General features: G+C 62.9%; 111 protein-coding genes and 1 tRNA gene (2 of these 112 cut by a window edge). 74 read left to right on the top strand and 38 right to left on the bottom strand.

The window, feature by feature from the left end:
* Positions 1 to 225, top strand: the end of a protein-coding gene (gene yddG / locus FQU74_RS15615) for an aromatic amino acid exporter YddG (protein WP_146287400.1). 642 nt of this gene lie to the left of the window's left edge; only the last 225 of its 867 coding nucleotides appear in the window; its start codon lies beyond the left edge, outside the window; its stop codon occupies positions 223 to 225.
* On the opposite strand, the gene FQU74_RS15610 is transcribed toward yddG, so the two are convergent.
* From FQU74_RS15610 to FQU74_RS15600, 3 genes are all read right to left on the bottom strand, one after another.
* Positions 216 to 383 carry a YdcH family protein gene (locus FQU74_RS15610; RefSeq protein ID WP_146287399.1) on the bottom strand — a complete coding sequence of 56 codons (168 nt, stop codon included), beginning with the start codon at positions 381 to 383 and terminating at the stop codon, positions 216 to 218. The two genes, yddG and FQU74_RS15610, sit on opposite strands and share 10 nt — an antisense overlap.
* A 99-nt stretch (positions 384 to 482) precedes the next feature.
* The gene (locus tag FQU74_RS15605) at positions 483 to 1241 is read right to left on the bottom strand and encodes a tRNA1(Val) (adenine(37)-N6)-methyltransferase (RefSeq protein WP_146287398.1); all 759 of its coding nucleotides are present in this window, start codon (positions 1239 to 1241) and stop codon (positions 483 to 485) included.
* Positions 1241 to 1456, bottom strand: a complete 216-nt coding sequence (locus FQU74_RS15600) for a putative signal transducing protein (protein WP_146287397.1) — start codon at positions 1454 to 1456, stop codon at positions 1241 to 1243. Before FQU74_RS15600 ends, FQU74_RS15605 begins: the two co-directional genes overlap by 1 nt.
* A 56-nt stretch (positions 1457 to 1512) precedes the next feature.
* Between FQU74_RS15600 and FQU74_RS15595 the strand changes: the two genes are divergently transcribed.
* Positions 1513 to 2514, top strand: coding sequence for a polyprenyl synthetase family protein (locus FQU74_RS15595; protein ID WP_146287396.1), 1002 nt, complete (start codon positions 1513 to 1515; stop codon positions 2512 to 2514).
* On the opposite strand, the gene FQU74_RS15590 is transcribed toward FQU74_RS15595, so the two are convergent.
* The 3 genes from FQU74_RS15590 to FQU74_RS15580 form a co-directional block, all read right to left on the bottom strand.
* Positions 2490 to 3398, bottom strand: coding sequence for a 4-(cytidine 5'-diphospho)-2-C-methyl-D-erythritol kinase (locus FQU74_RS15590; protein WP_373289044.1), 909 nt, complete (start codon positions 3396 to 3398; stop codon positions 2490 to 2492). The genes FQU74_RS15595 and FQU74_RS15590 overlap by 25 nt on opposite strands.
* Positions 3376 to 5124: a tetratricopeptide repeat protein gene (locus FQU74_RS15585; RefSeq protein WP_146287395.1), complete on the bottom strand. Its 1749-nt coding sequence runs from the start codon at positions 5122 to 5124 to the stop codon at positions 3376 to 3378. The genes FQU74_RS15590 and FQU74_RS15585 overlap by 23 nt, the downstream gene beginning before the upstream one ends.
* Before the next feature lie 128 nt (positions 5125 to 5252).
* Positions 5253 to 6899, bottom strand: coding sequence for an electron transfer flavoprotein-ubiquinone oxidoreductase (locus FQU74_RS15580; RefSeq protein WP_146287394.1), 1647 nt, complete (start codon positions 6897 to 6899; stop codon positions 5253 to 5255).
* Positions 6900 to 7187: 288 nt separating this feature from the next.
* Between FQU74_RS15580 and greA the strand changes: the two genes are divergently transcribed.
* From greA to FQU74_RS15555, 5 genes are all read left to right on the top strand, one after another.
* Positions 7188 to 7658, top strand: a complete 471-nt coding sequence (gene greA / locus FQU74_RS15575) for a transcription elongation factor GreA (RefSeq protein ID WP_170246249.1) — start codon at positions 7188 to 7190, stop codon at positions 7656 to 7658.
* 19 nt (positions 7659 to 7677) lie between these two features.
* On the top strand, positions 7678 to 8676 hold the full coding sequence (locus FQU74_RS15570) for a hypothetical protein (RefSeq protein ID WP_146287392.1): 999 nt from the start codon (positions 7678 to 7680) through the stop codon (positions 8674 to 8676).
* 42 nt (positions 8677 to 8718) lie between these two features.
* Positions 8719 to 9276, top strand: coding sequence for a hypothetical protein (locus FQU74_RS15565; RefSeq protein WP_229704417.1), 558 nt, complete (start codon positions 8719 to 8721; stop codon positions 9274 to 9276).
* 150 nt (positions 9277 to 9426) lie between these two features.
* Positions 9427 to 10602 carry an elongation factor Tu gene (tuf, locus tag FQU74_RS15560; RefSeq protein ID WP_146287378.1) on the top strand — a complete coding sequence of 392 codons (1176 nt, stop codon included), beginning with the start codon at positions 9427 to 9429 and terminating at the stop codon, positions 10600 to 10602.
* Positions 10603 to 10828: 226 nt separating this feature from the next.
* Positions 10829 to 10904, top strand: a tRNA-Trp gene (locus tag FQU74_RS15555).
* Positions 10905 to 10920: 16 nt separating this feature from the next.
* Here the strand turns inward: FQU74_RS15555 and FQU74_RS15550 are convergent.
* The gene (locus tag FQU74_RS15550; RefSeq protein WP_158635609.1) at positions 10921 to 11466 is read right to left on the bottom strand and encodes a hypothetical protein; all 546 of its coding nucleotides are present in this window, start codon (positions 11464 to 11466) and stop codon (positions 10921 to 10923) included.
* Between the two features lie 243 nt (positions 11467 to 11709).
* On the opposite strand from FQU74_RS15550, the gene secE reads away from it, so the two are divergent.
* The 47 genes from secE to FQU74_RS15315 all read left to right on the top strand — a co-directional run bounded on the left by secE (position 11710) and on the right by FQU74_RS15315 (position 50788).
* A complete protein-coding gene (gene secE / locus FQU74_RS15545) occupies positions 11710 to 11910 on the top strand; it encodes a preprotein translocase subunit SecE (protein WP_146287390.1) in 201 nt (66 codons plus the stop codon).
* A gap of 215 nt (positions 11911 to 12125) precedes the next feature.
* Positions 12126 to 12659 carry a transcription termination/antitermination protein NusG gene (gene nusG, locus FQU74_RS15540; RefSeq protein ID WP_146287389.1) on the top strand — a complete coding sequence of 178 codons (534 nt, stop codon included), beginning with the start codon at positions 12126 to 12128 and terminating at the stop codon, positions 12657 to 12659.
* 113 nt (positions 12660 to 12772) lie between these two features.
* Positions 12773 to 13225, top strand: coding sequence for a 50S ribosomal protein L11 (gene rplK / locus FQU74_RS15535; protein WP_146287388.1), 453 nt, complete (start codon positions 12773 to 12775; stop codon positions 13223 to 13225).
* Positions 13226 to 13229: 4 nt separating this feature from the next.
* On the top strand, positions 13230 to 13931 hold the full coding sequence (gene rplA / locus FQU74_RS15530) for a 50S ribosomal protein L1 (protein ID WP_146287387.1): 702 nt from the start codon (positions 13230 to 13232) through the stop codon (positions 13929 to 13931).
* A 367-nt stretch (positions 13932 to 14298) separates the two neighbouring features.
* Positions 14299 to 14814, top strand: coding sequence for a 50S ribosomal protein L10 (rplJ, locus tag FQU74_RS15525; RefSeq protein ID WP_146287386.1), 516 nt, complete (start codon positions 14299 to 14301; stop codon positions 14812 to 14814).
* A 69-nt stretch (positions 14815 to 14883) separates the two neighbouring features.
* The gene (gene rplL / locus FQU74_RS15520; RefSeq protein WP_146287385.1) at positions 14884 to 15261 is read left to right on the top strand and encodes a 50S ribosomal protein L7/L12; all 378 of its coding nucleotides are present in this window, start codon (positions 14884 to 14886) and stop codon (positions 15259 to 15261) included.
* 245 nt (positions 15262 to 15506) lie between these two features.
* Positions 15507 to 19640 (top strand): DNA-directed RNA polymerase subunit beta, encoded by a 4134-nt coding sequence (gene rpoB, locus FQU74_RS15515; protein ID WP_146287384.1) that lies wholly within the window; start codon positions 15507 to 15509, stop codon positions 19638 to 19640.
* Between the two features lie 3 nt (positions 19641 to 19643).
* Complete coding sequence (locus FQU74_RS15510) at positions 19644 to 19964, top strand: hypothetical protein (protein WP_146287383.1); 321 nt, start codon at positions 19644 to 19646, stop codon at positions 19962 to 19964.
* The gene (gene rpoC, locus FQU74_RS15505; protein ID WP_146287382.1) at positions 19961 to 24190 is read left to right on the top strand and encodes a DNA-directed RNA polymerase subunit beta'; all 4230 of its coding nucleotides are present in this window, start codon (positions 19961 to 19963) and stop codon (positions 24188 to 24190) included. Before FQU74_RS15510 ends, rpoC begins: the two co-directional genes overlap by 4 nt.
* A 127-nt stretch (positions 24191 to 24317) precedes the next feature.
* Positions 24318 to 25154 carry a glycosyltransferase gene (locus FQU74_RS15500; protein WP_146287381.1) on the top strand — a complete coding sequence of 279 codons (837 nt, stop codon included), beginning with the start codon at positions 24318 to 24320 and terminating at the stop codon, positions 25152 to 25154.
* Positions 25155 to 25271: 117 nt separating this feature from the next.
* Positions 25272 to 26159, top strand: a complete 888-nt coding sequence (locus tag FQU74_RS15495) for a DMT family transporter (RefSeq protein ID WP_146287380.1) — start codon at positions 25272 to 25274, stop codon at positions 26157 to 26159.
* Positions 26160 to 26434: 275 nt separating this feature from the next.
* Positions 26435 to 26806 carry a 30S ribosomal protein S12 gene (rpsL, locus tag FQU74_RS15490; RefSeq protein ID WP_091303734.1) on the top strand — a complete coding sequence of 124 codons (372 nt, stop codon included), beginning with the start codon at positions 26435 to 26437 and terminating at the stop codon, positions 26804 to 26806.
* 11 nt (positions 26807 to 26817) lie between these two features.
* A complete protein-coding gene (rpsG, locus tag FQU74_RS15485; protein WP_054303068.1) occupies positions 26818 to 27288 on the top strand; it encodes a 30S ribosomal protein S7 in 471 nt (156 codons plus the stop codon).
* Positions 27289 to 27297: 9 nt separating this feature from the next.
* On the top strand, positions 27298 to 29424 hold the full coding sequence (gene fusA, locus FQU74_RS15480) for an elongation factor G (protein ID WP_146287379.1): 2127 nt from the start codon (positions 27298 to 27300) through the stop codon (positions 29422 to 29424).
* Between the two features lie 87 nt (positions 29425 to 29511).
* Positions 29512 to 30687 (top strand): elongation factor Tu, encoded by a 1176-nt coding sequence (gene tuf / locus FQU74_RS15475; protein ID WP_146287378.1) that lies wholly within the window; start codon positions 29512 to 29514, stop codon positions 30685 to 30687.
* A gap of 172 nt (positions 30688 to 30859) precedes the next feature.
* Positions 30860 to 31168: a 30S ribosomal protein S10 gene (gene rpsJ, locus FQU74_RS15470; RefSeq protein ID WP_146287441.1), complete on the top strand. Its 309-nt coding sequence runs from the start codon at positions 30860 to 30862 to the stop codon at positions 31166 to 31168.
* Between the two features lie 13 nt (positions 31169 to 31181).
* Complete coding sequence (gene rplC, locus FQU74_RS15465) at positions 31182 to 31898, top strand: 50S ribosomal protein L3 (RefSeq protein ID WP_146287377.1); 717 nt, start codon at positions 31182 to 31184, stop codon at positions 31896 to 31898.
* Positions 31895 to 32515 carry a 50S ribosomal protein L4 gene (gene rplD / locus FQU74_RS15460; protein WP_146287376.1) on the top strand — a complete coding sequence of 207 codons (621 nt, stop codon included), beginning with the start codon at positions 31895 to 31897 and terminating at the stop codon, positions 32513 to 32515. The genes rplC and rplD overlap by 4 nt, the downstream gene beginning before the upstream one ends.
* Complete coding sequence (locus FQU74_RS15455) at positions 32512 to 32811, top strand: 50S ribosomal protein L23 (RefSeq protein WP_146287375.1); 300 nt, start codon at positions 32512 to 32514, stop codon at positions 32809 to 32811. The genes rplD and FQU74_RS15455 overlap by 4 nt, the downstream gene beginning before the upstream one ends.
* A 173-nt stretch (positions 32812 to 32984) precedes the next feature.
* On the top strand, positions 32985 to 33821 hold the full coding sequence (rplB, locus tag FQU74_RS15450) for a 50S ribosomal protein L2 (protein ID WP_146287374.1): 837 nt from the start codon (positions 32985 to 32987) through the stop codon (positions 33819 to 33821).
* A gap of 3 nt (positions 33822 to 33824) precedes the next feature.
* Entirely contained in the window at positions 33825 to 34103 is a 279-nt protein-coding gene (rpsS, locus tag FQU74_RS15445) for a 30S ribosomal protein S19 (protein WP_146287373.1), read from the top strand.
* A 3-nt stretch (positions 34104 to 34106) separates the two neighbouring features.
* Positions 34107 to 34487, top strand: a complete 381-nt coding sequence (rplV, locus tag FQU74_RS15440) for a 50S ribosomal protein L22 (RefSeq protein ID WP_146287372.1) — start codon at positions 34107 to 34109, stop codon at positions 34485 to 34487.
* Entirely contained in the window at positions 34487 to 35197 is a 711-nt protein-coding gene (gene rpsC / locus FQU74_RS15435; protein WP_146287371.1) for a 30S ribosomal protein S3, read from the top strand. Before rplV ends, rpsC begins: the two co-directional genes overlap by 1 nt.
* A 14-nt stretch (positions 35198 to 35211) precedes the next feature.
* Positions 35212 to 35625 carry a 50S ribosomal protein L16 gene (gene rplP, locus FQU74_RS15430; protein ID WP_146287370.1) on the top strand — a complete coding sequence of 138 codons (414 nt, stop codon included), beginning with the start codon at positions 35212 to 35214 and terminating at the stop codon, positions 35623 to 35625.
* Between the two features lie 235 nt (positions 35626 to 35860).
* Positions 35861 to 36064, top strand: a complete 204-nt coding sequence (gene rpmC, locus FQU74_RS15425) for a 50S ribosomal protein L29 (protein WP_146287369.1) — start codon at positions 35861 to 35863, stop codon at positions 36062 to 36064.
* Between the two features lie 11 nt (positions 36065 to 36075).
* Complete coding sequence (gene rpsQ / locus FQU74_RS15420) at positions 36076 to 36309, top strand: 30S ribosomal protein S17 (protein ID WP_119133421.1); 234 nt, start codon at positions 36076 to 36078, stop codon at positions 36307 to 36309.
* Positions 36310 to 36399: 90 nt separating this feature from the next.
* The gene (rplN, locus tag FQU74_RS15415; protein ID WP_023666245.1) at positions 36400 to 36768 is read left to right on the top strand and encodes a 50S ribosomal protein L14; all 369 of its coding nucleotides are present in this window, start codon (positions 36400 to 36402) and stop codon (positions 36766 to 36768) included.
* Position 36769: 1 nt separating this feature from the next.
* On the top strand, positions 36770 to 37075 hold the full coding sequence (rplX, locus tag FQU74_RS15410) for a 50S ribosomal protein L24 (protein WP_146287368.1): 306 nt from the start codon (positions 36770 to 36772) through the stop codon (positions 37073 to 37075).
* Entirely contained in the window at positions 37075 to 37635 is a 561-nt protein-coding gene (gene rplE / locus FQU74_RS15405) for a 50S ribosomal protein L5 (RefSeq protein WP_146287367.1), read from the top strand. The genes rplX and rplE overlap by 1 nt, the downstream gene beginning before the upstream one ends.
* An 18-nt stretch (positions 37636 to 37653) precedes the next feature.
* Complete coding sequence (rpsN, locus tag FQU74_RS15400; RefSeq protein WP_146287366.1) at positions 37654 to 37959, top strand: 30S ribosomal protein S14; 306 nt, start codon at positions 37654 to 37656, stop codon at positions 37957 to 37959.
* Positions 37960 to 37971: 12 nt separating this feature from the next.
* A complete protein-coding gene (rpsH, locus tag FQU74_RS15395; protein ID WP_146287365.1) occupies positions 37972 to 38370 on the top strand; it encodes a 30S ribosomal protein S8 in 399 nt (132 codons plus the stop codon).
* Between the two features lie 10 nt (positions 38371 to 38380).
* Positions 38381 to 38914, top strand: coding sequence for a 50S ribosomal protein L6 (gene rplF / locus FQU74_RS15390; protein ID WP_146287364.1), 534 nt, complete (start codon positions 38381 to 38383; stop codon positions 38912 to 38914).
* An 11-nt stretch (positions 38915 to 38925) separates the two neighbouring features.
* Positions 38926 to 39285: a 50S ribosomal protein L18 gene (gene rplR / locus FQU74_RS15385; RefSeq protein ID WP_146287363.1), complete on the top strand. Its 360-nt coding sequence runs from the start codon at positions 38926 to 38928 to the stop codon at positions 39283 to 39285.
* Positions 39286 to 39296: 11 nt separating this feature from the next.
* Positions 39297 to 39872 (top strand): 30S ribosomal protein S5, encoded by a 576-nt coding sequence (gene rpsE, locus FQU74_RS15380; protein WP_146287362.1) that lies wholly within the window; start codon positions 39297 to 39299, stop codon positions 39870 to 39872.
* A gap of 2 nt (positions 39873 to 39874) precedes the next feature.
* Positions 39875 to 40069 (top strand): 50S ribosomal protein L30, encoded by a 195-nt coding sequence (rpmD, locus tag FQU74_RS15375; RefSeq protein WP_146287361.1) that lies wholly within the window; start codon positions 39875 to 39877, stop codon positions 40067 to 40069.
* A 179-nt stretch (positions 40070 to 40248) separates the two neighbouring features.
* Positions 40249 to 40725 carry a 50S ribosomal protein L15 gene (gene rplO, locus FQU74_RS15370; RefSeq protein ID WP_146287360.1) on the top strand — a complete coding sequence of 159 codons (477 nt, stop codon included), beginning with the start codon at positions 40249 to 40251 and terminating at the stop codon, positions 40723 to 40725.
* Between the two features lie 99 nt (positions 40726 to 40824).
* Positions 40825 to 42183 carry a preprotein translocase subunit SecY gene (gene secY, locus FQU74_RS15365; RefSeq protein WP_146287359.1) on the top strand — a complete coding sequence of 453 codons (1359 nt, stop codon included), beginning with the start codon at positions 40825 to 40827 and terminating at the stop codon, positions 42181 to 42183.
* A gap of 24 nt (positions 42184 to 42207) precedes the next feature.
* Positions 42208 to 42858: an adenylate kinase gene (locus FQU74_RS15360; RefSeq protein WP_146287358.1), complete on the top strand. Its 651-nt coding sequence runs from the start codon at positions 42208 to 42210 to the stop codon at positions 42856 to 42858.
* Between the two features lie 212 nt (positions 42859 to 43070).
* Positions 43071 to 43439, top strand: a complete 369-nt coding sequence (rpsM, locus tag FQU74_RS15355) for a 30S ribosomal protein S13 (protein ID WP_146287357.1) — start codon at positions 43071 to 43073, stop codon at positions 43437 to 43439.
* 15 nt (positions 43440 to 43454) lie between these two features.
* A complete protein-coding gene (gene rpsK, locus FQU74_RS15350; RefSeq protein ID WP_146287356.1) occupies positions 43455 to 43844 on the top strand; it encodes a 30S ribosomal protein S11 in 390 nt (129 codons plus the stop codon).
* 114 nt (positions 43845 to 43958) lie between these two features.
* Positions 43959 to 44975, top strand: coding sequence for a DNA-directed RNA polymerase subunit alpha (locus FQU74_RS15345; protein ID WP_146287355.1), 1017 nt, complete (start codon positions 43959 to 43961; stop codon positions 44973 to 44975).
* A 131-nt stretch (positions 44976 to 45106) separates the two neighbouring features.
* Complete coding sequence (gene rplQ, locus FQU74_RS15340; RefSeq protein ID WP_146287354.1) at positions 45107 to 45526, top strand: 50S ribosomal protein L17; 420 nt, start codon at positions 45107 to 45109, stop codon at positions 45524 to 45526.
* Between the two features lie 129 nt (positions 45527 to 45655).
* Positions 45656 to 46267 (top strand): helix-turn-helix transcriptional regulator, encoded by a 612-nt coding sequence (locus FQU74_RS15335; RefSeq protein ID WP_146287353.1) that lies wholly within the window; start codon positions 45656 to 45658, stop codon positions 46265 to 46267.
* Between the two features lie 53 nt (positions 46268 to 46320).
* Positions 46321 to 46908, top strand: coding sequence for an acyl-homoserine-lactone synthase (locus FQU74_RS15330; RefSeq protein ID WP_146287352.1), 588 nt, complete (start codon positions 46321 to 46323; stop codon positions 46906 to 46908).
* 66 nt (positions 46909 to 46974) lie between these two features.
* Entirely contained in the window at positions 46975 to 48378 is a 1404-nt protein-coding gene (locus FQU74_RS15325; protein ID WP_146287351.1) for a trypsin-like peptidase domain-containing protein, read from the top strand.
* 38 nt (positions 48379 to 48416) lie between these two features.
* Positions 48417 to 49724, top strand: coding sequence for a replication-associated recombination protein A (locus tag FQU74_RS15320; protein WP_146287350.1), 1308 nt, complete (start codon positions 48417 to 48419; stop codon positions 49722 to 49724).
* A gap of 302 nt (positions 49725 to 50026) precedes the next feature.
* Complete coding sequence (locus FQU74_RS15315) at positions 50027 to 50788, top strand: hypothetical protein (protein WP_206665041.1); 762 nt, start codon at positions 50027 to 50029, stop codon at positions 50786 to 50788.
* Positions 50789 to 50799: 11 nt separating this feature from the next.
* On the opposite strand, the gene FQU74_RS15310 is transcribed toward FQU74_RS15315, so the two are convergent.
* Complete coding sequence (locus tag FQU74_RS15310) at positions 50800 to 51531, bottom strand: SDR family oxidoreductase (protein ID WP_146287349.1); 732 nt, start codon at positions 51529 to 51531, stop codon at positions 50800 to 50802.
* Between the two features lie 128 nt (positions 51532 to 51659).
* Here FQU74_RS15310 and argB point away from each other — a divergent pair, with 128 nt between their 5' ends.
* From argB to FQU74_RS15295, 3 genes are read left to right on the top strand one after another with little or no spacing between them, the layout of a single operon-like run.
* The gene (gene argB, locus FQU74_RS15305; RefSeq protein WP_373289045.1) at positions 51660 to 52538 is read left to right on the top strand and encodes an acetylglutamate kinase; all 879 of its coding nucleotides are present in this window, start codon (positions 51660 to 51662) and stop codon (positions 52536 to 52538) included.
* Entirely contained in the window at positions 52539 to 53192 is a 654-nt protein-coding gene (locus FQU74_RS15300; protein WP_146287347.1) for a ferredoxin, read from the top strand.
* Entirely contained in the window at positions 53189 to 53695 is a 507-nt protein-coding gene (locus tag FQU74_RS15295; RefSeq protein WP_146287346.1) for a SixA phosphatase family protein, read from the top strand. The genes FQU74_RS15300 and FQU74_RS15295 overlap by 4 nt, the downstream gene beginning before the upstream one ends.
* 119 nt (positions 53696 to 53814) lie before the next feature.
* Here the strand turns inward: FQU74_RS15295 and FQU74_RS15290 are convergent, their stop codons facing one another.
* The 14 genes from FQU74_RS15290 to FQU74_RS15225 all read right to left on the bottom strand — a co-directional run bounded on the left by FQU74_RS15290 (position 53815) and on the right by FQU74_RS15225 (position 70241).
* On the bottom strand, positions 53815 to 54594 hold the full coding sequence (locus FQU74_RS15290; protein WP_146287345.1) for an amino acid ABC transporter ATP-binding protein: 780 nt from the start codon (positions 54592 to 54594) through the stop codon (positions 53815 to 53817).
* Between the two features lie 12 nt (positions 54595 to 54606).
* The gene (locus FQU74_RS15285) at positions 54607 to 55914 is read right to left on the bottom strand and encodes an amino acid ABC transporter permease (protein WP_146287344.1); all 1308 of its coding nucleotides are present in this window, start codon (positions 55912 to 55914) and stop codon (positions 54607 to 54609) included.
* A 1-nt stretch (position 55915) separates the two neighbouring features.
* Positions 55916 to 57193, bottom strand: a complete 1278-nt coding sequence (locus tag FQU74_RS15280) for an amino acid ABC transporter permease (RefSeq protein WP_146287343.1) — start codon at positions 57191 to 57193, stop codon at positions 55916 to 55918.
* 115 nt (positions 57194 to 57308) lie between these two features.
* A complete protein-coding gene (locus FQU74_RS15275) occupies positions 57309 to 58325 on the bottom strand; it encodes an amino acid ABC transporter substrate-binding protein (RefSeq protein WP_146287342.1) in 1017 nt (338 codons plus the stop codon).
* Positions 58326 to 58557: 232 nt separating this feature from the next.
* A complete protein-coding gene (locus FQU74_RS15270; RefSeq protein WP_146287341.1) occupies positions 58558 to 59265 on the bottom strand; it encodes an ATP12 family chaperone protein in 708 nt (235 codons plus the stop codon).
* A 10-nt stretch (positions 59266 to 59275) separates the two neighbouring features.
* Positions 59276 to 60322, bottom strand: coding sequence for an RluA family pseudouridine synthase (locus tag FQU74_RS15265; protein ID WP_146287340.1), 1047 nt, complete (start codon positions 60320 to 60322; stop codon positions 59276 to 59278).
* A complete protein-coding gene (crcB, locus tag FQU74_RS15260; RefSeq protein ID WP_146287339.1) occupies positions 60319 to 60693 on the bottom strand; it encodes a fluoride efflux transporter CrcB in 375 nt (124 codons plus the stop codon). The genes FQU74_RS15265 and crcB overlap by 4 nt, the downstream gene beginning before the upstream one ends.
* Positions 60690 to 61343, bottom strand: coding sequence for a ribosome biogenesis GTP-binding protein YihA/YsxC (yihA, locus tag FQU74_RS15255; RefSeq protein ID WP_146287338.1), 654 nt, complete (start codon positions 61341 to 61343; stop codon positions 60690 to 60692). Before yihA ends, crcB begins: the two co-directional genes overlap by 4 nt.
* Positions 61340 to 62086: an MOSC domain-containing protein gene (locus tag FQU74_RS15250; RefSeq protein ID WP_146287337.1), complete on the bottom strand. Its 747-nt coding sequence runs from the start codon at positions 62084 to 62086 to the stop codon at positions 61340 to 61342. The genes yihA and FQU74_RS15250 overlap by 4 nt, the downstream gene beginning before the upstream one ends.
* Positions 62083 to 63933, bottom strand: coding sequence for a membrane protein insertase YidC (yidC, locus tag FQU74_RS15245; protein WP_146287336.1), 1851 nt, complete (start codon positions 63931 to 63933; stop codon positions 62083 to 62085). Before yidC ends, FQU74_RS15250 begins: the two co-directional genes overlap by 4 nt.
* Positions 63934 to 64240: 307 nt before the next feature.
* The gene (ttcA, locus tag FQU74_RS15240; protein WP_146287335.1) at positions 64241 to 65152 is read right to left on the bottom strand and encodes a tRNA 2-thiocytidine(32) synthetase TtcA; all 912 of its coding nucleotides are present in this window, start codon (positions 65150 to 65152) and stop codon (positions 64241 to 64243) included.
* Between the two features lie 119 nt (positions 65153 to 65271).
* The gene (locus tag FQU74_RS15235; protein WP_206665040.1) at positions 65272 to 66981 is read right to left on the bottom strand and encodes a hypothetical protein; all 1710 of its coding nucleotides are present in this window, start codon (positions 66979 to 66981) and stop codon (positions 65272 to 65274) included.
* An 8-nt stretch (positions 66982 to 66989) separates the two neighbouring features.
* Positions 66990 to 68366, bottom strand: coding sequence for a M20/M25/M40 family metallo-hydrolase (locus tag FQU74_RS15230; protein ID WP_146287334.1), 1377 nt, complete (start codon positions 68364 to 68366; stop codon positions 66990 to 66992).
* Positions 68367 to 68435: 69 nt separating this feature from the next.
* On the bottom strand, positions 68436 to 70241 hold the full coding sequence (locus FQU74_RS15225; RefSeq protein WP_146287333.1) for an SLC13 family permease: 1806 nt from the start codon (positions 70239 to 70241) through the stop codon (positions 68436 to 68438).
* Positions 70242 to 70573: 332 nt separating this feature from the next.
* Between FQU74_RS15225 and FQU74_RS15220 the strand changes: the two genes are divergently transcribed.
* From FQU74_RS15220 to FQU74_RS15205, 4 genes are all read left to right on the top strand, one after another.
* Positions 70574 to 72121 (top strand): AbgT family transporter, encoded by a 1548-nt coding sequence (locus FQU74_RS15220; protein WP_146287332.1) that lies wholly within the window; start codon positions 70574 to 70576, stop codon positions 72119 to 72121.
* A 108-nt stretch (positions 72122 to 72229) separates the two neighbouring features.
* A complete protein-coding gene (locus tag FQU74_RS15215; protein WP_146287331.1) occupies positions 72230 to 73336 on the top strand; it encodes an efflux RND transporter periplasmic adaptor subunit in 1107 nt (368 codons plus the stop codon).
* On the top strand, positions 73333 to 76389 hold the full coding sequence (locus tag FQU74_RS15210) for an efflux RND transporter permease subunit (protein ID WP_146287330.1): 3057 nt from the start codon (positions 73333 to 73335) through the stop codon (positions 76387 to 76389). Before FQU74_RS15215 ends, FQU74_RS15210 begins: the two co-directional genes overlap by 4 nt.
* Positions 76382 to 77623 (top strand): MFS transporter, encoded by a 1242-nt coding sequence (locus FQU74_RS15205; protein ID WP_146287329.1) that lies wholly within the window; start codon positions 76382 to 76384, stop codon positions 77621 to 77623. The genes FQU74_RS15210 and FQU74_RS15205 overlap by 8 nt, the downstream gene beginning before the upstream one ends.
* Positions 77624 to 77648: 25 nt before the next feature.
* On the opposite strand, the gene nadC is transcribed toward FQU74_RS15205, so the two are convergent.
* Genes nadC through nadA form a run of 3 tightly spaced genes read right to left on the bottom strand, consistent with a single transcriptional unit; the run spans position 77649 to position 81102 of the window.
* Positions 77649 to 78485, bottom strand: a complete 837-nt coding sequence (gene nadC, locus FQU74_RS15200) for a carboxylating nicotinate-nucleotide diphosphorylase (protein ID WP_146287328.1) — start codon at positions 78483 to 78485, stop codon at positions 77649 to 77651.
* Entirely contained in the window at positions 78485 to 80044 is a 1560-nt protein-coding gene (locus tag FQU74_RS15195; protein WP_146287327.1) for an L-aspartate oxidase, read from the bottom strand. Before FQU74_RS15195 ends, nadC begins: the two co-directional genes overlap by 1 nt.
* Positions 80041 to 81102, bottom strand: coding sequence for a quinolinate synthase NadA (gene nadA / locus FQU74_RS15190; protein WP_146287326.1), 1062 nt, complete (start codon positions 81100 to 81102; stop codon positions 80041 to 80043). The genes FQU74_RS15195 and nadA overlap by 4 nt, the downstream gene beginning before the upstream one ends.
* A 193-nt stretch (positions 81103 to 81295) precedes the next feature.
* On the opposite strand from nadA, the gene FQU74_RS15185 reads away from it, so the two are divergent.
* Genes FQU74_RS15185 through FQU74_RS15175 form a run of 3 tightly spaced genes read left to right on the top strand, consistent with a single transcriptional unit; the run spans position 81296 to position 86198 of the window.
* Positions 81296 to 82363: an HlyD family secretion protein gene (locus tag FQU74_RS15185; protein ID WP_229704418.1), complete on the top strand. Its 1068-nt coding sequence runs from the start codon at positions 81296 to 81298 to the stop codon at positions 82361 to 82363.
* Between the two features lie 3 nt (positions 82364 to 82366).
* On the top strand, positions 82367 to 85072 hold the full coding sequence (gene rbbA / locus FQU74_RS15180) for a ribosome-associated ATPase/putative transporter RbbA (RefSeq protein ID WP_146287325.1): 2706 nt from the start codon (positions 82367 to 82369) through the stop codon (positions 85070 to 85072).
* A 4-nt stretch (positions 85073 to 85076) separates the two neighbouring features.
* Positions 85077 to 86198, top strand: coding sequence for an ABC transporter permease (locus FQU74_RS15175; protein ID WP_146287324.1), 1122 nt, complete (start codon positions 85077 to 85079; stop codon positions 86196 to 86198).
* Between the two features lie 4 nt (positions 86199 to 86202).
* Here FQU74_RS15175 and FQU74_RS15170 read toward each other — a convergent pair whose 3' ends face one another.
* The 4 genes from FQU74_RS15170 to FQU74_RS15155 all read right to left on the bottom strand — a co-directional run bounded on the left by FQU74_RS15170 (position 86203) and on the right by FQU74_RS15155 (position 89102).
* Entirely contained in the window at positions 86203 to 87591 is a 1389-nt protein-coding gene (locus FQU74_RS15170) for an NAD(P)/FAD-dependent oxidoreductase (RefSeq protein WP_146287323.1), read from the bottom strand.
* Between the two features lie 97 nt (positions 87592 to 87688).
* Entirely contained in the window at positions 87689 to 88045 is a 357-nt protein-coding gene (locus tag FQU74_RS15165; protein ID WP_146287322.1) for a hypothetical protein, read from the bottom strand.
* Positions 88042 to 88842 (bottom strand): LamG-like jellyroll fold domain-containing protein, encoded by an 801-nt coding sequence (locus FQU74_RS15160; protein WP_146287321.1) that lies wholly within the window; start codon positions 88840 to 88842, stop codon positions 88042 to 88044. Before FQU74_RS15160 ends, FQU74_RS15165 begins: the two co-directional genes overlap by 4 nt.
* Complete coding sequence (locus tag FQU74_RS15155) at positions 88842 to 89102, bottom strand: spike base protein, RCAP_Rcc01079 family (protein ID WP_146287320.1); 261 nt, start codon at positions 89100 to 89102, stop codon at positions 88842 to 88844. Before FQU74_RS15155 ends, FQU74_RS15160 begins: the two co-directional genes overlap by 1 nt.
* Before the next feature lie 469 nt (positions 89103 to 89571).
* Here FQU74_RS15155 and FQU74_RS15150 point away from each other — a divergent pair, with 469 nt between their 5' ends.
* The 5 genes from FQU74_RS15150 (at position 89572) to FQU74_RS15130 (ending at position 94538) form a co-directional block, all read left to right on the top strand.
* Positions 89572 to 90747 (top strand): glycosyl transferase family 90, encoded by a 1176-nt coding sequence (locus FQU74_RS15150; RefSeq protein WP_158635607.1) that lies wholly within the window; start codon positions 89572 to 89574, stop codon positions 90745 to 90747.
* A gap of 290 nt (positions 90748 to 91037) precedes the next feature.
* The gene (locus FQU74_RS15145) at positions 91038 to 91352 is read left to right on the top strand and encodes a hypothetical protein (protein ID WP_146287318.1); all 315 of its coding nucleotides are present in this window, start codon (positions 91038 to 91040) and stop codon (positions 91350 to 91352) included.
* 44 nt (positions 91353 to 91396) lie between these two features.
* Positions 91397 to 92821, top strand: coding sequence for a D-glycero-beta-D-manno-heptose-7-phosphate kinase (gene rfaE1, locus FQU74_RS15140; protein WP_146287317.1), 1425 nt, complete (start codon positions 91397 to 91399; stop codon positions 92819 to 92821).
* Positions 92822 to 92826: 5 nt separating this feature from the next.
* Positions 92827 to 93351, top strand: coding sequence for a D-glycero-alpha-D-manno-heptose-1,7-bisphosphate 7-phosphatase (locus FQU74_RS15135; protein WP_206665039.1), 525 nt, complete (start codon positions 92827 to 92829; stop codon positions 93349 to 93351).
* Positions 93348 to 94538 (top strand): AGE family epimerase/isomerase, encoded by a 1191-nt coding sequence (locus tag FQU74_RS15130; protein WP_146287316.1) that lies wholly within the window; start codon positions 93348 to 93350, stop codon positions 94536 to 94538. The genes FQU74_RS15135 and FQU74_RS15130 overlap by 4 nt, the downstream gene beginning before the upstream one ends.
* A gap of 77 nt (positions 94539 to 94615) precedes the next feature.
* On the opposite strand, the gene FQU74_RS15125 is transcribed toward FQU74_RS15130, so the two are convergent.
* From FQU74_RS15125 to FQU74_RS15110, 4 genes are all read right to left on the bottom strand, one after another.
* A complete protein-coding gene (locus FQU74_RS15125; protein ID WP_146287315.1) occupies positions 94616 to 98893 on the bottom strand; it encodes a glycosyltransferase family 9 protein in 4278 nt (1425 codons plus the stop codon).
* A gap of 141 nt (positions 98894 to 99034) precedes the next feature.
* Positions 99035 to 99643 carry a class I SAM-dependent methyltransferase gene (locus FQU74_RS15120; protein ID WP_158635606.1) on the bottom strand — a complete coding sequence of 203 codons (609 nt, stop codon included), beginning with the start codon at positions 99641 to 99643 and terminating at the stop codon, positions 99035 to 99037.
* A 34-nt stretch (positions 99644 to 99677) separates the two neighbouring features.
* Positions 99678 to 101888, bottom strand: a complete 2211-nt coding sequence (locus tag FQU74_RS15115; RefSeq protein WP_158635605.1) for a glycosyltransferase family 2 protein — start codon at positions 101886 to 101888, stop codon at positions 99678 to 99680.
* Complete coding sequence (locus FQU74_RS15110) at positions 101872 to 103380, bottom strand: glycosyltransferase family 2 protein (RefSeq protein WP_158635604.1); 1509 nt, start codon at positions 103378 to 103380, stop codon at positions 101872 to 101874. The genes FQU74_RS15115 and FQU74_RS15110 overlap by 17 nt, the downstream gene beginning before the upstream one ends.
* On the opposite strand from FQU74_RS15110, the gene FQU74_RS19315 reads away from it, so the two are divergent.
* On the top strand, positions 103342 to 103737 hold the full coding sequence (locus tag FQU74_RS19315; protein ID WP_158635603.1) for a hypothetical protein: 396 nt from the start codon (positions 103342 to 103344) through the stop codon (positions 103735 to 103737). The two genes, FQU74_RS15110 and FQU74_RS19315, sit on opposite strands and share 39 nt — an antisense overlap.
* A 49-nt stretch (positions 103738 to 103786) precedes the next feature.
* Here FQU74_RS19315 and FQU74_RS15105 read toward each other — a convergent pair whose 3' ends face one another.
* The 3 genes from FQU74_RS15105 to FQU74_RS15095 all read right to left on the bottom strand — a co-directional run bounded on the left by FQU74_RS15105 (position 103787) and on the right by FQU74_RS15095 (position 106271).
* On the bottom strand, positions 103787 to 104593 hold the full coding sequence (locus FQU74_RS15105; RefSeq protein WP_146287311.1) for a calcium-binding protein: 807 nt from the start codon (positions 104591 to 104593) through the stop codon (positions 103787 to 103789).
* Positions 104594 to 104901: 308 nt separating this feature from the next.
* Positions 104902 to 105678: a SapC family protein gene (locus FQU74_RS15100; RefSeq protein ID WP_146287310.1), complete on the bottom strand. Its 777-nt coding sequence runs from the start codon at positions 105676 to 105678 to the stop codon at positions 104902 to 104904.
* Entirely contained in the window at positions 105675 to 106271 is a 597-nt protein-coding gene (locus FQU74_RS15095; protein ID WP_158635602.1) for a SapC family protein, read from the bottom strand. The genes FQU74_RS15100 and FQU74_RS15095 overlap by 4 nt, the downstream gene beginning before the upstream one ends.
* Positions 106272 to 106420: 149 nt before the next feature.
* On the opposite strand from FQU74_RS15095, the gene FQU74_RS15090 reads away from it, so the two are divergent.
* The 4 genes from FQU74_RS15090 (at position 106421) to FQU74_RS15075 (ending at position 111468) form a co-directional block, all read left to right on the top strand.
* Positions 106421 to 108121: a type I secretion system permease/ATPase gene (locus FQU74_RS15090; protein ID WP_146287308.1), complete on the top strand. Its 1701-nt coding sequence runs from the start codon at positions 106421 to 106423 to the stop codon at positions 108119 to 108121.
* Positions 108118 to 109449, top strand: a complete 1332-nt coding sequence (locus tag FQU74_RS15085) for an HlyD family type I secretion periplasmic adaptor subunit (protein WP_146287307.1) — start codon at positions 108118 to 108120, stop codon at positions 109447 to 109449. Before FQU74_RS15090 ends, FQU74_RS15085 begins: the two co-directional genes overlap by 4 nt.
* 29 nt (positions 109450 to 109478) lie before the next feature.
* On the top strand, positions 109479 to 110249 hold the full coding sequence (locus FQU74_RS15080; RefSeq protein WP_146287306.1) for a hypothetical protein: 771 nt from the start codon (positions 109479 to 109481) through the stop codon (positions 110247 to 110249).
* Between the two features lie 313 nt (positions 110250 to 110562).
* Positions 110563 to 111468 carry a LysR family transcriptional regulator gene (locus FQU74_RS15075; protein ID WP_146287305.1) on the top strand — a complete coding sequence of 302 codons (906 nt, stop codon included), beginning with the start codon at positions 110563 to 110565 and terminating at the stop codon, positions 111466 to 111468.
* A 7-nt stretch (positions 111469 to 111475) separates the two neighbouring features.
* Here FQU74_RS15075 and FQU74_RS15070 read toward each other — a convergent pair whose 3' ends face one another.
* Positions 111476 to 112414, bottom strand: a complete 939-nt coding sequence (locus FQU74_RS15070; protein WP_146287304.1) for an OmpA family protein — start codon at positions 112412 to 112414, stop codon at positions 111476 to 111478.
* Between the two features lie 3 nt (positions 112415 to 112417).
* Positions 112418 to 112783, bottom strand: the 3' portion of a protein-coding gene (locus FQU74_RS15065) for a GNAT family N-acetyltransferase (protein ID WP_146287303.1). It continues 342 nt past the right edge of the window; the window shows 366 of its 708 coding nt (coding positions 343–708); the start codon falls outside the window, past its right edge; its stop codon occupies positions 112418 to 112420.

Here is a 112783-nt window from a genome sequence, read left to right as displayed (position 1 = left end):
ATCGGGCCTGTGGGCATTGCGTTCTTTACCTGGGACATCGGCATGAAAAAAGGCGACATCCAGATGCTGGGGGTCGCCTCTTATGCTGCACCGCTCCTTTCCACGCTGGCGCTTGTGGCTGCCGGGATCGCGCCCCCATCGCTGACACTGCTTGTCGCGGCGATCCTTGTCGCCGGAGGGGCTGCGCTGGCCGCACGGGCCAGCGCCAAACGAACTCAGGCGTGAGTAAGTCGGGTGATCTCTTCCTTGATTTTCAGCTTCTGTTTCTTCATGGCGGCAATCTCTTGATCGCTGGTGCCCGGCGCCCGCTGCGCCCGTTCTACCATTTCAGAGAGGTGTTCGTGCTTCTTCTTCAGCTCGGCGATATGCGAAGCGACAGTCATGCAAACCTCCTTTGATCCGTTCGGGTAAGAGGATTGCAGCACGGATTCGCGTGGCTGTCATCAAAATGTCACCGCTGCAGCGCGGCAAATGCGCAGCATTCAGCCGAACTGCGCGGAAAGGTCGCCACCGTCTCGCAGAATCCGGTTCGCCTCTGGCGTGTAATCCTCACGGTCGCCCGAATGTTCCGCGCCTTGATGGATGACAAAGGGGGCCAGAAGGCGGAATCGGGCGCGCCCACCCTTGCGCGCGCGGAGAATCACCCGCTTGGCCTCCCGTCCTTCGCGCGCCGATAGTGGCAGTACCGAGGCTGAGCCAAGCTTGCCCAGTCCGCCCAGAAGCGCCGGTAACGCATCGGCCCCGGTAATCATCGTAAGCCACCCGCCGGGACGTAGCCGACGCGCCGCGACAGCCATCCAATCGGCCAGTGGGACATCATCAACCTGCATCGCCGTGGCGCGCGCGGAGATGGGCGAGGGGGTTCCTCCGGCCGGATAGTAGGGCGGGTTGCAAATCACATGGTCGAAATCGCGGCGCAGCTCGGTCGGCATATGACGCAGGTCACCGGCGACAACGGTGAAGCTGATGCCGTTGCGTTCGCCATTCCGGCGGGCAAGTTCGGCATAGCCCGGTTGCAACTCCAGACCGGTCAGGCCCAGATCCTGCACCCGTGCACCAAGGCAAAGGGCAGCGGCCCCCGCACCGCAGCCCAGATCAAGGACCGACTCGCCCGGTTCAGCCGGGCAGGCCGCAGCCAGCAAAACCGGATCCGTCGCCGCACGATATCCGCGTGCGGGTTGCCACAGGCGCAGACGCCCGCAGAGGAACTTGTCATCGGTCAACTGGTCGTCGGCAAACATCAGCGCCCCGGATCTATTCCATTGTCGCGCAGCACCGCCGAGGCGATAAAACCGTCACGGTCTGCAACCATAAGCCGCTGCGGCAAGATTCCAAGGCAGCCGTCGAGGATGCTCATGTGGACGTCCAGCCGAAACACCGTTATACCCTCGCCCTCAAGAAGGGCCGTGGCAAAGGCGATGACCGTCGGGTCCGTGCTGCGCAGGATTTCCTTCATATGAAAACACATGTCGGCAATCGCAGCGATTGTCGAGACCGCAGGCTGGGGGGCACATGGGGTTGGATGAGGCAGCGCAAAAACCGCACGATCGGCTGAGCGCATGGCTGGCCGCCGATATGGAGGCGGTCAATCTGATGATCCGTGAGCGTATGGCCTCGGAACATGCGCCACGCATCCCGCAGGTGACGGCACATCTGGTCGAGGCCGGGGGCAAGCGGCTTCGGCCTCTGCTGACACTCGCGGCGGCACGACTTTGCGGCTATGACGGGCCCTATCACATCCATCTGGCGGCCACGGTCGAGTTCATCCACACCGCGACGCTGCTGCATGACGATGTGGTGGATGAAAGCCGCCAACGGCGGGGGCGTCCCACCGCGAACCTGCTGTGGGACAACAAGTCCTCGGTGCTGGTTGGTGACTATCTCTTTGCCCGCAGCTTTCAGTTGATGACCGAGACCCGCTCGCTGCGGGTGATGGAGATCCTGTCTAATGCTTCGGCCACGATTGCCGAAGGCGAGGTGCTGCAACTGACGGCGGCGCAGGATCTGGCGACGACGGAAGCCATTTACCTGCAGGTCGTGCGTGGAAAGACGGCCGCGCTTTTCTCGGCCGCGACCGAGGTCGGGGGCGTCATCGCCGGGGCCGAGGTGGCACAGGTTGAGGCGCTCTATACCTATGGCGATGCGCTTGGCATTGCGTTCCAGATTGCGGATGATCTGCTCGATTATGGTGGCTCAACCGCCGCAATCGGCAAGAACGTGGGCGACGACTTCCGCGAACGCAAGCTGACCTTGCCGGTGATCAAGGCCATTGCGCAGGCCAGCGCGGAGGAGCGGGCGTTCTGGGACCGCACCATCGCGCGCGGCCGGCAAGAGGATGGCGATCTGGATCAGGCGCTGGCGATCATGGCGCGACATGGCGCGATGGAGGCCGCACGGGCCGATGCGCTTGCATGGGCTGACCGTGCCCGTGCAGCCATCGCGCAACTGCCCGATCACCCAATCCGGGGCATGCTGTCAGATCTGGCCGCCTACGTCGTCGCCCGGATCAACTGAGCCATATCGGCGCGACCGGGGTAGACCATCCCGGCCGCAACCCACCAGTCCGGATGGTCGGCCCGAAGAGCCTCGGCCGCGTCAAGCGCGTAATCCTCTTTGGCAAAAAGCGCAAAGCAGGTCGCACCTGAGCCCGACATACGGGCAAACAACGCATTCGGCAGTCCGCTCAGGGCCGCGATGACCTGGCCGATTTGCGGTGCCAGTTGGCGTGCGGGCGCCTCCAGATCGTTTCGCTGATCTTTCAGCCATTCAGCCAGATCCGCAGCATTGCGCCACTGTGGCAGGGCGTCGGGCAGGGGGGCGTTATCCTTCTGCGCGAGCGCCCTGAACACGGCGGGCGTGGGCACTTCGATTCCGGGATTTGCCAGAACCACATGCACCTCTGGCAGCGGGGCCAGCCAGTCCAGCTGCTCGCCGATGCCGCGCATCCGGGCCGGATGTGAGGCAAGACAGACCGGCACATCCGCCCCAAGCGCCGCGATTTGCGCGCTGTCTTCAGCCGACATGGGCGCGATCGTCCCTGCCATCATCCGCAGGCGCAACACGGCGCGGATTGCCGCCGCAGCATCCGCCGAGCCGCCACCGATACCGCTGGCCGCGGGCAGGCGCTTTGTCAGATGCAGCGCCACACCCATGTCGCCAGCCGCCAGTCGCGCGGCGCGTAGCACAAGATTGTCCTCGCCCGCAGGCACATCGGCGGCGAAGGGGCCGTCGATCGTCAGGCCCAACGCCTCGGCACGCGTCGCCCGAAGACCATCGCCGATGCCCGCAAAGACCACCAGACTGTCCAGCAGGTGATAGCCATCATCCCGTTGCCCGGTGACGTGCAGCGCAAGATTGATCTTGGCGTGGGCGAATTCAGTTATCGTTTGCGGCAGCATTCACGGGGCTCAACGGCGGGGCGCCTTCCTCGGCCAGAACATTGTCCAGCCCGATTTCCAGCTTGCGGCGGATCCGGGCGGCAGCGTCTTCCTCGGGGTTGAAGGACAGTGCGCGGCGCCATTGGAAACGCGCCTCGAGCTTGCGGCCAACGGCCCAGTAGACATCCCCGAGGTGATCGGTCACTTCAGGTTCGACCGGTTCCATCAGCGAGGCGCGCTCCATCGGCTCCAGCGCTTCATCATAGCGACCAAGGCGGAAATAGGCCCAGGCGAGGCTGTCGACAATGGCGCCATTGTCGGGTGCGGCATCGACTGCGCGCTTGATCATGTCCAGCGCCTCGTCAAAATTCCGGCCCTGTTCCAGAAAGCTGTAGCCGAGAAAGTTGAGGACCTGCGGCTCATCCGGCTTCAAGGCCAGCGCTTGCCGCAGATCGGCCTCGGCCTCGGCGTGCTTGTCCAGCTTTTCATTGCAGATCCCGCGCAGGAAATAGAGCCCCCAGTCACCCGGCATGGGCGTCTTGATCAGGTCGATCGCCTGCGAATAGGCGCGCGCGGCCGCTTCGCATTTCTCTTCCTTGCGCAGCATGTCGCCGTAGGCCACATGCACCGAGCGCAACCCCGGATAGGTCTTGGACAGGGTCTGCATGACCTCAAGCGCGGCATCGGGCTTGCCTGCGGCCATGAGCGTATCGGCGCGCCCCACCTCGGCCAGGTAATGCTCGGGGGCATCCGGCGGCACTTGGGCGTAGACCTCGGCAGCGAGTTGTCCCTGACCACGATCAACGAGCATCGAGGCACTGGTCAGCAGCGCCTCGGCATGGCCTGGATTGATGTAGGTTGCGGCGCGCGCATAAAGGAGCGTGTAGTTCGGGTCCGCCTCACCGCGCAGCGCCGTCATCATCGAATAGAAGATCTCGGCAAACCCCTCTTGCGGGGTGCGCACCACAGTCCAGGACAGCGTCTCATCGTTCTGAAGCCGCGCTTTCATGGCTTCGACCGAAAGATCCTGGCCCGGGTTGAACACGTCCGTCAGAAGCGCCAGCGCATCTTCGTTACGCTCGAGCTGGCTCAGCACCTCGGCATGGGCGATAACCGCGCGGCGGAACTGGCGAAGCGGCTTTGCAGGCTCCGAGGCGAAGACGGCCTCAGCCCCTTCGAAATCGCCCACCACCGCCAGCGCGAGCGCCTTGTGATAGAGCCCCAACGCACCGCCGACCGATTGCTTGCTCAGCGCTTCGAACTGCGCGATGGCGTCCGTCATCTCGCCCTGACCGGCCAGGGCCCAGGCCTTTGCCAGCTCGTCAAATACCGGATTGACCTTCGCGCCCGCATCCTGCCGTTTGCGGATCGCCTCGAATTTGCCGTCCCTTGCGTCGCGCGCGGCAAGGGCAAGCGTGCCGAACTGGCTGTCGAACCCCATCTCGGCGGCGCGTTCCGTGGCCTGCGCCGCGCGGTCATAGTCGCCAAGGCTCATCGCCGACAGCAGCATCCCCTCGACGAGCGCGAAATTCTCGGGGTCATCGCGCAGGGCACGCTCGAACCAGTAGGCAGCATCGCGGAAGCTGCCATCCATCAGCGCGGTGCGGGCCGCCAGATAGGCGCCTGCATTCTCTTGCGCCGGGGGCTGTGGCGCGAGCGTGGTTTCCGGCTGCTCTGCCGTCTCGGCCCATCCGGGTCCTGCGATGATCGTCAGGGCCAGGGCGATTGGAGACAGGTTCAGGCGCATGCGGTCCTCCGGTTCAATGGGCACAACCTAGAGGCCGGGCCCCGGCAAGGCAATGCGGGGCATCCCGTCGGATGCCCCGCAGCGGCGCAAAGTCGCGCAGAAGTTATCGTGGGGATGCCCGTCTAGCCTCACATGTTCGGATAGTTCGGTCCGTCGCCGCCCTGCGGGGTTGTCCAGTTGATGTTCTGGCTGGGGTCCTTGATGTCGCAGGTCTTGCAGTGGACGCAGTTCTGGAAGTTGATCACAAAACGGGCGTCCTGGCCTTCGCCGACGACTTCATAGACGCCAGCGGGGCAATAGCGCTGCGCGGGCTCGTCATATTCGGGCAGGTTCACCCGGATCGGGACGGATGCATCCTTGAGCTTGAGGTGCGCGGGCTGGCTTTCCTCGTGGTTGGTAAAGCTGAAGGACACGTTGGTCAGCCGGTCGAACGACAGCTTTCCGTCGGGTTTGGGGTAGTCGATCTTCTTGAAGTCGCGGGCCTTCCCGGTCGCCTGCGCATCGGTCTTGCCATGCTTGAGCGTGCCGAAGACGGTCAGGCCGATCGTGTTCAGCCACATGTCGAGCCCGCCCCCCATCAGCGAGGCGACCAGGCCGAAGCGCGACCATAGCGGTTTGACGTTCCGGACCTTCTTCAGGTCTTTCCCGATTGCGCCCCCGCGCACCTCGGCTTCATAGGCGCTCAGCTCGTCGCCCTCACGCCCGGCCTTGATTGCGGCAAAGGCGGCCTCGGCTGCGGCCTTGCCCGAGAGCATCGCGTTGTGGTTGCCCTTGATGCGCGGCACATTGACCATGCCGACCGAGCAGCCCAGAAGCGCCACGCCGGGTGCCACCATCTTGGGCATCGACTGCCATCCCCCCTCAGAGATCGCCCGCGCGCCATAGGCCACGCGCTTGCCGCCCTTCAGAAGCTCGGCCACCATCGGGTGATGCTTGAAGCGCTGGAACTCCATATAGGGGTAGAGGTGCGGGTTCTCGTAATTCAGGTGAACCACGAAGCCGACATAAACCTGATTGTTCTCCAGATGGTAGATGAACGACCCGCCGCCTGCATTGCTGCCCAAAGGCCAGCCCATCGAGTGGGTTACCGTGCCCTCGCGGTGCTTGGCGGGGTCGATCTCCCAGATCTCTTTCATGCCGATGCCGAACTTCTGCGGGCAGTGGCCTTTCGAGAGGTCGTATTTCGCGATGACCTCTTTCGACAGGCTGCCGCGCACACCCTCGGCGAGGAAGACATATTTGCCGCGCAGCTCCATCCCCGGTTCATAGGCCGGGCCCGGCTCGCCGGTTTCTGCGTCGCGGCCGAATTCGCCTGCGACCACGCCCACCACGCGGTCCCCCTCGTAGACAAGCTCGGAGCAGGACATGCCGGGGAAAATCTCGACGCCCAGCCCCTCGGCCACACCGGCCAGCCAGCGGCAGACATTGGCCATCGAGACGATGTAATTGCCGTGGTTGTCCATGAAGGGCGGCATCGGCCAGTTCGGGATACGCACCTGACCGGCGGGGCCAAGGATATAGAAGTTGTCTTCTTTCACCTCGGTCTTGATCGGGGCATCCATGTCGCGCCACTTGGGCAGAAGCGCATCCAGCCCGCAGGTATCGAGCACCGCGCCTGACAGGATATGCGCGCCAACCTCGGACCCCTTCTCCAGAAGAACCACGCCCAGATCCGGATCAAGCTGCTTCAGCCGGATCGCCGCAGACAGACCCGCCGGCCCGCCGCCCACGATGACGACGTCATACTCCATGCTCTCGCGCTCGATAGCGGTCATCCCCGTTTCCTTCCTTCTGGCTGGCCCACCTTGGCGGGCTGTCCGCTTAACCCCGGCGATCTGTGCCGCAAGGGAAGCCTCGCGTCAATCATGACGCAACATCAAATCGCCGCGTTGCAGCGTGTCAGCAATAATCTTTCGGGGTCGATGCCGCGAATTGCGCGCAGGATGCCGCTTCCTGAACGCATGCCCCCTTGCATTTGCCGTGGCCATCGGGTCAGGTTCTGCCAGATACGACAGAGTCATGGCCCCACCGGGCCGTGGCTTTGCTTTTTTAGCGAGAGGCCGATGGAAAAGATTCCGATGACCCGGGCGGGATTCGACACGCTCGACGAAGAACTCAGGGCGCTGAAGACGGTTGAACGGCCGGCCGTGATCCGCGCGATTGCCGAGGCGCGCGAGCATGGCGACCTGTCCGAAAACGCCGAGTATCACGCCGCACGCGAAAAGCAGAGCTTCATCGAGGGCCGCATCAAGGAACTGGAAAGCATCCTGTCGCTGGCCGAGGTGATCGACCCGTCAAAACTATCGGGCTCGATCAAGTTCGGCGCCACCGTGACGCTGGTCGATGAGGATACCGAAGAAGAGCGCACCTATACCATTGTGGGCGAAGTCGAGGCGGATCTTGAGCGCGGACTTCTGAATATGAAGTCGCCGCTGGCAAGGGCCTTGATCGGCAAGGACGAAGGCGACAGTGTCGAGGTGAAGACCCCCGGCGGTCAGCGCAGCTACGAAGTGCTCAGCATCCGTTACTCGTAAAGTCCAGAAAGAACCCGACATGGCCGATCCGAAGGACAGGCTGACCACCGTGCAGGCTTCGGTCGAAAGACCGGCCCGGTTCAGCCGGATGGACATGATGGCGGCGGGGCTCAGCCTTGTCTGGCTGGTCGCGGTCGCCATTTACGTGCTGATGGCGCCGGGCGGTGCGGGCGGGCCGCTTGGCGTTGTGATGACCCTTCTGATGGTATTCCTGCCGATCGCGCTGATCTGGATCACGGTGACCACCCTGCGTTCAGTGCAGGACCTGCGGGCCGAGGCCTCGCGCCTGCAGGCGTCGGTGGAGTCGATGCGCGCCGCCTATGCCGAAGCGCAGGCGCAGCCCTCGGTCGAGCGCAAGCTGGAAGAAATCGAGCGCGCCACGCGGTCGGCCGAGACGGTGCTGGCGACCTTCACTTCGCGCCGTGATGTGACGCTTAGCCAACCGTCGGCCGATCGCAAGGCCGCGCTGATCACGCCAACACAGGCCGGGGCGGCGGACGATCAACCGGCGCTTGCCCTTGGCACTCCGGCCGAGGATCTGCGCCCGCCATTGTCGGTCAGCGACTTCATCCGCGCCCTGCAGTTCCCCGAAAGCCCCGAGGACCGCGAGGGCTTTCGCGCGCTGCGCCTTGCGCTGGAAGATCGCACCGTCGCTCGCCTGATCCGGGCCGCGCAGGATGTGCTGACGCTTCTGGCGCAAGAGGGCATTTATATGGATGACCTGAAGCCCGAGCGCGCGCGGCCGGAGTTGTGGCGCAACTTCGCCCAGGGCGAGCGCGGGCGTGGCGTTTCAGGACTTGGTGGCATCCGGGACCGGTCGTCGCTTGCGTTGACGGCCGGGCGCATGCGCGAGGACCCGGTCTTCCGTGATGCGGCACACCACTTTCTCAGGACGTTCGACAAGACCTTTGCCGAGTTTGAAAAGAACGCAACCGATAGTGAACTGGTCGATCTTGCCGATACCCGCACCGCGCGGGCCTTCATGCTGTTCGGGCGGGTTGCGGGCGTATTCGACTGATCTCGCTGCACCTCGCCTGCGCCCCGGTCCCGGAGAACGCCCTTGCGCCGCATCGCCCTGCTGATGACCCTTCTCGGTGCCTGCGCGTCTACCGCAGGGCTTGAAGATCCACCGGCAGATCTTGGGGATTTCGTGCTGGGGCACAACATCACGGTGACCGACAAGATGCAGATGGTCCCGATCTCGCGCGCGGCGACCGGGGCCGAATGGGAAGCGGCGATGGAAAAGGCCGTGGCCGACCGCTTTGGCCGCTATGACGGCAGCCGCGTCTACAACATCGGCATCGCGATTGACGGATATGCGCTGGCGCCCCCGGGCATTCCCGTCGTTGCTGCGCCAAAGTCAGTTCTGGTCATTACGGCCAACATCTGGGACGACGCGCGTCAGGCCAAGCTGAATACTGAGGGCAAACAACTGACTGTGTTTGAAAATCTCGATGGAGAAAACCTGATCGGCACCGGTTTGACGCGTACCCGGGAAGAGCAGATGGCGGCGCTGGCATACAATGCGGCAGGCGCGGTCGAATCCTGGTTGCTGGAGCATCCCGAGTGGTTTGCCGATCCCGGGGGGGCGGCGCCCTCGCCTGGAACCAGACCCTAAGGGAAACAATGAGCGCCACCAGAGCGACGGCGCAGCCCAGTGCGCCCCTTGTCGCCAAGTGAGGCTTGATTTTCCCAACTTTCGTGGCTAAGTCGCGCCCGGTGTAGAGATCGGGCGCACGTCTGCGCCCCCCAATCCACGAGGGCCGAAATGGCAAAGGCAAAGTTTGAACGGAACAAACCGCACGTCAACATTGGCACCATCGGCCACGTTGACCACGGCAAGACGACGCTGACGGCGGCGATCACCAAGTACTTTGGTGAATTCCGCGCCTACGACCAGATCGACGGTGCGCCGGAAGAGCGTGCGCGCGGGATCACGATCTCGACGGCCCACGTGGAATACGAATCGGAAGCGCGCCACTACGCGCACGTGGACTGCCCCGGCCACGCCGACTATGTGAAGAACATGATCACGGGTGCTGCGCAGATGGACGGCGCCATTCTGGTGGTTTCGGCTGCTGACGGCCCGATGCCGCAGACGCGCGAGCACATCCTTCTGGGCCGCCAGGTGGGCATTCCCTACATGGTCGTGTTCATGAACAAGGTTGACCAGGTCGATGACCCGGAACTGCTGGAACTCGTGGAAATGGAGATCCGCGAACTTCTGTCGTCGTATGACTACCCCGGCGACGATATTCCGATCATCAAGGGCTCGGCGCTGCACGCGATGAACGGCACCGAGAAGGCGATTGGCGAAGACGCCATCAAGGCTCTGATCGCGGCTGTTGACGAATACATCCCGACGCCTGCGCGCGCTGTTGACCAGCCCTTCCTGATGCCGGTCGAAGACGTGTTCTCGATCTCGGGTCGCGGCACTGTTGCCACCGGCCGTATCGAGCGCGGCGTTGTGAAGGTTGGCGAGGAACTTGAGATCGTCGGCATCCGTCCGTCGAAGAAGACGGTCTGCACCGGCGTCGAGATGTTCCGCAAGCTGCTGGACCAGGGCGAGGCTGGCGACAACGTCGGTCTGCTGCTGCGCGGCGTTGACCGTGACGGGATCGAGCGCGGCCAGGTGCTGTGCAAGCCCGGCTCGGTGAAGCCGCACACGAAGTTCGAGGCTGAAGCCTACATCCTGACCAAGGAAGAAGGCGGTCGTCACACCCCGTTCTTCGCGAACTACCGTCCGCAGTTCTACTTCCGCACGACCGACGTGACGGGCACCGTCGAGCTGCCGGAAGGCACCGAGATGGTGATGCCGGGCGACAACCTGAAGTTCAACGTCTCGCTGATCGCGCCGATCGCCATGGAAGAGAAGCTCCGCTTCGCCATCCGTGAAGGCGGCCGCACCGTCGGCGCAGGCGTCGTCTCGAAAATCATCGAGTGATCCGCAAGGACCGCTGATCGAAAAGGCCGCCCCTCGGGCGGCCTTTTTGACTTTGGGGGCGCCACGGCGCCTATTCTGCGATCCGCGCAAAGCTCTGTGCGTGGGTTCCCCAACGGCAGGGGGCCGCGCCCGGCAGGCGCATTCAGGCATCGAAAGAAATTCGGGAAATGTCGGGCCGATGCCCCTTGATTTCCCCCGGCGGGTGCCGTAACTCGACCGCAGGCCTAGGGGTATAGCTCAGTTGGTAGAGCATCGGTCTCCAAAACCGAGGGTCGCGGGTTCGAGTCCTGCTGCCCCTGCCAGGCCCTTCCCGACAAATCAGCAATCAGGTGCCACGCAGGCAGCGACGATGATCTGGCGCGTTGCGTCCAGTTCGATGAAGCTTCCGCGGAACTGAAGCGAATTGACCGGCGTTTCGCTGCGAACCTGGGCCACGTAGTCCATCGAGAAGATCTGCGCCGTCACCTCGGGGAACCAATGGTGCAGGTTGTGCTGACCAAGCGCCATCGCGATGACGCCGACCAGCAGGATGACCGTATGGCCCGCTGATTTCAGCCGCAGAACCGATTGCAGCACCATTGCAAGGGCAAGCCCCAGGCCAATTGTCCAGGCCAGGTCCATGTCCGACATCCGCATTGTCGCGGGTTGGCCGACGATGCGAAACATGCCCACTGCCACGGCACCGACCGCGCCGGCCCCGAGGGCGAGCGAAAGCAGCATGGTCAGCGGATAGAGGTGAAGTGTCGCGCGGCCGGCACGCTCGACCGGCACAGCCCGGCCATGGTTGGGTCGATGGAACTCGTACTGTTCGGCGCCATGCAGGGTGATGGTGCCCGCCTCCCGCTTCTGTATCACCCGCTCCATTCTTGCGGAGAAATCTTCAGACGGCATGGCGCACCCCCTATCATATGCTACTGATCGATCTGAACCGTGCGAAGGCGACAGCAGCGGGGCCAGAATTCGGCGAAATGGCGGCGTTTGCCGATCTTTCCTGTGCGTACCCGGACGGACAGCGGGGCAGGGGCGCTTGGGCCACTTGAATTCCCGCGCTTGTCGGCGTATCTCCGCCCCCTGGTACGCGCAGTGCGCAATGGCAGGACAAAATTCATGGCGAAGGTCTCCCCCCTCCAGTTCATCCAGCAGGTGCGCACCGAGGTGGGCAAGGTTCACTGGCCGACCCGGCGCGAGGTGATGCTGACCACGCTTATGGTCTTCATCATGGCAGCGCTGACGGCCACGTTCTTTTCGCTGGTCGATCTGGCTATCCGCTTTGGTCTGACCACCATCGTCGCAGGCGTCGGCGGCTGAATTCCGGCAGCGCGGATTTCGGCTGCCCGGCGGGTCTTCCCGCCGAATTGTCTTGAATTGACAGGCGGCGCGGGCTAATCACCCGCCCAAGTCAGGAAAAGCCGGCGCGCAGCGATTCGAGTTGCGCGCTGTTTTTTGTTCGGTCGGGGGATGTGCCCCCGGATAAACGGAATTCTGCGGGCAATGCCCGACAGTCGAAGGTGAAGGCGGCAGGCATGGCCAAGCGTTGGTATTCGGTGAGCGTTCTCTCGAATTTCGAGAAGAAGGTTGCCGAGCAGATCAAGCAAGCCGTTGCGGAAAACGGCCTTGAGGAAGAGATCGAGGAAGTCCTCGTGCCCACCGAAGAGGTGATCGAGGTGCGTCGCGGCAAGAAGGTGTCGAGCGAGCGTCGCTTCATGCCCGGCTACGTGCTGGTGCGCATGGAGATGACGAACCGGGGCTATCACTTGATCTCGTCGATCAACCGCGTGACGGGCTTCCTTGGCCCGCAGGGCAAGCCGATGCCGATGCGCGACTCTGAGGTGAACGCGATCCTGAACCGCGTCGAAGAGGGCGAGGCCGCGCCGCGGACCCTGATCCGCTTCGACATCGGCGAGCGGGTGAAAGTGACCGATGGTCCGTTCGAAGGTTTCGACGGCATGGTCGAGGGTGTGGACGAAGAGCACAGCCGCCTGAAGGTGACTGTGTCGATCTTTGGTCGTGCCACCCCGGTTGAACTGGAATTCACGCAGGTCACGAAAGAGATCTGACGTGTGTCGTGTGGGAGGCGAGGGGTGCCGCAAGGTCGCCTCGGACCGGACCACTTAACCATGTGCCCTGCCGGGACTGATACCGGCGGCACGGTGAAAGAGGAGATGGCCAGATGGCCAAGAAAGTTATCGGCAGCCTGAAGCTGCAAGTGAAGGCCCAGCAGGCCAACCCGTCGCCGCCAGTCGGCCCGGCTCTGGGTCAGCGCGGTCTGAACATCATGGCCTTCGTGAAGGAATTCAACGCGAAGTCCGCCGAGTTCACGCCGGGCACCCCGATTCCGGTCGTGATCACCTACTATCAGGACAAGTCGTTCAGCCTTGACCTGAAGACCCCGCCCGCCTCGTTCCTGCTCAAGACCGCCGCTGGCCTGCCGGCCGTGGGCAAGCGGAACCGTCCGAAGGGGTCGTCGAAGCCCGGTCGTGAAGTGGCTGGCAAGGTGACCGCGGCGCAGATCCGCCAGATCGCCGAAACCAAGATGAAAGACCTGAACGCGAACTCGGTAGAGGCCGCGATGCAGATCATCCTTGGCTCGGCCAAGTCCTGCGGCATCGAAGTGAAGGGCTGAGACCATGGCACAAATTGGTAAGCGTACCAAAGCCGCCCGCGTGGCTTTCGAAGGCAAGGAACTGGTCACTGTCGAAGAGGCGGTGAAGCTGATCAAGTCGGCGGCCTCGGCCAAGTTCGACGAGACGCTGGAAATCGCGATGAACCTGGGTGTTGACCCGCGTCACGCCGACCAGATGGTCCGTGGCGTCGTGCAGCTGCCGAACGGTACCGGCAAGACGGTTCGCGTTGCGGTCTTCGCCCGTGGCGCCAAGGCTGATGAAGCCAAGGCTGCCGGTGCGGACATCGTTGGCGCCGAGGACCTGATGGAAACCATCCAGTCCGGCAAGATCGAGTTCGACCGTTGCATCGCGACCCCGGACATGATGCCGCTGGTCGGTCGTCTGGGCAAAATCCTGGGCCCGCGCAACCTGATGCCGAACCCCAAGGTCGGCACCGTGACGATGGACGTGAAGTCGGCCGTCGAAGCAGCCAAGGGCGGTGAAGTCCAGTTCAAGGTCGAAAAGGCCGGCGTGATCCATGCCGGTATCGGCAAGGTGTCGTTCGACGAGGCCAAACTGACCGAGAACGTGCGTGCCTTCGTTGACGCCGTTACCCGCGCCAAACCGGCCGGTGCCAAGGGCGCCTATGTGAAGAAGGTCTCGCTGTCTTCGACCATGGGTCCGGGCGTTTCGCTGGATCTGGCTTCGGCCTCGGGCAGCAACTGATCTGCCTGATCTGATGTGATGGGAGCCACCGGTCGCCTGCGCGACCGGTGGTTTCGCTTTGTGCGGATGCATGGGGCGCCATCTGCCGATCCGGCTATGGTGCCAGCGGCGCGATGGCCTGTTGCAGGTCACCTGCGGCCCGTGTAATGACGCAGTCTGTCCAGCCGGCGTGATTCGTCTCGCGGGCGGGACGTTCTTTGTCCGAGACGGCGGGTGGCGCGCAAACGCCTTAATACCCTGCCTGAGATGGGAACGGGATTGCAGGCACCTTCGGGTGATCTTGGATCCGGGACCCAAGCGGACCCGAATGCCCCCTCGCGGGGGCAAAAACGAGCCGGGGGGAAACCCCCAAACTTGGAGTGAAACTGTGGATAGAGCCCAGAAAGAGAAAGTGGTCGAGGAACTCGGCCAGATCTTCGCAAGCTCTGGCGTGGTTGTGGTTGCACACTACGCAGGTATCACGGTTGCCGAGATGCAGGACCTGCGCGCGCAGATGCGCGAAGCTGGTGGGTCCGTTCGCGTTGCCAAGAACAAGCTCGCCAAGATCGCCCTTGAAGGGAAACCCGCTGCAAAGATGGGTGACCTGCTCACGGGCATGACCGTGCTGTCCTTCTCGGAAGACCCTGTCGCTGCGGCGAAGGTCTGCGAGGCCTATGCGAAGAAGAACGACAAGTTCGTGATTCTTGGCGGCGCAATGGGCGACACGGTTCTGGACCAGGCCGGTGTGAAGTCCGTCGCCTCGATGCCGTCGCGCGAAGAGCTTATTGCTCAGATCGTGTCGATGATCGGTGCGCCCGCTTCCTCCATCGCCGGGGCCATTGGCGCGCCTGCTTCGAACATCGCTGGCATCCTCAAAACCATCGAGGAAAAGGCTGCGGCCTGATCCTCGGGATACTCTGCGTGGGTCGATCCAATCCCGTTGGAACCCATCTCAACAGAACGGAAGTGTAAAATGGCTGATCTGAAAGCTCTCGCCGAACAAATCGTCGGTCTGACCCTCCTGCAAGCGCAGGAACTGAAAAACATCCTGAAGGATGAGTACGGCATCGAGCCCGCCGCTGGCGGCGCCGTGATGGTTGCTGGCCCGGCCGCTGGCCCGGCTGCTGCTGCCGAAGAAGAAAAGACCGAATTCGACGTCGTCCTGACCGATGCCGGCGCCAACAAGATCAACGTGATCAAGGAAGTGCGCGCGATCACCGGTCTTGGCCTGAAAGAAGCCAAGGACCTGGTCGAAGCTGGCGGCAAAGTGAAAGAAGGCATTGCCAAGGCTGACGCCGAAGCAATGAAGAAGAAGCTCGAAGAGGCTGGCGCCAAGGTCGAGCTGAAGTAATCTGTCCGGTGCCTCTGGCATCGTGAAAGATCGCTGATTTGGCTGGGTCCGACCGTTGTGTCGGGCCCAGCCGAACCTGTCTTGGAAGGGGCTTTTGCCCAAGCCCCTTCCCAGGCGCGGTTCGAGGTTCGGGAGCGGCCCGTCGGGAAGGGCCGCATGAATGGAACCTCCCCCCTGATCGCATTCGGCGTGCGCCTGAGCCCCGACAGGCAGCGCGTTGGCGAAACAGAAAGGTGACGATGAGCATGGCTCAGAGCTACGTTGGCCAGAAGCGGGTCCGCCGCTACTTCGGCAAGATCCGTGAAGTCCTTGAAATGCCGAACCTCATCGAGGTTCAGAAATCCTCCTACGATCTGTTCCTGAAATCGGGCGACGGCCCGAAGGCCCAGGACGGCGAGGGCATCCAGGGTGTCTTCCAATCTGTCTTCCCGATCAAGGATTTCAACGAGACGGCCGTTCTGGAGTTCGTGAAATACGAGCTTGAAAAGCCGAAGTACGACGTGGACGAATGCCAGCAGCGCGACATGACCTATGCCGCGCCGCTGAAGGTTACGCTGCGCCTTATCGTGTTCGATGTCGACGAGACCACCGGGGCCCGTTCGGTCAAGGACATCAAGGAACAGGACGTCTACATGGGCGACATGCCCCTGATGACCTCCAACGGGACGTTCATCGTGAACGGTACCGAGCGCGTGATCGTCAGCCAGATGCACCGCAGCCCGGGTGTCTTCTTCGACCACGACAAGGGCAAGACCCATTCCTCGGGCAAACTGCTGTTCGCCTGCCGCATCATCCCGTATCGCGGCAGCTGGCTGGACTTCGAGTTTGACGCCAAGGACATCGTGTTCGCGCGCATCGACCGTCGCCGCAAACTGCCGGTGACGACGCTGCTTTATGCCCTTGGCATGAACCAGGACACGATCATGTCGTCCTACTACGACACGGTCACCTTCAAGCACCAGAAGAACAAGGGGTGGGTCACGCGCTTCTTCCCCGAACGCGTGCGCGGCACCCGTCCGTCCTACGATCTGGTCGATGCCGCCACCGGTGAGGTCATCCTGAAAGCTGGCGAAAAAGCCACGCCGCGGATGGTCAAGAAGTGGATCGACGACGCCAAGATCACCGAGCTTCTGGTCCCGTTCGACCACATCATCGGCCGCTACGTTGCACACGATCTTATCAACGAGTCGACCGGCGAAATCTGGGTCGAGGCCGGTGACGAGATCACCATGGACTACGACCGCGATGGCGAGGTGAAGGGCGGCACGCTGAAGCTGCTCCTCGATCAGGGCATCACCGAGATCCCGGTGCTCGACATCGACAACGTCACTGTCGGCCCCTACATCCGCAACACCATGGCCGCGGACAAGAACTGGAACCGCGAAACCGCGCTGATGGATATCTACCGCGTGATGCGTCCGGGTGAACCGCCGACCGTCGAGGCAGCTTCAACGCTGTTCGACACGCTGTTCTTCGACAGCGAGCGCTACGACCTCTCGGCCGTGGGCCGCGTGAAGATGAACATGCGTCTTGACCTCGGCAAGCCCGACACGCAGCGCACGCTGGACCGCGAAGATATCGTGGCCTGCATCAAGGCGCTGGTCGAACTGCGCGACGGCAAGGGTGAGATCGACGACATCGACCACCTCGGCAACCGCCGCGTGCGTTCGGTGGGCGAGCTGATGGAGAACCAGTATCGCGTCGGCCTGCTGCGCATGGAGCGCGCGATCAAGGAGCGCATGTCCTCGGTCGAGATCGACACGATCATGCCGCAGGACCTGATCAACGCCAAACCGGCTGCGGCTGCGGTGCGTGAGTTCTTCGGCTCCAGCCAGCTGTCGCAGTTCATGGACCAGACCAACCCGCTGTCCGAAGTGACGCACAAGCGTCGTCTTTCGGCCCTTGGGCCGGGCGGTCTGACCCGTGAGCGTGCGGGCTTCGAGGTGCGCGACGTGCACCCGACGCACTATGGCCGGATGTGCCCGATCGAAACGCCGGAAGGCCAGAACATCGGTCTGATCAACTCGCTGGCCACCTTCGCCCGCGTGAACAAATACGGCTTCATCGAAACTCCGTACCGCAAGGTCATCGACGGCAAGGTGTCGGACGACGTAGTCTATATGTCGGCCACCGAAGAGATGCGTCATACCGTCGCCCAGGCGAACGCGGCGCAGGATGAAGAGGGCCGCTTCCAGGACGACCTGATCTCGTCGCGGAAAGCCGGCGAATTCATGCTGAACCCGCCGGATGCGATCGATCTGATCGACGTGTCGCCGAAGCAGCTGGTGTCGGTCGCGGCTTCGCTCATTCCGTTCCTGGAAAATGACGACGCCAACCGCGCGCTGATGGGCTCGAACATGCAGCGTCAGGCAGTGCCGCTGCTGCAATCGGACGCACCCTTCGTCGGGACGGGCATCGAGGCGGTCGTCGCCCGCGATTCCGGCGCGGCGATCATGGCCCGTCGTGGCGGTGTGATCGACCAGGTGGACGCCACTCGTATCGTTGTGCGCGCGACCGAGTTCCTCGAGCCGGGCGAGCCGGGCGTGGACATCTATCGCCTGCGCAAGTTCAAGCGGTCGAACCAGTCGTCCTGCATCAACCAGCGTCCGCTGGTGAAGGTGGGTGACACCGTTATGCGTGGCGAGGTGATCGCCGACGGCCCCTGCACCGATATGGGCGAACTGGCCCTTGGCCGGAACGTGATCGTGGCCTTCATGCCGTGGAACGGCTACAACTACGAAGACTCGATCCTGATCTCGGAACGCATCCTGCGTGACGACGTGTTCACCTCGATCCACATTGAGGAATACGAAGTCGCCGCCCGCGATACCAAACTGGGCCCGGAAGAGATCACCCGCGACATCCCGAACGTCGGTGAGGAAGCCCTGCGCAACCTCGACGAGGCCGGTATCGTCTACATCGGCGCCGAAGTGCAGCCGGGCGACATCCTCGTGGGCAAGATCACCCCCAAGGGCGAAAGCCCGATGACGCCGGAAGAAAAACTTCTGCGCGCCATCTTCGGTGAAAAGGCCAGCGACGTGCGCGACACGAGCTTGCGTCTGCCCCCCGGCGCCTATGGCACCGTGGTGGAAGTGCGCGTGTTCAATCGCCATGGCGTCGACAAGGACGAGCGCGCGCTGCAGATCGAGCGTGAGGAAGTGGAACGTCTGTCGCGCGACCGTGACGACGAACTCGCGATCCTCGAGCGCAACATCTATGCGCGTCTCAAGTCGCTGATCATGGGCAAGGTGGCTGTCAAGGGGCCGAAGGGCATCAAGACCGGTTCGACCATTGACGAGGATCTGCTGGGCCAGCTGTCGCGTGGTCAGTGGTGGCAACTCGCCGTGGGCGAAGAGGATCTCGCCAAAGAGGTCGAGGCTTTGCACGACCAGTTCGAACAGCAGCGCCGTGCGCTGGACCTGCGGTTCGAGGACAAGGTCGAGAAGGTCCGTCGTGGCGACGATCTGCCTCCGGGCGTCATGAAGATGGTCAAGGTCTTCGTCGCGGTGAAGCGCAAGCTGCAGCCGGGCGACAAGATGGCCGGCCGTCACGGCAACAAGGGCGTCATCTCTAAGGTTGTCCCGATGGAGGACATGCCCTTCCTCGCCGACGGCACGCCGGTTGACCTCGTTCTGAACCCGCTGGGCGTGCCCTCGCGGATGAACGTGGGTCAGATCCTTGAAACCCACATGGGTTGGGCCGCGCGTGGTCTGGGTCTGAAGATCGACGAGGCACTGAAGGACTATCGCCGCTCGGGCGATCTGACCCCGGTGCATGAGGCGATGCGTCTGGCCTATGGCGACGAGACCTATGAAGAGGCCTTCGCAGGTCGTGACGAGGCCGAGTTCCTGGAACTCGCCGGCAACGTCACGCGTGGCGTGCCGATTGCCTCGCCGGTCTTCGACGGTGCCAAGGAAGGCGACGTGAACGATGCGCTGCGTCGTGCGGGCTTTGACCAGTCGGGCCAGTCCGACGTGTTCGACGGCCGCACCGGCGAGAAGTTCGCGCGCAAGGTCACGGTGGGCGTGAAGTACATGCTCAAGCTGCACCACCTTGTTGACGACAAGCTGCACGCCCGTTCGACCGGGCCGTACAGCCTCGTGACCCAGCAACCGCTGGGCGGCAAGGCGCAGTTCGGTGGCCAGCGTCTCGGCGAGATGGAGGTCTGGGCTCTGGAAGCCTACGGCGCCGCCTACACCCTGCAGGAAATGCTGACGGTGAAGTCGGACGACGTGGCGGGCCGGACCAAGGTCTACGAGTCGATCGTCAAGGGCGAGGACAACTTCGAGGCCGGCGTTCCGGAATCCTTCAACGTTCTGGTGAAGGAAGTCCGCGGCCTCGGCCTGAACATGGAACTCCTGGATGCGGAGGAAGAATAAGGCATGACCTTCGGGCGGCCCGCTTTCGCGATGCTTGGCAGCGTGGCCCTGATGGGCTGCAGCAGTGTTGAGATTCGTGAAGCGACACGCTTTGCAGGCGCTCGTAATCAACCGGCTGAGCAACATGAATTTGTTGCTCGGACCAACAGTTGGTCCACGCTCGCGAGGTCAGAGCCCAAACTTCTCCGCGCAGCAGCCCGCCATTGCGGGCTGCCCGACACACAAATTGCCCGAGAAACCATCCGGCACGGCAAAGTCTACGGCATCTTCACAGACCGAATGATGCAATTCTCCTGCCCTGTGCCTGAAAGGGACATGAAATGAACCAGGAACTCAGCACCAACCCGTTCAACCCGGTCGCGCCGGTGAAGACCTTTGACGAGATCAAGATCTCGCTGGCTTCGCCCGAGCGGATCCTGTCGTGGTCCTATGGCGAGATCAAGAAGCCCGAGACCATCAACTACCGCACGTTCAAGCCCGAGCGAGACGGCCTGTTCTGCGCGCGTATCTTTGGCCCGATCAAGGACTACGAATGCCTCTGCGGCAAATACAAGCGTATGAAATATCGCGGCGTCGTCTGCGAAAAATGCGGCGTCGAGGTCACCCTGCAGAAGGTGCGCCGCGAGCGCATGGGCCATATCGAACTGGCTGCGCCCGTTGCCCACATCTGGTTCCTGAAGTCGCTGCCGAGCCGCATCGGTCTGATGCTGGACATGACGCTGCGCGATCTGGAACGCATCCTCTACTTTGAAAACTACGTCGTTATCGAGCCGGGTCTGACCGACCTGACCTATCAGCAACAGCTGACCGAGGAAGAATACCTCGACGCGCAGGACCAGTATGGCGCCGATGCCTTCACCGCCAATATCGGCGCCGAGGCCATCCGCGAGATGCTGCAGAACATCGACCTCGAGTCCGAGGCCGAGAAGCTGCGCGAAGAGCTGAAGGAAGCCACGGGCGAGCTGAAGCCGAAGAAGATCATCAAGCGGCTGAAGATCGTTGAATCCTTCCTGGAATCGGGCAACCGTCCGGAATGGATGATCCTGACCGTTCTGCCGGTGATCCCGCCGGAACTGCGTCCGCTGGTGCCGCTGGACGGTGGTCGTTTCGCGACCTCTGACCTGAACGACCTCTATCGCCGTGTCATCAACCGTAACAACCGTCTGAAGCGGCTGATCGAGCTGCGCGCACCCGACATCATCGTGCGCAACGAAAAGCGGATGCTGCAAGAGGCGGTGGACGCGCTGTTTGACAACGGCCGCCGCGGCCGCGTGATCACGGGCACCAACAAGCGCCCGCTGAAATCGCTGTCCGACATGCTGAAGGGCAAGCAGGGCCGGTTCCGTCAGAACCTGCTGGGCAAGCGCGTCGACTTCTCGGGTCGTTCGGTCATCGTGACGGGGCCGGAGCTGAAACTGCATCAGTGCGGTCTGCCCAAGAAGATGGCGCTGGAGCTGTTCAAGCCCTTCATCTACTCGCGGCTTGAGGCCAAGGGCCTGTCGTCGACCGTGAAGCAGGCCAAGAAGCTGGTCGAGAAAGAGCGCCCCGAGGTCTGGGATATCCTCGACGAGGTCATCCGCGAGCATCCGGTTCTTCTGAACCGCGCGCCGACGCTGCACCGTCTGGGGATTCAGGCGTTCGAGCCGATCCTGATCGAAGGCAAGGCGATCCAGCTGCACCCGCTGGTCTGCTCGGCCTTCAACGCCGACTTCGACGGCGACCAGATGGCCGTCCACGTCCCGCTTTCGCTGGAAGCCCAGCTGGAAGCGCGCGTGCTGATGATGTCGACGAACAACGTGCTGTCGCCCGCCAACGGTGCGCCGATCATCGTTCCGTCGCAGGACATGGTTCTGGGTCTTTACTACACCACCATGGAACGCAAGGGCATGGTCGGTGAGGGCATGGCCTTTGCTGACGTCGAGGAAGTGGAACACGCGCTGGCTGCCGGTGCGGTGCATCTGCACGCCCGCATCAAGGCGCGTCTGCGTCAGGTCGACGACGAGGGCAACATCGTCTGGAAGCGCTACGAGACGACCCCCGGCCGTCTGCGTCTGGGCAACCTGCTGCCGCTGAACGCGAAAGCTCCGTTCGAACTGGTGAACCGTCTTCTGCGCAAGAAGGACGTCCAGACCGTCATCGATACCGTCTACCGCTACTGCGGCCAGAAGGAATCGGTGATCTTCTGTGACCAGATCATGGGGCTGGGCTTCCGCGAGGCCTTCAAGGCCGGCATCTCGTTCGGCAAGGACGACATGCTGATCCCTGACAGCAAATGGACCATCGTGAACGAGGTCCGCGATCAGGTGAAGGAGTTCGAGCAGCAGTACATGGACGGCCTGATCACCCAGGGTGAGAAGTACAACAAGGTCGTCGATGCCTGGTCCAAGTGCTCGGACAAGGTCGCGGCAGAGATGATGGCCGAGATCTCGGCTGTGCGCGTCGATGACGCGGGCGCCGAGAAAGAGCCGAACTCGGTCTACATGATGTCGCACTCGGGTGCGCGGGGCTCGCCCGCGCAGATGAAGCAGCTTGGCGGGATGCGCGGCCTGATGGCCAAGCCGTCGGGTGAGATCATCGAGACGCCGATCATCTCGAACTTCAAGGAAGGTCTGACCGTTCTTGAATACTTCAACTCGACTCACGGTGCCCGTAAGGGTCTGGCCGACACCGCGCTCAAGACCGCGAACTCGGGTTACCTGACCCGTCGTCTGGTGGACGTGGCGCAGGATTGCATCGTCCGCAGCCACGACTGCGGCACCGATCGCGCGATCAAGGTCAGCAACGCGGTCAAGGACGGCGAGATGGTGGCCTCGATCGGCGAGCGCGCACTTGGGCGTGTGGCCGCCGAGGACATCCTGGTGCCCGGCACCGAAGAGGTGATCGTCAAGCAGGGTGAGCTGATTGACGAGCGCAAGGCCGATGCGATCCACAGCCACGGTGTGCAGGTTGCGCGTATCCGCAGCCCGCTGACCTGTGATGCCGAAGAGGGCGTCTGCGCCATGTGCTATGGCCGTGACCTCGCACGCGGCACGCTGGTCAACATCGGCGAGGCGGTGGGCATCATCGCCGCGCAGTCGATCGGTGAGCCTGGCACGCAGCTGACGATGCGGACCTTCCACATCGGCGGCATCGCGCAGGGCGGTCAGCAGTCGTTCCTTGAAGCAAGCCAGGAAGGCAAGGTCGAGTTCCGCAACCCGAACCTGCTGGCGAACGCCAACGGCGAACAGATCGTTATGGGCCGGAACATGGCGATCGCGATCATCGACGAGGCGGGCCAGGAACGTGCCGTCCACAAGGTCGGCTACGGTGCGAAGGTCCACGCCAAGGAAGGCCAGATGGTCAAGCGTGGCGCCAAGCTGTTCGAATGGGACCCCTATACCCTGCCGATCATCGCCGAAAAGGGCGGTGTGGCGCGGTTCGTCGATCTGATCTCGGGCATCTCGGTGCGCGAAGAGACCGACGATGCGACCGGCATGACGCAGAAGATCGTCTCGGACTGGCGTTCGGCTCCGCGCGGGTCGGATCTCAAGCCCGAGGTCATCGTGATGAACCCGGAAACGGGCGAGCCGATGCGCAACGATCAGGGCAACCCGATCAGCTATCCGATGTCGGTGGACGCGATCCTCTCGCTGGAAGACGGGCAAGAGATCAAGGCCGGCGACGTGGTGGCGCGTATTCCGCGCGAAGGCGCCAAGACCAAGGACATCACCGGGGGTCTTCCCCGCGTGGCCGAACTGTTCGAAGCCCGTCGCCCGAAAGATCACGCGATCATCGCCGAAACCGATGGCTATGTGCGCTTCGGCAAGGACTACAAGTCCAAGCGCCGCATCACCATCGAGCCGGTGGACGAAACGCTGTCGCCGATGGAATACATGATCCCGAAAGGGAAGCATATTCCGGTTCAGGAAGGCGACTTCGTCCAGAAGGGCGACTACATCATGGACGGCAACCCCGCGCCGCATGACATCCTGCGCATCATGGGTGTCGAGGCGCTGGCGAACTACATGATCGACGAGGTGCAGGATGTGTATCGTCTGCAAGGCGTGCGCATCAACGACAAGCACATCGAGGTGATCGTGCGCCAGATGCTCCAGAAGTACGAGATTCTGGACTCGGGCGAGACGACGCTGCTCAAGGGCGAGCATGTCGAGAAGATCGAGCTGGACGAAGAGAACGCCAAGGCGCGGGCTCGTGGTCAGCGCGAGGCGGTTGCCGAGCCGATCCTTCTGGGCATCACCAAGGCCAGCCTGCAGACCCGGTCGTTCATCTCGGCCGCGTCGTTCCAGGAAACCACGCGTGTGCTGACCGAGGCATCGGTTCAGGGCAAGCGCGACAAGCTGGTCGGCCTGAAAGAGAACGTCATCGTGGGTCGTCTGATCCCGGCCGGCACCGGCGGTGCCACTAGCCGCGTGAAGAAGATCGCGACCGAGCGGGACCATGTGGTGATCGAGGCGCGGCGCAACGATGCGCAGGCCGTAATCTCGGCACCGGGCCTTGAGGTGATGGACACCGACGCAGGTCTGGTCGAGACGGTCGAAAACCAGGAGTGATCCTGACGAAACTGAAGGGGCCCCCGTCCATGTGACGGGGGCCTTTTTCATTGGCGAGCGGGGTTTGACAGTGCTGCCCGTCCCAGCCATCCTCGGCGACGGGTAAGGCAGGACGGGGCAGCTTCGCGTGACCTTTCGCAACCAGATCATCGGGCTGATGCGGTTCTCATACCCCTCGAAGGGGGGCTTCTCGCCCGGCGAGCAAGAGGTCGCTCAGGCCGAGGCACGGCTCTATGACCCTGCGCGTCTGCAACGCCGCTTCAATCTGTTCGAGCAGTTGACGCTGCCTTCACTGCTCGCGCAGGCCGATGGCGATTTCCGGATGGGTTTCCTGATCGGGCGGGGGCTGCCGAAACCGTGGCGGACACGCCTGCAGGATGCCGTCGCCCCCTTGCGCGGGGCAAAGGTCATCGCACTTGATCAGCTCCCCCACTATTTCGCCACACGGAAGGCATTTGCTCAATTGGTGTCGGACGATGCGACGCATGTCACAGGGTTTCGACTGGATGATGACGATGCCATCGACATCCAGCATATCGCACGCATGCGGCGCATGGTCGAACATCTGCTGCCCTTGTCAGGTCTGGACCGGCCATTGGTGACCGGCTGCAACCGTGGCTTCTTTCTAGAGCTGAAGCCCGAAGGCAATCTCGTCTATGAGGTCGCCGAGAAACAGCCCATTGGCCTCGGGCTGGCCATGACCACGACGCGCGAGATGCCAGAGAACATCTATCGACGAAACCACCGGGCAAGTGCACAGTTTTACAATACCTACACGGATCTTGGCGTCCCGGCCTTTATCCGGACCGTCCATGGCGACAATGACAGCACGCCCCATGCCTCTGGCGCGGTCGAGCGTGCAGACTGGGCCGATGTCGCGGCGGCAATCGAGGCGAACTTTCCGTTCAAGGCGGAAGACTTGCGCGTGCTGTGCCATCCGTTGACTGCGGCCGCCTCTCACTAAATGAGCTGCATTCGCGCCGCTTTGTGTCGCGAACGGACGACTTGGCGGACAGACTGGCGCGCATCCCGTCGCGCGGCATGGCAATCAGGCCGCGATGCTGCGAGCCTCGGGGGCGAAATGCAGAACGACAACCTGCGCGGCGTGGTGTTGATGAACATCGCCATGCTGGCCTTCACGCTGAACGACACCTGCATGAAGCTGGTCTCGCAGTCGATGCCGTTGTTTCAGGCGATCACGCTGCGTGGTGTCATTACGACGATCTGCCTGCTGGCGCTGGCGGTCTGGCAATTGCGCGGCGCAACTTTCGCGCAGCTTTTGCCTCGCGGGCGCGATGGCGCGGTTGTCATTGTGAGGACGATAGCCGAGGTCCTGGGGACCGTGACCTTCCTCGTTGCGCTGACGCATATGCCGCTCGCGAACCTCTCGGCGATCATGCAATCGCTGCCGCTCGCGGTGACACTGGCGGCGGCGCTCATCTTTCACGAACCGATCGGCTGGCGCCGCCTGCTCGCCATCACCGTGGGCTTCGGTGGGGTTCTGTTGATCGTGAAGCCGGGCACCGATGGGTTCGACTTCTGGGCCATGCTCGGGCTGGCCTCGGTGGCGGCGGTGGTGGTGCGGGATCTCTCGACCCGACTGATCAGTGGCGCGGTTCCCTCGGTTGTTGTGGCGGTCTGGGCCGGTCTGTCAGTCACGGTTCTGGGGCTTGCGGGGGCACTGTTCGAGGGCTGGCAGCCCGTGAGCATGTCAGAGGTGGGGTTGATCTTCGGCGCTGCCGCCAACCTGATCGTGGGCTATATGACAGTGGTCATGGTCATGCGCGCGGGGGACATCGGCTTTATCGCGCCCTTCCGGTACATGGCGCTTTTCTGGGCGATCCTGCTGGGCTATCTGGGCTTCGGCACTCTGCCCGATCACTGGACAGTCTTCGGTGCGGCGATCGTTGTCGCGACCGGTATCTTTACCCTCTGGCGCGAACGTCGGGTGCGCCATGCGACGGCCTGACCGGCCTGGCCTGCTGCTGTTGACATTGGGTGCGACTCCCCCTATACGCCCGCTACCTCGACCTGCGTCCCGCAGGGCGGGGTATCAGTATGGATGTGGTCACGATCCGGGCCGAACAGCCCCGATCCTCTGAAATTCCACCGCGTCGGCCCCGCGAAGGGGACGGATGCGGTTTTCGTGCTTTGTGGACGCGCATGGCACATGTCGAAGAAATGCCCCCGGAAACGCCGTTGACGAGCGGTGATTGAACGGGTTGCAAGATAGAGGCTAGTCTAATGCCGACGATCCAACAGCTGATCCGCAAGCCGCGGGAAGCACGGAAGACGCGGTCCAAGTCGCAGCACTTGGAATCGTGCCCCCAGAAGCGCGGCGTGTGCACCCGCGTGTACACCACGACCCCGAAAAAGCCGAACTCCGCTATGCGGAAAGTCGCCAAGGTGCGTCTGACCAACGGCTTCGAGGTCATCAGCTATATCCCCGGTGAAAAGCACAACCTGCAAGAGCACTCTGTAGTGCTGATCCGCGGCGGCCGGGTGAAAGACCTTCCCGGTGTGCGTTACCACATCCTGCGCGGCGTCCTGGATACCCAAGGCGTCAAAGACCGTCGTCAGCGTCGTTCGAAATACGGCGCGAAGCGTCCGAAGTGAGGTTCTGAGAGATGTCCCGTCGTCACGCCGCCGAAAAGCGCGAGATCCTGCCCGACGCCAAATATGGCGATCGCGTGCTGAGCAAATTCATGAACAACCTGATGATCGATGGCAAGAAGTCCGTCGCCGAATCGATCGTCTATGGCGCCCTGGAGCGCATGGAAAAGCGCCTCAAGCGCGAGCCGGTTCAGGCTTTCCATGAGGCCCTGGACAACGTCAAGCCGGCCGTTGAGGTCCGTTCCCGCCGTGTGGGCGGTGCGACCTATCAGGTTCCGGTCGAAGTGCGCACCGAGCGCCGTGAAGCCCTGGCGATCCGCTGGGTGATCACTGCTGCCCGCAAGCGCAACGAGAATACCATGGAAGAACGTCTGGCCGCCGAACTGGCTGACGCGGTGAACAACCGTGGTACCGCGGTGAAGAAGCGCGAAGACACCCACAAGATGGCCGACGCGAACAAAGCGTTCAGCCATTACCGCTGGTAAGGGGTCATTATGGCACGCGACTATCCGCTTGAGCGTTATCGCAATTTCGGGATCATTGCCCATATCGACGCGGGCAAGACCACGACTTCGGAACGCATCCTTTACTACACCGGCAAGTCCCACAAGATCGGCGAAGTCCATGACGGCGCCGCGACGATGGACTGGATGGAGCAGGAACAAGAGCGCGGCATCACCATCACTTCGGCTGCCACGACCACGTTCTGGAACCGTCAGGTCGACCCGTCGAGCGGCGTGGGCGACAAGTCGACGAAGTATCGCTTCAACATCATCGACACCCCCGGCCACGTTGACTTCACCATCGAAGTCGAACGTTCGCTGGCCGTGCTCGACGGCGCTGTGGTTCTGCTCGACGGCAACGCCGGCGTGGAGCCCCAGACCGAGACCGTGTGGCGTCAGGCTGACCGCTACAAGGTTCCGCGGATCGTGTTCGTCAACAAGATGGACAAGACCGGCGCCGACTTCTTCAACTGCGTGAAGATGATCAAGGACCGGACCGGCGCCAATGCCATGCCGATCGTCCTGCCGATCGGTTCGGAAGACAAGCTGGAAGGCATCATCGACCTCGTGACCATGGAAGAATGGGTCTATGAGGGCGAAGATCTTGGTGCGTCGTGGAAGCGCCAGCCGATCCGTGCGGAACTGAAGGATCAGGCCGATGAATGGCGCCTGAACCTGCTGGAAACCGCCGTCGGCCAGGACGATGCCGCGATGGAAGCCTATCTCGAAGGCAACGAGCCGTCGGCTGAAGAGCTGCGCGCGCTGATCCGCAAGGGCACGCTCGCAATCGACTTCATCCCGGTGATGGCTGGTTCGTCGTTCAAGAACAAGGGCGTGCAGCCCCTCCTGAACGCCGTGATCGACTATCTACCCTCGCCGCTGGACGTGCCGCCCTACATGGGCTTCGCACCGGGCGACGAGACGGAAACCCGCAACATCGCCCGTTCGGCCGATGATGACCAGCCCTTCTCGGCGCTGGCCTTCAAGATCATGAACGACCCCTTCGTGGGCTCGCTGACCTTCACCCGGATCTATTCGGGCAAGCTGGCCAAGGGCGACGCGATGATGAATGCGACCAAACAGCGCCGCGAGCGCGTGGGCCGCATGATGATGATGCACGCCATCGAGCGTGAGGAAATCACCGAAGCCTTCTCGGGCGACATCATCGCGCTTGGCGGTCTGAAAGAGACCACCACCGGCGATACGCTTTGCGACCCGAATGCACCCGTCGTTCTCGAAACCATGACCTTCCCGGTCCCGGTTATCGAGATCGCGGTGGAGCCGAAGACCAAAGCCGACCAGGAGAAGATGGGCATAGCTCTCGCTCGTCTGGCCGCCGAAGACCCGTCCTTCCGCGTCGAAACCGATCTCGAGTCGGGTCAGACGATCATGAAGGGCATGGGCGAACTTCACCTCGACATCCTCGTGGATCGTATGCGCCGCGAGTTCAAGGTCGAGGCGAACATCGGGGCCCCGCAGGTGGCGTATCGCGAAACGATCTCGCGCGAGCATGAAATCGACTACACGCACAAGAAGCAGACCGGTGGTACCGGCCAGTTCGCGCGCGTCAAGCTGATCATCTCGCCGACGGAGCCGGGCGAAGGCTATTCGTTCGAATCCAAGATCGTGGGTGGTGCGGTTCCGAAGGAATACATCCCCGGCGTCGAAAAAGGCATCAAGTCCGTCATGGACTCGGGCCCGCTGGCCGGCTTCCCGGTGATCGACTTCAAGGTGCAACTGATCGACGGCGCGTTCCACGACGTCGACTCGTCGGTTCTCGCCTTCGAAATCGCGTCGCGTGCCGCCATGCGCGAAGGTCTGAAGAAGGCCGGAGCCAAGCTGCTCGAGCCGATCATGAAAGTCGAAGTCGTCACCCCGGAGGAATACACCGGCGGCGTCATCGGCGACCTGACCTCGCGTCGGGGTATGGTGACCGGCCAGGACAGCCGCGGCAATGCCAACGTGATCTCTTCGATGGTCCCGCTGGCCAACATGTTCGGCTACATCAACACGCTGCGCTCGATGACCTCGGGCCGCGCGGTGTTCTCGATGGAATTCGATCACTACGACGCCGTGCCGGAAAACATCTCGCAAGAGATCCAGAAGAAATACGCCTGATCGGTGCGGCGGGGGAAACCCCGCCCTACCACATCGTAGGGTGCGCCCTGGCGCACCGCATCGCAACGCATTGAGGAGTTTGCCCCCATGGCAAAGGCAAAGTTTGAACGGAACAAACCGCACGTCAACATTGGCACCATCGGCCACGTTGACCACGGCAAGACGACGCTGACGGCGGCGATCACCAAGTACTTTGGTGAATTCCGCGCCTACGACCAGATCGACGGTGCGCCGGAAGAGCGTGCGCGCGGGATCACGATCTCGACGGCCCACGTGGAATACGAATCGGAAGCGCGCCACTACGCGCACGTGGACTGCCCCGGCCACGCCGACTACGTGAAGAACATGATCACGGGTGCTGCGCAGATGGACGGCGCCATTCTGGTGGTTTCGGCTGCTGACGGCCCGATGCCGCAGACGCGCGAGCACATCCTTCTGGGCCGCCAGGTGGGCATTCCCTACATGGTCGTGTTCATGAACAAGGTTGACCAGGTCGATGACCCGGAACTGCTGGAACTCGTGGAAATGGAAATCCGCGAACTTCTGTCGTCGTATGACTACCCCGGCGACGATATTCCGATCATCAAGGGTTCGGCTCTGCACGCGATGAACGGCACCGAGAAGGCGATTGGCGAAGACGCCATCAAGGCTCTGATCGCGGCTGTTGACGAATACATCCCGACGCCTGCACGTGCTGTTGACCAGCCCTTCCTGATGCCGGTCGAAGACGTGTTCTCGATCTCGGGTCGCGGCACTGTTGCCACCGGCCGTATCGAGCGCGGCGTTGTGAAGGTTGGCGAGGAACTTGAGATCGTCGGCATCCGTCCGTCGAAGAAGACGGTCTGCACCGGCGTCGAGATGTTCCGCAAGCTGCTGGACCAGGGCGAGGCTGGCGACAACGTCGGTCTGCTGCTGCGCGGCGTTGACCGTGACGGGATCGAGCGCGGCCAGGTGCTGTGCAAGCCCGGTTCGGTGAAGCCGCACACGAAGTTCGAGGCTGAAGCCTACATCCTGACCAAGGAAGAAGGCGGTCGTCACACCCCGTTCTTCGCGAACTACCGTCCGCAGTTCTACTTCCGCACGACCGACGTGACGGGCACCGTCGAGCTGCCGGAAGGCACCGAGATGGTGATGCCGGGCGACAACCTGAAGTTCAACGTCTCGCTGATCGCGCCGATCGCCATGGAAGAGAAGCTCCGCTTCGCCATCCGTGAAGGCGGTCGCACCGTCGGCGCAGGCGTCGTCTCGAAAATCATCGAGTGATGATGATTCCGGGCTTGCCCTTCGGGGCCAGCCCGACTAAACGCACGCGATGATGCGTGACGGGTCAGCCTTCGGGCTGACTCGTTTATTTCATCCCTATGCAAGAAACCTACGGAAGAGGGGTTTGGGGGCGGTGCGCCGGCCCGAAGCTTCCCGCCGAGCCCAAGGGGCAATTATGACTCAGACCATCCGCATCAGGCTCAAAGCCTTCGATTACCGCGTCCTGGATGCCTCGACGCAGGAAATCGTGAACACGGCCAAGCGGACCGGCGCGCAAGTGCGTGGCCCGATCCCGCTGCCGAACAAGATCGAGAAATTCACGGTTCTCCGTGGTCCGCACATCGACAAGAAGTCGCGCGACCAGTGGGAAATCCGCACGCACAAGCGTCTTCTCGACATCGTCGATCCGACCCCCCAGACCGTGGACGCGCTGATGAAGCTCGACCTCGCCGCTGGCGTGGACGTCGAGATCAAAGTGTAAGGGGGGCGAACAGATGCGTTCTGGTGTTATCGCCAAGAAGCTGGGCATGACCCGGCTGTTCCTCGAAGACGGCAAGCAGGTTCCTGTGACCGTTCTTCAACTCGATGCCCTTCAGGTGGTTGCTCAGCGCACCGCCGACAAGGATGGCTACACGGCCGTTCAGCTGGGTGCGGGTACCGCAAAGGCCAAGAACACGACCGCCGCGCAGCGCGGCCACTTCGCCAAGTCGAATGTGGCTCCGAAGCGCAAGGTGGCCGAGTTCCGTGTGAGCCCGGAAAACCTGATCGATGTGGGCGCGGAAATCACCGCCGACCACTACCTCGCGGGTCAGTTCGTTGACATCGCCGGGACCTCGATCGGTAAGGGCTTTGCCGGTGCGATGAAGCGCCACAACTTTGGTGGTCTGCGTGCCTCGCACGGTGTGTCGATCTCGCACCGTTCGCACGGTTCGACCGGCCAGTGCCAGGACCCGGGCAAGGTGTTCAAGGGCAAGAAGATGGCTGGCCATCTGGGTGCCGTGCGTGTGACCACGCAGAACCTGCAGGTCGTCAAGACCGACGCCGACCGTGGCCTGATCCTCGTGAAGGGCGCAGTGCCCGGCTCGAAGGGTGGCTGGGTTACCGTCAAGGATGCGGTGAAGAAGGCCGCTCCGGCTGGCATTCCGTTGCCCGCCGCTGTTCGTTCGGCCGCGCCGGCTGCTGAAGCCACCGCCGAAGGGGGTGAAGCATGAAACTTGATGTGATCAAGCTGGACGGCGGCAAAGCCGGTTCCATCGATCTGGACGAAGCGCTGTTCGGCCTTGAGCCGCGCGCCGACATCCTGCACCGCGTCGTGCGCTGGCAGCGGGCGAAAGCCCAGGCTGGCACCCACTCGACGCTGGGCAAGTCGGACGTCAGCTACTCGACCAAGAAGATCTATCGCCAGAAAGGCACCGGCGGCGCTCGTCACGGTTCCAAGAAGGCCCCGATCTTCCGTCACGGTGGTGTGTACAAGGGCCCGCAGCCCCGGTCGCATGCCCATGACCTGCCCAAGAAGTTCCGTGCCCTTGGCCTGCGCCATGCCCTGTCGGCGAAAGCCAAGGCTGGCGAGCTGATCATCGTCGACTCGATCGCAATGGCCGAAGCCAAGACCGCGCAGCTTGCGAAAGCGGCGAAGGAACTGGGTTGGAAGCGCGTGCTGATCATCGACGGCGCCGAGCTGAACGAGAACTTCGTCAAGGCTGCCCGCAACATCGAAACCATCGATGTGCTGCCGTCGATCGGTGCCAACGTCTATGACATCCTGAAGCGTGATCAACTGGTGATCACGAAAGCGGGTGTCGAAGCTCTGGAGGCTCGTCTGAAATGACCGCCAAGCCCGAACACTACGACCTGATCAAGAAGCCGATCATCACCGAGAAATCGACCCTCGCGGCCGAAACCTCGAATGCGGCTACTTTCCTCGTGTCGATGGATGCGACCAAGCCCCAGATCAAGGAAGCCGTTGAGGCTGTCTTTGGTGTGAAGGTCAAGGCCGTGAATACCGTCGTCTCGAAAGGCAAGGTCAAACGCTTCCGCGGTCGCCCCGGCGAGCGTAGCGACAAGAAGAAGGCCTATGTGATCCTCGAAGAGGGGAACTCTATCGACGTGGCCTCGGGCCTCTGATAGAAGGCCCACGAATCGCGCGGCCCCGGCTTTCCGGGGCCGCCGGTCTTTTGCGGAATCAGTGATTACGCATTTCACCGGGGATCTTCGGAGCCCTTCAACCGCGCGACAGCGACCCGCGACTGGCAACAGGACAAGGGGCGCCATGCGCAAGCAAACGGAAGACAGAAAGCATGGCACTTAAGTCGTATAAGCCGACGACGCCTGGCCAGCGTGGGCTGGTTCTGATCGACCGTTCGGAGCTGTGGAAAGGTCGTCCCGTCAAAGCCCTCACCGAGGGTCTGACCAAGACGGGTGGCCGCAACAACACCGGACGCGTCACGATGTGGCACAAGGGTGGTGGCGCGAAGCGTCTCTACCGCGTTGTCGATTTCAAACGTCGCAAGTTCGACGTTCCGGCGGTCGTCGAGCGGATCGAATACGATCCGAACCGTACCGCCTTCATCGCTCTCGTGAAATACAACGATGGCGAACTGGCCTACATCCTGGCGCCGCAGCGTCTGGCCGTTGGTGACACCGTTGTCGCCGGCGCCAAGACCGACGTGAAGCCCGGAAACGCGATGCCCTTCTCGGGCATGCCGATCGGTACCATCGTCCACAACGTCGAACTGAAGCCCGGCAAGGGCGGCCAGCTGGCCCGTGCCGCAGGCACCTATGCCCAGTTCGTCGGCCGTGATGGTGGCTACGCCCAGATCCGCCTGTCCTCGGGCGAACTGCGCATGGTCCGTCAAGAATGCATGGCCACCGTTGGTGCCGTGTCGAACCCCGACAACTCGAACCAGAACTTCGGTAAAGCCGGTCGTATGCGCCACTATGGCGTTCGTCCGACCGTTCGCGGCGTTGCGATGAACCCGATCGACCACCCGCATGGTGGTGGTGAGGGCCGCACCTCCGGTGGCCGCCACCCGGTTACTCCGTGGGGCAAGGGCACCAAGGGCAACAAGACCCGCAAGAACAAGCAGACCGACAAGTACATTGTCCGGTCGCGCAATGCGAAGAAGGGGCGTTAATCCATGTCGCGTTCTATCTGGAAAGGCCCCTTCGTCGATGCCTATCTGCTGAAGAAAGCGGAAAAGGCACGCGAGTCGGGCAAGAGCGAAGTGATCAAGATCTGGTCGCGTCGTTCGACCATCCTGCCGCAATTCGTGGGTCTGACCTTCGCCGTCTACAACGGCAAGAAGCACATCCCCGTCGCGGTGACCGAAGAAATGATTGGCCAGAAGTTCGGCGAGTACTCGCCGACCCGGACCTATTATGGTCACGCGGCCGACAAGAAAGCCAAGAGGAAGTAAGCCATGGGTAAGGAAAAGAATCCGCGCCGCGTGGCGGACAACGAAGCGCTGGCCAAGGCCCGCATGCTTCGCACCTCGCCGCAGAAACTCAATCTCGTCGCCGGCCTGATCCGCGGCAAGAAGGTCGAAAAGGCAATTGCCGATCTGACCTTCTCGAAGAAGCGGATCGCGCAAGACGTTCTGAAGTGCCTGCAGTCGGCCATCGCCAATGCTGAAAACAACCACGGCCTCGACGTTGACGAGCTGGTGGTTGCCGAAGCCTGGTGTGGCAAGAACCTGGTGATGAAACGCGGTCGTCCGCGTGCACGTGGCCGGTTCGGCAAGATCATGAAGCCGTTCTCGGAAATCACCATCAAGGTGCGTCAGAAAGGGGAGACTGCGTAATGGGTCAGAAGGTCAACCCGATCGGGATGCGTCTTCAGGTCAACCGCACCTGGGACAGCCGTTGGTTCGCCGATTCGAAAGACTACGGCAACCTGCTGCTCGAGGATCTCAAGATCCGCGAGTTCGTGCACGAAGAGTGCAAGCAGGCTGGCGTGTCGAAAGTGATCATCGAGCGTCCGCACCGGAAATGCCGTGTGACCATTCACACCGCGCGCCCGGGCGTGATCATCGGCAAGAAGGGCGCCGACATCGAGGGGCTGCGCAAGAAGCTTGCGAAGTTCACCGCGTCGGAACTGCACCTCAACATCGTCGAAGTGCGCAAGCCCGAGCTTGACGCCCAGCTGGTGGCCGAGTCGATCGCCCAGCAGATGGAACGTCGCGTGTCCTTCCGCCGCGCCATGAAGCGTGGCGTGCAGAACGCGATGCGTATGGGCGCCCTCGGCATCCGTGTGAACGTCTCTGGCCGCCTTGGCGGTGCCGAGATCGCGCGGACCGAATGGTATCGCGAAGGCCGCGTGCCGCTGCATACCCTGCGTGCCGACATCGACTATGCTCTGTCGGAAGCCTCGACCCCTTACGGGATCATCGGGGTGAAGGTCTGGATCTTCAAAGGCGAAATCCTTGAGCATGATCCGCAAGCGCATGACCGTCGTCTGTCCGAAGAGACTCCGTCTCCTCGTCCGCAGCGGCGCGAGCGCGAACGCGCTTAAGGGAGTAGAGAGAGATGCTGCAACCGAAACGGACGAAGTTCCGCAAACAGCACAAGGGCCGCATCCACGGCGAAGCCAAGGGCGGTTTCGCCCTGAACTTCGGCACCTTTGCCCTGAAGGCAACCGAGCCTGAGCGCGTGACCGCGCGCCAGATCGAAGCCGCGCGTCGTGCGATCACCCGTCACATGAAGCGTCAGGGCCGGGTCTGGATCCGGATTTTCCCGGATGTTCCGGTGTCGTCGAAGCCGACCGAAGTGCGTATGGGTAAGGGCAAGGGCTCGGTCGACCGGTGGGTCGCCAAGGTCAAGCCCGGCCGGATCATGTTCGAGATCGACGGCGTGGGCGAGTTGATCGCCCGTGAAGCGCTGCGTCTTGGCGCCATGAAGCTGCCGGTCACCACCCGCATCGTGGCCCGCGAAGACTGGTAAGGGGCAGGGGAGCGATCCCCGCCGTCTTGAGAAAGGCCCTGCACCTGCAGGGCCTTTCTTCATTGGGGGGTGGGGAAAACTTTCCCTTGCCCTTGCACCCCCTCTCCTGTAGAGGGACGCATCCTGCGGTTCCGGGGCGACTCGGAATCGTCGGTCTATCATTGATCCACCAGGTTCAAGGTCACCCTGCATTTCGGACAGGGGCCCTCTGGTGATTGAGAAAAGGAAAAGGCGAATGTCCGCCAAGGAACTCAAGGCCAAGACGCCTGAAGCTCTGCGTGAAGAGCTTGTGGCGCTGAAGAAGGAGGCGTTCAACCTGCGCTTCCAACAAGCGACCGGCCAGCTTGAGAACACCGCCCGCATGCGCATTGTCCGCAAGGAAGTTGCGCGCATCAAGACGGTGCTGAACCAGAAAGCCGCTGAAGCGGCGGCGAACTGAGGAGAAGACACATGCCGAAGCGTATCCTGCAGGGTGTCGTGACCTCGGACAAGAACGAGCAGACGATCACCGTCCTCGTCGAGCGCCGCTTCAAGCACCCGCTGCTGCAAAAGACCGTTCGTAAGTCGAAGAAATATCGCGCTCACGATGCGGACAACAAGTTCAAGGTTGGTGACACTGTTCGCATCGAAGAGTGCGCGCCGATCTCGAAAACGAAGCGCTGGACGGTGGTAGTCGAAGCCTGAGCCTCGGCTCGGACTTTGGCCCATCGTTCAGACTTGAACGAAACCCTGGGGTGGTGCTGATCAGCCGCCCCAAAGGTCGGGAGAAACCAAATGATCCAGATGCAGACCAATCTGGATGTCGCTGACAACTCCGGCGCACGCCGAGTTCAGTGCATCAAGGTTCTGGGCGGTTCGCACCGCCGCTACGCATCCGTGGGCGACATCATCGTGGTGTCGGTCAAGGAGGCGATTCCGAAAGGTCGCGTGAAGAAGGGTGATGTCCGCAAGGCCGTCGTCGTTCGCACCGCGAAAGAAGTTCGCCGTGAAGACGGCACCTCGATCCGTTTCGACCGCAATGCCGCCGTCATCCTGAACAACCAGGGTGAACCGGTCGGTACCCGTATCTTCGGGCCGGTCGTGCGCGAGCTGCGTGCGAAGAACTTCATGAAGATCATCTCGCTGGCGCCGGAGGTGCTGTGATATGGCTGCGAAACTGAAAAAAGGCGACAAGGTCGTCGTCCTGGCCGGTAAGGACAAGGGCAAGCAAGGCGAGATCACCTCGGTGAACCCGTCGGCGAACAAGGCCGTTGTCGATGGCGTGAACATCGCCATCCGTCACACCAAGCAGTCGCAAGCCTCGCAGGGCGGCCGCATTGCCAAGGCGATGCCGATCGATCTGTCGAACCTCGCGATCGTTGACAAGAATGGTAAACCCACCCGCGTCGGCTTCCGCATGGAAGGCGATCAGAAGGTGCGTTACGCCAAGACCACGGGGGACGTGATCTGATGCTCGACGCTGCTCAATACACCCCGCGTCTGAAGGCCGAGTACAAGGCCAAGATCCGTGCCGCACTCAAGGAAGAGTTCGGCTACAAGAACGACATGCAGATCCCGCGTCTGGACAAGATCGTCCTGAACATGGGCGTCGGCGAAGCCGTCAAGGACACCAAGAAGGTGAAAGCTGCCGCTGAGCAGCTGACGCTGATCGCGGGTCAGAAGGCTGTCATCACCAACGCCAAGAAGTCGATCGCCGGCTTCCGCGTCCGTGAGGAAATGCCGCTTGGCTGCAAGGTCACCCTTCGTGGCGACCAGATGTATGAATTCCTTGATCGTCTGATCAACGTGGCCCTGCCGCGCGTCCGCGACTTCCGCGGCGTGAAAGGCACCTCGTTCGACGGCCGTGGCAACTACGCCATGGGGCTCAAGGAACAGATCGTGTTCCCCGAGATCGACTTCGACAAGATCGACGACGTTCTGGGTATGGACATCATCATCTGCACCAACGCCAAGACCGACGCCGAAGCGAAGTCGCTGCTGAAGCACTTCAACATGCCGTTCTCCAGCTGATCGCGCGAGGAAATCATTATGGCTAAAAAATCCATGATCGAACGCGAGAAGAAGCGTCAGCATCTGGTGGACGTCTATGCCGCCAAGCGCGCTGCTCTCAAAGTGGTCATCGCCAACCAGGATCTGCCCGTGGCCGAGCGTTTCGCCGCCGCCCAGAAACTGGCGCAACTGCCCCGCAATTCGTCGGCGACCCGGCTGCACAACCGTTGCCAGCTGACCGGTCGTCCCCACGCTTACTACCGTAAGCTCAAACTGTCGCGGATCATGCTGCGTGAACTGGCCTCGTTCGGCCAGATCCCGGGTATGGTCAAGTCGAGCTGGTAAGGAGGAGCGAACATGTCTGTGAACGATCCTCTCGGCGATATGCTGACCCGCATCCGCAACGCTCAGGCGCGCGGAAAATCGACCGTGACCACCCCGGCCTCCAAGCTTCGTGCCTGGGTTCTGGATGTGCTGGCCTCGGAAGGCTACATCCGCGGCTACGAGCGCGCCTCGACCGAAAATGGTCAGGGTGAGCTGGTGATCTCGCTCAAGTACTTTGAAGGCGAACCGGTGATCCGCGAAGTCAAGCGCGTGTCGAAACCCGGCCGTCGCGTCTATATGGGCGTGAAAGAGATCCCGTCGGTCCGCAACGGCCTGGGCGTCTCGATCATCTCGACCCCGAAAGGCGTCATGTCCGATGCAGCTGCACGCTCCGCCAATGTTGGCGGCGAAGTGCTCTGCACCGTGTTCTGAGGAGGGTTATATGTCTCGTATCGGCAAAAAACCCGTCGCCCTGCCGAAAGGCGTGACCGCAGAGGTCAAGGGCCAGACCGTCGAAGTGAAGGGCCCCAAGGGCACCCGTACCTTCACCGCGACCGACGACGTCACGCTGTCGCTGGAAGACGGCGCGCTGAAGGTCACCCCGCGTGGCCTGTCCAAGCGTGCCCGTCAGCAGTGGGGCATGGCCCGCTCGATGGTCGAAAACCTCGTCACCGGCGTGACCACCGGCTTCCGGAAAGAGCTTGAAATCCAGGGCGTGGGTTACCGCGCTGCGATGCAGGGCAACGTTCTGAAGCTCTCGCTGGGCTATTCGCATGAAGTCAACTTCGACGTGCCCACGGGCGTGACCGTCACGTCCCCGAAGCAGACCGAAATCGTTGTGGAAGGCATCGACCAACAGCTTGTTGGTCAGGTTGCAGCGAACATTCGTGATTGGAAGCGCCCCGAGCCCTATAAAGGCAAGGGTATCCGCTACAAAGACGAGTTCGTCTTCCGCAAGGAAGGCAAGAAGAAGTAAGGATAGCGAAGATGGCGAACAACAAGAGAGACCTGTTCCTCAAGCGCCGCCAGCGCGTCCGGAACAAGCTGAAGGCGATGGCCAACGGACGTGCGCGTCTGTCGGTTCACCGTTCCAGCAAGAACATCAGCGTCCAGCTGATCGACGACGTGCGCGGTGTGACGCTCGCTTCTGCCTCGACCCTCGAGAAAGAACTGGGCTTCGTCGGCAAGAACAACGTGGAGGCCGCTGCCAAAGTGGGCGCCACGATTGCCGAACGCGCGAAAGCGGCCGGTGTCGAAGCATGCTACTTTGACCGCGGTGGTTTCCTCTTTCACGGGAAGATCAAGGCTTTGGCCGATGCTGCCCGTGAAGGCGGCCTGAAGTTCTGAGGAGTTGAAAAATGGCAGAACGTGAAAACCGTCGGGAAGGCCGCCGTGAGGACCGTCGCAGCGATGCTCGGGAGGAAACTCCCGAATTCGCCGACCGTCTGGTTGCGATCAACCGCGTTTCGAAAACCGTGAAGGGCGGCAAGCGCTTTGGCTTTGCAGCTCTGGTCGTGGTCGGTGACCAGCGTGGTCGCGTCGGCTTCGGCAAGGGCAAGGCCAAAGAGGTGCCGGAGGCGATCCGCAAGGCCACTGAACAGGCCAAGCGCTCGCTGATCCGCGTGCCGCTGAAGGACAGCCGCACCCTGCACCACGACATGGAAGGCCGCCATGGCGCCGGCAAGGTCGTGATGCGCTCGGCCGTTGCGGGTACCGGCATCATCGCCGGTGGTCCGATGCGCGCCGTGTTCGAGATGGTTGGCATCCAGGACGTCGTGGCCAAGTCGCTGGGGTCGCAGAACCCCTACAACATGATCCGCGCCACCATCGATGGCCTGAAGCAGGAATCCTCGCCCCGTTCGGTCGCGCAGCGTCGCGGCAAGAAAGTGGCCGAGATCCTGAAGAAGCCCGAAGCTGAAGCAGTGGAGGCCTGATCATGACCGCGAAGAAGACCATCGTCGTCAAACAGGTGGCCTCGGCTGCCCGCCGCCCTGCGATCCAGACCGCGACCCTCAAAGGTCTTGGCCTGAACAAGATGCACCGCACCCGTGAGCTGGAGGATACTCCTTCGGTCCGCGGCATGGTGAACTCGATCTCGCACCTCGTGAAGATCGTCGAAGAGCGCGGCTAAGCCTGCGGCCTGCGAGCAGGCAGACGAATGAAGATCAAGGCGCGCGCGGGTTGAACCGCGCGCGCTTTGCTATTAGTAGAGGGCGCGGAATCGTTCCGCGGTTCCTCTGAACAAGCAAAAAATGCCGTGTTGGCCCCATCCGTCGCAGGTAGGGCCGTTCCGGCCAAGGAGTATGCGACATGAAACTGAATGAACTTCGCGACAACGACGGCGCGGCCCGCAAGCAGAAGCGCGTGGCGCGTGGTCCGGGCTCGGGCAAGGGCAAGACCGCTGGCCGTGGTATCAAGGGTCAGAAATCGCGTTCGGGTGTGGCCATCGGTGGATACGAGGGCGGCCAGATGCCGCTGTACCGCCGCCTGCCGAAGCGCGGCTTCAACAAGCCGAACAAACTGCACTATGCGGTTGTGAACCTCGGCCTGATCGAGAAATTCGTGGCTGCTGGCAAGCTGAACGCAGCTGAGATCACCGAGGACGCGCTGATCGCGGCCGGTGTGACCAAGTACAAGCTGGACGGTGTGCGCGTTCTGGCCAAGGGTGCTGTCACCTCGAAGCTGGTGATCACCGTGACCGGCGCCTCGGCAGCGGCTATCGAGGCGGTTGCGGCCGCTGGTGGCAAGCTGACGGTGGCACAAGTGGCTGCTGAAGCCGCTGAATAAGGTTGTGAGCGGTCGAAAGACCGCTTACATGGGAGCACAGTTTTCCCGCGCCGCCGACCGGAAAACGGTACGGCGGCGCTGTCATGAAAGAGCATCCGTATGGCTTCTGCGGCAGAGCAAATGGCGGCGAACCTCAGCTGGGGCGCCCTCGGCAAGGCGTCGGACCTTCGCCAGCGCATCTTCTTTACGATCGGCCTTCTGATCGTCTATCGCCTTGGCACGTATATCCCGGTGCCCGGCATCGACGGAACGGCCCTGCGCGACTTCATGTCCGAGGTTTCTGCCGGTCTGGGCGGGATCCTGAACATGTTCACCGGCGGTGCGATCAGCCGCATGGGCATCTTCGCGCTTGGCATCATGCCCTACATCTCGGCCTCGATCATCGTGCAGCTTCTGGCCTCGATGGTTCCGCAGCTTGAACAGCTGAAGAAAGAGGGTGAGCAGGGCCGCAAGAAGATCAACCAGTACACCCGCTATGGCACGGTCGCACTGGCCCTGTTCCAGGCTTATGGCATTGCCGTCAGCCTCGAGGCAGGCGGTCTGGCGCATGAGCCGGGGCTCTTCTTCCGCGCTGCCGTGATCATCACGCTGGTCGGCGGGACCATGTTCCTGATGTGGCTGGGCGAGCAGATCACCGCGCGCGGCATCGGGAACGGCACCTCGCTCATCATCTTCGTGGGTATCGTGGCCGAAGTTCCGGCTGCGCTGGCCCAGTTCCTGAGCCAGGGTCGCGCCGGCACGATCAGCTGGCCGGTGATCATCGGTGTCATGGTGATGGTCGTTGCCGTGATCGCCTTTGTCGTTTTCCTGGAGCGTGCGCTTCGCAAGATCCACATTCAGTACCCCCGCCGTCAGGTGGGCATGAAGATCTATGATGGCGGCTCGAGCCACCTGCCGATCAAGGTGAACCCCGCGGGCGTGATCCCGGCGATCTTTGCCTCGTCGCTGCTGCTGCTGCCGACCACGATCGCGGCTTTCTCGCACAGCCAGACCGGGCCGGTGATGTCGACGATCCTTGCCTATTTCGGGCCGGGTCAGCCGCTCTATCTGGTGTTCTTTGCCAGCATGATCGTGTTCTTCGCCTACTTCTACACCCACAACGTCGCCTTCAAGGTCGATGATGTGGCCGACAACCTGAAGAACCAGGGGGGCTTCGTTCCCGGCATCCGTCCGGGCAAGAAGACCGAGGAATATCTCGAATACGTTGTGAACCGGGTGCTTGTGCTGGGTTCGGCCTATCTGGCCTTCGTCTGCCTGCTGCCAGAGATCATCCGCAGCCAGCTGGCGATCCCGTTCTACTTTGGTGGCACTTCCGTTCTGATCGTCGTGTCTGTGACGATGGACACGATCAACCAGATCCAGTCGCATCTGCTGGCACATCAGTATGAGGGGCTGATCGAGAAGTCGCAACTGCGCGGTCGCAAGCGCTCGGGCGCAAAGACGCCGACGCGCCGCTAAGAAGTACAGGGAAGGGGCAGCACCATGGTGAATATCATTCTGCTCGGGCCTCCGGGCGCGGGCAAGGGAACACAGGCGAAGCGTCTCGTCGACGAGCGCAACATGGTGCAGCTTTCCACCGGCGACATGCTGCGCGAGGCGAAATCCTCGGGCAGCGAGATGGGCCGCAAGGTTGCCGAGGTCATGGACAAGGGCGGTCTCGTCACCGACGAGATCGTGATCGGCCTGATCGAAGAGAAGATCACCGGCAATGCAGGTGGCGGCTTCATCTTTGACGGCTTCCCGCGCACGCTGAAACAGGCCGATGCGCTTGGTGCGCTGCTTGAAAAGACAGGGCAGGGCCTTGATGCGGTGATCGAGATGCAGGTCGATGACGCGGCGCTGGTCGCGCGCATCACCGGGCGTTACACTTGTGGCAACTGCGGCGCGGTCTATCACGACCAGACGCGGCCCACCGCCAAGCCTGGCATCTGCGACGCTTGCGGCAGCGACAAGATGGTGCGCCGCGCGGATGACAACGGGGACAGCCTGAAAACCCGGCTGATGGAATACTACAAGAAGACCTCTCCCCTGGTTGGTTATTACTATGCCAAGGGCCAGCTTGCGACTGTGGACGGGCTGGCCGAGATGGACGACGTGGCCGCCGCCGTTGCGAAAGTTCTTGACAGGTCGTGAATCTTGTCCGCGTCACCTTGACGGTTGACGCAAAACCCCCTAAGCCACGGCGTCCCGAAAGGGAATCGTCCGTGGCTTTTGTTTTGTGCCCTTTGGCGCGAATCGAGCAGGGATAGTCGATCCGGGTGGCGTTTAATGCACTCTCGCGCCGCGCCGGGGTTGTGAAAAAAGGTTCTGGCATTACGGAACCGCAACAATGAAGGAATACACGCGTGGCACGTATTGCTGGCGTCAACATCCCGACCGCGAAACGGGTTCCGATCGCGCTCCAGTACATTCACGGCATCGGGGCATTCTTTGCAGAGCAAGTCTGCGAAGCCCTGAACATCGATCGCGCACGTCGCGTGAACCAGCTTTCGGATGCCGAAGTGCTGGCGATCCGCGAATACATCGACGCCAACTTCACCGTCGAGGGCGACCTGCGCCGTGAAGTGTCGATGAACATCAAGCGTCTGATGGACCTTGGCTGCTACCGCGGCCTGCGTCACCGTCGCAACCTGCCGGTTCGCGGTCAGCGCACCCACACCAACGCCCGTACCCGCAAGGGCCCGGCGAAGCCGATCGCCGGCAAGAAGAAGTAAGGGGAGGGTTGATCAATGGCTCGTGACAAGACCCGCATGAAGCGGAAAGAGCGCAAGAACATCGCTGCTGGCGTTGTTCATGTGAACTCCTCGTTCAACAATACCAAGGTCCTCATCTCGGACGTGCAAGGCAACGCCATTTCCTGGTCGTCGTCGGGCACCATGGGCTTCAAGGGTTCGCGTAAGTCGACCCCCTACGCCGCCCAGATGGCTGCCGAGGATGCTGCCCGCAAGGCGCAAGAGCATGGCATGAAGACCGTCGAGGTCGAAGTGCAAGGTCCGGGTTCGGGCCGCGAATCGGCGCTGCGCGCGCTGGCTGCGGTTGGCCTGACCATCACCTCGATCCGCGACGTCACGCCGCTTGCACACAACGGCTGCCGTCCGCCGAAGCGTCGCCGCGTCTGACGTGACTTTACCGATCGGGCCGCGCTGAGAATGCGCGGCCCGTTCACGTATTTCTGAACCTCGGGCGTTTTCTGCTTAGGGACATGGGCAGAAAACTGGAATGGAGGCGAACGCATGATCCATAAGAATTGGGCAGAGCTGATCAAGCCGACTCAGCTGGTCGTGAAGCCGGGACCGGATGCTAACCGCACCGCCACCGTCATCGCGGAGCCGCTTGAGCGTGGTTTCGGCCTGACGCTGGGCAACGCGCTGCGTCGCGTGCTGATGTCGTCGCTGCAAGGGGGCGCGATCACCTCGGTACAGATCGACAACGTGCTGCACGAGTTCTCGAGCGTTGCTGGTGTGCGCGAAGATGTCACCGACATCGTCCTGAACCTGAAGGGCGTTGCGCTGAAGATGGAAGTCGAGGGCCCGAAACGGCTGTCGATCTCGGCCAAAGGTCCGGGCGTCGTGACCGCTGGCGACATTTCGGAATCGAACGGGATCGAGGTTCTGAACAAGGACCACGTCATCTGTCACCTCGACGATGGCGCCGACGTGTTCATGGAGCTTACGGTCAACACCGGCAAGGGCTATGTCTCGGCTGACAAGAACAAGCCCGAGGATGCCCCGATCGGCCTGATCGCGATCGACGCGATCTTCTCGCCGGTCAAGAAGGTGTCCTACGAAGTCACGCCCACCCGCGAGGGCCAGGTGCTGGACTACGACAAGCTGACGATGAAGATCGAAACCAATGGCGCGCTGACCCCTGATGATGCCGTGGCTTATGCCGCACGCATCCTGCAGGACCAGCTGGCGATCTTCGTGAACTTCGAAGAGCCGGAATCGGCTTTCAAGCAGGAACTGGACACCGGGTTGGAGTTCAACCCGCTGCTTCTGAAGAAAGTGGACGAGCTGGAGCTTTCGGTCCGTTCGGCCAACTGCCTGAAGAACGACAACATCGTCTATATCGGCGATCTGATCCAGAAAACCGAAGCCGAGATGCTGCGCACCCCGAACTTCGGCCGCAAGTCGCTGAACGAGATCAAGGAAGTGCTCTCTGGCATGGGCCTGCACCTCGGCATGGATGTCGAGGACTGGCCGCCGGAGAACATCGAGGATCTGGCCAAGCGTTTCGAGGACCAGTTCTAAGACTATGGGGGGCGGTGACGCCCCCCTTCAATGCCCGCCTGGTGCGGGGAAAACCCGGGCAATCCCGCCCCAACGAAGCTGCCCGCAACGCATGGGCGGCAAGACAAAGCAAAACGCGATAGGAGATCACCATGCGTCACGCTCGCGGCTACCGCCGTCTGAACCGCACCCACGAACACCGCAAGGCCCTGTTTGCCAATATGTCAGGCAGCCTGATTGAGCACGAACAGATCAAGACCACCCTGCCGAAGGCAAAGGAACTGCGTCCGATCGTCGAAAAGCTGATCACGCTGGCCAAGCGCGGTGACCTGCACGCCCGCCGTCAGGCCTCGGCACAGCTGAATGACGAAAAGCACGTCGAGCGGCTGTTCGCCATCCTTGGTCCGCGCTACGCGAATCGGGCGGGTGGCTATGTCCGTATCCTGAAGGCCGGTTTCCGTTATGGCGACATGGCCCCGATGGCGATCATCGAGTTCGTGGATCGTGATCCTGCTGCAAAAGGCGCCGCCGACCGTGCGCGCGCCGAGGCAGCAGAGGCTGATGAAGCCTGAAAATGTAAAGGCCCGCCACAGGCGGGCCTTTTTTTGAGTTATAAAGCAACACTTTGGCGCCTTATTCTAGACATTCGGAATCTGCATCTTATGGTTGCAGGTAAGATTGATTCGTGGACGTGAAGACCCATGCCTCCGTTTCAGGGTATAGATAAGGGCCTAAAGCAACTGGCGAAGCTGGCGCCGTCTGGCTACTTCGTGGGCCTTCACATCCGCTTCACGTCTCCGTTGATGACGTTCCAGACCTATCCGCAGGCCTGGACCGATCACTACACAGTCAACGGTTATGCGATGCGCGACCCGATCATCGCCTGGGGCTTCTCCGAACTGGGGGCTACGCGCTGGAGCGAGATCACCTTTCCCGACACGTTCGGGATTTTGGCTGAGGGCGCGCGTCATGGATTGGTTTACGGTGTTGCCGTCTCTTGCGGGCCGGTGACATCGCGTACGATTTCCGGGCTTGCCAGGGCGGACCGTGAGTTTCTGGACGAAGAAGTCCAACTCGCAAAGCAGATCATCACCGAACTGCACGACCTGACCTTGCCCCCGGATCAACTTACCGACGCCCAGGCAGAAGCTCTTCGTCTCATTGCGGCCGGGCATCGCCATGCCGCCGCAGCGGCGAAGCTCGGGATCTCCGAAAGCGCCCTGAAAGTTCGCCTCAACTCGGCCCGGACGCGTCTGATGGCGCGCACCACCGCCGAGGCGATCCAGCGCGCCAAGGATTACCGTCTGATCTGACGCGCCGGCCTTGCCTCGCGGGGCGCGAGGTGGAGACTTGGTGGAGCAGGCCAATGCAGACGACGACATTATCATTTGCGAATATGCACAATCATGGCGAGCTTATGGCGAATCTGTTTCGCGCGCGCCGTGACAGTTTCATTCTGCGGAACCAGTGGGACCTGCCCGAGGCCCTGGGGATGGAGTACGATCAGTATGACACGCCGGCCAGCCGCTGGATCGCCGTGCATGATGGTCCGCAGATCCTTGCGGGAATCCGTCTGACGCCGACCACCGCGCGCTGCGGGATCTACACCTATATGATCCGCGACGCACAGCGTGGCCTGCTGGAGACGATCCCATCGGACCTTCTGGATTTCGAGGCGCCGATCGATCGCGATATCTGGGAATCGAGCCGGGTTTTCGTCTCGAATGACACGCCCATGGCAATCCGGCGTCGCGTCCACGCGCTGTTGATCACCGAGATGACGAAAGCCGCGCAAGAGTTGGGGGCCAAGAAGGTCATCGGCATCATCCCCGCGAACTGGCCGCGTTGGGCCGGGCGCTGCGGACTGGATGTTTCGGCCGCCGGCCGCGTGCTCGAGTTTGAGGGCTATGACAGCCAGTGCGTCTCGATCAACGTTGCGGCAACCCATCACTGATCTTCGACTCCAAGGCCATTGCACGCCACGGTTTGCCGTCCCATATCGGGGCGGTCGTTGCGGCAGATGAGGTCGAAGTTGCGTTTCACACTATTCGTAGCGGCATGTCTGGCATCGGTAACCTTCGCCGCCCCCGGACACGCCCAGACGGTTCCGAAATCCCAACCTGAAATTGCCCTCAGCTTCGCCCCCGTCGTCAAAGAGGCGGCGCCGGCGGTTGTCAACATCTACGCCACGGTTGTCGTTCAGAGCCGCGCGCATCCGTTTGCCGGCGATCCGCTTTTCGAGCTCTTCTTCGAAGGCATGGGCGAAAGCCGCCCCCGGATGGAAAGCTCGCTGGGGTCTGGCGTGATTGTACGGCCGGATGGGCTGGTGGTTTCCAACTATCATGTCGTGGGCGATGCGACCGACATCAGGGTCGAGCTTTCCGACCGCAGACAGTTCAAGGCGCGCGTTCTGCTGGCGGACAAGGATTCCGATCTCGCAGTTCTGCAGCTGGAGGGGGCCACGGGCTTGCCCGCGCTGCCCTTGCGAAATTCGGACGAGATCGAGGTGGGTGAGCTGGTGCTTGCCATCGGCAATCCCTTTGGCGTGGGGCAAACCGTGTCTTCGGGCATCGTTTCGGGTCTGGGCCGCTCCACCCTCGCGATTGGCGAGGGGCGGGGCTACTACATCCAGACCGATGCCGCGATCAATCCGGGCAACTCGGGCGGCGCCCTGGTGGATATCGCGGGCCGGCTGATCGGCATCAACACCGCAATCCTGACCAAGAGCGGCGGGTCGAACGGCATCGGGTTTGCGATCCCAGCGAACCTTGTCCAGAGCTTCATCAATCAGGCCGCCACGGGGGCGACGCGCTTTGCCCGACCCTGGGCGGGCGTAACCGGGCAGGGTGTGGATGCGGCCATGGCAGAGGCGATGGGCCTGCCCCGTCCCGAGGGCGTGATGATCTCGGACCTGCACCCCGAAAGCCCGTTCCGTGATGCGGGGCTTGCGGTGGGGGACGTGATCCTCTCCCTGAACGATGAGGTCACCGACAGCCCGCAAGAGGTGATGTTCCGTCTGGCGTCTATCGGTGTGGGCAAGGAGGTGCGCGTTCGCTACCTGCGCGCAGGTGCCGAGGCCGAGGCGCAGCTGACCCTTGGCCCGCCGCCGGACCGTCCGGCCCGCGATCCGCGCATCCTGGGCGAGGACAGCGTCCTGCAGGGCGCCGAGGTTGTCCGCATCAACCCCGCCGTGCTGGCAGAACTGGAGCTGCCCGAGACGCTGGCCGAGGGCGCGGCGGTTACCGCCTCTGACGGTTTCGCGGCGCGGATCGGGTTGCGCCCCGGCGATGTCATCCGTGCGGTCAATGGCCGACTTGTGATGTCACCCGAAGATGTCGTGAACCTGACCTTCCCCGACCAGCGTCGCTGGGTGGTGGAGGTGCTGCGCGAGGGACGCTCGGTCCTGCTGCGGTTTCGCATCTGACCTTTTCGGCAAGCCCCCAAGGGGCTAGTCTTGGACCCATGGCCGATCTCTTTGATACCCCGACCCCTCAGCGGTCTGATGCGCCCCGCCCGCTGGCCGACAGGCTGCGCCCGCGGGCACTGTCGGATGTGATCGGGCAAGAGCAGGCGCTTGGCCCCGACGGCCCCTTGGGGTCCATGCTGGCGGCGGGCAGCCTGTCGTCCTTGATCCTCTGGGGGCCTCCGGGCGTGGGTAAGACAACCATCGCCCGGCTTCTGGCCGATCAGACGCACCTTGGCTTTGTGCAGATCAGCGCGATTTTCACCGGTGTGCCGGAACTGCGCAAGGTGTTCGAGCAGGCGAGGATCCGGCGGCAGAACGGGCAGGGTACGCTTCTGTTCGTGGATGAGATCCACCGCTTCAACAAGGCCCAGCAGGATGGCTTTCTGCCGCATATGGAGGATGGGACCATCCTTCTGGTCGGCGCCACGACCGAGAATCCCTCGTTCGAGCTGAACGCCGCACTTTTGTCGCGCGCGCAGGTCATCGTCCTTGACCGTCTGTCGCTTGCCGATCTTGAGCGCCTTGCCCAAAGGGCCGAGCGTGAGTTGGGCCGTGCCCTGCCGCTGGCCGCTGATGCGCGGGACACCTTGCTCGAGATGGCGGATGGGGACGGGCGCGCGCTTTTGAACCTGATCGAGCAGGTCGCGGCCTATAAGGGCGCCCCGCTTGGCAGGGCGCAGCTTTCGCAGCGGCTGATGCGGCGGGCCAGCAAATACGACAAGTCGGGGGAAGAGCACTACAACCTGATCTCGGCGCTGCACAAATCGGTGCGCGGGTCAGACCCGGACGCCGCGCTCTACTGGTTTGCGCGGATGCTCGAGGGGGGCGAGGACCCGCGCTTTCTTGCCCGGCGCCTGACGCGCATGGCGGTCGAGGATATCGGTCTGGCCGACCCGCAGGCGCAGGCCGTCTGCATCGACAGTTGGCAGACCTATGAACGGCTCGGCTCTCCCGAAGGCGAGTTGGCGCTGGCCAATGCGGTGGTCTATCTGGCGCTGGCGCCCAAGTCGAACGGCGTCTATGTCGCCTACAAGGCCGCCCGCGCCGCCGCCCGCGACACCGGCAGCCTGCCGCCCCCCCTGCACATCCGCAACGCCCCGACCCGGCTGATGAAGGACATCGGCTATGGCGCGGGCTACGCCTATGATCACGACGCCGAGGATGGATTCTCGGGCCAGGATTACTTCCCCGAAGACATGAAGCGCCCGATCTTCTACGCCCCACCCGAACGCGGGTTTGAGCGAGAGTTGAAGAAGCGGGTGGAGTATTTCGCGAAACTCAGGGCACAGCGGAAGGGCGGGTGAGGGGGGCAAAAGGTTATGAGATTGTTCTGCGGAGCCAATGTTCAGGGAGTAAAGACGTGTTGACGGTGGGTTGATTTATTACAGTATGAAAGATCAAAGTAGAAAAGCCGCCTCGGCAAAGGCTGGGCCTTCGTGTGATGTTGCAAGTGCGAAAAGTAATGACCAGCAGCATGAACTCCTGAATTTCTGTCAGTATTTATATGGTCTCGGGGAATATGACTATAGCCAACAGTAAAGAATTTTTCTTGCGTATCAAGAAGGATCCTGAAAACTTCTACATAGTGCACTACTCTTGTCAAAGCTTGAACGATGACAACGAGGGTTTGTCACCTCGTATCACTTCGATCGGAGTTACTCACTTTGCGACCGAGCAAACAGTGAGTTTTTCTACTCATGCAATAGCAGAGGAGATGGGCATCGCTCGGGAGGATGTGCAGCGGAATTTTGACGCAGTCGAAAGGAAACTCCTCCATCACTTCTACGGGTTCATTCGAGACCGGCGCGATAAATACTGGGTACACTGGAATATGAGAAATCTTACTTATGGTTTTGAGCACCTTGAGCATCGCTATCGCATATTGGGAGGTTCTGACGCGGCTGTCATTCCGGTAGAACGCAGAATCAATTTGAATGACATTCTTTCTGACAAATATGGATCAAACTACGCAGGTCATCCCAAAATGAAGAACCTCATGGAGATGAACGGTGGTGTCCATAGAAACTTTCTGACAGGAGAGGAGGAACTTCAGGCGTTCAAAAATAATGAGTTCATCCGGATGCATAATTCTACACTATGCAAGCTCGGGTTTTTTAGTTCTGTCATTCGCAAAGCGATGGCCGGTAAACTCAGAACCGCATCTCGAGGCTTTGGGATTCTGCTTGACCGCATATTCGAAAGTCGATTGGCAAAGTTAATTGGATTCTCGTCCAGTGTCTTAGCTGTTCTAGCAGTGGTTTGGTCTTCGGGCTCGTTCGTGTTTAACGTGTATACAAATTCTGGCGGAGAGACTGATTTTGTGAAGGGAGCTCCTCTGAATTCCAGTAAGGCCTCCTCTGACCAATAGGCACTTCCCCCTCACACATGCTGCGCGCCGTTCACCTCGATCTCGGCGCCGGAAACATAGCTGGACTGGTCCGAGCACAGAAACCAGATCACGTCGGCCACCTCGCGCGGTTGGCCGAGCCGTCGCAGGGGTAGTTTCTCGACGATCTTTTCGGTTCCGGGTGAGAGGATGGAGGTCTCGATCTCGCCCGGCGCGATGGCATTGACCCGCACGCCCAACGGGCCGAAGTCATGCGCCATCTCGCGCGTCAGGGCGGAAAGCGCGGCCTTTGAGGTGGCATAGGCCGCCCCCGCAAAGGGATGTACCCGGCTGCCCGCGATCGAGGTCACGTTGACGACCGATCCGCGCGCGGCGGAAAGCTCGTCCTTCAGCCCCCGCGCCAGCACGATCGAGGCAAAGAAGTTGACGTGGAACACCTGTCCCCAGGTCCGCAGATCGGTATCGAGCGCCCCGAGGCGCGCGCCACCCTGACCCTTGGGGCTGATACCTGCGTTGTTCACCAGCGCATGCAGGCGCCCGCCCACCTTCTCCTTGATCTGGGCGATGGCCGCGATCGTGGCGTCGGGGCTCGCAAGGTCGATCTGGATATGGTTCTGCTCACCCCCGGGCCAAGGGCAGCGCGGGTCGAAAGGATGACGCGAGCAGGTCAGTACCCGCCACCCCTCGGCCCCGAAACGCTTGACGGTGGCATGGCCGATGCCGCGGCTTGCCCCAGTCAGGACCATGACTTTCTGCTCGGTCATTCGTGCCTCCTTGATTTGGCGCCAGCCTAAGCGCGGGCGCGGGAAATGCAACCTTGGCAGGGCGCGGCAAAGGGGCTACCAAAAAGCGCGACACCCGAGGGCCTCTCATGAAACAGCAGACGCGCACCATGCAAGATTCCATCGCCACCGCCAAAACCCTGTCCGAAGCGCTGCCCTATCTGCAGCGATATTCCGGTGCCGTCGTCGTCGTGAAGTTCGGCGGCAATGCCATGGGCGATGACGATGCGATGGCCGAGTTTGCCCGCGACATCGTCTTGATGCGTCAGGTTGGCGTGAACCCGGTTGTCGTTCATGGCGGCGGGCCGATGATCAACGACATGCTGCAGAAGCTGGGCATCAAGTCCGAGTTTGTGCGCGGCAAGCGCGTGACCGACAAGGCGACGGTCGAGGTAGTCGAAATGATCCTCTCGGGCCTCGTCAACAAGCGCATCGTGCAGGCGATCAACGATCAGGGCGGGCGCGCGGTCGGGATCTCGGGCAAGGACGACGACCTGATGGTTTGCGTGGCCGACGATCCCGAACTGGGCTTCGTGGGCCGCCCGGTGGAGATGAATGTGCAGGTGCTGCGCGATCTCTATAACGCGGGCATCATCCCGGTTGTGGCCCCCGTCGCGACCGGGATGGAGGACAATGAAACCTTCAACGTGAATGGCGATACCGCCGCCGGCGCCATTGCAGGTGCCCTGCAGGCCGATCGCCTGCTTCTTCTGACCGATGTGTCGGGCGTGAAGAATGCCGCGGGCGAGGTCATGACCCAGATCACCCCTGACGAGATCCGCGAGATGACCGCCAGTGGCGTGATCGCAGGTGGTATGATTCCCAAGACCGAGACCGCGCTCGCGGCACTCGATCAGGGTGTGCGCGCGGTGACGATCCTTGATGGCCGTTTGCCGAACGCCTGCCTGCTGGAGCTGTTCACCGATCACGGCGCGGGCAGCCAGATCCGCTCGACCGAGCCGCGCGTCAAGCCCCGGACCCGGCGCTGAATGGGCGCGCGGCTGGCCGAGATCGCTGATCAGGCAGCCGCGCATCGGCTGGAAATTCTGGGTGGGTTTCCGGCGCAGGACGATCCGGCGCTTCCCAAGGGCACGCGCACCGTCCTGATGCTGGGATTGGCTGAACCAGGATTCTGGGCGCATTTCACCAGCCAGCCCGAATGGCAGGACGGGACCGCGCATCCGATGGACAGATGGTCGCGCCGCGTCATCGGGCGGATGGCCTGTGATCTGGGGGCGAAGGCGCTCTTTCCCTTTGGCGGCCCGCCCTGGCATCCATTCTATCAATGGGCGCTGCGCACGGGCGCTGTATGGGAAAGCCCGGTGCGGCTTCTGGTGCATCATCGCCAGGGTCTGCTTGTCAGCTTCCGTGGGGCGCTGGCGCTGAAAGAGGACATGGAACTGCCCAGCCCTCCGCCCAGCCCCTGTACCGACTGTGCGGCACCCTGTACGCAGTCCTGCCCGGCTGGTGCCCTCGATCGGCGGGGCTATGACGTGCCCCGCTGTCACGCCCATCTCGACCAGCCGCAGGGGATGGATTGCATGACAGGTGGCTGCCTCGTGCGCCGCGCTTGCCCGGTGTCCCAGACCTATGCAAGACTGCCGTTACATTCCGCCTATCACATGAGGCAGTTCCACACATGACCCTGCGCCTGATCCTGACGCGCCACGCGAAATCCAGCTGGGATGACCCGCTGATGAGCGACCATGACCGCCCGCTGAACGAACGCGGCAAGGCCGCCGCAGCCGACCTGGGCAACTGGCTCGCCTCGCGCGGCTATGTGCCCGATCAGGTGCTCTGCTCGGATGCCCTGCGCACCCGCAAGACATGGAGCGGGATCGCCCCTGCATTGCCGGGCACCCCGATCCTCGAACTGAAACCTGCGCTCTATCACGCAGGGCCCGATGTGATGCTTGCCGTGTTGCGCCATGCCACCGGACAGACCGTGATGATGATCGGACACAATCCCGGTATTGCCGAGTTTGCCCATCGCATCGTTGCCCGTGCGCCCCTGAACCCCGATTTCCAGCGCTATCCGACCGGTGCCACGCTGGTCGTCGATTTCGCCGCCGACAGTTGGGCTGATGTGGCGTGGTCCATGGGCAGTGTCGATGACTTCATCATCCCGCGCGAGCTTGCCGTCTGACGGACAATTCGAATCGAGAATGAGAAGGGGCGCCCCCGGTTGCGGGCGCCCCTTCTCATTTCTTACTGGCGGAAACACCGCGCGCGGTGCGGGGGCGCACAGCCCCCGCGGTCCGGCGATCAGTGGCCCAGGATCTGGCTGAGGAACGCCTTGGTGCGCTCGCTCTGCGGGTTGTTGAAGAACTCGCGTGGCTCGTTCTGCTCGACAATCTGCCCTTTGTCCATGAAGACGACGCGGTTCGCGACAGCCTGCGCAAAGCCCATCTCATGCGTCACGCAGAGCATGGTCATGCCTTCCTCGGCCAGTTCAATCATGGTGTCGAGCACCTCCTTGATCATCTCGGGGTCAAGGGCGCTGGTCGGTTCGTCAAACAGCATGATGCGTGGCTTCATGCAGAGCGAGCGGGCAATCGCCACACGCTGCTGCTGACCACCCGAGAGTTGGCCCGGATACTTGTTTGCCTGCTCGGGGATCTTCACCTTGCGCAGGAAGTGCATCGCGGTCTCCTCCGCCTCGCGCTTCGGGATCTTGCGGACCCAGATCGGGGCGAGGGTGCAGTTCTCGAGGATCGTCAGATGCGGGAACAGGTTGAAGTGCTGGAACACCATCCCGACCTCGGAGCGCACCTTGTCGATGTTCTTCAGGTCGTTGGTAAGCTCTGTGCCATCAACGATGATATCACCCGACTGATGCTCTTCCAGACGGTTGATGCAGCGGATCAGCGTCGATTTCCCCGAACCCGAGGGCCCGCAGATCACGATGCGTTCGCCCTTGTGGACGGTCATGTTCACATCCCGCAGGACGTGGAACTGGCCATACCACTTGTTCATGTTGCTGATCTGGATGGCGACCTCGTCCGAGACCTTCATCTTCGAGCGGTCGATTGCTTGTTCGGCCATGGTTCTGGCTCCTTAACGATGGTCGGTCTTCAGCTTGCGTTCGAGCCACATTGAGTAGCGCGACATGCCGAAGCAGATGATGAAGAAGATGGCGCCGGCAAAGATGTAGGGCTCCCAGTAGATGCCCTTCCAGTTGATGTCGGCACGCACGATCGTGGTGATACCCTTCAGCGGATCCTGCAGGCCCACAAAGGCCACCAGCGTCGTATCCTTGAACAGGCCGATAAAGCTGGAGACGATGCCGGGGATCGAGATCTTCAGGGCCTGGGGCATGATGATCAGACGCTGCGCTTGCCAGTAATCAAGGCCAAGCGCATCGGCTGCCTCATACTGTCCACGCGGCAGCGCTGCGAGACCACCCCGGATCACCTCGGCGATATAGGCCGCCGCGAACAGGGTCACGAGGATGATGACGCGCAGGATGATGTCAAAGTTGCTGCCCGGCGGCAGGAAGTACTGCAGCAGAAGCGAAGCGGTGAAGAGCAGCGTGATCAGCGGGACGCCCCGGATGAACTCGATAAAGCCCACCGACAGCGTGCGCACGATCAGCATGTCCGACTTGCGCCCCAAGGCCAGCAGGATGCCCATCGGCAGCGAGGCCGAGATGGCCGTGACCCCGATTACGATCGACAGAAGGAAACCGCCGAACTGGTCGCTGTCCACCGTGGTGATCGACAGCGGGATGGCCGCCTGCAAAGCGTCGGAGACCGGGCCTTGCGCGAACATCCACCACAGCGCCGCCACGACGACACCGATCCCGGCCGAGACCGGCACGCCCAGCTTTCCGACCAGTGCACGGAAGATCAGCGCGAGGATCACGAAGCCCAGCATGGCCACGACCGGCGTCCAGACCGAGCCACCCCACAAAAGCCAGAAGGTCAGCGCAGGGTAGATCGCGGTGAACCAGAGCATCTTGCGCGGCAGGCTGGTATACAGCACCGGCGCGATGGCCACGAACATCAGAACGAACGCGAGGTTCGGCCGCCAGTACAGGTCCATCGGATAGAAGCCGTAGAGGTACTGGTGCCAGCGCTCTTTCACCATGGCCCAGCAGGCGCCGGTGGCACCCTCGCCAAACCTTTGGGTGATGATATCGCGGCATTCCGTCAGCGACGAAGCATTCCAGACCGAGTGCATGAGCCACGGCAGGACATGCGAGGCGACCCACAAGAGCACCGCAAGCCCAAGCAGCGTCAGGACGGTGTTCAATGGACCCGAGAACAGGTTCTGGCGCATCCAGTGCACCACTCCGCGCTCGCGCAGCGGCGGTTCTTTCTCGGGCAGCATCTCGTTGCGGACAAAGGGGATTACGCTTGTCATCTCAGCGCTCCTTCAGGGCAACGGCGCGGTTGAACGCGTTCATCACCGACGAAATGATCAGGCTGAGCGTCAGGTAGATCGCCATCATCAGCAGCATGCATTCCAGTTCTTTCCCCGTCTGGTTCAGCGTGATGCCGCCCAGTGTGCCGCGCAGGTCCATGTAGGACACCGCAATGGCGAGCGAGGTGTTCTTGGTGAGGTTGAGGTATTGCGAGATCAACGGAGGGATGATGACGCGCAACGCCTGCGGCAGGATCACAAGGCTCATGGTGCGGCCCGGACGCAGGCCGAGGGCGAAGGCCGCCTCGGACTGGCCGCGCGAAATCGCCATGATGCCGGCGCGGACGATCTCGGCGATGAAGGCCGAGGTATAAAGCGCCAGCGCAAGGGTCAGCGCGGTAAAGCTGTGCAGAATCTCGGTTCCGCCCTTGAAGTTGAAGCGGGTCAGCGTCGGGATATCCAGATGGAAGCCAAGCGCCATCAGCAGGGCCACCGTCGGCAGCACGATCACGGCCAGGCTTTTCCACCAGGTTACGGGTCGCACACCGGTCGCTTCCTGCACGCGGCGGGCATGGCCACGAATTCGGCTGTTGACCCAGAGGCTGCCCCCCAGAACAACCAGAAACGCCAGCACGTTCGAATTGACCGACATGCCCAGAAGCTCAAGGCGCGGAAGTCCGTGTTCGACCAAGGGCGCGGGCACGTTCATGCCGCGGTTGGTGATTGCCACGGTATCCCACAGCATCATCGTGGCCTTGGGTGCCTCACCGGCAGCGATCATCGCCTCCGTCACGCGGAAATCGGACGGTGCCGGTGTCGTTTCTGAAAGGATCGTCATCGTGAGCAGGATCCACAGCAGAACCGGCACATTGCGCAGGACCTCGACGTAGACCGTCATCATCCGGCCGACGAGCCAGTTCTTGGACAGGCGCAGCACGCCCACCAGAACCCCCAGGATCGTCGCCACAATACAGCCCACCGTGGCGGCGAGCAGCGTGTTCAGCAGCCCGACCAGTGCCGCGCGGAAATGCGTGCTGTCGTTTGTATAGCTGATCAGTGTCTGGTTGATGTCATAGCCCGCCCTCTGCCACAGGAAGCCGAAGTCAAAACTCCGGTCCTTGGCGGCAAGGTTCTCGATCGTGTTGTTCACGAGCCAGGACAAAAACAGCAGAAATAGCGTCAGCACGATCACCTGGATGGTGATGGCCCTGTAGCGCGTGTCGTAAATGAGCATTCCCAGCCGAAAGCTATCTTTCGGCGCGTCTTGGACAAAAGCCATGTGAGTGTACCCCCGAATCCTACCCGTCGTCCGCTTTTGCGGTTCTGTTCCGGGTCAGGAGATCGTTCTTGATTGGACAGGGGCGCCCAGGCGCGCCCCTGCCGGATTTCTGATATCAGCGGAAGGGCGGGGCGTATTGCAGGCCGCCCTGCGTCCACAGCGCGTTCAGACCACGGGCCAGCTTGATCGGGGTGGCCGAGCCGATGTTGGCCTCAAAGATCTCGCCATAGTTGCCGCTTGCGGCGATGGCGCGCTTCGCCCACTCGTTGTCGAGACCGAGCATCTTGCCCAACTCGCCTTCGGCGCCCAGCAGTCGCTTGATTTCCGGGTTGTTGGTGCTGGTGGCCATGTCTGCAACGTTGGCCGAGGTCACGCCGTACTCTTCGGCCGCGACCAGCGCGAAGTAGGTCCAGCGGATGATGTCGCCCCAGTTGTTGTCGCCATGACGAACCAGCGGGCCGAGCGGCTCTTTCGAGATGATCTCGGGCAGAATGATGTGGTTGTCGGCATCCGGCAGCGTGGCGCGCGAGGCGGCAAGGCCCGAAGCGTCAGTGGTGTAGACGTCGCAGGCACCGGCCAGATACTGGCGCTGGCCTTCCGAGTCGTCCGCCACGTTCACCGGGGTATAGGACATGTTATTGGCCTTGAAGAAGTCGGCCAGGTTCAGCTCGGTCGTGGTGCCGGTCTGGATGCAGACGGTCGCGCCGTCCAGTTCCTTCGCCGAAGACACGCCCAGATCCTTCTTCACCATGAAGCCCTGGCCGTCATAGTAGTTCACCGCGACGAAATCGAACTTGAGGTCCGTGTCGCGCTGGAACGACCAGGTCGAGTTGCGGATCAGAACGTCAACCTCGCCCGAGGCGAGCGCGGTAAAGCGGGTCTCGCCGGTGGTCGGCAGGTATTTGACTTTCGAGGCATCGCCCAGAACGGCCGCAGCGACAGCCTTGCACAGAGCCACGTCGAAGCCCTGATAGTTGCCGTTGGCATCCGGCGCGCCAAAGCCGGTCAGACCCACGTTCACGCCGCAGTTCAACTCGCCGCGTGCTTTCACATCGGCCAGCGTGTCGGCCGATGCCATGCCGGCGGACAGCGCCACGACCGACAGAGCGCCAAGGATTACCGTGTTTTTCATGCGTACCTCTTCCTGAGTCCCCCGATTGATCGGGTGGAGTTTTGTTCCCTATGCAGGGATATGCGTGACCAGAGGCCGTAGTCCCGGCCTCTCAGTATCGAACACTGTTTCGCAAAGCGGTTTGGGAGGTCAAGTAAAACCGGTCCGTTAGCGCTAACTCTGGCGTCGCAGTCGGTTTATTTCGGCGCCTGAGAAAGAAGCGCCCATCGTGCCGGTTTTTCAGGCAAGATTGTTACCGGCACAATTCGTGGAATCGCGCCGCCTCGATCAGCGCCTGACGTTTGGCTGCCTCGATTTCGGCGGCCTCGTCGTCTTGGCCCCATTGTTCGATCTGCCAGTGCTCATCGATTCGGCTGAGGTTGAAGCCCTCATCGGGCGTGATTCGACGCTCGGCTATGGCAAGCCCCAGCACCATCGAGCCAGTGATGGCGATCAGGTCATGCAATGCAGCAAGCTGGTGCGGGCTTTGTGCGAACACGGCCGCCCGCAGGGCTTGCAGGCTGTCCTCGGGTTGGCGGACATGCACGATTCCCCGCGTCACCAGAAGCGGCGCGCCGTAATGGGCCTCGGCCCAGGCGAGCATCGGGTTCCAGTGCTCAGCCTGTCGGGCGGCAAGTGCCTCGGGGTCTTCTGCGCGATAGCACAGAAGGTCTGATCCTGCATATTCTGCAAGCATTTCAGCCACTTCCAGGAACTGCGGCAGGACTTTATCTATGGCGGAATTCGCCATCCGTGTCGCGGGCATCGTCTCGGGGCGCACCTCGCCCTGCTGGGCATCCCACTCTGTGGCGATCAGTTCTGCCAGCGCAGCACTGGGCACCACCAGCGGCACCTTGGCCGGTGTCTTGATGGGGCGACCATCAAGCGTGACGGTCCAACCGCCTTCGGCATCAGTGACAGAGGCGGTTTTCCAGAACCGCTTGGGCTTCCAGTTGGACATGGGGTCAGTCTCAGCGAATCGTCTCGAACGGATCTTCGGGCACGTCACCCTCTTTCCAGTCGAGCAGCTTCCATGTGCGCTGCATGTGTTCGGGCAGCGGGGCGGTGAAGGTCATCATCTCTTTGGTGATCGGGTGTTCGACCATCAGGCGGCGGGCGTGCAGATGCAGCTTGCGCGACAGCTCTCCGCCAATACCGGCGCCCCAGCCGTCGCCCATATTTTCGGCGTTCGATCCGCCATACTTGCCATCGCCCAGAATCGGGTGGCCGAGTTCGGCCATATGGGCGCGCAACTGGTGGGTGCGCCCGGTCACGGGCTCAAGCGCCATCCATGCAAGCCGCGAGCCGAGGAACCACAGCGTGAAGTAATCGGTGTGGGCGCGCTTGGCATCGGGGTAGTCCGCCATCTTTGCCGGGTGGATGCCGACCATCTTTTCGCCCTCGCCGCCGCGCCCATGGCCCGGCGCCTTCATCAGCGCATATTTGATCGACCCTTGCTTGGGCTGGGGAACGCCCGCCACAAGCGCCCAATAGATCTTGCGGGTATTGCGGTGGCGGAACGCTTCGGACAGCGCGCGGGCTACCCGGTCGGTGCGGGCCAGAACCAGCACACCCGAGGTGTCCTTGTCGAGACGGTGGACCAGCTTGGGGCGGTCCTTGTAGCCGAACTTCAACGCCTCGGTCAGGCCGTCGACATGGCGGTCGCCCTGACCTGATCCGCCCTGACTCGGCAGACCCGAGGGCTTGTTCAGCACGATGATATGCTCGTCTTTGAAAAGCACCGCATTCTGGATCATCTTCGCGTCCGCCGCGCTGACGCCATCGGGGCGCGGACGGCTGGGCGCGTCGCTGTCGGGCAGCGGGGGCACGCGGATCACCATGCCGGGGGCAACGCGATCGGCGGCCTTGGCGCGCGCACCATCGACCCGCACCTGACCTGTGCGGCACATTTTTTCCACCGCACCTTGGGTGACATGGGGAAAACGCCGTTTGAACCAGCGATCAAGGCGCTGTTCGCCCTCATCCACCGAGACGGTCAGAAGTTTGACGCCGCTCATATCAGGCTCCGCGTGACTGCCGCGGCACAGACAAAGGCCGCAAGCGAAAATAGGACCGAGGCCACCACATAGCCTGCTGCAAGCGCAGTCTCGCCGCGCTGCGCCAGGGATATGGTGTCCATCGAGAAGGCAGAAAAGGTGGTGAAACCGCCAAGGATGCCGGTCATCAGGAAGGGCGCGAGTTGCAGCTGCCCACGATGGGCCGAAAGGACCATCAGCCCGCCCATCAGGGCCGAGCCGATCACGTTCACCGCCAGCGTATGCCAGGGGAAGGCTGCACCAAGCAGCCGCCCGATGCCCACATTGGCACCGTACCGCAGGCTGGCACCGATTGCCCCGCCCAACGCTACCTGAATCACAGTCGGGATCATTCCAGCCCCGCGATGATGGCGCGCAAAGTCGCGATCCCGTCGCCCTTTTCAGAACTGGTCATGACGATCTCGGGATAGGCGGCCGGGTGCTTGGACAGGGCCGCACGAACTTGGTCGAGGTTCTTTTCCCGCTCGGGGCGCGAGAGCTTGTCCATCTTCGTCATCACCACCTGAAAGGTGACGGCCGAGCGGTCGAGCAGGGTCATGATCTCATCATCGACCTTCATCACGCCGTGTCGGCTGTCGATCAGCACAAAAGCCCGGCGCAGGGTCTGACGGCCCTGCAGGTATTGCTTCAGCAAGGCCTGCCATTTCTGCACCGTGGCGACGGGCGCCTCGGCATAGCCATAGCCGGGCAGGTCAACCAGATAGCTGCGCTCACCCAGCCCGAAATAGTTGATTTCCTGCGTCCGACCGGGGGTGTTCGAGGCCCGGGCGAGGTTCTTGCGACCTGTCAGGGCGTTGATCAGGCTGGACTTGCCGACGTTCGAGCGACCGGCAAAGCAGACCTCGATCCGGTCCGCCGGCGGCAGGCCGGACATCGCGACCACGCCTTTCACGAAATCGACGGGGCCAGCAAACAGCAGGCGCCCGCGCTCACGCGCAAAGTCGTCTGGCTCTTCGGAAAGGGGGAAGGGCAGGGTGGTCATTGCAGTACGATCTCCTGATCCAGCGCGATCTTACCGCCCTGGACCACTGTGGCGTAAACCCCAAAGTCACGGTGCCCGTAATGCACCTCAAGCGTACCCAGGGTGTCGGCGTTCGGGATGCCGCTTTCCAGATCAACCTTGGTGGCATTGCAGCGGGTGATGCGTTCACGCACTTCAAGGACGGTATCGCCGATGTGCAGCCTGCGGCCGATCATCTCCCATTCCTGCCATGGCTTCCAGCCTTCGACCCAAAGGTTGGCGCGGAAGCGATGGGCCGAAAGCGGGATGCCCACATGGGCCGAAAGTTCGGCCAGCGAGGCAAGGTTCACGATCGAGATCGAGGGAAAGGCGCTGTCGGTCATGGCAACGCCCGCGCTGACGATCCGGGTGGGTTGCGCGCGTTCGGGTGGGTTCAGCGGGCCGACCCAGTCGAGAAATGCGGGCAGGTCCTCGGTTGCATCGGGCTGGATTGTGATCTCGCCACGCTCAGGATGGCGCAGGGTGACGCTGCGTGCCTCTTCGTCCAGCGCGCAGGTGATCGCCATCAACTGCGGCGCTTTGGCCCCGCGCGCAAAGTTGGCGCAGGGGCTCCAGCCGTCCCGCAACTTCGCCGCCTCATGCGCGACCGCCCAGAAACGGTCCCACGGCAAACCCTCTCCGGCCAAAAGGCGAACGGACGCGAGTTCCTCGCGTCCGTGGCCTTTGATCGGATGGCGGCAGATATTGGCTAGCCGTCCTGTCATTTCTTGCCTTTCGTGGCCTCGGCGGGTTTGGCCTTGCGCCGGAAGCTGGACTTGATGTTGCCAAACAGGTCCGGCCGGTGACCATGGCTTCGCATGATCGCATATTGCTGGCTGAAGGTGATCAGGTTGTTGGTGATCCAGTAGAGCACCAGCCCGCTTGCGAAGCTGCCCAGCATGAACATGAAGACCCAGGGCATCCAGGCAAAGATCATCGCCTGCGCCGGATCGGCAGGCGCCGGGTTCAGCTTCTGCTGCAGCCACATCGAGATACCCAGCAGGATCGGCAGGATGCCGATGAAGATGGTGGCCATCAGCGAGCCGGTCTCGGGCGCGGCCCAGGGCAAGGCCCCGAACAGGTTGAACAGCGATGACGGATCAGGCGCCGAGAGGTCGCGCAGCCATCCGAAGAACGGTGCATGACGCAGTTCCAGCGTGACGAAGATCACCTTGTAGAGCGAGAAGAAGATCGGGATCTGGATCAGGATGGGCAGACAGCCGGCAGCCGGGTTGACCTTGCGGTCCTTGTAAAGCTGCATCATCTCTTTCTGCATTTTGGCCTTGTCGTCGCCTGCGCGCTCTTTCAGGGCCTCCATCTCGGGTTGCAGTTCCTTCATCCGCGCCATCGAGACGTAGGATTTGTAGGCCAGCGGAAGCACAATCAGCTTCAGCACGAAGGTCAGCGCGATGATCGCGAGGCCCATGTTGCCAATCAGGGCGTGCAGCCAGTGCAGAAGCGCGAAGATGGGCTTCGTCAGGAAGAAGAACCAACCCCAGTCGATCGAGTCGATGAAGCCTGCAATCTGCGGGCGCTCGGCATCGACCTCTGCACCGAACAGGCGCTCGAGGAACGAAGGGTCGTTCTGGTAGTGGCGGATGGTTTCCCATTCCTTGGCACCCGCAAACAGCCGCGAGCTGACCTCGACCGAAGCGCCGGGCGCGACCGAGACGGTCTGCAGGCGGGTTTCGGTCTGGAACGTATCGGTGGCCGCAGTGTAGCGCACAACCGAAGTGAAAGGCTTGCCCTGCTCGGGCACCAGCACGGTCATCCAGTACTTGTCGGTAAAGCCAAGCCAGCCATCGGTCGTGGCTTCGCTGACCTCGGCCTGCGTTCCTTCGCGCTCGACCATCGGCAGGCCCATGACGTCGTCGTACTTGATCTCCATCAGGCGGCCATCAACGCGGCCCACAACGCCTTCGTGCAGCACGAAGAAGTTCTGCAGATCGGCGGGCTTGCCGTGGCGGGCGACCACGCCATAGGGCTGCAGGGTGGCGGCCTCGGTGCCGCTGTTCTGCACGCTGTCCTTCACCTCGAACATGAAATTCTCGTCGATGGCGATAGTGCGGGTGAAGGTCAGGCCCTTGGTGTTCTGCCACTGCATCTTGACCGGCTTGCCGGGCGCGAGCGTATCGCCCTCAACAAGCGTCCATTCGGTCGAGGCGCCGGGGACATCGGCGAACTCCAGCGCGCCGCCGGGCACCCAGCCGTAGAGCGCGTAGTAGGAATGGGGCTCACCGACCGGCGACAGCAGACGCACGATCTCGGCACCGGGATCAAGGCTGACCCGATAGCTTTTCAGCGACAGATCGTCGATGCGTCCGCCCAGAAGCGAGATCGAGCCTTCGATCTCTGGCGTGTCGATATCCAGACGCGCCGCGGTCGGGACCGGAGCAACCGCCTCGGCCGAGGGGGCGGGGGCCGGAGTTGCCGGTGCCGCTGTCTGCGCGGCAGTCTGGGCGTTGGGGTCGACCACCGGCTCGGGCGGCGGGAAGAACCAGCTCCACCCCAGAATCACGAGGAAACTGAGCGCAATCGCAAGGAAAAGGTTCTTGTTGTTTTGATCGTTCATTCCGATCCTCGACATCTGATCGGCCGGGGACAGCCGCCTGCATGGGAAATCGGGCGCGCACCAGTCGGGCGCCCCGCAAGTCTGCGGTGGTTCAACAGAAGGGGGGGCGAAAGGTCAAGCGGTTTCGCCGCCCGCCTGACGGCTTGCCTGCGGTTCCGCAAGATTTTTTGATTCTTCCGCCGCGTTCAGCCACGCGCATGCTGCGGCTGGCCGCCAACGCATCGGGGCTGTTCCGCCCGTCTGCCGGCATCAGTTCGCCTGCGCCGCCGGGGATTCGCGGCGATGGTGCGCGTCCCCTTGCCCGTCCTCAGTCAGGCAGACGCAGTTGCGGCGGCACCTCTTCGGCGCTGGTTGGCCCGGCCGCCCGCATCAGGCCCGCAAAGTCGAAGATGCCGGGGTCGAGCAGGTGAGATGGCCGCACGTTCATCAGCGCGCGGAACATGACCTGACGCCGGCCAGGGCTGCGCGCTTCCCAACCATCCAGAAGCTGCTTCACCTGCTGGCGCTGCAGGCCCTCCTGGCTGCCGCACAGGTCGCACGGAATGATCGGATAGTTCATGGCGCGGGCAAAGCGATCACAATCGGCCTCGGCCACAAAGGCAAGGGGGCGATAGACGAACAGATCGCCATCCTCGTTCAGCAGCTTTGGTGGCATCGTCGCCAGCCGCCCGCCGTGAAAGAGGTTCATGAAGAAGGTTTCCAGAATGTCGTCGCGATGGTGGCCCAGCACCACGGCCGAGCACCCCTCTTCGCGTGCGATACGATAGAGGTTGCCGCGACGCAGACGGGAGCACAGGCTGCACATCGTCTTGCCGGGGCCGATCTTGTCCATGACGACCGAATAGGTGTCCTGATATTCGATCCGGTGCGGCACCCCCATGCGCTTCAGAAACTCGGGCAGGACGGTGGCCGGGAAGTTGGGCTGCCCCTGATCGAGGTTGCAGGCCAGAAGCTCGACCGGCAGCAGGCCGCGCCACTGCAGTTCATGCAGGACGGCCAGCAGGGTGTAGCTGTCCTTGCCGCCCGACAGGCAGACCAGCCAGCGGGCTCCGCGTTCGATCATGCCGTAGTGCTCGATCGCCTCGCGGGCCTCGCGCACCAGCCGTTTGCGCAGCTTGCGGAACTCGGTCGAGGTGGGGGCGCCATGGAACAACGGATGAATGTCGTCGCCCGCAAGATCGGACGGCAGGTCATCGGACAGATGCAGATCGTCAGCCATGAAGGCCCCCTAGTCGCGCCGGTCAGGGCGCTGATTGGTCAATGCGGGATGGCCGGCATATGCCAGAAACGCGGGCCGGGTGCAAATGCCCATGCCGGCCTCTTACAGACAAGAACCCGTCAATCCGACCGCACGATCCCCGAGAACCCCGCAACTGCCAGCAAGCCCAGGGCCAGCCCGGCGATGGTCTGGAAATAGGCGTAGATCTTGCCAAGGTATCCCTGCAGGCTGCGCGTATCGGGTGACCAGTAGTCCTTTTGCCCGCTGCCAAGGCCCGGAAAGATCATGTCAGCCGACAGCATCAGCGCGCTGAACTTGGGGAAGGCTGCGGCCTCGGGCTGGGCGCTCCAGCAATCCAGTTGCGACTGGCCCTCTGCCGCCAATCCGGCGCGATCAAGCCCGAGCGACGGAAGCGTCACGGTTTCGCCCTGCGTTGCACCACAGAGCACCCATTCAGGTGAGCGCAGCACCACCATGACGTTGGGCCGGATATTGTCGTTGCGCTCAAGTGCCGCGAACAGCACGCCCCCCGCCAGCCAGAAGAATACGATCCAGATGACCGCAACCAGAGGGCGGCGTCCATAAGCCGTGGTGAGCCACAGCAGGCGATCGCTGAACCACAGAAAGACCTTGCGGGTCCAGCTGCGCGCCCGGCTGATCCGGATGCGGCGCTGACGACGCTCCTTCTCGATCAGTACCGTACGCTTGTCATCCTGATGACCCATTTCGCCCAATACGCGGGCCAGATGCTCGTAGGGCTGCGGCCAGAAATCGTCATCGCCCCACCGGGTTGGATCTTGCCGCGACAGCCAGTCGAGCCGCTCTTCCGCGCCAACCGGTGCGGCCAGAAACCCGCCATAGCGGCAGCGGTTCAGAAGAAGGTCGCCGGGGGCGGGCCAGCTTGCCGCATCATCCACGATCGAGCCGAGCGTCGCGCCATTCAGGCTAAGTGCGCCATCGATCCTCGCTTCATGCCGCAGGAAGAAGGCGCCCGCCACCTCGGCCCGGTTCAGGTTCAGGGCAATTTCGCCCGGCGCGGTGATGATCGCCCCCGAAAAATCGGCATCGCCTGGAACATGCGCGCCCACCAACTCGACCCGGCCCCGCACCTCGCAGCGGCGCAGAACAAGATCACCGTTGATCTGCACCCCGCCCGCATCTACCGCCACTGCATCAGCACGGTCGATATGTGCGGCGAACAGATCAAGATCGTCGCCAATGCGTGCGCCGGGCAGTGCCAGCGTGCCGCGCATGCGGGTGCCGCGAAAAAGCGCGCTGCCGCGTACCGACAGACGCTCGGCATTCAGGGCGCGGTCATCGGGATGGTCAAGCTCGGCGCCGTCCATGATCAGATCGCCGCCGATGCGCGCGCCGCGCAGAACCACCGGCCCGGTGATCCGCGCTGCCCGCATCAAGAGATCGCCCCGCGCATCCAGCCGGTCGGCGGCCAGCCCCGGCAGGGTCGATCCATCCAGCGACAGCGTATCTATGACTGCCGAGCGCAGGATCGGCGTCATTTCGAACCAGCAGTCCAGCAGGCCGATGTCATGGGGGATACGGCAACCTTCCAGATCGAGCGTCCCGGTGATCCGTACGCCTGACAGCCGGATGCCCTTTTCGTGCATGCGCGGCACATCCGGCCCGCCCAGCAGAAGATAGCGGATCAGTTCTGCCCGCACGTTCAGATCGGGTTGGTCTTCGCCGGTCGCGGGGGATGTGCCCAGACGGTCCAGCAGCCCGACGCCGATATTCGCCACTACAGCGGCTTCGGCCCGCGTTAACGGGCCGAAGTGACGGTCGAGATCGGGATGCGGTGCAGGTCCCGACACGGGCGTGATCAGAGTGCCGCCAGCACCCGCGCCCAAGAGCGGATGCCCTTGTGGAAGCTGGTCAGGCTGTATTTCTCGTTCGGGCTGTGGATGCGGTCATCCGAGAGGCCAAAGCCCGCCATGACGACGTCCATTCCCAGCTTTTCCTTGATCATCGTGGTAACGGGGATCGACCCGCCACCCCCGACAAAGGCGGCCTCCTTGCCCCATTCGTCCGACATCCCCTGCTGTGTGCGCTGGAAGGCCGGGGCGCTGACCTCGAAGGCGACGGCGCGGCCCGAGCCGAACTCCTTGAACTCCACCCGGCAATCTGCGGGCACTCGGGCCTTCACGAATTCGCGGAAGGCCGCACGGATCTTGTGGGGGTCCTGATCGAACACCAGCCGGAAGCTGATCTTGGCCGAGGCCACTGCCGGGATCACGGTCTTGAACCCGTCACCGATGTAGCCGCCATGCATGCCGTTCACTTCACAGGTCGGGCGCGACCAGGTCTGCTCCAGCACGCTGCGCCCCTTTTCACCAGCCGGGATCGAAAGACCAACCTCGCCCAGGAACGCGGCCTCCGAGAAATCGAGCTTTTCCCAGCCGGCAAGCAACTCGGGCGAGGGCTCCGGCACGCCTTCATAGAAACCAGGGATCTGGATGCGGCCATCGGCGTCACGCAGGTCAGCGATGATGCGGGCAAGGATGTGGTTCGGGTTCGCCGCGGCCGATCCGTAGAAGCCGGAATGGAGGTCGCGGTCGGCGCCGTGGATGAAGATCTCTTCGGCGCAGAGCCCGCGCAGGCTGGTGGTGATCGCGGGCGTCTCCTTGTCCCACATGTTGGTGTCGCAGATCATGGCAACATCAGCGCCCAACTCGTCGCGGGCCGCATCGAGGAAGCCCGGCAGGTTCGCCCCACCCGACTCTTCCTCACCCTCAAGCAGGATGGTGATCGGGATCGGCAGCTTGCCGGTCACAGCCTTCCACGCGCGGCACGCCTCGATGAAGGTCATCATCTGGCCCTTGTCGTCAGACGCCCCACGCCCGCGGATTTCCTTGCTGCCATCGGGCAGGGTGGCAATCTTCGGCTCGAAGGGGTCGCCTTCCCACAGTTCCAGCGGATCGGCGGGCTGCACGTCGTAATGCCCATAGAACAGCACCTTGGTGCCTTCAGCCTCATGGTTCTTGGCCAGAACGATCGGATGGCCGGGCGTGTCGCGCACCTCGGAGGCAAAGCCGATGGTTTCGAGGTCTTTGGAATGCCATTCGGCGCAAGCGCGGGTTTCGGCTGCATAGGCCGGGTCGGTCGAGATGGATTTCAGACGCACAGTCTGGAACAGCCGATCCAGCGCATTGTCGAAATCTGCGTCGATATGGGCAAGGACCTTGTCGAGATCGGACATCGGAAAACCTTTCTTTGTGTCAAAGCCGGGGGCCTGTCGGCCGGGATGGGGGCAAACGTCCGCCGGACGTCAGAAGGACCAGATCTGCGGGACCAGGAAAACCGAGATGATGAAGAACCAGATCATCATCGGCAGCCCGAGCTTCCAGTAGTCGCCGAACTTGTAGGCGCCGGGTTCCATCACCATCAGGTTGGTGGGCGTAGCGACCGGCGTCAGGAACGCGGCGGCACAGGCGACGCCCACGCTCATCAGCACCGGCTGGACCGAGATACCCATCTGTTCGGCCGCGACGATCGAGATCGGAATGACGATCAGCGATGTGGCGGTGTTCGAGATCACCTGACCCATGATCGCCGAAAAGACGAAAAGCCCGGCCAGCAGCGCGTATGGCCCGTAGTCACCGACGATGGCGATCAATCCTTCGGCCAGCAGCTTTGCGGCCCCCGTCTCTTGCATGGCAACAGAGAGCGGCGTCAGGGCACCGACAAGGATCACGGTCGTCCAGTTGATCGCGCGATAGACCCCATCGACCGACAGAACGCCAGAAATCAGGATGATGCCGGCGGCGATCAGCCCGGCAACCGAGGGCGGAACGAGCCCGGTGGCCAGCAAGAACACCATGACGCCTAGCGCAACCAGAACGATTTGCGCGCCCGGACCCATCGGGACGGCCTGCCGCCGTACCAGATCAGGAGAGTTCACGACCAGCACCTCTGCCGGGTGGAGACGGTTGTCGAGCGCATTCCAGGTGCCTTGCAGCAGCATGGTGTCGCCCGCAGCAAGCGGGGCACCCGGCGCAAGGTCTGCTCCCTGCCGCTGGATGGCCAGCACGATAAGGTCGCCGCTTTCTGTCACCATGCCCGGGAAGAAACGCTGCCCGATCAGGGGCGAACGCGGCGGAACCAGCACCTCGGCCAGACCGGAATCGCGGTTGAACAGCTGATCGCGAACCCCACCTTCGGGCAGGTCATCGCGGAAGGCGAGGCCCATGTCATGCACCAGCGCTGCTGCCGCTTCGGCCGGCCCCTTCAGTACGACGATGTCGCCCTCCGACACGGTATTGGCGCGGATCGGTCGGCCCTCGGAATCCTTCAGCGTCACGAACTGCAGGCCCTCAACCGGCAGATTGCCCAGATCTTCGCGCGGGGCACCGATCAGCGGCGAGCCTTCGCGCACACGCAGTTGGTGCACGTCGTTTGACAGCCGATATTGCTCGACCAGTGTCATCGCGTGGCGGCTGAGATCGGGGGGGAGGGACTCGCTTGTGCGGAAAGGCAAAAGCTTCTCGCCGAAGAACACGACAATCGCGATGCCGCCCAGAACCAGAGGAATGCCGACGAGGGCGAATTCGAAGTAGCCAAAGCCACCGCCGCCCGCGTTTTCAGACGCCTCGACCACCAGCACGTTCACCGGGCTGCCCGTCGTCATCAGTTTAGACCCCGCGTGGGCGCCAAAAACGAGCGGCATCAAGAGTTGCGACGGCGCGCGGCCCAGCCGGATCGCCATGACGATGACCACCGGCAAAAGGGCTGCCACCGCTCCATTCACGCTGATCAGCGCGGCCAGAACGCCGACAAACCCCATCATGAGCACGATCAGACGTATGCGGCTTTCACCCGCCTGCTTGATCAGGATCTGCCCCGCCCAAGCCGTAACGCCCGATACCTCAAGCCCCGCCGATACGATGAAAAGCGAGGCAATGAAGATGACGGAAGGGTCGCCAAATCCCTGAAAAGCCTGATTGAGGGTCAGGATGCCTGTCGCCCACATGGCAAGTGATGCGCCGACGCAGACGGCGATAACCGGAATTCGGTCCCAGATGAAGAGGACGATAATGGCGCCAACAATGGCGAAGACGGTCCAGATGTCGCTCACGCCACACTCCTCAATTCCGAAAATATGGCGGCATATTGAGCGAAAGCGCGCAGTCCGGCAACCCGGATTGCGGGAGGGTGACGTCAAATCAGGCAACGTCAAGCGGTTGCACCAAGAAGTGACGCTTGCCGGAAAAATCCTTCCCGTGTTATGGCTTGGGCGTTGCGCTTCGTGTGACAGTATTTGATTTGCGCCCCCCGCGAGGGGCAAATGGCCGGGCTTGGCTGCCGGTTTGATCCCTGCTTGGGGAAGTTTCTGGCAAGCTGAAGAATAATAATGATTGCGCCGTGCCCACGTGCGGCAAAGGACAATCGGGAAAGGGCGGTAGAAATATGGCCAAGACACCGGATGCGGCCCCGAAACAGGGCATGTCAGGTTTTCTGGGAACGATCGAGCGGGTTGGGAACATGGTTCCGCATCCCGCCATCATCTTCTTCATGCTGATCGCTGCGGTCATCCTGCTTTCGGTGATCTTCGGGGCGCTGGGAACGACCGTTACCTATGACGGCTATGACGCAGCTGTCGGGGATATTGTGGAGCAGACCACATCGGTGCGCAGCCTGCTGTCACCCGAAGGCATCCGCTTCATGGTGACAAGCCCGGTCGGCAACTTTCTGGGCTTTGCCGGGGTTGGCGTTATCCTTGTCGCGATGATCGGTGTCGGTCTTGCCGAGGAGTCGGGGCTGATCGCGACGCTGGTCCGCAAGATCGTCGCAATCGCACCGCAAAGCCTCTTCACATTCATCATCGTCATGGTGGGGGTGATGTCCTCGATCGCGGCGGATGCGGGCTATCTGGTGCTGGTCCCCCTTGGGGCCGCGGCCTTCCATAGCATGGGACGCCATCCGCTCGCCGGTCTTGCCGCGGCCTTTGCCGGGGTGGCGGCCGTGTTTCTGGTCAACGTCTTTGTCACACCCACCGACGCGCTGCTGGTCGCGGTGACCAATGACGCCATCCATACCGTGAACCCCAATGCCTCGATCACAGATGTGGGCAACCTCTTCTTCATGATCGGTTCGTCCATCGTCATGGCGATCATCGTCACCATCCTGACCGAACGCTTTGTCGAGCCTCGTCTGGGCAAGTATGAAGGCGGCGTGCCGGTCGAGGGCGGGGTTGAACTGACAGAGGCAGAGTCGCGCGGGCTCAAATTCGCCGGGCGCGCGCTCCTGGGCTTTGTGCTTGTTGTCGGTGCGCTGACCGCGCCGCCGATCCCCTATGGCATCCTGCGCAATCAGGTGACGGGCGGCATCATGGCCGGCTCTCCGTTCATGAGCGGATTGATCGTGCTGATCAGCCTGCTGTTTCTGGTGGTGGGCTATGCCTATGGCCGCGGGGCGGGCACCATCGCCAATGTCACCGCAGCCATCGGTCTGATCGTCAAGACCTGGAGCAACCTTGCCGGCATGATCTTCCTGCTGTTCGTGATCGCCAACTTCATCGCATTTTTCAACTTCACGAATCTGGCGACGGTGCTTGCGGTCAACCTTGCAGACTTCCTGCAGACGGTGCCGATCGGGGCGGTGGGCTACATCATCCTCTTCGTCATCGTCGTGGCGATCATCGACATCATCCTGACGGGCGCGCTGGCCAAATGGGCGATCCTTGCTCCGGTCTTCGTGCCGCTGTTCATGCGTCTTGGCGGTGATCCGGATCTGGTGCTGGCAACTTACCGCGTCGGCGACAGCCCGATGAACGTGATTACGCCGCTGAACGTTTATCTCGCGGTCATGGTGGGCTTTGCGCAGAAATACCAGAAGGACGCAGGCATGGGCACGATCATCGCGCTGATGCTGCCCTATACGGCGGTTCTTATGGTACTCTGGACGCTGTTCCTGATCGGCTGGTACCTTCTGGGTATACCGCTGGGCCCGGCCTGAGTTTCGCCTGGCCGAATCTGCACACCCCCGCCCACGGCGGGGGTGTTCCTCTGACCTCCGCGGCCCAGACCCTCTCCTGATGCCGCCCGAAAAGAAGAGCGACCCAAGATGCTGCCTGACCTGCACACCCCTGCCCAGAGGCTTCGCGCCGCACTGCGCCTGACCCTTGCCGCCGGGCTCTGCGTGGCCCTCGGCGCCTGTCAGAGCGAGGAAGAGCCGAAAGAGGAGGCACAGGCTCGCCCTGTGCGCAGCATCACCGTGGCTGAACAGCTGGCGGGCAATACCGTGTCACTGGCAGGCATCATCGAAAGCCAGGTGCAGGTCGATCTCGCGTTCCGGATCGGGGGGCGGATGACCGAACGTCTGGTCGGCGTCGGCGATCAGGTCGAGGCGGGGCAGCTTGTCGCGCGGCTTGATCCGGCAGATGAAGAGAACGGCCTGCGTGCCGCCGAGGCGAGCCTGACGGCTGCCGAGGGACAACTGGCCGAGGCACGCACGAACTTTGACCGCCAGCGCCAGCTCTATGATCGTGCCATTGCCTCACGCGCAGCCTTTGACCGGGCAGAGACCACGCTGACCAATGCAGTGGCCCAGGCGGATGCCGCGCGCGCGCAATACCTGATTGCCAAGCGCCGGCTGAACGATACGGAACTGCACGCCGACGCCCCGGGCCGGATCACCGCCATCGGCGCCGAGCCCGGCGAGGTGGTGCAGCCCGGCCGCATGGTCGTGCAGATCGCCCGTGACGGCGGGCTGGATGCCGTGTTCGACGTGCCCGCCGCCGTGCTGGAGGCCAGCCCTTCAGACCCCGAGGTGACCGTGACCCTGTCGCAAACACCGTCGGTCAGCGCGCAGGGACGCATCCGCGAGGTGGCGCCGCGCGCCGATCTGGTGACCGGCACTTTCCGGGTGCGCGTCGGTCTGATCGCGCCGCCGGCTGAGTTGCGGCTTGGGTCCACCGTCACCGGAACCGCGCTCTTCGGTGAGGGCAATGTGATCGAGGTGCCCGCCACCGCGCTGACCCGCAGCGACAAGGGGCCGGCAGTCTGGATCGTCGATCCGGCCAACCAGACCGTTGCAATGCGTGATATCGTGGTCGACAGCTTCCTGCCCGCATCCGTCGTGGTGGCCGAAGGGCTTGCCCCGGGTGATGTGGTGGTGACGGCAGGCGTTCAGGCGCTGCGTCCGGGCCAGCTGGTGCGGGTGGCGCAATGATCGGTCCGAACCTTTCCGAATGGGCGCTGAAAAGCCGCCAGCTGACGATCTACATGATGATCGTGGCGGTGGTTGCAGGCGCCTTTGCCTTCATCAATCTCGGGCGTGACGAGGACCCGTCGTTTACCATCAAGACGATGCTGGTGACCGCAGTCTGGCCCGGTGCCTCGATGGAGGAAACCCAGACGCAACTGGCTGACCGGCTTGAACGCAAGCTGGAAGAGACGACGGGGCTTGATGCCCTGCGCTCGATCACCCGGCCGGGGATTGTCACGATCTATGTCGATCTTCAGGGCACTTTTGAGCCCGACCGCGTGCCGGCCGTCTGGCAAGAGGTGCGCAACAGCGTTGGCGACATTCGCCACACCCTGCCGCAGGGGGTGATCGGTCCGTTCTTCAACGACAATTTCGGGGACGTGTTCGGCATTATCTACGGGTTCACCGCAGATGGGTTTTCGGACCGCGAGTTGCGCGACAACGTCGACATGGTCCGCTCCGAGCTGTTGCGTCAGGTCGAGGGGATTTCCAAGGTCGAATGGATCGGCGTTCAGGATGAACGCATCATGCTGGAGTTCCTGCCCGACCGCGTGGCGGCCATGGGGCTCGATTACAGCCAGATCTTCAACGCCATCGCCGCGCAGAACGTGGTACGCCCGGCGGGCGTGATCACGACCGGGCAAGAGAACATTGCGATCCGTGTGTCGGGTTCGTTTGAAACCGAGGCGGATCTTCTCAACGTCTCGCTGGTCGCCAATGGCCGGATGATCCGTCTGGGCGATATCGCAACGGTGCGCCGCACGCTTTCAGACCCGCCGCAGCCGCTGCTTCGGATCAACGGGCAACGGGCAATCGCGCTGGCAATCTCCATGGCCGAAGGGGGCGACATTCTTGAGCTGGGCGAGGATGTGACGGCGGCGATGAAGCGGATCGAGACGGAACTGCCGGTGGGCGTCGAGCCGATCCTGATCTCGGATCAGCCTGCGGTGGTTGACCTCGCCATCGGTGATTTCACCGCGTCGCTCTGGCAGGCGGTCGGGATCATCCTGGTGGTGAGCTTCCTTTCGCTGGGCGTGCGCCCCGGCTCGGTGGTGGCAATTGCCATTCCCGTGACGTTGGCCGTGGTGTTTCTGGTCATGCAGACCTTGGCGATCGACCTGCACCGGGTGTCGCTGGGCGCGCTGATCATCGCGCTGGCGCTGCTGGTCGATGACGCGATGACAACGGTGGATGCGATGCTTCGGCGTCTGTCGGCGGGCGATACCATCGACAAGGCCGCGACCTTTGCCTATCGGACGCTGGCGGCACCAATGCTGACCGGCACATTGATCACGATTGCGGGCTTCGTGCCGATCGGCTTTGCGGAAAGCCAGGCGGGCGAATACACGATCTCGCTGTTCATGGTGGTCGCCATTGCGCTGATCGCCTCTTGGTTCGTGGCGGTGCTGTTTACGCCAATCATCGGCTCGGTCCTTCTGAAGCCGCCAGCTGCTGGCACGGCTGAGCCGCCACCCGGCCCGGTCCTGCGCGCCTACCAGTCATTCCTGCGTCTGGCGATCAAGGCCCGCTGGCTGACCGTGGCCGTCACCGCCGGGTTCTTTGTGCTGGGCTATATGGGGCTGCAGTTCGTGGACCGGCAGTTCTTTCCCGCCTCGGACCGCAACGAACTGATCGTCGACTTCCAGTTGCCGCGATCCAGCTCGATCTTTGCCAGCGAGGACGCGATCAGCAAGATCGAAGCCAAGATCGAGGAGACGGGCGAGGCGCAGTTCTACACGTCATACGTCGGGCGCAATGTCATCCGCTTTTATCTGCCGCTGGCCATCCAGCCGCCAAGCGATCACCATTCGCAGATCGTCGTGATGGCCAAGGATTTTGCCGCACGCGAACGGCTTGAGGCCGAGCTGGAAAGCTGGCTAGGTGAGGCCTTCCCCGAGGCGATCAGCCGTGTGAGCCCGCTGGAGCTTGGGCCGCCAATCGGATGGCCGGTGCAATACCGGCTGGTCGGCCCCGACCCCGAGGTGCTGCGCGGCCATGCGCTTGAGCTTGCGGGCATCATCGCGGCCGATCCGGATGCGCGCCACGTCCACTTCGACTGGATCGAGCCTGCCCGTCAGGTCCGCATCGAGGTCGATCAGGATCGGGCGCGGCGCGTGGGGCTGACCAGCGCGCAGGTTGCCTCGATCCTGAACACCGCTGTTTCGGGCACGACCGTCTCGCAATTGCGGGACAACATCTACCTGATCCCGATCGTGGCCCGTGCCGACGAGCAGGATCGCGTGGCGCTTGATCGGCTGTCAACCTTGCAGGTGCCAGTGCCGGGTGGCCGCACGGTGGCGCTTGGTCAGTTCGCGACCTTTACCTATGATCAGGAACAACCCTTCCTGTGGCGGCGCGACCGTCTGCCAACGCTGACCGTGCTGGCCGATACTGCCCCCGGCGTGACACCAGAGGCGGTGGTCGAGAAGCTGACCGACAAGATTACGGCCTTTGATGCCTCGCTCGCACCGGGGTATGAGGTTCAGGTGGGCGGCACAGTCGAAACCAGTGCCGAAAGCCAGGAGTCGGTCTTTGCCGTGATCCCGGTCATGGTGTTCCTGATGCTGACCCTGCTGATGGTGCAGCTGCAAAGTTTCAAGGACACCGGCCTTGTGATTGCGCTATTGCCGCTTGGCCTGATCGGAGTGGTGGCGGCGCTTCTTCTCTTTGACCGCTCGCTGGGTTTCGTGGCGATCCTCGGGATCCTCGCGCTGATCGGGATGATCGCGAAGAATGCCGTGATCCTGATTGCGCAGATCAGCGATGAACGCGCGGCGGGCCTGTCGGTGCAGGATGCCGTAGTCAAGGCCGCGACAAGCCGCTTCCGGCCGTTGCTGTTGACGGCACTGTCGACCGTCCTGGGGCTTCTGCCGATTGCGCCCACGCTATTCTGGGGGCCGATGGCCTTTGCGATCATGGGGGGGCTGCTGGTTGCAACGCTGTTGACGCTGGTGTTCCTGCCGGCGGTCTACACGATGTTGCACCGCGATCCGGCTCCGGCCTCGGGCGATGCCTGATCCGGGCTATGAAACCGATGCCGGACCAGGGATTGCCTGGTCCGGTGTCAGCGACAAGCGCAGCTACTATCGCCTGTTTGCGGGCTATGTTGCGGCGCTTTTGGCGACGGGGGTTGCAACCGTCGCGCTGGCGCTTCTGGCCTTCGATCTGGCGGGCGACGATTCTGGCACGGTTATCGGCATCGCGCTGTCGCTGAAGATGGCGGCCTATGTTCTTGCCGCGCCTATCGTCACGGTGATGCTGGATCGGTTGCCGCGCAAGGCCGTCATGATCACGCTCGATCTGATCCGTGCCGCAAGTCTTGGTCTTTTGGCTTTCGTGACCGAGGTCTGGCAGATCTACGTGCTGGTCTTTGCCTTTGCGATTGCCTCGGCCACCTTCTCATTCGCGTATCTTGCAGCGGTGCCCTATCTGCTGGGCAGCCAGGAGGACTATACCCGCTCGCTTGCCCGATCGCGCATCGCGGCAGAGCTGGAAGGACCGCTCAGCCCGCTAATCGCCGCCGGGCTACTGCTTATGCTGTCGCCCAAGGCGGCGATGGTGGTGACGGCCGGCGCCTTCATCCTGTCGGCCCTTCTGGTCAGGGCGGCGCATCTGCCGGCCAACACTGGCTCCGGTGCAGGTCGGATGGGGCTCTACACCCGCCTCAAGCGGGGGCCTCAACTGTTTCTGTCTGTGCCTGCGTTCCGTGCGGTTGTCGCGCTGGACATGGCGGTGGCGCTGGCGACGGCTATGGTGCAGGTCAATACCGTGGTACTTGTGCAGGGTCTGCTGGATCTGGAGCGGGACGCGAGCGCGCTTGCCTTCGGCATTTTCGGCGTTGGGGCGGTTGCCGCAGCGCTGTTGCTGCCAATTCTGCACAGATCGGTGCGCGATCGGTCAATCATGCTGGCCGGGGTTGCGCTTCTGGTCGTTTGCCTCGCCTTTGGCGTCCTGCAAAGCCGGCTTACCGGCCTTATGGTGTTGTGGTTCGGCCTTGGCTTTGGCGGGGCGTTGGCCCTGACGCCCGCCACGTTCCTGATCCGAAGGCTGGCCCGGCCGGCTGACCTGCAAGTCTTGATGGCCGCGCAGGTCTCGATCGCGAACGGCTGTCTGCTTGTCGCCTATTCGCTGGTTGGCTGGCTTGACGCCCAGTTTGCCCTGGGGCCTACCTTCCTTGTCCTGTCGGGGCTGACAGCGCTTTGTGCACTCGCCTTCATCTGGCTTTGGCCGACGACCTACGCGCCCGAGTGATTGGACCCGGCCCGTTCGAGGCCGACTAGAAGTCCAACCCCAGATCGACCACCGGTGCCGAATGCGTCAGTGCTCCGACCGAGATGTAATCGACACCGGTTGCCGCCACTTCGGCGATGCGGGGCAGGGACATGTTCCCCGATGCCTCAAGCACCAGACGGCCGGCGTTTATCGCCACCGCCTTGACCAGTTGGGGGGTGGTCATATTGTCGAGCAACACCACGTCGGCGACACCGATCTCCAGCACCTCGGCCAGTTGATCCAGCCGGTCGACCTCGATCTCGACCCGCATCATGTGTGACCGTGCGGCGCGCGCAGCCTCAAGCACAGGGCGCACGCCACCGGCGGCGGCGATGTGGTTGTCCTTGATCAGGATTGCGTCCGACAGGCCGTAGCGATGGTTTGCGCCTCCGCCGTGGCGAACGGCCTCTTTCTCAAGCACGCGCAGGCCGGGCGTGGTCTTGCGGGTGCAGGTGATACGCGCCTTTGTGCCGCGCGTCTCGGCGACAAAGGCGGCGGTCAAGGTGGCCACACCCGTCAGACGACCCGCGAAGTTCAGCGCCACCCGTTCACCCATCAGGATGGAGGCAGCCTTGCCCTCGATCCGCATCAGCGTTTCGCCGGGCGCGAAGGGGGCACCATCCTCGACCAGCGTCGTCACCACCAGCGCCGGGTCCACAAGGCGGAAGGCCATCTCGGCCACCCGCATGCCCGATGCAACACCTGGGCGCCGGGCGTTCAGCCGCGCATCATAGGTCAGGCCCTGCGGGATGACGGCGCGCACGGTCGCATCGCCCATGGGGCCCAGATCCTCGACCAATGCGGCGCGCACCACGGGTTCCAGCAGCAGATCGGGCAGCATCAGGCAAGTTCCTTCTGGTCGCGCATCCCCTCGGCCTTCGTCAGGGTCAGAAGGGTTCGGTGGGCCAGCGCGGGGTCGGCCTTGGGATAATCGGCACGGAAATGTCCGCCCCGGCTTTCGTGACGGTCAAGCGCTGCAGCGGTGATCAGGGTCGCGGCGGCAATCATGTTGCGCATCGGGTCGGGCTGCGGTTTGCGGGCAAGCGCCGCAAGACCATCAAGCGCGTTGCGCAGCCCTTCGGCGGTGCGGATCACGCCCACGCAGTCTGTCATAAGCCTGCGCAGATGCGCCACATCGCCGGGATCGACCGGCAGCCCACCGGGGGCAGGGGCCAGTATGACCTCGGGCAGCGGAGATGCCGCGGCCGGTAACTCTGCGGCGATGTCGTCGGCTGCGCGCCGCGCCATGACCAGCGCCTCAAGAAGGCCGTTTGACGCAAGCCGGTTTGCGCCGTGCAAGCCGGTCGAGGCTGCTTCGCCTGCAACCCAAAGTCCGGGCAGCGAACTGCGGCCCAACCCGTCACAGGCAACTCCGCCCATGTGATAGTGGGCGGCGGCGGCGACCGGAATGGGCTGCGTCACCGGGTCGATCCCGGCGCGGGCGCAGGCAGCGGCCACCGCCGGGAAATGCTCGGGCAGCGCGTTGCCGATTGCGGCACGCGTATCCAGCGCCGGGGCGAGCCCCGCCTGCGTCTGGGCAAAGATTGCGCGGGCCACGATGTCGCGCGGGGCAAGTTCGGCATCCGGGTGTTCGGCCAGCATGAAGCGCTCGCCGTTGCGATTGATCAGCACGGCACCCTCGCCGCGCAGCGCCTCGGTCGCGAGGGGGGCCGGGTCCTCGCCGCAGGCGATGGCCGTGGGGTGGAACTGAACGAATTCGGCATCCGCCACCATGGCCCCCGCCCGTGCAGCCAGCCCAAGCGCCTGTCCCATGATGCGGCGCGGGTTGGTTGTCATGGCGTAAAGTCCAGCCGCACCACCAGCCGCCAGAAGGACTGCCGGCGCCATAACCAGAACCGGCGCGGAAGCCACATCAGCGAGCCCCAGCCAGACGCCTGTGACGCGCCCGCCCTGAACCTCCAGCCGGTGTGCCGCGAAACCCTCCAGCACCTGCACCGACGGGGCAACCCGCACCGCCGCCACGAGTGCTGCCATGATCGCCGCACCGGCCTGATCGCCCTTGACCCGCGCAACGCGGGGGTGGCCGTGCGCCGCCTCCCGCGAGAGGGCAAAACTGCCGTCGGCATCGCGGTCAAACGGCACGCCAATATCTGCAAGAGCGGCCACATGATCCGGGGCCAGCCCCGCAACGAGTTCGGCCATCCCGGCATCGACGATGCCTGCCCCGGCCCGGATCGTGTCTTGTGCATGTGCCGCCGCGCTGTCGCCCGAGCCCAAGGCCGCCGCAACACCACCCTGCGCCCAGGCCGACGAGGCGCCCTGTCCCAGCGGTTCGGGCGAGATGACCAGCACCGGGCGCGGCGCAAGCCGCAGAGCGGCAGACAGCGCCGCGATTCCCGCGCCGAGAATGACGATCCGACCGCTATCGACTGCGGTCATGCGGCAGCCCGTGGCCGACGCGAGATCTCGATCATCCGCTCGACCGCCGCGCGGGCGGGGGCGATCAGCTCGGGGTCAACCTCGACCGGCGTGGTCATCGTGTGCAGCGACCACAGCACCTTTTCGAGCGTGATCATCTTCATGTAGGGGCACATGTTGCAGGGCCCCACGAATTCCACCTGCGGATGGGCGTCCGCAATGTTTGAGGCCATCGAGCATTCGGTGACAAGCAGCGCCTTGCTGGGCTGGTTTTGCGTGACAAAGTCGATGATGCCCGCGGTCGAGCCCGAAAAATCTGCCTCGGTCACCACATCGGGCGGGCACTCGGGGTGCGCGATGATCGTGGTGTCGGGCTGGAACTCGCGGAACTCGCGCAGGTCCTGCGCGGTGAAGCGTTCATGCACGATGCAGGCGCCATCCCACCAAACGATGCGCTTCTCGGGCACCTGTTTCGCCACGTTCTGCGCCAGATACTTGTCGGGCGTCATGATGACGGTATCGCCGGGCATGGCGCGCACGATCTGCGCGGCATTGGCCGAGGTACAGCAGATGTCCGAGGCCGCCTTGACCGCGGCCGTCGTGTTCACATAGCTCACGACCGGTGCGCCGGGATACATGGCGCGCATCTCGGCGATGCCTGCAGGCGTGATCGCATCGGCCAGCGAGCAACCGGCCCCCATGTCGGGCATCAGAACGGTCTTTGACGGGCTCAGAACCTTTGAGGTTTCGGCCATGAAATGCACGCCGCACTGGACGATCACCCCGGCCTCGACCTTGGTCGCCTCGATGGCAAGCTGCAGGCTGTCGCCCACCACATCGGCGATGCCATGATAGATGTCGGGCGTCATGTAGTTGTGCGCGAGGATCACCGCGCCGCGCTTGGCCTTCAGCCGGTTGATCGCAATCACATAGGGCGCGTGGCGGGCCCAGTCGGCAAAGGGGATGACGCGGGACATGCGCGCATGAATATCGCGTGTGGCCTCAGCCGCGCTGAGCGATGGCTCAAGATCATAGACCTTCGCCAATTCGGCGCGGATGTCGGGGGTGCTGGTCGGCATGGCAGAACCTGGCGTGACGGCGGACGCGCGAACCTAGGGCGAATGTCTGCGCGGTGCAAGTTATTGGTTTTCACGAATACTCGGGCGTTTGTTGCAATCTTTTGCGGCCTCTCCCGGAGAGTTGCACCATAACCGGTGCCAGAAAACGGTCGATTTTCAGGCGGTTGACGCAGCGAAAAGTGACGCTGCGGCAATGCAGCCCGTGCAGCGCGCGGCGGGCGGGTGTAACCTTGATATGGATGACCTGCGCAATGAGGGTGCGATGTCGAACCGGTTCCTGTTGGCTCTGACGATTGTTCTGGCCGCAAATGTTGCGCCCGCGGTGGCAGAAAGCCCTTTTGATGCCCTCAAGGCGCGGTTCTTCAACCGCCAGACCATGGGCATCGCCAGCTCAAACGGGCGCATAGAATCGCAGACGGTGGATGTGGCCACAAAATATGCGGGCCGGATCGAGGCGGTTATGGTGGCCGAGGGCCAGATCGTCGACCCCGGCGATCCGGTCGCACGGATTGATGACCGCGAAACACAGGCGCAGATGATGGGTGCGCGCGCGGCCGTGATGCGCGCCAAGGCCGTCAAGAGCGTGGCCGAGGCCAGCACGGCACAGGCGCAAAGCGCGCTGTCGGTGGCCGAAACCAATCATGACCGGGTGCAGAAACTGCACGCAGAAGGGCATGCCAGCGATGCGGTGCGCGACGACGCGGTGAACGCCTTTACCTCGGCCAAGGCTGCGTTGCGGATGGCCGAGGCGCAGCTTGATGAAAGCGACGCCCTGATCGCGTCGGCGAATGCCGATCTCGCACGTCTGGAGATCGCGCTTGATGACCTGACGATCCGCGCCCCTGTGCGCGGACGTGTCGCCTATCGGCTACGCGAGCCCGGCGAGGTGCTGGCGGCGGGCGCCCCCATTGTCACGCTGCTTGATCTGTCGGACATCTACATGAACATCTACCTGCAGGCCGCTGATGTCGGGCCGCTGGTCCTGAATGACGAGGCGCGGCTGATCCTTGATCCGATCCCGCAGTTTGTGATCCCCGCCACCGTCACCTTCATCTCGCCCGAGGCGCAGTTTACGCCGAAGTCGGTGGAAACCGCGTCGGAACGTGAGGATCTGGTCTTTCGGGTCAAGCTGCGTGTACCGCCCGAGCTGGTCGAGCGGTTTGAAGACCGGGTTAAAACCGGTGTGCGGGGTCTTGGTTTCGTGCGCACGCTGCCGGGCACTGACTGGCCCGCCGATCTGGCCGTGAAGCTGCCGGAATAGCCCATGCTATATGTGGCCGAGACCCAGGGCATTAGCCATCGCTATGGCCGCGTGACCGCGCTTGATGACGTCAGCCTGCAGATCCCGGCAGGCTGCATGGCGGGTCTGATCGGTCCGGATGGGGTGGGAAAAACGACGCTGCTTGCGCTGATCGCAGGCGTGCGGCGGCTGCAGGGCGGTGCGCTGCAGGTTCTGGACCGCGATATCGCGCTGGCGGCGGAACGTCGGGCCATCGCCCCACGCATCGCCTATATGCCGCAAGGCTTGGGGCGGAACCTTTATCCGACGCTCTCGGTGCGCGAAAACCTCGATTTCTTTGGCCGCCTGTTCGGGCAGAAGGCCGATGAACGGGCCGCGCGAATTGAAATGCTTTTGCATGCAACCGGGCTTGATCCGTTTCCCGATCGCCCCGCAGGCAAGCTTTCGGGCGGTATGAAGCAGAAGCTGAGCCTCTGTTCCGCACTGATCCATGATCCCGACCTGCTGATCCTTGATGAGCCGACCACCGGTGTCGACCCGCTGTCGCGCCGCCAGTTCTGGGAACTGATCGATGCCATCCGCCAGCATTTGCCGGGGATGAGCGTGCTGGTCGCCACCGCCTATATGGAGGAGGCTGACCGCTTTGACTGGCTGGCCGCGATGGACGCAGGCCGGGTGATTGCGACCGGAAGCCCGGCCGACCTGCGCGCCCGGACAGGCGCCGAAACACTGGAGGCGGCCTTTGTGCGCCTGCTTCCCGGTGGGCAGGACGCAGCGCCCGTGATCCTGCCGCCACGGAATGGGACACCTGACGCCGTTCCCGCGATCGAGGCGCGTAACCTGACCAAGCGCTTCAAGGATTTTACCGCCGTTGACGACGTGAGCTTCGTGATCCCTGAAGGCGAGATCTTCGGCTTTCTGGGGTCAAACGGCTGCGGCAAATCGACGACGATGAAGATGCTGACCGGCCTTCTGGACCCGACCGAGGGCGAAACGCGGCTCTTTGGCGAAAGGCTGGGGGCGGCAGACATGCAAAGCCGGATGCGGATCGGCTACATGTCGCAGGGCTTTTCGCTGTATGGCGAGTTGACCGTTCGGCAGAACTTGATGCTGCATGCCCAGCTCTACACCCTCGCCCCGGCGGCCCGCGCGCCCCGCGTGGCCGAGGTCATGGCCGAGTTCGATCTGACCGATGTCGCCGACCAGATGCCCGAAAGCCTGCCGCTTGGTATCCGTCAGCGGCTGCAACTGGCCGTCGCCATCATCCATGAACCGCGCATCCTGATCCTTGATGAGCCGACCTCGGGCGTCGATCCGCTGGCGCGGGACGATTTCTGGCGCAAGCTGATCGTGCTCTCGCGCGAGCGCGGGGTGACCATCTTTATCACCACGCATTTCATGAACGAGGCCGAGCGCTGCGACCGCATCTCGCTCATGCATGCCGGTCGGGTGCTTGAGGTAGGGGCGCCGGCCGAGATCGTGACGCGCCTCGGGACCGCAACGCTGGAAGATGCGTTCATCGCCTGTCTGGAGCGCGAGATTGGCGGCGAGGGCAAGGCGTCTGCCGCAATTGCACTGCCCGCCCCCGTGGCGCCGCCCGGGCCGCTGCGGCAGGCCGTGACCCGCGCGGGTGCCTACGCCTGGCGCGAGACGCTGGAGTTGATGCGCGACCCGATCCGGCTGTTCTTTGCGCTTGTTGGGCCTGTCATCCTGCTTCTGACCATGGGGTACGGCATTTCCTTTGATGTCGACCGGCTCAGCTTTGCGGTCAACGATCAGGATCAGAGCGCCGAAAGCCGCGCACTGATCGATGAGTTCGCGTCGATCCGGCAATTCGCCCAAGGCCCGGATTTCGCCGATCAGACCGAGCTTGCTGCCCGGATGGGTCGCGGCGCATTGACCGTGGCGCTGGAAATCCCCGACCGCTTTGGTCACGACCTGCGCCGCGGCGACCGGCCAGAGGTCTCGCTCTGGATCGATGGCGCGATGCCCTTCCGCGCCGAAACCGCGCGCGGCTATGCGCTTGGTGTGGTCGAAAGCTTTGGCCGGCGGACCCTGCGCGAGGCAGGCATTGCGCAGAACCAGCAGCTTACGGTCGAGACGCGCTTCCTGTTCAATCAGGCGTTCCTTTCGGCCAATGCGATGGTGCCGTCGATCATCATGCTTATCCTGATGCTGATCCCCGCCATCATGTCGGCGGTCAGCGTCGTGCGCGAGAAAGAGACTGGCACCATCGCCAATTTCCGCTCGACCCCGGTGGGGCGGGCGGAGTTTCTGCTGGGCAAGCAGTTGCCCTATGTGGTCATCGCCTGGATCAGCTTCTGGGTGCTTCTGGCGCTTGGTCACTGGCTGTTTGCCGTGCCCTTCACCGGCAGCCTGTTGGCGTTGGCCGCCATTTCGGCCCTCTATGTCGTGGCGGCGACCGGGTTCGGCCAGTTGATGTCATCCTTCACGCAGACCCAGGTGTCAGCCGTGTTCGCCACCGCGATCATCACCATCATCCCGACGATCAACTTCTCGGGTCTGATCGTGCCGGTATCGTCTCTGGCACCGGCCGGGAGGCTGGTGGGACAGGCCTTCCCCGGCGCCTGGTATCAACCCGCCTCGGTCGGCAGCTTCGTCAAGGGTTTCGGCTGGGCCGAGCTATGGCCCAACGCGCTGGCCCTTGCCCTGTTCTGCCTTGCCTATCTGGTCTTCTCGGTGCTTGCCCTGCGCAAGCAGGAGGCGTGATGCGATGTGTCAGAGCCTGAAGAACATCCTGCGTCTGACGATCAAGGAGCTGCGCGCGATCCGTGTGGACCGGGTCATGGTGGTGCTGATCCTCTATGTCTTTACCGTCTCGACCTGGATGGTCTCGGACGCTGCGAAAACCGATATCGAAAACCTGTCGGTCGCCGTGGTTGACGAGGATCACAGCCAGCTTTCGGCCCGTCTGGCAGATGCGATCCAGCCCCCGCTCTTCACCCCGCCCGCGCAGTTGACGGCGACCGAGGCCGCCGTGGCTCAGTCACGGGGCGATCAGGTGCTGGTCCTGTCAATCCCGCCGAAGTTCGAGGAATCGCTCCGGCGAGGCGATCCGGCGACGCTGATGATCCTGATTGACGCCACGGCGGTCGCGCAGGCCGGAAACGGTGCAAGCTTCCTGCGGCAGGTTCTGGTGCAGACGGTGTCGGACTACCTTTCCCCCGGCGCGGCGCAGGTCGCGATGATCAATGTGGTGCAACGCAACCTATACAACGAAAACCTGACCGGCGCGTGGTTCACCGCGGTGATGCAGCTGATGAACTCGGTCACCATCCTCACGCTGATCCTGTCGGGCTCTTCCATGATCCGCGAACGCGAGCATGGCACCATCGAGCATGTGCTGGTCATGCCTGTTCATCCGCATGAGATCGTGGTGTCAAAGGTGCTGGCAACGGGGCTTGTAATCCTTGTGGCCTCTGTTCTCAGTCTGGAGTTGGTAATCCGGCTGGGCATGGGGGTGCCCGTCGATGGATCGCTTGCGCTCTATGCAACGGGGGCCGCGGTCTATATCGCCGCAGTCGCGAGCATCGGATTGCTGCTTGCGTCGTTCACCCAGAACATGGGCCAGTTCGGGCTGCTGGTCATTCCGGTGATCATCGTCATCATCCTGCTGTCGGGCGGCATGACACCGCTGGAGTCGATGCCTGACTGGTTGCAGATCGCCATGCGGACGATCAGCCCGGCCCCGCATTTCGTAAGTTTCGCGCAGTCGGTGCTCTATCGGGGCGCGGGGCCGGGCCTTGTGCTCGGGGAACTGGCTGCCATGGCTGTCATGGCGGGCGTCGCGCTGACGGTCGTGCTCAGGCGGTTCCGCAAGGTTCTTGCGGGGTAGGGGGCTATCGCCCCGTAAGCCGGTTCGCAAACGCAGCCAGACGAGAACTGCGCTGCCCGCCGCTTGCGCGTTCGCGCCGGTCGGCGAGGTGATACAGGCGATACATCGCATGCACGCCCAGCCAGCGCAGCGGCTCGGGTTCCCACTTGCGCGGGCGGCGGTTGACCCAGGGTAGGTCCGTGCGTTCGGTCTGCCGTTCCAGCACCAGATCCGCCAGCGTCCGCCCCGCGAAGTTCGAGGTGGAGACCCCGATCCCCACATAGCCCCCGGCCCAGCCAATGCCGGTCTTCGGGTCAAGTCCCGCCGTCGCGCACCAATCGCGCGGCACGCCCAACACGCCGCACCACGCGTGATCCAGGCGGAGGCCGCGCGTCTGCGGCAGCATCCGGTGCAGGATTTCGGTCAGTTGCCGTATCGTCTCGGGCTGGGTCTGGCCGCGCACATCGGTCGCCGAACCAAAGCGATAAGGCACCCCGCGCCCGCCCATGGCGATCCGCCCTTCGCGCGTGCGTTGGGCGTAGCAATAGGCGTGCGAGGCGTCGCCCAGAAGTTCGGCCCCTTGCCACCCGATCTCGTCCCACAGGGACTGCGGCAGCGGCTCGGTCACGACAATGGCGCTGTTCATCGGCAACCATTCCCGCTCGTTGCCAGGAATGCCGTGGGTGAAACCTTCGGTCGCGCGGATGATCCGACGCGCCCGGACCGTTCCTCGATCTGTGGTGACAACACCCTTGGCGATGCCCGTGACCTTGGTCTGTTCAAAGATCGAAACGCCAAGCCGTTCGACCACGCTGGCCAGTCCGCGCACCAGCTTGGCCGGCTGGACGCGCGCAACGCCATGCGTGACCAAGGCGCCTTGCGTATTTGCGATACGAATGCGGGACAGCGCCTCGGGCCCTTCGATCAGGGTTGCGCGATCCGCGCCGATACCCCAGGCCCGCTCCTCGGCCAGCGCCGCGCGCATCCGCTGCATCTGGGCAGGTGAACAGGCATAGGTCAGGCAATCGGTGCGATGGATGTCGGCCTCGATCCCCTCGGTCTCGCAGACCCGGATCACCTCATCCACCGTCTCGCGCAGCTGGCGCTCAAAGGAGATGACGCCCTCTCGCGTCCCGTTTGACAGGTATTTGTCCCGGCTCCAGGTGAAGTCGCCCGAAAGCCAGCCACCATTGCGCCCCGAGGCACCAAAGCCCGCAAACTCCCGCTCAATGACCGCGATCGACAGCGAGGGCTCGGCCTGCTTCAGGTAGTAGGCGGTCCAGAGACCTGTGAACCCCGCACCTACGATGCAGACATCAACGGTGGTATCCCCGGCCAAGGGCCTGCGCGGTGTGGGAAGGCCCCCCATATCGGCATGCCAGAAGGAGACCTCGCCGTTCTTGATTGCGTTCATGCCCTGCCTCTGCGTCGCGTTCCACGCAGTGTTAGGCTCCGGAGATCGGGGTGACAAGGGTGGCTGCCCCCGGCGGGCGCGGGCAGCGTCGGTTGGCTCAGGCGCCCTCGGCAATCAGCGTAAGCCCAAGTTCGGCCAGCGCATCCTGTGGGCTCTCTGCGAGGCTGGCTGCCAGCCGGTCGGGTGTTGCGGTTGCGCCGATCAGGATGGCAGCCTGCGCGCGCGCAGCCGCCTCAAGATCAGCCCCCCAAGCGGGCTCGGAGAGCGCAGCGGTTGCGGCCTCGGCAAACCCCGTCGGCACGGTGGCCGAGGCAACGGCATAGAGGTTGCCCTCTGCATCCCGCCAGATCGGTTGGCCGTAGGTCATCGCATCATCCGGACCAAGGCCGAGGCACAATGCCAGCTGGTTCGCATCCGCAATCATATGCGCGGGACAGGCGATCGTGACCCTCATGCTGCCACCCCGCCGCGGGCTGCGGCCCAACCTTCGGCCAGGATCAACTCCTCTGCCGTCAACAGGCGGTTGATCGCGAGCAGGCCATAGAGCGCGCCGTTGAAAAACCGCATCGTTCCGCCGCGCGCGCCGATGAATATCGGGTAGCTGCCGAATTCTCCGCTGCCCTGATCTACACTGCTCGATCCGACCTGTACCCCGTTTCGTCGAATGATCGCCGTGTCGGTTCCGACCTTGCCCTGACCGGTGATCACCACCCGCGAGCCGGGCAGCGTTGTCGAAGCCCTGCCGGGTGCCGAGCCACCACTGCCGCGCGAGGCGAAGCCTACCGTATTGCTGGACGCATCGTAGGTCGCGGCCAGAACCCACGTGCCCGCGTTCCCCGGCGGGTTCGCGGACTGGCCGGCCAGATCCTCCAGATTGACACTCTGGTTGCGGGCCAGGGCGGCGATTACGGTCACAGCATCGCTTCCCCAAGCAAAGGAGGGGGTGGAAAGCCAGTCGTCCACGCCATCGAGCTGCAGATAGTGCCGCCCGCCCGCATCCTGTTGCAGCGTTGGTCGCGCCGCCGACGTACCTTGGGCAAAGTCATGCCCCATCCCGCTCAGATCGCTGATCAGACCGACGGGCTGTCCGGCGGCTGTGGCGGGTACAGTTCCGGCCGCGTCCTGCCAGACCCCGGCGATGCGACCCGGATCAAGCCAGAACCCGTTTGCCCCGCCCCTGAACAGCGCGGCCGGCGACCACGACGGCCCGCGCAGGGCCGCCCCGCTTAGCGCAAGGCCCATCTCCAGCATCAGATCCACCCCGTCAGGCCGGTGGCCGTGGTGCCGGTGGCAAGGATGCGCGTCGCCAGCAGCGGATAGGTGCCCGCAGGCAGCGCGGCTGTCGACTGCGAGAGGCCGTCGCTATTGATCCAGGCCAGCGTCCCCCCCACGGCGAGCGTGATCGCCCGGATCGGCGTGGCAAGGTTGGTGCCATCAGACGGCGTGACATTGATCGAGCCGATGGCCGGGCCATTCAGCGGTCGCGCCATGGATTTGAACGGATCGGGCATGGTCATCTCCTGTGGTTCCGTCGCGGCCACCCTCTGGGCCGAACACGAGGGGCACCATGGCGGCAAGTGGTAAGGAGGGGATGAGCGCACCGTTCGTGCATCCCTGTGGTTGTGCAACTACAGGTCGTGTGAGATGCCCATTGATTTCTCTTCTACTTGCGGTGATACCGGCAGTAAGGTGCAGTAAGGATCCCCGTTCGCAGTGCGGCGACATCCTCGGGGAAAACTGATGTGCCCTTGCGAGTAGATCGTCACAACTCTGTACGGAACGGATCGCGTGAATTTCTCTGACTTTGACACAAGGCGCATCGAGAACTATTCGGCCAGTCGGATTGGCCAGTCCACCGACACATATGTGATCGGCCGGAACACCGATGTTGTGCTTTGTGGGGCCGCAGAGCAGGTCACAGAGATCCTAAATAGGTACGCATTTCGATATTCTCCAAATCTGTTTCTTCACCTTTATCGAATGTATGTCGAGCAAGCGCAAAAGATCGTCCGCCGTGTGAATCCACTGGCTGAATTTTGCGTCTATCCAGGCGATCTCAGATCCGATCTTCCTGTTCCAGTCTTGACAAAGTCCAGAAAGATATCGACTTCAAGCCGCTGTACCTTGCTGCCTTTGAATTACCAGCGGCACTGGGGAGATGTTCTTTCGGTAGATGATATTGATATTCCCTTCTCGCAAAAGGATGACAAGCTGATATGGCGCGGGACAACAACTGGCAAGTTCATGCCAAATGGATCGCCTGAGCCATATTCGAGCCGTGCCTATATCTATGCGGCGAGTGGGAAAAATCAGAATATCGATATCGGTTTCAGTGAAATCGTTCAGATTGATGAGAGCTGGCCAGTCATCTCACTGCTGAAGGCGAACCGAAAAGGCGCGATGACGATCGGGCAGCAACTTCGATCCAAGTACTTGCTTTCATTGGAAGGAAACGACGTTGCGAGCGGGCTGAAGTGGATGCTATTTTCGAATTCCGTCGTGATCATGCCGCGTCCGACGTGCGAGTCTTGGGCCTGCGAAAGCATGCTTGTGCCATTTGTGCATTTTGTTCCGGTCGCCCATGATCTTTCGGACCTGAGCGAAGTATATGAATGGTGCACGACGCATCCGCGTGAGTGCGAAGAGATTGCCATGAATGGACGGTCATTCATACAGAACTTCCTGGATCCCGCCAAGGAATCGATGATCTGTGATGCGGTGGTTTCGGAGTACCTGAGGACGTGTGAGTTCTCTGTAGATCAGGCAGAGCTTCGGCCGATCGCTATTGATCCCGTATCTGTCCGGCGTCGTGCGCAAGAGCGTGCGGCAAATGGCGAGTATGCCGTGGCAGAGATGATCTTGGGGTTAGGCTCAAAGAGGTTTCCCGATTGGAAGGATGAATATGGAGATCCGATCTTTCAAAAGGATCTGATCAAGACCCTGCTGAATCAGGGCCGGGTTGAGGATGCTCTCGCCCATGTTCCGAATGACCCTTCAGATAATATGCCCGGCTGGCACAAAATTCTGTTTGCCAGGGCATTTGAGAATATGAATCGAAGTGCCGAGGCTTTGCCATATTGGATCGGATTTCTCGAAACCCATCCAAATCATGTCGAGGCGCAGGATGCCGTCAGACGCCTGACCGTCTCAGTCTGAGCTCATGTCTCTTGCTTCAACGTGCAGTCATGCTCCGAGAGGGCGACGGGGAGTCGCTTATCGTTCCGCACAATTTTTAATCAACTCGACCAGAGATTGATATTTACTTCTGCCGCAGCGCGGCATCGTGCTTGCATTACTCGCCTTAAAGGTTAATGGTTCGAGCACGGTGACGCGCCGAGTCTCCAGTCAAAGCCTCGAGGATTCTACGTATGCGGTATGTTCCGCCCTTTTCATCCCTCAATCAGAGTCTGGTCTTCAGCAGCGAGCAGGATGGCCCGTGGGTCAGGATGCCGTATGAGGAGTTCGAAAACCTGCTGCGCAGGCTGCTGCATGCCATCGAGATAGACGAGGAGTGGTATCGCCGCGCCTATCCCGATGTTGATCAGGCGATTCGCGATGGCGCGGTGAAAAGCGCGCGCGACCATTTTCTGAACAGTGGCTACTTCGAGGGGCGACTGCCAAGCGAGGTCAAGGTGGATGAGGCCTGGTATCTCGCCACTTACCCCGACATTGCCGAGGCTGTCCGCGCAGGCAGCGTGCCCTCGGCGCGGCAGCATTTCCTGTCTTTCGGTTACGCCGAGGGGCGGCTCCCCTCTCCGTGACAAACATCTGAAATCTCGTTTTCCATCAATGCCTTGAGGACATCATGATTCCTTCCTTTGATCACGGTGTGGTTGTCGTCGGCGATGTCATGCTCGACCGCTTTGTCTACGGCACCTCTGGCCGCCTGTCGCCCGAGGCGCCGGTTCCCGTTGTGCGCAAGCGACGTGAGACGATCATGGCCGGCGGCGCCGGGAACGTGGCGCGCAACATCGAGGCGCTTGGTGGGCGGCCAACCCTGTTTGGGCTGGCCGGTCAGGACGCGGCCGGGGATGAACTGGCCCGCGTCATAGGTGCGCCGGCACGTCTGGTGCGCAGCGCAGACTGGCAGACCATCGTGAAGCTGCGCGTCATCGCCCAGCATCAACAGGTGGTCCGCATCGACGAGGAGGAGCCGCGCGCCGCCACCTCGGCCGAAGCGAGCGAACTTCTTGCCGATCTGGCGCAGAGTCTCGGACGTGCGCGGGCCATGATCCTGTCGGATTACGGCAAGGGTGTGCTGACACCCGAGGTCTGCGCGCGCGCGATCACGACGGCACATGAGGCCGGGGCGCTTTGCATCGTTGATCCCAAGGGGCGCGACTATTCCCGCTATGCCGGGGCGCATTATGTCACCCCAAACGCATCCGAACTGGCCGAGGTCACGGGCATGCCGACGGGCACCGATGCTGAGGTGGAAGCCGCGGCGCGGGCGCTGCTGGCCCGTGTTTCCGTCGGCGCCGTCATCGCCACCCGCAGTGAAAAAGGCATGATGCTGATCCCGCGCGACGGAGCGGTGATCGCCTCGCCCGCCACAGCGCAAGAGGTATTCGACGTTTCGGGTGCGGGCGACACGGTGATCGCCACCCTCGCGCTCGCGCTAGCCGCAGGTCGACCGGTGGCCGAGGCGATGCAACTCGCCAACCTTGCTGCGGGAATCGTGGTGGCCAAGCTTGGTACGGCGGTCTGCTCTTTCGCCGAACTTGAACATGCGATGCGCGTCGAGGCCGGCGGTAATGGTGTGCTGAGCCACGCAGCGGCAGCCCGTATCCTGCACGAATGGCAGTCAGAAGGGTTGCGCGTGGGATTCGCCAACGGCTGCTTCGACATTCTGCACGCAGGTCACGTCAAGCTTCTGCGCGAGGCGCGCCGTCATTGCGACCGGCTGATCGTGGCGCTGAACGATGACGCAAGCGTGGCCCGGCTGAAAGGCCCGACGCGGCCGATCAATTCCCTGGCCGATCGCGCCGCGGTGATCGCGGGCCTCGACAGCGTTGATGCGGTCACCTGGTTTGGCGAGGACACGCCGCTGGAACTGATCCTCAAGCTGCGTCCTGACCGGTTGTTCAAGGGCTCCGACTACACCGTCGATCAGGTGGTGGGCGCGCGGGAAATCCGGGCGTGGGACGGACAGACCATCCTTCTCGATCTCTTGCCGGGCCGGTCCACCACCAGCATCGTCACGCGAGCGGGCAGTTCGGCGCAGGCCTGATGGAGATGAAGTCGCTGCGGCCCGCGCTGTTTCTCGACCGGGACGGGGTGCTGAACCACGACCACGGCTATGTCGGCTCGCCAGACCGCTTTGACTGGATCGACGGGGCGCCGCAAGCGATCCGTCGGGCCAATGATGCGGGCTATCTGGTGTTCGTTGTGACCAACCAATCCGGCGTTGCCCGCGGGTTTTTCGATGAGGCCGCGTTCCACGGGCTGATGGATCATATCCGTCGGGACCTTGATGCACGCAGCGGTGGGCGCATTGATGACATCCGGCATTGCCCATGGCTGCCGGACGCCCCTTTGCCGCAATGGCGGCGCGACAGCGACTGGCGCAAACCTGCAGCCGGCATGCTCATAGACCTGATGCAGACCTGGCCCGTCGATGCGGCACGCAGCCTGATGGTGGGCGATCGCGAAAGCGACATGCAGGCGGCGCGGGCGGCAGGTGTTGCCGGGCACCTGTTTGCGGGTGGCAACCTCGAGACCTTTCTCACCCCTCTCTTGCAGCAGGAATTCCAGATATGAGCGTTTCCGAACTTCGGGCCGAATACGAAGTGTTGCGAGGCTGGCTGTTCAATCAGGCGCTGCCGCTTTGGGCAGGGCGGGGCACAGACCGGGCAACCGGCGGCTTTTTCGAAAAACTCTCTCCCCAGGGTCTTCCGCTGGATGAGCCGCGTCGCGCGCGGGTGACGGCCCGCCAGATCTTTGCCTTTGCGACAGCCGGACGACTGGGCTGGGCGGATGTCGCCGATGCGATGGTTGACTATGGCCTTGCCAACCTCTTTCGCCATCACCTCTTGCCCGAAGGCATCGTCATTCCGACAGTTGCTGCCGATGGCACTGTGCTGCGGCGTGATTTCGACCTCTACGACCATGCGTTTGTTCTTTTCGCGCTGGCTGCGGTAGCCGGAGGGCGGGCTGGGGATCCCGCGATCGCCGCGCGCGCGGCGATGCTGCGCGATGAGATGACGCATGGGTGGGGGCATCCCGGCCGGGGATTTGAAGAGGCACAACCGCGCAGCCTGCCGCTCAAGGCCAATCCGCATATGCATCTCTTCGAGGCGGCCCTTGCGTGGGAGGGGACCTCGACTGACGCAGGCTGGCGCGCCATGGCCGACATGATCGCCGAGATGTGCCTTGAATGTTTCATCGACCCTGGCACGGGTGCGCAGCGCGAGTACTTTGACGGTGACTGGCAGGCGATTGAGCTTCCGCCGCAGGATGTGGTCGAGCCGGGGCATCAGTTCGAATGGGCTTGGCTGCTTTGTCGTTGGGGCAAGCTGCGCAATCGCCCGGATGCGCTTGCAGCCGCGCGACGCCTGACGGCCATCGGAGAGGAGAAGGGCGTCGATCCGGTGCAGGATCTGGCGGTGAATGAGCTGAATTCCGATCTGTCGCTGCGTGATGGGCTGTTCCGGCTCTGGCCGCAGACCGAGCGACTGAAGGCACATGCCAGCGCCATGGCGATGGCCGACGATCCGGTCGCGCGCGAGGCCGCCGCCGCACGTGCGGCTCGGTCTGCCCGTGGCTTGCGGCGATACTTCGATCACCCTGTGCCGGGATCGTGGTGGGAGCATCTGGGTCTTGACGGACGCCCGCATGACCTGACCGAACCTGCCCGCGCATCAAGCCTCTATCATATCGTTTGCGCCATCGCGGAAACTGCGGTGCAACTCGAACGTGTCGAGTCTGTCGGCCTGACGACGGCTTGAGCGGCTGAGAAGGCAAAAGATGCCCCGGCAGGTTCTGGCCGGGGCATCTTTCGTTTCTGGTGTTCGGTTCAGCCGCTTCAGCCGCCCCGACGCAAGGCGAGGAATCGCTGGCACAGCCGGTGCACGTCAAAGGGTGACAGCGACTGCAGGCAGGCGAGGTTGCGGTGACATTGTTCGGCATGCGCGATGTAGCAGGGCGCGCAGCTCATGTCGCGGCGCAGGGCGACGGCTGACGGCCCAAGCGGCCCCCATTCGTCCGATGATACCAGCGCCGAATGCACAGCGACCGTCGGCACTCCCATGCCTGAGGCGATATGGCTCGGCCCGCTGTTGTTGCCCACAAAGAGTACACTCTCGGCCATGATCCGCGGTACCTCTGCCAGTTTCGAGCGGCCAACCAGATTGAAGACGCCGTCGCGCGCATGCAGCCGGTTCAGGATGTTCGACGCAATATCCGCCTCATCCGGCCCGCCAATCAGGGCGACATTCACACCGTCCTCTTCGATAAGCAGATCAATCAGCCGCGCGAAGTACGCGGGCGACCATTGCCGCAAGGGCGTTCCCGCCGCCGGGTGAATCACCACGTAATCGCGCGCGAAAAGCCCGCCAAACTCGGCGCGAAGAGCGTCGGACAAGGGGGGCAAGCGATCTGCCGCTGTGGCAATGGTTCGCCGCGCCGTGGTAAAGGCCGAACCAATCGCCCCGATCAGGTTCAAGAGATCTGTTGCCACATGGTTGCGCTTGTCGGCCTGGACCGTGTCGCGCTCCCACCCGAGGGCGATATCCAGCCAGGGAAACTCGCGGTCATTGTCGAAGCCTGCGGTCAGGGGCGCGCCGCTGATCTGCAGAATGTGCCGTGTGTCGGCATGCTTGCGCAGATCAACCGCCAGATCAAACTGCCGGGCGGTCAGATCGCGTTCCAACGCCGCATAGTCCGCCCGTGTCAGCTTCTTTCGGCCAAGGCCAGAGCGTGCATCGAAGAATTCGAACGGGATCAACTCGTCGATGGCGTCTTCCATGCTGGCGATGCCCATGGCGGACCGCCCGACAAGGGCGCTCAGATGGGCTTTGGGAAACTGCGCCTTCAACTGGCGGATCGCCGGCAGCGCCGTGACCAGATCGCCGATGTGGTCAAGCTTCACCACAAGGATGCGCCGGATCTGATCGGTCGCGCCCAGTGGGTGTCCGGGGTAAACCTCGCGCAGCGGCTCTTCCTCGGGGACAAAATCGTCGGCCTCGGTGCTGATCGAAGGGCTGACATAGGGGTCACCCGCAAGGCACAGATCTCCCCATGTCTGCAAAAAGGCGCTGCGATCAAAGTCATCCTTCAGATGCGCGCGGCTTGCGAGTTCATGGTGCAGAAGGCGGGCATGCGGGGTGAAGATCACCGAGCGGCCCGTCGCGCGCAGTCGCAGGCAAAAGTCGATGTCATTGTTGACGACGGCATGTGCCTCATCAAAACCCGCGACGGCATCAAACACCTCGCGCCGCACCATCATGCAGGCGCCAGTCACGCAGGTCAGTTCTCGCTGGCTGAGCGCGAGGCCGAAGTAGCACGGATCATCTGAGGCGGCGAAACGGAAGGCATGGCGGGCCGTGCCGGGCATGGACCGCGACAGGAACATGCCCGCATGCTGCACCTTGCCATCCGGGTAAAGCAGTTGGGCGCCAACGACGCCCACCTCGGGACGCGCGGCCTCGGCCATCAGCACATCCAGCCAGTCGTCGTGCAGCACCTCGACGTCGTCGTTCAGAAACAGCAGGTAATCCCCGCTTGCCGCTGCCGCGCCGAGGTTGTTGAGCCGCGACCAGTTGAAGGGCTCATCAACCTCAACGACCAGATCAGCATGCGCGCGGAACCACGTTTTCCATGCGCGCCCCTCCGCGGTGATCTTGCGGCGGCGGATGTTGTCAACGACTACGATCTCAACCTCGGCCCCGCCCGAATTTTTTCGGATGCTTTCGACACAACGCAGGATGTGATCGCGCGCACCGATCGAGGGGATGATGATCGACACTTTGCCGCCTGGGGTTCCAGTCCGCTCAACCCGGTGCAGGAACGGGGCGGCCCCTTGGCGTACGCGACCAAGGCGGCCCTCGACGCGCAGATGGGTCTGCAGGGCCTTGCGCTCAAGCGCCGGAGTTTCGGTGGCGCTGATTTCAAGCATCAAGATTGGCACCTGCCGGATGGCATCCAGACGAGCCGCCTCGGCTGACAGCCGCAGCACAGCCCCATAGTCGCCCAGCCCTGCCAGATCGGGGAGCCTGATCCTCGCCTCGCGCAGCAGGGCGGCAGAGGCCAACCAGGCGCGGCCGATATAGTTCTGCGACATCAGCAGATCCGGCGACCAGCCGGGCTTGTGGAACGCGGCGATTTCGCCGGGCGCCAACGGATCGGGGCGGCGGTCATCGGCATAGACGAACGCGGGTGCGCCTGTTGTGTCGGCCGCAAGCAACGGGCCAAGCAAGCCGTCCGCCGCAAGCACATCGCCCGCCCGCAGCATCAGCATGAACCCTGGGGCATCGGGCGCGGCATGATCCGCCAGCGGCGCAACCCGTCCGGCCAGGTGCGGCAGGTGGCGGGTCAGGTCATCGATCGCGATGCCCTCGGGCGTGCTCAGCCACACCCGCCAATGCGGATAGGCCTGACGATCAAGGCTGCGCAGCGTTGCCTGCACCCGCTCGGCCAGTCGGGGCCGGGCGTCGGCGCGCAAGATGATATCGCAGACCGGCATCGGGCCGCGCGCGGCCAATATGTCGAGCCCGGTCAGCACCTCGGCAAAAGGAACTTTCTGGCGCAGCGCGTTGCGCCCGAGATCGGCGGCATCGCGCGCCACGTCGATGGTAAAGCGGTTCTCCAGCACGCCCGACTTGCGGTCGGTGATGACGATGCGCACCTCGGAGCGGCCATTCTTAAGCACGCGGGCGGGGACGGACAGGGCAAACCCGGCCAGAAGCGTGTCAGGAAAGTCGAAGAAAATCTCGGGCAGTTCCTCGCGCCGGATGCCGATATAGGCGAGGCCGAGCGACGTTCCATCCAGAAACACTTCGATCTGGCGCACGCCTGCGCGCGCTACGGCCCAACCGCTCAGTTTGAAGGCGCCAGTCACCGGGCGCGTCGCATGACCTGCGTCAAGCTGGAAGGTATCGAGCCCCAGCACGATATCCTCAAACGGCGAGACCCGCGCCGAGGGGGGCACGATCATCGCGCTGATCTCGAACGCCCTGCGGGAGCCGTCTTTCAGCGCGGCCATGACCATGAAGCTTGCCGGACCTTCGGGAAGCCCGGCGCGGTGGGTCAGGTCGAATGAAAAGCCCGAGTTTGCCGCGTTGGGCAGGTTCGGATAGGCCCGGCCCACGTCGGGGCGCGGTTGTCCGGTTATGGCCTGCCCGATTTCGGCGCCCCCGTAATGCAGCGACAGGGTATCGATGCCCGCCAGTGCCGCGCTCCAGCCAGAGATCTGGCAGCGGCCCGTGGTATCGACGTCGATCACGTCACAGAAGAACCATGAATCCTCTGGTTGGGCCGGGGCATCGGGTTCCGCGGCTGGCAATGGTGCCTGCGGTTCTGGTACATCGGCGCGCGCGACATCGGGCGCAAGCGTGATCTGACGCACCTGTTGGGGGGTGGTGACCACACGCCGCAAGGTGCCGTCGCGTGCCAGAACCTCGATGGTGATCGTCTCGGCGCGGGCCTGTTCGGCCATTTGCAGGCTGGCGGTCACGAAGAAGCCCGACCGGTCGGCGTTTGGGTAATGCGGGAACAGTTCGGCCACGTCGGGTCGCTGAAGGCCGGGCAACGTGCCCGCGATCTTGCGGCCATTGCCGAAAATCTGGACCGAAATGATCGGCGCCTGCGCCACGGCCCAGCCAGAGATGCAGAGCATGCCCGATCCATCAATCTCGCAGCGTTCGACATGGGTGCGCATGGCCATGCTGGAAGGCGCGAACTCACCCTCGGCACCGCTCAGCGGAAAGCGTTTGACGAAGACCTTGCCAGAGGTTCCGACCGCCATAAGGATGATCTGGCAGGGCCCCTCTGGCAGTTCCCCCCCGGTCAGGACGGCCTCGAACCCGGTGTATTCGGCATGCGGGATCGAGGGGTAGATTTCGGCCACATCGGGGCGATAGCGTCCGACCTTGGCACTGGCGATGCGGCGCCCCTCAAGGATGATCTCGATGCTCTGAAAAGGGTCGGGGCCGATGGCCCAGCCAGAGACCAGACCCGAGCGAATCCGGCGTTTGCCATCCGCGTCCGTCACCACCTCTGTGATCTGGGCAAGATCGATCCAGATCTTTCCCGCAAATCCGGGTTGGGCAGAAACGGATGTCTTTTCAGTGGGCTGTACGGTCATTCGCTGCTATCTGTCGTGTTCTGGCCAAGGTGGGGCGCGCCGCGCGCCAATCCGGAGGCGGATGCTGCAGGGGCAGCATATGCGGTTGCATTAAGGAAGTTAAGCTAAACCATGCGTTGTGTGGCGAAGTCTTCGCCGCCGTCACACGCCCATGAAATCCATCAGCGCGTTGATCTGCGCCCGGTGGTTCGCGGGGCGCATGGTGGCCACGGCACAGAATTCAACCGACGGGCCGGGAAGGGTCTGCACCTCTTCGAAACCGGCGTCCAGCATGCGACGGGCCAGCGAGGCCTGGGTAAAGCCGGTCCGGTGCGCCATGTAGTGATTGCCAGCGCTGATGGACCGTCTGTGGCCAAAGATCACATCCAGCGCCGAGATCGGTCCCGAAGGGGAATGGTAGAGCGGCCGCTCCAGATCGCCCTCGTCAAACGCCTGCATCACCCCTGCAAGGTCGGGCACCCGCACGATGGCCGCGCCATCGGGGCGCAGGATACGGGCGAACTCTTGCAGCACGCGGGGCACGTCATGGTCAAAGAAATGCTCGACCACATGCGAGCAATAAATCAGGTCGGCCGACCCATCCGGTATGGCCTGCGAAAGATCGGTCAGGTCTGAGAGGATGTCAGGCCGGCAGCCCGGATCCAGATCCACGCGCACCTCACGCCAGCCGGTAAAGGCCGAGGGGTCGGGCAGCAGGTCAAACAGGCGCCGTGGGCCGGAGCCCAGATTATACAGCGTCGGTGCGGTCATGGATATGTCCTCGGCCATCGGCGTCAGGTCTCTTTCACGCCCAGTTGGGCTGATCAGCGTGCCCGCGCAACCCCGCCCGTCGCGGGGCCGGGTCACGGTGATCCAGCGCCAAGGCACGATAGGGCAGGCTGTCGACAGAAAACAGCGGGTGATACTGCGGATCGTTCAGGATGGGCGCGCGCCATGCCGTCCGAAGACAAGCGATCTCGCGTTGGCGGCGATGATCCGCCGGCGTGCCGATCTCGCGGCCCCGGCTGACCGATTCAAAATGCCGGATCATCGCATGGGGCGTAAAGACCACGCGATAACCGGCATGGCGCAGGCGCAGGCAATAGTCGACGTCGTTGAAGTTTACCGCAAACCGGTGGGTATCAAAGCCGCCCATGTCCTCGAACAGCGTGCGGCGGGTCAGCAGCAGGGCGCCGGTCACCGCCGCAGGCTCGGATGCGACGCGCAGCAGTTCGGCATAACCGGGATCACCCGCCATCCGATCCTCGAACGCATGGACCGCACCATGCCAGGGGCCGAGAACCACGCCCCCGTGCTGGATGATGTCGGATGCACGCAGCATCAGCGGCCCCGCCGCCCCGACGGACGGGCAGGCCAGACGGCTGCAAAGCTCAGTCAGAACGCCCGGCTGCGGGAATGCCACATCGTTGTTCATGAAGCACAACTGGGCGTGACGGGCATGCTCGACAGCAAGGTTGTTGATCAGCGAGAAGTTGAAGCCGTCGCTGTATTCAAGGATGCGGATGCCGCGATCCTCAAGCTCGTTCAGCACCTCGAGACTCTCTGGGCTGTCCGACCCATTGTCGACAACGATAACATCGAGATCGAAGCCCGGGTTTGCCTCGATCAGCCCGCCGACAGCCGCCTTGAGCAATTTTCCCTGATTGCGAGTGGGAACGATCACGCTGACCGCGCGCTCGGCAATCGGGCGTTGCAAGTGGAGTGCGGGGAAGATCGCGCCCTTGCGTGCCGATGCCGAGATCCGGGTCGTGGCAAGCAGCAGTCCGGGGCGATGCAGCGCCGTCTGCAGCGTTCGCATCCGAGCCTCGGCTGAGGCCTGCAAGGCGCCTTCACCGACGACCCCGCCGGGATGGGGAAGGTGCCACAGTTTGCCATAGTCAGGCACAGTGCCATCAGGGGACAGCCAGCGCAGCAGCAGGTCAATCAGCGACGCCGCTTCACCCGTACCGGGGGCATTTAGCGCGGCTTCAGGTAAGGCAAAGCAGAGGGCAGCGTGGCCTTGTTCCAGCAGGCGCTCCCAGTCAAAGGCCGAAAAGAGCAAGGGCCAGATCATCCCGTCGGACTGCTCGACAGCCAGATCGCAGAACACCGCCCGCGCCGATGCCAGATCCACGCCTTGAAGCCGGGTTTCAAATCCGGGCAGGGGGCGGATGTCTTGGTGGTGGCACAGAACCCAGCCCGTATTGGCCAGCCGGTGCCAAGACCCATCCGCACCGATCAGGCCCTCTGGACGCACGGCCTCGACCACCGAAATCTCGGGGTAAAGCCCCGCATAGGCCGCAAGCGGCATCGACGAGCCCAGCAAACGATCGAGCATCAGATCGCCGCGTCGCGCCTCGGCAGGGGTGCAGCCCGGCGCTGTCACAAGCCCTTGGTGCAGCGCGCTTGGCCAGGCGATGATATCAACTGGGCTTCCAGCCAGAACCGCTCCGGTCGAGGTTTCCAGATGCAGTCGGTGGAACCGGCCATCCGCAAGCCGAGGATCGATGTGCAGATCAAAGGCTGCTGCCTTGCCCAAAGGGTCTTGCGGATTGCCGATGTGCTGCCAGCGGGTGATCCGGCAGCGCCCGACGATATCTTCGCCTTCCATCGCAACGATCTCATAGGCGGGCAGTTCGGTCACGCCGTTCTCGATGGTGCCGCTGATGGTCAACCCATAGCCATAGTCCAGCGTGCCGGGTACCATCAGCGTCTGTGGTGCATCATGGCGCAGGTCGGACAGGCGGCCTTCGGCGATCACGTGGCTTGTGTTCAGCACCTCAAGCCGCAGAACGTCCCGGTCGTCCAACGCGGCGGGGTTCAGGCTGAAATGAAAGCCATGGTGATGATACCCCAGACCTTCCGCGTCGCTCTCGCGATCGGCCAGCGTTGCGCCCAGAAAGCGGCCATTTGCATACAATCCGACATGCCAGTGCCGGTCAGGCTGCCCTTCCAGCACCACAAAGCCCCGCAAGAGGCCGGGTGCGGCAAAGGCGCAATCAGACTGAAAGGGCATGACTCTCGTCCTCTTGAGCCTCGGAAGCGACGAACCTGAGCACGGCGGTCTCGAGTTTGGCCAGATCGGTTGATGTCGCATCGCGCAGTGCGATCTCGACAAGCGGGCGACCCTCTCGTCCATCCAGGATCAGCATGGTTTCCGTCGCTTCGTCGAATCGCGCCAGCAGGTTGTGGCCGGGATACAGCGCAACGCCCGATGCGTGCAACTGCAGGCGAGGGACGATCCGCAGGCGCCGGAACCGATGGTTCACGACGATTGCATGAATGCCCCCTTGGCAGGGAAGAACGACCGGATTGCCGTTTCCCGAGGGCAACAGGACCCGCCCACCCGCAACTGGCCGGGGGCAATGCTCGTCGATGGGGTTCAGAGGACGGTCGGGCCCAAGTTCGGCAAGGATCCGGCGCCTTGCAGCCGCAAGCGGGTCAAGGGCCACGAATCCCTGATAGAGATCGGCGTAATGCGGGAACCGTTGCTGCAGGCGGCGAAAATTGGCAGAGGTCAGGCGCTGTTTCGTCGCGCCATAGGTGACAGAGCCGACATGGCCCACAAAGCAGTCCGTCGCGGCGACATGCCGCCAGCCGCGCAGGGACGCGCGCAGGCAAAAGTCGACCTCTTCGTAATATCCGCTTTCGTAGATGCCTGAGAGTGGCCCCACCGCGCGCAGGCATTCGTGTGAGATCAGCATGGCAAATCCGTTGCCACTGGGCACGTCTATGGCGCAGCCGGAGTTGTGGCAATCGGCCGCCTGCGCCAGAATCTCGCAGACGTCGGGTGCAGGCATATGTGCGGGCTTGCCTGGCCCAAGCAGGCAAAAGCTGCCCGCGTTATTCGAAAGCGGTGTCACGGTGCCCACATCGGCCTCGCGCAAGTGGTGCAGCATCCGCGCAAATGTGCCTGCCGGCACCCAAACGTCGGAATTGAGCAGCAGAACGGGCCCTGCGCCGATGTGCCGAAGCCCCAGATTGACCGCGGCGGTGAAGCCTAGCCCACCGCCACTCCGGATCAGGGTCACGTCGGCTCGTGCGGCGGCACAATCCAGCATCTCCATTGTCGCGGCCTGCGTGGAGCCGTCATCGACAATCACGAGCTGCCCCCCGTCAAGCCGCGACAGCTCATCAAGGGTTGAGCGCAAGCAGTCAGCCAGCACCTGGCCACCGTCCTTGACCGGCATCAGGATCGTCAACCGCGCGGCCGGAAGGTCAGGATTCATTGTCAGCGGCGCTACGGGACCAACCGCCGCGATCTCAACGCATTGTTCTTGCTGGTTCAGGCGCAGAGTTACTTGTCGCGCTGCACATTCCGGACGGGCGATCAGACAGTCGACCGCAAAGACCCCGCGCGCTTTGTCCTGTCCAAGAGGCAGCACCTGATCCTGCGGGCCGGTTCCGTCCAGCGCCAACGCATCGCTGCGGCCATGAACCAGCGTCAGACGGACTGTCAGCGGCAGATCATGCCGCAGGACAAGTGGCAGGCGCGCGGTATCAATCAAGCCGAGCGCTGTCTGGCGTTCAGCATTGCTGGCAAACGGGCTCGCCAGCAGTGCGACCGCGATATCGTGATGATGTGGCGCTGGTGGCGACTCTTCGGCCAGTCTGCAAAAGAGCGCCATGGCGCGCGGGTCGGCCGGATCGAGCCTGTGGGCGTGTTCAGCATCCGCAGCGGCCTCGGCTCTGGCGCCGATCCTCTGCAACAGCGCAGCCCGTTCGACAAAGCTGCTCGCTGCGGCTTCGGGCGTCGCGTGAAGGGCGGCCTGAAGCGCAAGAAGCCGGTCAATGATGGAAAACTCGGGGCCGGGCATCTGCGATCAGGACTGCGACTCGGTCATGCGGTGTCTGGCACCACGTAATGACAGCCGCCCGATGCACCCGGGCGGCTGCGTGTTCTGACTGGCCCGATTACAGGGTCATGTCGTCGTCATTGCCATTGAAGTCCAGACGCTCAACGCCCGAGACCGTGACGAAGCTACCGTCAGAGAAGGTGATGACGGTCTTGGCGCCCGTTGTCTTGATGGTGACGTCGTCAAAGTCGGCGTTGATGCGCACGGTATCGACGCCCGCGCCACCGCTGATGGTGTCGCCACCGCCCGCGATGAACAGGTCGCGTCCTTCGCCACCCGACATCACGTCGGCACCCGCGCCACCGTTCAGCGTGTCATTGCCTTGGCCGCCGTTCAGCGTGTCTGCACCGGCATTGCCCGAAAGCCAGTCATTCCCGGCGCCACCGTTCAATGTGTCGCTGCCTGCCCCGCCGATCAGCGTATCGGCCCCGGCATCGCCGGAAAGCAGATCCTTGCCCGTGCCTCCGTTCAGGGTGTCCTGACCGCTGCCGCCCACCAGGGTGTCATTGCCGCCTTCACCCAGAAGCAGGTCATCGCCCGCGCCGCCGACGGCGCGATCATCGCCCGCGCCAAGCTTGGCCGTATCATCACCCGGGCCACCGCCCACGGTGTTGTCATCTTCGGTGCCGATGACGGTCTTGTCGTCCGAATCTGCCGTGGTGATGGTGATCGTGCCGTTCTTTGCCTGACGGATGACCATGTCGGCATTCGAGTCCGGGGCTTCGCCCGGCCCCACGATCGATACAGAGATATCGCCTTTGGAGGGCAGATTGTCGACGATGTTGTCGATCATGCTGTCGGTCAAGCCAAGCCGGTCTAGACCTCGCTCCACCTGCTTGAGATTGCTATACTCGGAAGTTGGCATTGGGGATGTGCTCCTGCAATGTTAATTAATTGTCATTGAACTGGCAAAAAACTGATATCCCACAGAGAATTGGCATATCGGTCAATCGACAGTCAATTCGCATCCCGGATAACAGCGTGTTAAGGTTGCATCAAGTACAATCTAGGGTTTATTTGGCTGTTGAGCGTCATTGCGCAATTGTGTGCCGAATTTGCTTGCGCCTGCAGCATTGGGGCAGGCGGCCGCTTGGTTTTTCACCGAAATGCGTGCGGTCAGCGATGCGCTTCGCTCGGCCTTGATGGCTGGCGAAACATCTGCTCTTGGCCGGTTTACGCGTTATGGTTGTGCGGCGGCCCGACTGTCAATGCAGAAAAGTCGAGCATCTCGTCACGGGTCAGGAAGATCCGCCGGCGCAGCGCTTCATTCCGGCTAAGTAGCCCGCGAAGGCTGTCGGCATTGGGGCGGCGTCCACGGTCTTCGCGCCTGTGCATGGCAGAAAACTCGATAACTGCCAGCAGGCGTAGCGCCAGGAACGACTCGGGCCGGGGAGCAAGATTGGCGGCAACCGTCGCGCCATCCTGCTCGGGGGACATCGGGCGCCATTCAGCCAGGTCACCCTCGGCAGACCGCTGCAGCAGGCCTTCGCTGATCAGCAATCCGGCTGCCTCGGCAAGGCGACCGAGCCCGGCAGCTTGAGCGCGGAGCATCTGTGCGACCTGCTGTTGCAGCTCGGCCGGACGTTCGGGACCGGGCGGTGCCACCTCGTCCGAGAGGCGAAGAAGCGCCCCCTGGGCCGAGGTGCAGAAGGGCAGAAGACGCGTCACCGCCGGGCGATAGCTTCGCTGAAGGCGGCCGTCGGAATCGAAGGCGGGCTGGCGCAGCATCTGGGTCCGCAGATCGACCATGACCATCGGGCCGTCAGCTTGATCAACCACGGTCACGGGCAGGTGGCGGGCAATCTGGTAAAGTTCCGAAGGCACCACCGGGCAGACGCGCAAATGGTGCAGCCGGTCATCCATCGCGCGATCGGGCCAAGACGCAAGTCTCTGTGCAGAAAGCGTTTCACTGCCTGTAATGCCAGGAATATCCAGAAACCAAACGCTCATGCGGGCTCTCCTGCAAGGGCGATCAGCCGGGCCATGGTGTAGAGCGACAGGCGCTGCGCGACCAGAAACCGGGCGACCAATAACCAGTGTTCGCGCGGGATCGCGCTAAAGATCAGCGCATCATCCGGGGCCGGGGTGACAGAAAAGAAATCCGGCAGATCGAACCGTTCGGCCACACCTTCGGGCAGTACGACACGCTCCACCAAGGCGTTGCGAAACACCACTTCGGTCAGCAGGGTGCGTGTCTCAAGGTCCTCGGCCCAGGCCTCCAACGCGCGCACCTTCAGCTCGGCCCCCGGCAAAAGGTTGCCCTGATCGTCAAGAATATAGGATCCCGAATCGCGTTCCCGCATCGGGGCTGCGCGCTCGAGCCCGATCTCGTCACCCTGAGCGGGGTCACGAAAGCGGAAGGGGTATGCTTGCACCAACAGTGGCAGCGAGGCGCGATTCTGGGTGCGTGCATCCGGCATCTCGGCATCGGCGCGCAGACCACGCAGGACGACCAGCTCGGGGTCGCCCAACCCGTCGCGCCGCCACATCACGGGCCACCGCTCTGCAAGGGCCGGGCACTCGGACAAGCTGACGGGCACCATGCGCTCATACAGGGCAGGTCGGTAGGCAAACGGATCAAAAATCCGCAGAGCGGCGCCCGTCGCGTCTTCCCACCGATCAAAAGCGCAGTACATGCTTGTCATCACCTTCCAGTTGTGATCCCTGACGCTAGAGTAGAACGGGATTTCCCATGACGGTTTCCTCTGTAATCCAGAATGCCCGTGGCGGCTATGTCCGGATCTGGCTGCACAGCGTATTCATCACGTTGTTGGCGCTGACACCATTCATTTACATGATGCAGGTCACGGAGCGTGTCTATACCAGCCACAGTTGGGAGACACTGGGGTTCATTTCTGCGCTGATTGCCTTTCTTCTGGTCGTCTGGGGAATGCTGGATCATTACCGGACCAATGCGCTGCAGGCCATCGGATACAGAATCGACCATGAGTTGAGAGAGGGCGTCTTCGATGCCGTCCATCGCGGCGACCGACCCGAGGCGTTTCGTGCCTATGGCGATATCGGCACGTTGCGCGACGGGCTGACAGGCACGCTGATCAAGTCGATGATGGATGCAAGCCTGTCGCCGGTATTCATCGCGGTGCTGTTCATCCTGCATCCGGTCTTCGGTCTGGTTGCGCTGGCCTATATCGCCGTGCTTGCCCTGCTCAGCGCGCGGGCGCGGTCAATCTGGAAATCCGTGCGGGCCGAGTCGCGCGGGCATGAGGATCAGGCCTTTTCCTTCGGCCTCTCGACCGCCACCCGGCGTGAGACGATCCGCGCCATGAACATTCTGCCCGGCGTGCGCCGAGAGTGGGCTGATCTGGAGGATCGGGCATCGGACATCGTCCTGCGCGGTCATGGGCGCGCGGGTATTCTCGACAGCGCGATCAGCGTGCTGCAACAGGCGCAACTGGTCATTCTGGTGGGGACCGGCGCCACGCTCTACCTGCTGGAGCAGGTCTCGGCCACGGCCGGGATGGCAGCCTTTATCGTGATGATGCGCGGGGTGGGGCCAGTCGTCTCGGTCGCGCGGAACTGGTCGGTGCTTTATGAACTGCGCGCTGCGGCCGAGCGGCTGGACGTCGTTCTGGCGGATGCGCCGGCCGAGCCGATGACAGCATTGCCCGCCATGCAGGGCCATGTGTCCTGCGAGAACGTGGTGTTCATGGGGGCGGACGGCAAGGCGGTTCTGTCCGGCATCCGGTTCGAGGTTCCGGCAGGCTCGATTGTCGGCGTGGTCGGGCCAAGCGGCGCGGGGAAATCAACCCTGATGCGGCTTCTGTCGGGCGCTGCGCGTCCGTCATCCGGCACCATCAAGATCGATGGCTTCCCGCTCGAAACCTGGCCCGCTCACCAGCATGGCCCTGCAACCGGCTATCTGCCGCAGGGCATGGACCTTTTGCCCGGTACGATCTGGCAGAACGTCACCCGCTTTGCCGCCTATGACCCGGTTGAGACCGATGCTGTGACCGATGCGCTGCGCATGGCTGGTGCCCTCGATATCGTGCAAGGGCGGGGGCGCGGGCTCGACTTCAGGCTTCAGGACGGTGGAGCCCCGCTGTCTGGCGGGCAGCGGCAGCGTATTGCCCTCGCGCGGGCCTTCTTTCGCATGCCCAAGGTTCTTGTATTGGACGAGCCAAACTCTGCCCTTGATGCCGAGGGGGAAAAGAACCTCGTCTACAGCCTGACAGAGCTGAAGCGCGCCGGATCGACCGTCTTCTTCAGCACGCATAAGGCCAACCTTCTGGGAATATGCGACTATATTCTGGTGATCATGGATGGCTACATGCATTCGTTCAGCACCCGTGATGACATGCTGGGGCGCCTGACCACGGCGGGGAACCCACTGTTGTCGCATGTGGCGGGCACGCCCGAGCGGGTGGGGGCATGACAATGCAGGCCACATCCACCTCACCCGCGCTGGCGACCTGTGACCGCATGCTGCACCGTTCGCTGCGAGCGGCGAATGTCACGATCCTGGTGTGTTTCGGCATCGTTGGTGGCTGGCTGGCCATCGCGCGGCTGGACAGTGCGGTCGTCTCGCAAGGCGTGCTGGAAAACGCCAATACGACGCGGCTGATCCAGCACCTTGAAGGCGGCATTGTGCGCGAGTTCTTCGTGCGCAACGGGCAGCAGGTTGAGGCGGGGGATCTGCTCGTGCGGCTCGATTCCACGGCCAATGCCGCCTCGGCCGAGTTGTTCCGCACGCAGCTTTGGGGCAACCGCGCCCGGCAAGAACGGCTTGAGGCCGAGATGACCTTAACCTCTGATCTGGCCTTTTCGCCGGAATTGCAGGCCCAGATCGCAGCAAATCCGGTCGTCGCGCGCATCGCCGAGAACGAAAGGCGTCACTTCGATCTGCAACGCCGGGAACTCGCACAGGCGCGCGAACTGCTTGAAACCAACATCGCCCAGTCCGAGGCAGAGATTCGTGCCAATGAGGTGCGCCGCGGAATCGCGCTGCGCGAGACGGACCTGGTCCGCGCCGACCTTGAGGACCAGCGCGCGCTTCGCGCCAAGGGCCTGACCGGGCAGGCAAAGGTCACCGCGCTTGAGCAAGAAACGCTGTCGCTGGAAGAACGTGTCGCCCAGTCCGACATCGAGATTTCCCGTATCCGTCAGGCGATTGCAGGCTTCCGCCTGCAGATCGCGCAATTGGAGCAGGAATATCGCCGCCTCGCGGTCGAGACGCTTGAGGATGTGACGCGCGAGATCCGCGCCTTGGAGCGCGATCTCATCGTGACGGACGATTCGCTCAAGCGGGTCGAAATCCGGGCCCCTGTGGCGGGGACGGTGCAGGAAAGCACGCTGGGCACCGTGGGGGCCGTCATCCGTGGCGGCGATACGATCATGAAAATCGCCCCGTCCGAGGACGAGTACATCATCACCGCCCGCGTCTCGCCGAACGATATCGATGGCATCCTTCCGGGCACCGCGGCGATGGTGACCTTCCCGGCGTTCCAGTCGCTGGACCTGCCGCCCGCCGATGGCCAACTTGTGACCCTGTCTCGCGACCGGATCATCGATCCCTACACGCGTGCCGATTATTACGAGGCGCGGGTCCGGCTGGACGAGACGACTCTGCCCGAGGAACAGCGTGCGCGGCTGGTTGCTGGCATGACGGCCTCGGTGATCCTGCCGACGGGACAGCGCACGGCGCTGAATTATCTGGTGGGGCCCTTGTCGCGGCGCCTGCAAAGCGCCATGCGGGAAGAATAGGCTGATCGCGCGACCAGAGAGTTTGAGCCATGTATGAAACCGTGAAGTTGCAGCCGGGCATCCTGACGCTGACCTTTGTTGCTCCCGAAGGCGAGGCCGCCGATGCGATCATCCGGCCAATCGTGCCTGCGGCATCGCGCCATGCCGTCACGCTGATGTTCGAGCCGGGGAACCTGTCGGGCGCATTGACCGAGCCGGGCGAATTCTGCGTGATCCGCTGCGGCCAACCCGCCGTTCTGGGAATCGAGATCTCCACCCCACGGGCAGATGGCAGGCCGCGCGGCGGCATCGACCTGACCTATCTTTCGCAGCGTGGCCCCGATCCCGCCCCCGATACACGACTGGGCGCAGACTATGTCGTTCACCTTTCGGGCTACGGCGACCGCGCGGCCCGCTTTGGCGCGTGGGTCGAGGGCGACACGCCCGATCTGGCGATCGGCGGGCTGATGCTGACGCCGCGCTCTGGCCGCCCCCGGATCATGCTGCAAGACCCGACCAGCGGGCAGATCGCGCCGCCGGGCATGTTTCTGGGCAGCCATGGCGGGTTCCGCCCGCTGTCTGAATTGCGCATGTGGATCGAAGAGCCCGACGGCCGCAACAGGCTGAGCGTTGAGGCCGACTTTGCCGAGGCAGGCCGCGTGCGGGCTGCAGGGACGATGGTCAGCCTGCATGGTGCAGGCCCGGGCGATCGGTTGTTGCGGCTGAATATGGCGTTGACGCCGCTGACAAACGGGGCAGCGGCCACCCCCGCTGGACCTGCGCGTCGAAATGACCGTATCCGCATCTTCCGAAAGACCTGAGCGGTATTGGAAGCCGTTTCATCCCGACCGGGTGTCAGGAAATGCCAGTTCCAATTAACCATCTAGAAATAAACGAAAATATCGGTGTTGTTTCAAGGCTTTCGGCCTCGGAGCACGTGTCGCCCGGTTCTTCATTGCGTGATTCTTGGCTGACATCCGAAGGTCTGGATACGCGTTGGCGCCCCCCTCTTTTGTTTCCGTGCCACCAACGATCCCTCACAAAACCCCTAACTCGTCGCGTCCTTGCCCCGATCTCGCCCGATTCCGGCGTCAGAGATCAGGGTAGAAAGCTCGAGCCGCGAGGGGGACAGCCATGGACCGACTGACCGAGATGGAAGCCTTCGCCACCGTCGTGGATCAGGGGGGGTTCACGGATGCGGCCAAGAAGATGGGGATTTCCAAATCCGCCGTCTCGAAACACGTCTCGGCGCTTGAAGCCCGTCTTGGGGCGCGGCTTCTGAATCGCACGACACGCCGTGTCAGCCCGACCGAGATCGGATTGGCGTATTATGATCGTGCCCGCCGGGTGCTGAATGACGCAGGTGAGGCGGATGCCTTGGTCACCTCCATGCAATCGGCGCCCTCGGGGCTTTTGCGCCTCTCGGTCGCCACGGATTTCGGCGTGAACCTTCTTTCGCCGGTTCTGGGAGAGTTCCTGCAGGAATACCCCGAGATCACCGTCAACATGGTGCTGAACAACCGCTACGTCGAACTGATCTCCGAAGGTTTCGACATGGCGATTCGTGTCGGGGAACTGGAGGATTCGAGCCTGCGTGCGCGCAAGCTGACCGAGACCTCCAAGCGGATGATCGGCGCGCCGTCCTACTTCCAGAAGTTCGGGCGTCCGATGAAGATCGACGATCTGAACGAGCACAAGCTTCTGCACTACTCCAATCAGGCCAATGGCAATGTCTGGAAGGTGACCGCGCCCTCGGGCGAGCGGCGCCAGGTCCGCTCGAACGGATGGCTGACGGTGAATGACGGGCAGTCGCTGCTGAATGCAGCCATCGCGGGCTTGGGCATCGCGTATCTGCCGTCGTTCCTTTACGCCGATGCAATGCGCAAGGGCCAGGTCGAAGAGGCGATTCCGGGTCTGCCGGTCGAGATGCTGGGCATCTACGCAGTCTATCCACCGGGCCGCTTTACCCAGCCCAAGGTGCGGGCTTTCATTGATTTTCTGGCCCGGCGCTTCATCGAGAAGGGTCCCGACAACTGGTAATCCGCGCTCAGGGCGTGGCATCGATCCGGGTCGAGGTCAGCATGGCCTCGACCCTTCGGTTTTTCGCGCGCCCCTCTGGCGTCAGGTTCGACACCAGCGGTGCCAGATGGCCGACGCCTTCGGCAGCAATGCGCCCGGCCGGGGCGCCGAGGTCGATCAGTGCTTGCCGCACGGCCTGCGCGCGGTCGCGCGACAGCGCGATATTGCCCTGCAAGCTGCCGGTCGCATCGGTATGACCGACAAGGGCGATTTCAGCCGCGGCGTTCTGCTGCAGGAAATCAGCCAGCGCGCGCAGCGACGGGTAGTCGCCCGGCGCAAGCTGCCCCTTGCCCGAGGCAAACACCAGATCGTCCAGCACCACACTGCCCTGCTGCAAGAGCCGGGGCGCAAGATCACTTGACCCAGCCGAGGCCGCCGGTGCGCTATCCTCGGGCGTCTGCCGCTCTGGCGTGGGCGTGACCTCGATCGCGCCGGGTGCGACCAGCGTCATCTGGGCAAAGGCGTTCTGCCGCGCACGGCTGACCAGCAGCGAGAGCACCGCCCCTTCGCGTTCGGCAGCCAGATAACGGAAGTCGCCCAGATCGACGTGCATGTCGGGTTCATGCACGATGGGTAGGGAATAGCGAAAATCGAAGCCGCCACAGGCCCTTGTTTCGCAGGCAAACAGCGTGGTCCAGCCTTCGGCCTGCAACTGCGCGGCCAGTCGCGTCATCAGGGCATGGGTTGTCGCGTCCGTCTCGATCTTCCAGGCAAAAGTCTCGACATTCCCCTCGACCAGACGCTCGGGCACCACGCCGGATGCCCAGGCGCCGGTTGCGATGCGGGCGGACGTGGCCTCTTCGGTGTCCTGATGGGTCAACTGCGCCGCTGCCCCGAAATCGGGTGTCAGCGCATGGCCGGGCAGCGCAAAGGCAAGACCCAAGGCAAGCATGACGAAACGCCGCATCACTTATAGCACCCTGTAGTGATAGCCGCCGACCTGCTGAAGACCGGCCTTTTCATAGAGCTTTCGGGCCGCAGCGTTCCGCTCGGTCACGACAAGGCTGAAGACTTGCGCGCCCTGATCCCGCGCCCAGTTCGCCGCCGCATGAAGCAACGCCGCCCCGGATCCGTGGCGCCGCATGTCGGGACGCACCTCCAGCGCATGCAGCATTGCAGTTTTATCGCAGATCGCGACAAAGGCCGCGCCCGATGGTGTGTCATCGGCCCGCGACAGGATGGCCGTTTTTGGCCCGGTGACCCGCTCCATCACTGCGACGCGCGCGGGCCCGATCCCGCCCTCTGCCCAGATATCGCGGGCGATGGCGAGTGGTGG

Source organism: Gemmobacter aquaticus, assembly GCF_007859075.1.
Lineage (GTDB): Bacteria > Pseudomonadota > Alphaproteobacteria > Rhodobacterales > Rhodobacteraceae > Gemmobacter > Gemmobacter aquaticus.
Note: the sequence above shows the minus strand (reverse complement) of the source record. Positions and strands in the feature narration are given on the sequence as shown.

Bases quoted from the DNA above. Each gene is read 5' to 3' on its own strand.
- FQU74_RS15610 (WP_146287399.1), bottom strand. From the start codon at position 383: ATGACTGTCGCTTCGCATATCGCCGAGCTGAAGAAGAAGCACGAACAC.
- FQU74_RS15605 (WP_146287398.1), bottom strand. From the start codon at position 1,241: ATGTTTGCCGACGACCAGTTGACCGATGACAAGTTCCTCTGCGGGCGT.
- FQU74_RS15600 (WP_146287397.1), bottom strand. From the start codon at position 1,456: ATGAAGGAAATCCTGCGCAGCACGGACCCGACGGTCATCGCCTTTGCC.
- FQU74_RS15595 (WP_146287396.1), top strand. From the start codon at position 1,513: ATGGGGTTGGATGAGGCAGCGCAAAAACCGCACGATCGGCTGAGCGCA.
- FQU74_RS15590 (WP_373289044.1), bottom strand. From the start codon at position 3,398: ATGCTGCCGCAAACGATAACTGAATTCGCCCACGCCAAGATCAATCTT.
- FQU74_RS15585 (WP_146287395.1), bottom strand. From the start codon at position 5,124: ATGCGCCTGAACCTGTCTCCAATCGCCCTGGCCCTGACGATCATCGCA.
- FQU74_RS15580 (WP_146287394.1), bottom strand. From the start codon at position 6,899: ATGACCGCTATCGAGCGCGAGAGCATGGAGTATGACGTCGTCATCGTG.
- greA (WP_170246249.1), top strand. From the start codon at position 7,188: ATGGAAAAGATTCCGATGACCCGGGCGGGATTCGACACGCTCGACGAA.
- FQU74_RS15570 (WP_146287392.1), top strand. From the start codon at position 7,678: ATGGCCGATCCGAAGGACAGGCTGACCACCGTGCAGGCTTCGGTCGAA.
- tuf (WP_146287378.1), top strand. From the start codon at position 9,427: ATGGCAAAGGCAAAGTTTGAACGGAACAAACCGCACGTCAACATTGGC.
- FQU74_RS15550 (WP_158635609.1), bottom strand. From the start codon at position 11,466: ATGGAGCGGGTGATACAGAAGCGGGAGGCGGGCACCATCACCCTGCAT.
- secE (WP_146287390.1), top strand. From the start codon at position 11,710: ATGGCGAAGGTCTCCCCCCTCCAGTTCATCCAGCAGGTGCGCACCGAG.
- nusG (WP_146287389.1), top strand. From the start codon at position 12,126: ATGGCCAAGCGTTGGTATTCGGTGAGCGTTCTCTCGAATTTCGAGAAG.
- rplK (WP_146287388.1), top strand. From the start codon at position 12,773: ATGGCCAAGAAAGTTATCGGCAGCCTGAAGCTGCAAGTGAAGGCCCAG.
- rplA (WP_146287387.1), top strand. From the start codon at position 13,230: ATGGCACAAATTGGTAAGCGTACCAAAGCCGCCCGCGTGGCTTTCGAA.
- rplL (WP_146287385.1), top strand. From the start codon at position 14,884: ATGGCTGATCTGAAAGCTCTCGCCGAACAAATCGTCGGTCTGACCCTC.
- rpoB (WP_146287384.1), top strand. From the start codon at position 15,507: ATGGCTCAGAGCTACGTTGGCCAGAAGCGGGTCCGCCGCTACTTCGGC.
- FQU74_RS15510 (WP_146287383.1), top strand. From the start codon at position 19,644: ATGACCTTCGGGCGGCCCGCTTTCGCGATGCTTGGCAGCGTGGCCCTG.
- rpoC (WP_146287382.1), top strand. From the start codon at position 19,961: ATGAACCAGGAACTCAGCACCAACCCGTTCAACCCGGTCGCGCCGGTG.
- FQU74_RS15495 (WP_146287380.1), top strand. From the start codon at position 25,272: ATGCAGAACGACAACCTGCGCGGCGTGGTGTTGATGAACATCGCCATG.
- rpsL (WP_091303734.1), top strand. From the start codon at position 26,435: ATGCCGACGATCCAACAGCTGATCCGCAAGCCGCGGGAAGCACGGAAG.
- rpsG (WP_054303068.1), top strand. From the start codon at position 26,818: ATGTCCCGTCGTCACGCCGCCGAAAAGCGCGAGATCCTGCCCGACGCC.
- fusA (WP_146287379.1), top strand. From the start codon at position 27,298: ATGGCACGCGACTATCCGCTTGAGCGTTATCGCAATTTCGGGATCATT.
- tuf (WP_146287378.1), top strand. From the start codon at position 29,512: ATGGCAAAGGCAAAGTTTGAACGGAACAAACCGCACGTCAACATTGGC.
- rplC (WP_146287377.1), top strand. From the start codon at position 31,182: ATGCGTTCTGGTGTTATCGCCAAGAAGCTGGGCATGACCCGGCTGTTC.
- rplD (WP_146287376.1), top strand. From the start codon at position 31,895: ATGAAACTTGATGTGATCAAGCTGGACGGCGGCAAAGCCGGTTCCATC.
- FQU74_RS15455 (WP_146287375.1), top strand. From the start codon at position 32,512: ATGACCGCCAAGCCCGAACACTACGACCTGATCAAGAAGCCGATCATC.
- rplB (WP_146287374.1), top strand. From the start codon at position 32,985: ATGGCACTTAAGTCGTATAAGCCGACGACGCCTGGCCAGCGTGGGCTG.
- rpsS (WP_146287373.1), top strand. From the start codon at position 33,825: ATGTCGCGTTCTATCTGGAAAGGCCCCTTCGTCGATGCCTATCTGCTG.
- rplV (WP_146287372.1), top strand. From the start codon at position 34,107: ATGGGTAAGGAAAAGAATCCGCGCCGCGTGGCGGACAACGAAGCGCTG.
- rpsC (WP_146287371.1), top strand. From the start codon at position 34,487: ATGGGTCAGAAGGTCAACCCGATCGGGATGCGTCTTCAGGTCAACCGC.
- rplP (WP_146287370.1), top strand. From the start codon at position 35,212: ATGCTGCAACCGAAACGGACGAAGTTCCGCAAACAGCACAAGGGCCGC.
- rpmC (WP_146287369.1), top strand. From the start codon at position 35,861: ATGTCCGCCAAGGAACTCAAGGCCAAGACGCCTGAAGCTCTGCGTGAA.
- rpsQ (WP_119133421.1), top strand. From the start codon at position 36,076: ATGCCGAAGCGTATCCTGCAGGGTGTCGTGACCTCGGACAAGAACGAG.
- rplN (WP_023666245.1), top strand. From the start codon at position 36,400: ATGATCCAGATGCAGACCAATCTGGATGTCGCTGACAACTCCGGCGCA.
- rplX (WP_146287368.1), top strand. From the start codon at position 36,770: ATGGCTGCGAAACTGAAAAAAGGCGACAAGGTCGTCGTCCTGGCCGGT.
- rplE (WP_146287367.1), top strand. From the start codon at position 37,075: ATGCTCGACGCTGCTCAATACACCCCGCGTCTGAAGGCCGAGTACAAG.
- rpsN (WP_146287366.1), top strand. From the start codon at position 37,654: ATGGCTAAAAAATCCATGATCGAACGCGAGAAGAAGCGTCAGCATCTG.
- rpsH (WP_146287365.1), top strand. From the start codon at position 37,972: ATGTCTGTGAACGATCCTCTCGGCGATATGCTGACCCGCATCCGCAAC.
- rplF (WP_146287364.1), top strand. From the start codon at position 38,381: ATGTCTCGTATCGGCAAAAAACCCGTCGCCCTGCCGAAAGGCGTGACC.
- rplR (WP_146287363.1), top strand. From the start codon at position 38,926: ATGGCGAACAACAAGAGAGACCTGTTCCTCAAGCGCCGCCAGCGCGTC.
- rpsE (WP_146287362.1), top strand. From the start codon at position 39,297: ATGGCAGAACGTGAAAACCGTCGGGAAGGCCGCCGTGAGGACCGTCGC.
- rpmD (WP_146287361.1), top strand. From the start codon at position 39,875: ATGACCGCGAAGAAGACCATCGTCGTCAAACAGGTGGCCTCGGCTGCC.
- rplO (WP_146287360.1), top strand. From the start codon at position 40,249: ATGAAACTGAATGAACTTCGCGACAACGACGGCGCGGCCCGCAAGCAG.
- secY (WP_146287359.1), top strand. From the start codon at position 40,825: ATGGCTTCTGCGGCAGAGCAAATGGCGGCGAACCTCAGCTGGGGCGCC.
- FQU74_RS15360 (WP_146287358.1), top strand. From the start codon at position 42,208: ATGGTGAATATCATTCTGCTCGGGCCTCCGGGCGCGGGCAAGGGAACA.
- rpsK (WP_146287356.1), top strand. From the start codon at position 43,455: ATGGCTCGTGACAAGACCCGCATGAAGCGGAAAGAGCGCAAGAACATC.
- FQU74_RS15345 (WP_146287355.1), top strand. From the start codon at position 43,959: ATGATCCATAAGAATTGGGCAGAGCTGATCAAGCCGACTCAGCTGGTC.
- rplQ (WP_146287354.1), top strand. From the start codon at position 45,107: ATGCGTCACGCTCGCGGCTACCGCCGTCTGAACCGCACCCACGAACAC.
- FQU74_RS15335 (WP_146287353.1), top strand. From the start codon at position 45,656: ATGCCTCCGTTTCAGGGTATAGATAAGGGCCTAAAGCAACTGGCGAAG.
- FQU74_RS15330 (WP_146287352.1), top strand. From the start codon at position 46,321: ATGCAGACGACGACATTATCATTTGCGAATATGCACAATCATGGCGAG.
- FQU74_RS15325 (WP_146287351.1), top strand. From the start codon at position 46,975: ATGAGGTCGAAGTTGCGTTTCACACTATTCGTAGCGGCATGTCTGGCA.
- FQU74_RS15320 (WP_146287350.1), top strand. From the start codon at position 48,417: ATGGCCGATCTCTTTGATACCCCGACCCCTCAGCGGTCTGATGCGCCC.
- FQU74_RS15310 (WP_146287349.1), bottom strand. From the start codon at position 51,531: ATGACCGAGCAGAAAGTCATGGTCCTGACTGGGGCAAGCCGCGGCATC.
- argB (WP_373289045.1), top strand. From the start codon at position 51,660: ATGCAAGATTCCATCGCCACCGCCAAAACCCTGTCCGAAGCGCTGCCC.
- FQU74_RS15300 (WP_146287347.1), top strand. From the start codon at position 52,539: ATGGGCGCGCGGCTGGCCGAGATCGCTGATCAGGCAGCCGCGCATCGG.
- FQU74_RS15295 (WP_146287346.1), top strand. From the start codon at position 53,189: ATGACCCTGCGCCTGATCCTGACGCGCCACGCGAAATCCAGCTGGGAT.
- FQU74_RS15290 (WP_146287345.1), bottom strand. From the start codon at position 54,594: ATGGCCGAACAAGCAATCGACCGCTCGAAGATGAAGGTCTCGGACGAG.
- FQU74_RS15285 (WP_146287344.1), bottom strand. From the start codon at position 55,914: ATGACAAGCGTAATCCCCTTTGTCCGCAACGAGATGCTGCCCGAGAAA.
- FQU74_RS15280 (WP_146287343.1), bottom strand. From the start codon at position 57,193: ATGGCTTTTGTCCAAGACGCGCCGAAAGATAGCTTTCGGCTGGGAATG.
- FQU74_RS15275 (WP_146287342.1), bottom strand. From the start codon at position 58,325: ATGAAAAACACGGTAATCCTTGGCGCTCTGTCGGTCGTGGCGCTGTCC.
- FQU74_RS15270 (WP_146287341.1), bottom strand. From the start codon at position 59,265: ATGTCCAACTGGAAGCCCAAGCGGTTCTGGAAAACCGCCTCTGTCACT.
- FQU74_RS15265 (WP_146287340.1), bottom strand. From the start codon at position 60,322: ATGAGCGGCGTCAAACTTCTGACCGTCTCGGTGGATGAGGGCGAACAG.
- crcB (WP_146287339.1), bottom strand. From the start codon at position 60,693: ATGATCCCGACTGTGATTCAGGTAGCGTTGGGCGGGGCAATCGGTGCC.
- yihA (WP_146287338.1), bottom strand. From the start codon at position 61,343: ATGACCACCCTGCCCTTCCCCCTTTCCGAAGAGCCAGACGACTTTGCG.
- FQU74_RS15250 (WP_146287337.1), bottom strand. From the start codon at position 62,086: ATGACAGGACGGCTAGCCAATATCTGCCGCCATCCGATCAAAGGCCAC.
- yidC (WP_146287336.1), bottom strand. From the start codon at position 63,933: ATGAACGATCAAAACAACAAGAACCTTTTCCTTGCGATTGCGCTCAGT.
- ttcA (WP_146287335.1), bottom strand. From the start codon at position 65,152: ATGGCTGACGATCTGCATCTGTCCGATGACCTGCCGTCCGATCTTGCG.
- FQU74_RS15230 (WP_146287334.1), bottom strand. From the start codon at position 68,366: ATGTCCGATCTCGACAAGGTCCTTGCCCATATCGACGCAGATTTCGAC.
- FQU74_RS15220 (WP_146287332.1), top strand. From the start codon at position 70,574: ATGGCCAAGACACCGGATGCGGCCCCGAAACAGGGCATGTCAGGTTTT.
- FQU74_RS15215 (WP_146287331.1), top strand. From the start codon at position 72,230: ATGCTGCCTGACCTGCACACCCCTGCCCAGAGGCTTCGCGCCGCACTG.
- FQU74_RS15210 (WP_146287330.1), top strand. From the start codon at position 73,333: ATGATCGGTCCGAACCTTTCCGAATGGGCGCTGAAAAGCCGCCAGCTG.
- FQU74_RS15205 (WP_146287329.1), top strand. From the start codon at position 76,382: ATGCCTGATCCGGGCTATGAAACCGATGCCGGACCAGGGATTGCCTGG.
- nadC (WP_146287328.1), bottom strand. From the start codon at position 78,485: ATGCTGCCCGATCTGCTGCTGGAACCCGTGGTGCGCGCCGCATTGGTC.
- FQU74_RS15195 (WP_146287327.1), bottom strand. From the start codon at position 80,044: ATGACCGCAGTCGATAGCGGTCGGATCGTCATTCTCGGCGCGGGAATC.
- nadA (WP_146287326.1), bottom strand. From the start codon at position 81,102: ATGCCGACCAGCACCCCCGACATCCGCGCCGAATTGGCGAAGGTCTAT.
- FQU74_RS15185 (WP_229704418.1), top strand. From the start codon at position 81,296: ATGCAGCCCGTGCAGCGCGCGGCGGGCGGGTGTAACCTTGATATGGAT.
- rbbA (WP_146287325.1), top strand. From the start codon at position 82,367: ATGCTATATGTGGCCGAGACCCAGGGCATTAGCCATCGCTATGGCCGC.
- FQU74_RS15175 (WP_146287324.1), top strand. From the start codon at position 85,077: ATGTGTCAGAGCCTGAAGAACATCCTGCGTCTGACGATCAAGGAGCTG.
- FQU74_RS15170 (WP_146287323.1), bottom strand. From the start codon at position 87,591: ATGAACGCAATCAAGAACGGCGAGGTCTCCTTCTGGCATGCCGATATG.
- FQU74_RS15165 (WP_146287322.1), bottom strand. From the start codon at position 88,045: ATGAGGGTCACGATCGCCTGTCCCGCGCATATGATTGCGGATGCGAAC.
- FQU74_RS15160 (WP_146287321.1), bottom strand. From the start codon at position 88,842: ATGCTGGAGATGGGCCTTGCGCTAAGCGGGGCGGCCCTGCGCGGGCCG.
- FQU74_RS15155 (WP_146287320.1), bottom strand. From the start codon at position 89,102: ATGCCCGATCCGTTCAAATCCATGGCGCGACCGCTGAATGGCCCGGCC.
- FQU74_RS15150 (WP_158635607.1), top strand. From the start codon at position 89,572: ATGTATGTCGAGCAAGCGCAAAAGATCGTCCGCCGTGTGAATCCACTG.
- FQU74_RS15145 (WP_146287318.1), top strand. From the start codon at position 91,038: ATGCCGTATGAGGAGTTCGAAAACCTGCTGCGCAGGCTGCTGCATGCC.
- rfaE1 (WP_146287317.1), top strand. From the start codon at position 91,397: ATGATTCCTTCCTTTGATCACGGTGTGGTTGTCGTCGGCGATGTCATG.
- FQU74_RS15135 (WP_206665039.1), top strand. From the start codon at position 92,827: ATGAAGTCGCTGCGGCCCGCGCTGTTTCTCGACCGGGACGGGGTGCTG.
- FQU74_RS15130 (WP_146287316.1), top strand. From the start codon at position 93,348: ATGAGCGTTTCCGAACTTCGGGCCGAATACGAAGTGTTGCGAGGCTGG.
- FQU74_RS15125 (WP_146287315.1), bottom strand. From the start codon at position 98,893: ATGACCGTACAGCCCACTGAAAAGACATCCGTTTCTGCCCAACCCGGA.
- FQU74_RS15120 (WP_158635606.1), bottom strand. From the start codon at position 99,643: ATGACCGCACCGACGCTGTATAATCTGGGCTCCGGCCCACGGCGCCTG.
- FQU74_RS15115 (WP_158635605.1), bottom strand. From the start codon at position 101,888: ATGCCCTTTCAGTCTGATTGCGCCTTTGCCGCACCCGGCCTCTTGCGG.
- FQU74_RS19315 (WP_158635603.1), top strand. From the start codon at position 103,342: ATGCCGCAGGACAAGTGGCAGGCGCGCGGTATCAATCAAGCCGAGCGC.
- FQU74_RS15105 (WP_146287311.1), bottom strand. From the start codon at position 104,593: ATGCCAACTTCCGAGTATAGCAATCTCAAGCAGGTGGAGCGAGGTCTA.
- FQU74_RS15100 (WP_146287310.1), bottom strand. From the start codon at position 105,678: ATGAGCGTTTGGTTTCTGGATATTCCTGGCATTACAGGCAGTGAAACG.
- FQU74_RS15095 (WP_158635602.1), bottom strand. From the start codon at position 106,271: ATGGTGCCCGTCAGCTTGTCCGAGTGCCCGGCCCTTGCAGAGCGGTGG.
- FQU74_RS15090 (WP_146287308.1), top strand. From the start codon at position 106,421: ATGACGGTTTCCTCTGTAATCCAGAATGCCCGTGGCGGCTATGTCCGG.
- FQU74_RS15085 (WP_146287307.1), top strand. From the start codon at position 108,118: ATGACAATGCAGGCCACATCCACCTCACCCGCGCTGGCGACCTGTGAC.
- FQU74_RS15080 (WP_146287306.1), top strand. From the start codon at position 109,479: ATGTATGAAACCGTGAAGTTGCAGCCGGGCATCCTGACGCTGACCTTT.
- FQU74_RS15075 (WP_146287305.1), top strand. From the start codon at position 110,563: ATGGACCGACTGACCGAGATGGAAGCCTTCGCCACCGTCGTGGATCAG.
- FQU74_RS15070 (WP_146287304.1), bottom strand. From the start codon at position 112,414: ATGCGGCGTTTCGTCATGCTTGCCTTGGGTCTTGCCTTTGCGCTGCCC.